General features: G+C 69.1%; 116 protein-coding genes, 4 tRNA genes, 2 pseudogenes and 1 riboswitch (2 of these 123 only partly in view). Of the genes and pseudogenes, 64 read left to right on the forward strand and 58 right to left on the reverse strand.

Going from position 1 to position 111,403, the window contains the following annotated elements:
* Window positions 1–568, forward strand: the 3' portion of a protein-coding gene (locus BLW81_RS11065; RefSeq protein ID WP_083407208.1) for an aminodeoxychorismate lyase. It extends 308 nt beyond the left edge of the window; only the last 568 of its 876 coding nucleotides appear in the window; its start codon lies off the left edge, out of view; the stop codon is at window positions 566–568.
* 320 nt (window positions 569–888) lie between these two features.
* Window positions 889–1,746, forward strand: coding sequence for an ABC transporter substrate-binding protein (locus BLW81_RS11070; protein WP_235632236.1), 858 nt, complete (start codon window positions 889–891; stop codon window positions 1,744–1,746).
* Here the strand turns inward: BLW81_RS11070 and BLW81_RS11075 are convergent.
* The 8 genes from BLW81_RS11075 to lmeA all read right to left on the reverse strand — a co-directional run bounded on the left by BLW81_RS11075 (window position 1,743) and on the right by lmeA (window position 5,900).
* Window positions 1,743–2,015: a hypothetical protein gene (locus BLW81_RS11075; protein ID WP_083407209.1), complete on the reverse strand. Its 273-nt coding sequence runs from the start codon at window positions 2,013–2,015 to the stop codon at window positions 1,743–1,745. The genes BLW81_RS11070 and BLW81_RS11075 overlap by 4 nt on opposite strands.
* Complete coding sequence (locus BLW81_RS11080; RefSeq protein ID WP_083407210.1) at window positions 2,015–2,644, reverse strand: heme-binding beta-barrel domain-containing protein; 630 nt, start codon at window positions 2,642–2,644, stop codon at window positions 2,015–2,017. Before BLW81_RS11080 ends, BLW81_RS11075 begins: the two co-directional genes overlap by 1 nt.
* A gap of 158 nt (window positions 2,645–2,802) precedes the next feature.
* Window positions 2,803–3,105 (reverse strand): DUF1416 domain-containing protein, encoded by a 303-nt coding sequence (locus tag BLW81_RS11085; protein WP_083407211.1) that lies wholly within the window; start codon window positions 3,103–3,105, stop codon window positions 2,803–2,805.
* A gap of 1 nt (window position 3,106) precedes the next feature.
* Window positions 3,107–3,940, reverse strand: coding sequence for a sulfurtransferase (locus tag BLW81_RS11090; protein ID WP_083407212.1), 834 nt, complete (start codon window positions 3,938–3,940; stop codon window positions 3,107–3,109).
* A 36-nt stretch (window positions 3,941–3,976) separates the two neighbouring features.
* On the reverse strand, window positions 3,977–4,450 hold the full coding sequence (locus tag BLW81_RS11095; protein WP_157897657.1) for a DUF4395 domain-containing protein: 474 nt from the start codon (window positions 4,448–4,450) through the stop codon (window positions 3,977–3,979).
* A gap of 93 nt (window positions 4,451–4,543) precedes the next feature.
* Window positions 4,544–4,636 carry an Ms5788A family Cys-rich leader peptide gene (locus BLW81_RS30265; protein WP_353612291.1) on the reverse strand — a complete coding sequence of 31 codons (93 nt, stop codon included), beginning with the start codon at window positions 4,634–4,636 and terminating at the stop codon, window positions 4,544–4,546.
* 29 nt (window positions 4,637–4,665) lie between these two features.
* Window positions 4,666–5,088, reverse strand: a complete 423-nt coding sequence (locus BLW81_RS11100) for a thioredoxin family protein (RefSeq protein WP_083407214.1) — start codon at window positions 5,086–5,088, stop codon at window positions 4,666–4,668.
* Window positions 5,085–5,900 carry a mannan chain length control protein LmeA gene (gene lmeA, locus BLW81_RS11105; RefSeq protein WP_173839605.1) on the reverse strand — a complete coding sequence of 272 codons (816 nt, stop codon included), beginning with the start codon at window positions 5,898–5,900 and terminating at the stop codon, window positions 5,085–5,087. The genes BLW81_RS11100 and lmeA overlap by 4 nt, the downstream gene beginning before the upstream one ends.
* Before the next feature lie 160 nt (window positions 5,901–6,060).
* Here lmeA and BLW81_RS11110 point away from each other — a divergent pair, with 160 nt between their 5' ends.
* The 6 genes from BLW81_RS11110 (at window position 6,061) to pstB (ending at window position 11,764) form a co-directional block, all read left to right on the forward strand.
* Complete coding sequence (locus BLW81_RS11110; protein ID WP_083410466.1) at window positions 6,061–6,858, forward strand: winged helix-turn-helix transcriptional regulator; 798 nt, start codon at window positions 6,061–6,063, stop codon at window positions 6,856–6,858.
* A complete protein-coding gene (gene mshD / locus BLW81_RS11115) occupies window positions 6,855–7,739 on the forward strand; it encodes a mycothiol synthase (protein ID WP_083407215.1) in 885 nt (294 codons plus the stop codon). Before BLW81_RS11110 ends, mshD begins: the two co-directional genes overlap by 4 nt.
* A gap of 123 nt (window positions 7,740–7,862) precedes the next feature.
* Window positions 7,863–8,975 carry a phosphate ABC transporter substrate-binding protein PstS gene (gene pstS, locus BLW81_RS11120; RefSeq protein ID WP_083410467.1) on the forward strand — a complete coding sequence of 371 codons (1,113 nt, stop codon included), beginning with the start codon at window positions 7,863–7,865 and terminating at the stop codon, window positions 8,973–8,975.
* Window positions 8,976–9,023: 48 nt separating this feature from the next.
* Window positions 9,024–10,067 carry a phosphate ABC transporter permease subunit PstC gene (gene pstC, locus BLW81_RS11125; RefSeq protein WP_083407216.1) on the forward strand — a complete coding sequence of 348 codons (1,044 nt, stop codon included), beginning with the start codon at window positions 9,024–9,026 and terminating at the stop codon, window positions 10,065–10,067.
* A complete protein-coding gene (gene pstA, locus BLW81_RS11130; RefSeq protein ID WP_083407217.1) occupies window positions 10,064–10,978 on the forward strand; it encodes a phosphate ABC transporter permease PstA in 915 nt (304 codons plus the stop codon). The genes pstC and pstA overlap by 4 nt, the downstream gene beginning before the upstream one ends.
* A 9-nt stretch (window positions 10,979–10,987) precedes the next feature.
* Window positions 10,988–11,764: a phosphate ABC transporter ATP-binding protein PstB gene (pstB, locus tag BLW81_RS11135; RefSeq protein WP_083407218.1), complete on the forward strand. Its 777-nt coding sequence runs from the start codon at window positions 10,988–10,990 to the stop codon at window positions 11,762–11,764.
* 104 nt (window positions 11,765–11,868) lie between these two features.
* Here pstB and phoU read toward each other — a convergent pair whose 3' ends face one another.
* The 4 genes from phoU to BLW81_RS11155 form a co-directional block, all read right to left on the reverse strand.
* Window positions 11,869–12,537 (reverse strand): phosphate signaling complex protein PhoU, encoded by a 669-nt coding sequence (gene phoU / locus BLW81_RS11140; protein ID WP_083407219.1) that lies wholly within the window; start codon window positions 12,535–12,537, stop codon window positions 11,869–11,871.
* Between the two features lie 98 nt (window positions 12,538–12,635).
* Window positions 12,636–14,705: an LCP family protein gene (locus BLW81_RS11145; protein WP_083407220.1), complete on the reverse strand. Its 2,070-nt coding sequence runs from the start codon at window positions 14,703–14,705 to the stop codon at window positions 12,636–12,638.
* Between the two features lie 196 nt (window positions 14,706–14,901).
* Window positions 14,902–16,035, reverse strand: coding sequence for a tRNA dihydrouridine synthase DusB (dusB, locus tag BLW81_RS11150; protein ID WP_083410468.1), 1,134 nt, complete (start codon window positions 16,033–16,035; stop codon window positions 14,902–14,904).
* A 38-nt stretch (window positions 16,036–16,073) separates the two neighbouring features.
* Entirely contained in the window at window positions 16,074–17,069 is a 996-nt protein-coding gene (locus BLW81_RS11155; RefSeq protein WP_083407221.1) for an acyl-ACP desaturase, read from the reverse strand.
* Between the two features lie 324 nt (window positions 17,070–17,393).
* On the opposite strand from BLW81_RS11155, the gene BLW81_RS11160 reads away from it, so the two are divergent.
* The 3 genes from BLW81_RS11160 to BLW81_RS11170 all read left to right on the forward strand — a co-directional run bounded on the left by BLW81_RS11160 (window position 17,394) and on the right by BLW81_RS11170 (window position 18,852).
* Window positions 17,394–17,741 carry a hypothetical protein gene (locus tag BLW81_RS11160; RefSeq protein WP_235632237.1) on the forward strand — a complete coding sequence of 116 codons (348 nt, stop codon included), beginning with the start codon at window positions 17,394–17,396 and terminating at the stop codon, window positions 17,739–17,741.
* 95 nt (window positions 17,742–17,836) lie between these two features.
* Complete coding sequence (locus BLW81_RS11165) at window positions 17,837–18,298, forward strand: PASTA domain-containing protein (protein ID WP_083407223.1); 462 nt, start codon at window positions 17,837–17,839, stop codon at window positions 18,296–18,298.
* 137 nt (window positions 18,299–18,435) lie between these two features.
* Entirely contained in the window at window positions 18,436–18,852 is a 417-nt protein-coding gene (locus tag BLW81_RS11170) for a hypothetical protein (RefSeq protein WP_083407224.1), read from the forward strand.
* A gap of 18 nt (window positions 18,853–18,870) precedes the next feature.
* Here BLW81_RS11170 and BLW81_RS11175 read toward each other — a convergent pair whose 3' ends face one another.
* The gene (locus BLW81_RS11175; protein WP_083407225.1) at window positions 18,871–19,455 is read right to left on the reverse strand and encodes a TetR/AcrR family transcriptional regulator; all 585 of its coding nucleotides are present in this window, start codon (window positions 19,453–19,455) and stop codon (window positions 18,871–18,873) included.
* Between the two features lie 71 nt (window positions 19,456–19,526).
* Between BLW81_RS11175 and BLW81_RS11180 the strand changes: the two genes are divergently transcribed.
* On the forward strand, window positions 19,527–20,531 hold the full coding sequence (locus BLW81_RS11180; protein ID WP_083407226.1) for an oxygenase MpaB family protein: 1,005 nt from the start codon (window positions 19,527–19,529) through the stop codon (window positions 20,529–20,531).
* A gap of 1 nt (window position 20,532) precedes the next feature.
* Here the strand turns inward: BLW81_RS11180 and BLW81_RS11185 are convergent, their stop codons facing one another.
* Window positions 20,533–20,883 carry a DUF2510 domain-containing protein gene (locus BLW81_RS11185; protein ID WP_083407227.1) on the reverse strand — a complete coding sequence of 117 codons (351 nt, stop codon included), beginning with the start codon at window positions 20,881–20,883 and terminating at the stop codon, window positions 20,533–20,535.
* A gap of 187 nt (window positions 20,884–21,070) precedes the next feature.
* Here BLW81_RS11185 and BLW81_RS11190 point away from each other — a divergent pair, with 187 nt between their 5' ends.
* Window positions 21,071–21,232, forward strand: a complete 162-nt coding sequence (locus BLW81_RS11190; protein WP_157897659.1) for a hypothetical protein — start codon at window positions 21,071–21,073, stop codon at window positions 21,230–21,232.
* Between the two features lie 94 nt (window positions 21,233–21,326).
* Here the strand turns inward: BLW81_RS11190 and BLW81_RS11195 are convergent.
* Window positions 21,327–21,402: transfer RNA gene (locus tag BLW81_RS11195), tRNA-Lys, on the reverse strand.
* Window positions 21,403–21,508: 106 nt separating this feature from the next.
* Window positions 21,509–22,923, reverse strand: a pseudogene (locus tag BLW81_RS11205) (RNA-guided endonuclease InsQ/TnpB family protein); the annotation flags it as partial.
* A gap of 143 nt (window positions 22,924–23,066) precedes the next feature.
* On the opposite strand from BLW81_RS11205, the gene BLW81_RS11210 reads away from it, so the two are divergent.
* From BLW81_RS11210 to BLW81_RS11235, 6 genes are all read left to right on the forward strand, one after another.
* A tRNA-Glu gene (locus BLW81_RS11210) sits at window positions 23,067–23,139 on the forward strand.
* 34 nt (window positions 23,140–23,173) lie between these two features.
* Window positions 23,174–23,250, forward strand: a tRNA-Asp gene (locus BLW81_RS11215).
* 42 nt (window positions 23,251–23,292) lie between these two features.
* A tRNA-Phe gene (locus BLW81_RS11220) sits at window positions 23,293–23,369 on the forward strand.
* A gap of 142 nt (window positions 23,370–23,511) precedes the next feature.
* A complete protein-coding gene (locus tag BLW81_RS11225; RefSeq protein ID WP_083407231.1) occupies window positions 23,512–24,870 on the forward strand; it encodes a cytochrome P450 in 1,359 nt (452 codons plus the stop codon).
* A complete protein-coding gene (locus BLW81_RS11230) occupies window positions 24,867–25,751 on the forward strand; it encodes an alpha/beta fold hydrolase (RefSeq protein WP_235632238.1) in 885 nt (294 codons plus the stop codon). The genes BLW81_RS11225 and BLW81_RS11230 overlap by 4 nt, the downstream gene beginning before the upstream one ends.
* On the forward strand, window positions 25,748–26,587 hold the full coding sequence (locus BLW81_RS11235; protein ID WP_083407232.1) for an SDR family NAD(P)-dependent oxidoreductase: 840 nt from the start codon (window positions 25,748–25,750) through the stop codon (window positions 26,585–26,587). Before BLW81_RS11230 ends, BLW81_RS11235 begins: the two co-directional genes overlap by 4 nt.
* Here BLW81_RS11235 and BLW81_RS11240 read toward each other — a convergent pair.
* Genes BLW81_RS11240 through BLW81_RS11250 form a run of 3 tightly spaced genes read right to left on the reverse strand, consistent with a single transcriptional unit; the run spans window position 26,584 to window position 28,349 of the window.
* Window positions 26,584–27,372: an MBL fold metallo-hydrolase gene (locus BLW81_RS11240; protein ID WP_083407233.1), complete on the reverse strand. Its 789-nt coding sequence runs from the start codon at window positions 27,370–27,372 to the stop codon at window positions 26,584–26,586. The two genes, BLW81_RS11235 and BLW81_RS11240, sit on opposite strands and share 4 nt — an antisense overlap.
* Complete coding sequence (locus BLW81_RS11245) at window positions 27,369–27,827, reverse strand: ester cyclase (RefSeq protein ID WP_083407234.1); 459 nt, start codon at window positions 27,825–27,827, stop codon at window positions 27,369–27,371. Before BLW81_RS11245 ends, BLW81_RS11240 begins: the two co-directional genes overlap by 4 nt.
* A 27-nt stretch (window positions 27,828–27,854) precedes the next feature.
* On the reverse strand, window positions 27,855–28,349 hold the full coding sequence (locus BLW81_RS11250) for a DUF2834 domain-containing protein (RefSeq protein WP_083407235.1): 495 nt from the start codon (window positions 28,347–28,349) through the stop codon (window positions 27,855–27,857).
* An 84-nt stretch (window positions 28,350–28,433) separates the two neighbouring features.
* On the opposite strand from BLW81_RS11250, the gene BLW81_RS11255 reads away from it, so the two are divergent.
* From BLW81_RS11255 to BLW81_RS11265, 3 genes are read left to right on the forward strand one after another with little or no spacing between them, the layout of a single operon-like run.
* Window positions 28,434–29,030 carry a TetR/AcrR family transcriptional regulator gene (locus BLW81_RS11255; protein ID WP_083407236.1) on the forward strand — a complete coding sequence of 199 codons (597 nt, stop codon included), beginning with the start codon at window positions 28,434–28,436 and terminating at the stop codon, window positions 29,028–29,030.
* 48 nt (window positions 29,031–29,078) lie between these two features.
* Window positions 29,079–30,641, forward strand: coding sequence for a phytoene desaturase family protein (locus BLW81_RS11260; protein WP_083407237.1), 1,563 nt, complete (start codon window positions 29,079–29,081; stop codon window positions 30,639–30,641).
* Window positions 30,642–30,680: 39 nt separating this feature from the next.
* Window positions 30,681–31,661 (forward strand): NAD-dependent epimerase/dehydratase family protein, encoded by a 981-nt coding sequence (locus BLW81_RS11265; protein WP_083407238.1) that lies wholly within the window; start codon window positions 30,681–30,683, stop codon window positions 31,659–31,661.
* Window position 31,662: 1 nt separating this feature from the next.
* On the opposite strand, the gene BLW81_RS11270 is transcribed toward BLW81_RS11265, so the two are convergent.
* The 3 genes from BLW81_RS11270 to BLW81_RS11280 are packed head-to-tail and all read right to left on the reverse strand — an operon-like array spanning window position 31,663 to window position 32,711.
* The gene (locus BLW81_RS11270) at window positions 31,663–31,842 is read right to left on the reverse strand and encodes a hypothetical protein (RefSeq protein ID WP_083407239.1); all 180 of its coding nucleotides are present in this window, start codon (window positions 31,840–31,842) and stop codon (window positions 31,663–31,665) included.
* Between the two features lie 29 nt (window positions 31,843–31,871).
* Complete coding sequence (locus tag BLW81_RS11275; protein ID WP_083407240.1) at window positions 31,872–32,219, reverse strand: UBP-type zinc finger domain-containing protein; 348 nt, start codon at window positions 32,217–32,219, stop codon at window positions 31,872–31,874.
* Between the two features lie 48 nt (window positions 32,220–32,267).
* Complete coding sequence (locus BLW81_RS11280; RefSeq protein WP_083407241.1) at window positions 32,268–32,711, reverse strand: nuclear transport factor 2 family protein; 444 nt, start codon at window positions 32,709–32,711, stop codon at window positions 32,268–32,270.
* Between the two features lie 32 nt (window positions 32,712–32,743).
* Here BLW81_RS11280 and BLW81_RS11285 point away from each other — a divergent pair, with 32 nt between their 5' ends.
* The 4 genes from BLW81_RS11285 to BLW81_RS11300 all read left to right on the forward strand — a co-directional run bounded on the left by BLW81_RS11285 (window position 32,744) and on the right by BLW81_RS11300 (window position 37,352).
* The gene (locus BLW81_RS11285; protein WP_083407242.1) at window positions 32,744–33,184 is read left to right on the forward strand and encodes an SRPBCC family protein; all 441 of its coding nucleotides are present in this window, start codon (window positions 32,744–32,746) and stop codon (window positions 33,182–33,184) included.
* 37 nt (window positions 33,185–33,221) lie between these two features.
* Window positions 33,222–33,662 (forward strand): SRPBCC family protein, encoded by a 441-nt coding sequence (locus BLW81_RS11290; protein WP_083407243.1) that lies wholly within the window; start codon window positions 33,222–33,224, stop codon window positions 33,660–33,662.
* A gap of 44 nt (window positions 33,663–33,706) precedes the next feature.
* Complete coding sequence (locus BLW81_RS11295; RefSeq protein WP_083407244.1) at window positions 33,707–36,316, forward strand: LuxR C-terminal-related transcriptional regulator; 2,610 nt, start codon at window positions 33,707–33,709, stop codon at window positions 36,314–36,316.
* A gap of 94 nt (window positions 36,317–36,410) precedes the next feature.
* A complete protein-coding gene (locus BLW81_RS11300; protein WP_083407245.1) occupies window positions 36,411–37,352 on the forward strand; it encodes a hypothetical protein in 942 nt (313 codons plus the stop codon).
* An 8-nt stretch (window positions 37,353–37,360) separates the two neighbouring features.
* Here the strand turns inward: BLW81_RS11300 and BLW81_RS11305 are convergent, their stop codons facing one another.
* Window positions 37,361–40,594, reverse strand: a complete 3,234-nt coding sequence (locus BLW81_RS11305) for an AAA family ATPase (RefSeq protein ID WP_083407246.1) — start codon at window positions 40,592–40,594, stop codon at window positions 37,361–37,363.
* A gap of 135 nt (window positions 40,595–40,729) precedes the next feature.
* Here BLW81_RS11305 and BLW81_RS11310 point away from each other — a divergent pair, with 135 nt between their 5' ends.
* From BLW81_RS11310 to BLW81_RS11335, 6 genes are read left to right on the forward strand one after another with little or no spacing between them, the layout of a single operon-like run.
* Entirely contained in the window at window positions 40,730–41,815 is a 1,086-nt protein-coding gene (locus BLW81_RS11310; RefSeq protein ID WP_157897661.1) for a CaiB/BaiF CoA transferase family protein, read from the forward strand.
* Between the two features lie 52 nt (window positions 41,816–41,867).
* On the forward strand, window positions 41,868–42,326 hold the full coding sequence (locus tag BLW81_RS11315; RefSeq protein ID WP_083407248.1) for an SRPBCC family protein: 459 nt from the start codon (window positions 41,868–41,870) through the stop codon (window positions 42,324–42,326).
* Window positions 42,327–42,365: 39 nt separating this feature from the next.
* On the forward strand, window positions 42,366–43,289 hold the full coding sequence (locus BLW81_RS11320; RefSeq protein ID WP_083407249.1) for a TIGR03564 family F420-dependent LLM class oxidoreductase: 924 nt from the start codon (window positions 42,366–42,368) through the stop codon (window positions 43,287–43,289).
* An 18-nt stretch (window positions 43,290–43,307) separates the two neighbouring features.
* Entirely contained in the window at window positions 43,308–44,033 is a 726-nt protein-coding gene (locus BLW81_RS11325) for a GntR family transcriptional regulator (RefSeq protein ID WP_083407250.1), read from the forward strand.
* 54 nt (window positions 44,034–44,087) lie between these two features.
* The gene (locus BLW81_RS11330; protein ID WP_083407251.1) at window positions 44,088–45,638 is read left to right on the forward strand and encodes an NCS1 family nucleobase:cation symporter-1; all 1,551 of its coding nucleotides are present in this window, start codon (window positions 44,088–44,090) and stop codon (window positions 45,636–45,638) included.
* Complete coding sequence (locus BLW81_RS11335; RefSeq protein WP_083407252.1) at window positions 45,635–46,351, forward strand: aspartate/glutamate racemase family protein; 717 nt, start codon at window positions 45,635–45,637, stop codon at window positions 46,349–46,351. Before BLW81_RS11330 ends, BLW81_RS11335 begins: the two co-directional genes overlap by 4 nt.
* Here the strand turns inward: BLW81_RS11335 and puuE are convergent.
* From puuE to urtA, 10 genes are read right to left on the reverse strand one after another with little or no spacing between them, the layout of a single operon-like run.
* Window positions 46,333–47,241: an allantoinase PuuE gene (puuE, locus tag BLW81_RS11340; RefSeq protein ID WP_083407253.1), complete on the reverse strand. Its 909-nt coding sequence runs from the start codon at window positions 47,239–47,241 to the stop codon at window positions 46,333–46,335. The genes BLW81_RS11335 and puuE overlap by 19 nt on opposite strands.
* Window positions 47,238–48,200 carry an allantoicase gene (alc, locus tag BLW81_RS11345; protein ID WP_083410470.1) on the reverse strand — a complete coding sequence of 321 codons (963 nt, stop codon included), beginning with the start codon at window positions 48,198–48,200 and terminating at the stop codon, window positions 47,238–47,240. Before alc ends, puuE begins: the two co-directional genes overlap by 4 nt.
* 23 nt (window positions 48,201–48,223) lie before the next feature.
* The gene (locus BLW81_RS11350; RefSeq protein WP_083407254.1) at window positions 48,224–49,402 is read right to left on the reverse strand and encodes a pyridoxal phosphate-dependent aminotransferase; all 1,179 of its coding nucleotides are present in this window, start codon (window positions 49,400–49,402) and stop codon (window positions 48,224–48,226) included.
* A gap of 27 nt (window positions 49,403–49,429) precedes the next feature.
* On the reverse strand, window positions 49,430–50,128 hold the full coding sequence (locus BLW81_RS11355) for an urease accessory protein UreF (RefSeq protein ID WP_083407255.1): 699 nt from the start codon (window positions 50,126–50,128) through the stop codon (window positions 49,430–49,432).
* Window positions 50,109–50,600 carry an urease accessory protein UreE gene (locus tag BLW81_RS11360; protein WP_083407256.1) on the reverse strand — a complete coding sequence of 164 codons (492 nt, stop codon included), beginning with the start codon at window positions 50,598–50,600 and terminating at the stop codon, window positions 50,109–50,111. Before BLW81_RS11360 ends, BLW81_RS11355 begins: the two co-directional genes overlap by 20 nt.
* Complete coding sequence (locus tag BLW81_RS11365) at window positions 50,600–51,442, reverse strand: urease accessory protein UreD (RefSeq protein ID WP_083407257.1); 843 nt, start codon at window positions 51,440–51,442, stop codon at window positions 50,600–50,602. Before BLW81_RS11365 ends, BLW81_RS11360 begins: the two co-directional genes overlap by 1 nt.
* Window positions 51,439–52,059 carry an urease accessory protein UreG gene (ureG, locus tag BLW81_RS11370; RefSeq protein ID WP_083407258.1) on the reverse strand — a complete coding sequence of 207 codons (621 nt, stop codon included), beginning with the start codon at window positions 52,057–52,059 and terminating at the stop codon, window positions 51,439–51,441. The genes BLW81_RS11365 and ureG overlap by 4 nt, the downstream gene beginning before the upstream one ends.
* A 13-nt stretch (window positions 52,060–52,072) precedes the next feature.
* Window positions 52,073–53,788, reverse strand: coding sequence for an urease subunit alpha (ureC, locus tag BLW81_RS11375; protein ID WP_083407259.1), 1,716 nt, complete (start codon window positions 53,786–53,788; stop codon window positions 52,073–52,075).
* Complete coding sequence (locus BLW81_RS11380; protein WP_083407260.1) at window positions 53,788–54,495, reverse strand: urease subunit beta; 708 nt, start codon at window positions 54,493–54,495, stop codon at window positions 53,788–53,790. Before BLW81_RS11380 ends, ureC begins: the two co-directional genes overlap by 1 nt.
* A gap of 4 nt (window positions 54,496–54,499) precedes the next feature.
* Entirely contained in the window at window positions 54,500–55,732 is a 1,233-nt protein-coding gene (gene urtA / locus BLW81_RS11385) for an urea ABC transporter substrate-binding protein (protein WP_157897662.1), read from the reverse strand.
* 246 nt (window positions 55,733–55,978) lie between these two features.
* Here urtA and BLW81_RS11390 point away from each other — a divergent pair, with 246 nt between their 5' ends.
* The 4 genes from BLW81_RS11390 to BLW81_RS11405 all read left to right on the forward strand — a co-directional run bounded on the left by BLW81_RS11390 (window position 55,979) and on the right by BLW81_RS11405 (window position 61,627).
* Window positions 55,979–56,995 carry a helix-turn-helix transcriptional regulator gene (locus BLW81_RS11390; RefSeq protein ID WP_083407262.1) on the forward strand — a complete coding sequence of 339 codons (1,017 nt, stop codon included), beginning with the start codon at window positions 55,979–55,981 and terminating at the stop codon, window positions 56,993–56,995.
* Window positions 56,996–57,035: 40 nt separating this feature from the next.
* On the forward strand, window positions 57,036–58,145 hold the full coding sequence (locus BLW81_RS11395) for an oxidoreductase (protein WP_083407263.1): 1,110 nt from the start codon (window positions 57,036–57,038) through the stop codon (window positions 58,143–58,145).
* 103 nt (window positions 58,146–58,248) lie between these two features.
* A complete protein-coding gene (locus tag BLW81_RS11400) occupies window positions 58,249–59,460 on the forward strand; it encodes an acetyl-CoA C-acetyltransferase (RefSeq protein WP_083407264.1) in 1,212 nt (403 codons plus the stop codon).
* Between the two features lie 19 nt (window positions 59,461–59,479).
* Window positions 59,480–61,627, forward strand: a complete 2,148-nt coding sequence (locus BLW81_RS11405; RefSeq protein ID WP_083407265.1) for a 3-hydroxyacyl-CoA dehydrogenase NAD-binding domain-containing protein — start codon at window positions 59,480–59,482, stop codon at window positions 61,625–61,627.
* A gap of 67 nt (window positions 61,628–61,694) precedes the next feature.
* On the opposite strand, the gene BLW81_RS11410 is transcribed toward BLW81_RS11405, so the two are convergent.
* The gene (locus BLW81_RS11410; protein ID WP_083407266.1) at window positions 61,695–62,879 is read right to left on the reverse strand and encodes an FAD-dependent monooxygenase; all 1,185 of its coding nucleotides are present in this window, start codon (window positions 62,877–62,879) and stop codon (window positions 61,695–61,697) included.
* Between the two features lie 75 nt (window positions 62,880–62,954).
* Between BLW81_RS11410 and BLW81_RS11415 the strand changes: the two genes are divergently transcribed.
* Together BLW81_RS11415 and BLW81_RS11420 are read left to right on the forward strand one after the other, a co-directional pair.
* The gene (locus BLW81_RS11415) at window positions 62,955–63,500 is read left to right on the forward strand and encodes a TetR/AcrR family transcriptional regulator (RefSeq protein ID WP_083407267.1); all 546 of its coding nucleotides are present in this window, start codon (window positions 62,955–62,957) and stop codon (window positions 63,498–63,500) included.
* A gap of 27 nt (window positions 63,501–63,527) precedes the next feature.
* On the forward strand, window positions 63,528–65,009 hold the full coding sequence (locus BLW81_RS11420) for a class I adenylate-forming enzyme family protein (protein WP_083407268.1): 1,482 nt from the start codon (window positions 63,528–63,530) through the stop codon (window positions 65,007–65,009).
* A gap of 1 nt (window position 65,010) precedes the next feature.
* Here BLW81_RS11420 and BLW81_RS11425 read toward each other — a convergent pair whose 3' ends face one another.
* The 4 genes from BLW81_RS11425 to BLW81_RS11440 form a co-directional block, all read right to left on the reverse strand.
* Window positions 65,011–65,436: a pyridoxamine 5'-phosphate oxidase family protein gene (locus tag BLW81_RS11425; protein WP_083407269.1), complete on the reverse strand. Its 426-nt coding sequence runs from the start codon at window positions 65,434–65,436 to the stop codon at window positions 65,011–65,013.
* Between the two features lie 42 nt (window positions 65,437–65,478).
* Complete coding sequence (locus BLW81_RS11430; protein ID WP_157897663.1) at window positions 65,479–65,688, reverse strand: hypothetical protein; 210 nt, start codon at window positions 65,686–65,688, stop codon at window positions 65,479–65,481.
* Between the two features lie 92 nt (window positions 65,689–65,780).
* A complete protein-coding gene (biuH, locus tag BLW81_RS11435) occupies window positions 65,781–66,503 on the reverse strand; it encodes a biuret amidohydrolase (RefSeq protein ID WP_083407271.1) in 723 nt (240 codons plus the stop codon).
* On the reverse strand, window positions 66,500–67,795 hold the full coding sequence (locus BLW81_RS11440) for a cytosine permease (RefSeq protein ID WP_083407272.1): 1,296 nt from the start codon (window positions 67,793–67,795) through the stop codon (window positions 66,500–66,502). Before BLW81_RS11440 ends, biuH begins: the two co-directional genes overlap by 4 nt.
* Window positions 67,796–67,960: 165 nt before the next feature.
* Here BLW81_RS11440 and BLW81_RS11445 point away from each other — a divergent pair, with 165 nt between their 5' ends.
* Window positions 67,961–68,950 carry an LLM class F420-dependent oxidoreductase gene (locus BLW81_RS11445; RefSeq protein WP_083407273.1) on the forward strand — a complete coding sequence of 330 codons (990 nt, stop codon included), beginning with the start codon at window positions 67,961–67,963 and terminating at the stop codon, window positions 68,948–68,950.
* On the opposite strand, the gene BLW81_RS11450 is transcribed toward BLW81_RS11445, so the two are convergent.
* Window positions 68,943–69,827, reverse strand: coding sequence for an SDR family oxidoreductase (locus tag BLW81_RS11450; protein WP_083407274.1), 885 nt, complete (start codon window positions 69,825–69,827; stop codon window positions 68,943–68,945). The two genes, BLW81_RS11445 and BLW81_RS11450, sit on opposite strands and share 8 nt — an antisense overlap.
* A gap of 75 nt (window positions 69,828–69,902) precedes the next feature.
* On the opposite strand from BLW81_RS11450, the gene BLW81_RS11455 reads away from it, so the two are divergent.
* The 3 genes from BLW81_RS11455 (at window position 69,903) to BLW81_RS11465 (ending at window position 71,949) form a co-directional block, all read left to right on the forward strand.
* Window positions 69,903–70,466, forward strand: a complete 564-nt coding sequence (locus BLW81_RS11455; protein WP_083407275.1) for a TetR family transcriptional regulator — start codon at window positions 69,903–69,905, stop codon at window positions 70,464–70,466.
* A 72-nt stretch (window positions 70,467–70,538) separates the two neighbouring features.
* On the forward strand, window positions 70,539–70,883 hold the full coding sequence (locus tag BLW81_RS11460; protein WP_083407276.1) for a cupin domain-containing protein: 345 nt from the start codon (window positions 70,539–70,541) through the stop codon (window positions 70,881–70,883).
* 106 nt (window positions 70,884–70,989) lie between these two features.
* Window positions 70,990–71,949, forward strand: a complete 960-nt coding sequence (locus BLW81_RS11465; RefSeq protein ID WP_157897664.1) for an IS481 family transposase — start codon at window positions 70,990–70,992, stop codon at window positions 71,947–71,949.
* 19 nt (window positions 71,950–71,968) lie between these two features.
* Here the strand turns inward: BLW81_RS11465 and BLW81_RS11470 are convergent, their stop codons facing one another.
* Complete coding sequence (locus tag BLW81_RS11470) at window positions 71,969–72,532, reverse strand: hypothetical protein (protein WP_083407278.1); 564 nt, start codon at window positions 72,530–72,532, stop codon at window positions 71,969–71,971.
* A 102-nt stretch (window positions 72,533–72,634) separates the two neighbouring features.
* On the opposite strand from BLW81_RS11470, the gene BLW81_RS29940 reads away from it, so the two are divergent.
* Window positions 72,635–73,576: a LysR family transcriptional regulator gene (locus BLW81_RS29940; RefSeq protein ID WP_083407279.1), complete on the forward strand. Its 942-nt coding sequence runs from the start codon at window positions 72,635–72,637 to the stop codon at window positions 73,574–73,576.
* A gap of 33 nt (window positions 73,577–73,609) precedes the next feature.
* On the opposite strand, the pseudogene BLW81_RS11480 reads toward BLW81_RS29940, so the two are convergent.
* A pseudogene (locus tag BLW81_RS11480) lies at window positions 73,610–74,632 on the reverse strand (YbfB/YjiJ family MFS transporter); the annotation flags it as partial.
* A gap of 143 nt (window positions 74,633–74,775) precedes the next feature.
* Here BLW81_RS11480 and BLW81_RS11485 point away from each other — a divergent pair.
* Window positions 74,776–75,468, forward strand: coding sequence for an SDR family oxidoreductase (locus BLW81_RS11485; RefSeq protein WP_083407280.1), 693 nt, complete (start codon window positions 74,776–74,778; stop codon window positions 75,466–75,468).
* On the opposite strand, the gene BLW81_RS11490 is transcribed toward BLW81_RS11485, so the two are convergent.
* Window positions 75,465–77,114, reverse strand: a complete 1,650-nt coding sequence (locus BLW81_RS11490; RefSeq protein ID WP_083407281.1) for a DNA repair helicase XPB — start codon at window positions 77,112–77,114, stop codon at window positions 75,465–75,467. The genes BLW81_RS11485 and BLW81_RS11490 overlap by 4 nt on opposite strands.
* A gap of 71 nt (window positions 77,115–77,185) precedes the next feature.
* On the reverse strand, window positions 77,186–77,458 hold the full coding sequence (locus tag BLW81_RS11495) for a DUF4242 domain-containing protein (protein ID WP_083407282.1): 273 nt from the start codon (window positions 77,456–77,458) through the stop codon (window positions 77,186–77,188).
* 153 nt (window positions 77,459–77,611) lie between these two features.
* Between BLW81_RS11495 and BLW81_RS11500 the strand changes: the two genes are divergently transcribed.
* On the forward strand, window positions 77,612–80,200 hold the full coding sequence (locus tag BLW81_RS11500; RefSeq protein WP_083410471.1) for an ATP-binding protein: 2,589 nt from the start codon (window positions 77,612–77,614) through the stop codon (window positions 80,198–80,200).
* Window position 80,201: 1 nt separating this feature from the next.
* Here the strand turns inward: BLW81_RS11500 and BLW81_RS11505 are convergent, their stop codons facing one another.
* Window positions 80,202–82,484 carry a helicase-associated domain-containing protein gene (locus BLW81_RS11505; RefSeq protein ID WP_083407283.1) on the reverse strand — a complete coding sequence of 761 codons (2,283 nt, stop codon included), beginning with the start codon at window positions 82,482–82,484 and terminating at the stop codon, window positions 80,202–80,204.
* 59 nt (window positions 82,485–82,543) lie between these two features.
* On the opposite strand from BLW81_RS11505, the gene BLW81_RS11510 reads away from it, so the two are divergent.
* From BLW81_RS11510 to BLW81_RS11525, 4 genes are read left to right on the forward strand one after another with little or no spacing between them, the layout of a single operon-like run.
* Entirely contained in the window at window positions 82,544–82,738 is a 195-nt protein-coding gene (locus BLW81_RS11510) for a hypothetical protein (protein ID WP_157897925.1), read from the forward strand.
* A gap of 2 nt (window positions 82,739–82,740) precedes the next feature.
* Window positions 82,741–83,220 (forward strand): cyclic pyranopterin monophosphate synthase MoaC, encoded by a 480-nt coding sequence (moaC, locus tag BLW81_RS11515; RefSeq protein WP_083407285.1) that lies wholly within the window; start codon window positions 82,741–82,743, stop codon window positions 83,218–83,220.
* Window positions 83,217–83,693, forward strand: a complete 477-nt coding sequence (locus BLW81_RS11520) for a MogA/MoaB family molybdenum cofactor biosynthesis protein (protein ID WP_083407286.1) — start codon at window positions 83,217–83,219, stop codon at window positions 83,691–83,693. The genes moaC and BLW81_RS11520 overlap by 4 nt, the downstream gene beginning before the upstream one ends.
* Window positions 83,690–84,118 carry a molybdenum cofactor biosynthesis protein MoaE gene (locus BLW81_RS11525; protein ID WP_083407287.1) on the forward strand — a complete coding sequence of 143 codons (429 nt, stop codon included), beginning with the start codon at window positions 83,690–83,692 and terminating at the stop codon, window positions 84,116–84,118. Before BLW81_RS11520 ends, BLW81_RS11525 begins: the two co-directional genes overlap by 4 nt.
* Window positions 84,119–84,139: 21 nt before the next feature.
* Here BLW81_RS11525 and BLW81_RS11530 read toward each other — a convergent pair whose 3' ends face one another.
* The 4 genes from BLW81_RS11530 to BLW81_RS11545 all read right to left on the reverse strand — a co-directional run bounded on the left by BLW81_RS11530 (window position 84,140) and on the right by BLW81_RS11545 (window position 87,553).
* Window positions 84,140–85,378 carry a transglycosylase family protein gene (locus tag BLW81_RS11530; protein ID WP_083407288.1) on the reverse strand — a complete coding sequence of 413 codons (1,239 nt, stop codon included), beginning with the start codon at window positions 85,376–85,378 and terminating at the stop codon, window positions 84,140–84,142.
* Window positions 85,379–85,388: 10 nt separating this feature from the next.
* Window positions 85,389–85,565, reverse strand: a riboswitch (cyclic di-AMP (ydaO/yuaA leader).
* A 247-nt stretch (window positions 85,566–85,812) separates the two neighbouring features.
* Window positions 85,813–86,097 carry a MoaD/ThiS family protein gene (locus BLW81_RS11535; RefSeq protein ID WP_322788824.1) on the reverse strand — a complete coding sequence of 95 codons (285 nt, stop codon included), beginning with the start codon at window positions 86,095–86,097 and terminating at the stop codon, window positions 85,813–85,815.
* On the reverse strand, window positions 86,094–87,152 hold the full coding sequence (gene moaA / locus BLW81_RS11540; protein WP_083407289.1) for a GTP 3',8-cyclase MoaA: 1,059 nt from the start codon (window positions 87,150–87,152) through the stop codon (window positions 86,094–86,096). Before moaA ends, BLW81_RS11535 begins: the two co-directional genes overlap by 4 nt.
* Window positions 87,149–87,553, reverse strand: coding sequence for a YccF domain-containing protein (locus BLW81_RS11545; protein ID WP_083407290.1), 405 nt, complete (start codon window positions 87,551–87,553; stop codon window positions 87,149–87,151). Before BLW81_RS11545 ends, moaA begins: the two co-directional genes overlap by 4 nt.
* Window positions 87,554–87,704: 151 nt before the next feature.
* On the opposite strand from BLW81_RS11545, the gene BLW81_RS11550 reads away from it, so the two are divergent.
* Window positions 87,705–88,115, forward strand: coding sequence for a cold-shock protein (locus BLW81_RS11550; RefSeq protein ID WP_083407291.1), 411 nt, complete (start codon window positions 87,705–87,707; stop codon window positions 88,113–88,115).
* A 76-nt stretch (window positions 88,116–88,191) separates the two neighbouring features.
* On the opposite strand, the gene BLW81_RS11555 is transcribed toward BLW81_RS11550, so the two are convergent.
* Window positions 88,192–89,046 carry an endonuclease domain-containing protein gene (locus BLW81_RS11555; RefSeq protein ID WP_083407292.1) on the reverse strand — a complete coding sequence of 285 codons (855 nt, stop codon included), beginning with the start codon at window positions 89,044–89,046 and terminating at the stop codon, window positions 88,192–88,194.
* A gap of 114 nt (window positions 89,047–89,160) precedes the next feature.
* Between BLW81_RS11555 and BLW81_RS11560 the strand changes: the two genes are divergently transcribed.
* Complete coding sequence (locus BLW81_RS11560) at window positions 89,161–90,174, forward strand: glutathione S-transferase family protein (RefSeq protein ID WP_083407293.1); 1,014 nt, start codon at window positions 89,161–89,163, stop codon at window positions 90,172–90,174.
* A 6-nt stretch (window positions 90,175–90,180) separates the two neighbouring features.
* Here BLW81_RS11560 and BLW81_RS11565 read toward each other — a convergent pair whose 3' ends face one another.
* Window positions 90,181–90,660 carry a DUF2771 domain-containing protein gene (locus tag BLW81_RS11565; RefSeq protein WP_083407294.1) on the reverse strand — a complete coding sequence of 160 codons (480 nt, stop codon included), beginning with the start codon at window positions 90,658–90,660 and terminating at the stop codon, window positions 90,181–90,183.
* Complete coding sequence (locus BLW81_RS11570; RefSeq protein ID WP_083410473.1) at window positions 90,657–92,243, reverse strand: MFS transporter; 1,587 nt, start codon at window positions 92,241–92,243, stop codon at window positions 90,657–90,659. Before BLW81_RS11570 ends, BLW81_RS11565 begins: the two co-directional genes overlap by 4 nt.
* Window positions 92,244–92,403: 160 nt before the next feature.
* Here BLW81_RS11570 and BLW81_RS11575 point away from each other — a divergent pair, with 160 nt between their 5' ends.
* Window positions 92,404–93,165: a DUF3027 domain-containing protein gene (locus tag BLW81_RS11575; RefSeq protein WP_083407295.1), complete on the forward strand. Its 762-nt coding sequence runs from the start codon at window positions 92,404–92,406 to the stop codon at window positions 93,163–93,165.
* On the opposite strand, the gene BLW81_RS11580 is transcribed toward BLW81_RS11575, so the two are convergent.
* Together BLW81_RS11580 and BLW81_RS11585 are read right to left on the reverse strand one after the other, a co-directional pair.
* Window positions 93,162–93,614 carry an SRPBCC family protein gene (locus BLW81_RS11580; RefSeq protein ID WP_083407296.1) on the reverse strand — a complete coding sequence of 151 codons (453 nt, stop codon included), beginning with the start codon at window positions 93,612–93,614 and terminating at the stop codon, window positions 93,162–93,164. The two genes, BLW81_RS11575 and BLW81_RS11580, sit on opposite strands and share 4 nt — an antisense overlap.
* Before the next feature lie 15 nt (window positions 93,615–93,629).
* Window positions 93,630–93,872 carry a DUF2530 domain-containing protein gene (locus tag BLW81_RS11585; RefSeq protein WP_083407297.1) on the reverse strand — a complete coding sequence of 81 codons (243 nt, stop codon included), beginning with the start codon at window positions 93,870–93,872 and terminating at the stop codon, window positions 93,630–93,632.
* A 61-nt stretch (window positions 93,873–93,933) separates the two neighbouring features.
* Here BLW81_RS11585 and BLW81_RS11590 point away from each other — a divergent pair, with 61 nt between their 5' ends.
* The 3 genes from BLW81_RS11590 to BLW81_RS11600 are packed head-to-tail and all read left to right on the forward strand — an operon-like array spanning window position 93,934 to window position 95,475.
* A complete protein-coding gene (locus BLW81_RS11590; protein WP_083407298.1) occupies window positions 93,934–94,365 on the forward strand; it encodes an Rv0880 family HTH-type transcriptional regulator in 432 nt (143 codons plus the stop codon).
* 25 nt (window positions 94,366–94,390) lie between these two features.
* Window positions 94,391–95,206 carry a TrmH family RNA methyltransferase gene (locus tag BLW81_RS11595; protein ID WP_083407299.1) on the forward strand — a complete coding sequence of 272 codons (816 nt, stop codon included), beginning with the start codon at window positions 94,391–94,393 and terminating at the stop codon, window positions 95,204–95,206.
* A complete protein-coding gene (locus tag BLW81_RS11600; RefSeq protein ID WP_083407300.1) occupies window positions 95,203–95,475 on the forward strand; it encodes a DUF2537 domain-containing protein in 273 nt (90 codons plus the stop codon). The genes BLW81_RS11595 and BLW81_RS11600 overlap by 4 nt, the downstream gene beginning before the upstream one ends.
* Here BLW81_RS11600 and sepH read toward each other — a convergent pair.
* Together sepH and serC are read right to left on the reverse strand one after the other, a co-directional pair.
* Entirely contained in the window at window positions 95,472–96,302 is an 831-nt protein-coding gene (gene sepH / locus BLW81_RS11605) for a septation protein SepH (protein WP_083407301.1), read from the reverse strand. The two genes, BLW81_RS11600 and sepH, sit on opposite strands and share 4 nt — an antisense overlap.
* 86 nt (window positions 96,303–96,388) lie before the next feature.
* Window positions 96,389–97,501, reverse strand: coding sequence for a phosphoserine transaminase (gene serC, locus BLW81_RS11610; RefSeq protein ID WP_083407302.1), 1,113 nt, complete (start codon window positions 97,499–97,501; stop codon window positions 96,389–96,391).
* Window positions 97,502–97,677: 176 nt separating this feature from the next.
* Between serC and BLW81_RS11615 the strand changes: the two genes are divergently transcribed.
* The 4 genes from BLW81_RS11615 to BLW81_RS11630 all read left to right on the forward strand — a co-directional run bounded on the left by BLW81_RS11615 (window position 97,678) and on the right by BLW81_RS11630 (window position 103,617).
* Window positions 97,678–98,136 (forward strand): CAP domain-containing protein, encoded by a 459-nt coding sequence (locus tag BLW81_RS11615; RefSeq protein WP_083407303.1) that lies wholly within the window; start codon window positions 97,678–97,680, stop codon window positions 98,134–98,136.
* A gap of 147 nt (window positions 98,137–98,283) precedes the next feature.
* Window positions 98,284–99,297 carry an AurF N-oxygenase family protein gene (locus tag BLW81_RS11620; RefSeq protein WP_083407304.1) on the forward strand — a complete coding sequence of 338 codons (1,014 nt, stop codon included), beginning with the start codon at window positions 98,284–98,286 and terminating at the stop codon, window positions 99,295–99,297.
* Window positions 99,298–99,306: 9 nt separating this feature from the next.
* Complete coding sequence (locus tag BLW81_RS11625) at window positions 99,307–100,977, forward strand: FAD-dependent oxidoreductase (protein WP_083407305.1); 1,671 nt, start codon at window positions 99,307–99,309, stop codon at window positions 100,975–100,977.
* A 63-nt stretch (window positions 100,978–101,040) separates the two neighbouring features.
* Window positions 101,041–103,617 carry a family 1 glycosylhydrolase gene (locus BLW81_RS11630; RefSeq protein WP_173839606.1) on the forward strand — a complete coding sequence of 859 codons (2,577 nt, stop codon included), beginning with the start codon at window positions 101,041–101,043 and terminating at the stop codon, window positions 103,615–103,617.
* Between the two features lie 5 nt (window positions 103,618–103,622).
* On the opposite strand, the gene BLW81_RS11635 is transcribed toward BLW81_RS11630, so the two are convergent.
* From BLW81_RS11635 to BLW81_RS11645, 3 genes are all read right to left on the reverse strand, one after another.
* Window positions 103,623–104,078, reverse strand: coding sequence for a VOC family protein (locus BLW81_RS11635; RefSeq protein WP_083407307.1), 456 nt, complete (start codon window positions 104,076–104,078; stop codon window positions 103,623–103,625).
* A 109-nt stretch (window positions 104,079–104,187) separates the two neighbouring features.
* On the reverse strand, window positions 104,188–104,793 hold the full coding sequence (locus BLW81_RS11640; protein WP_083407308.1) for a maleylpyruvate isomerase family mycothiol-dependent enzyme: 606 nt from the start codon (window positions 104,791–104,793) through the stop codon (window positions 104,188–104,190).
* On the reverse strand, window positions 104,790–105,908 hold the full coding sequence (locus tag BLW81_RS11645; RefSeq protein ID WP_083407309.1) for a citrate synthase 2: 1,119 nt from the start codon (window positions 105,906–105,908) through the stop codon (window positions 104,790–104,792). Before BLW81_RS11645 ends, BLW81_RS11640 begins: the two co-directional genes overlap by 4 nt.
* Window positions 105,909–105,964: 56 nt before the next feature.
* Between BLW81_RS11645 and pdxH the strand changes: the two genes are divergently transcribed.
* From pdxH to BLW81_RS11670, 5 genes are all read left to right on the forward strand, one after another.
* The gene (gene pdxH, locus BLW81_RS11650) at window positions 105,965–106,648 is read left to right on the forward strand and encodes a pyridoxamine 5'-phosphate oxidase (protein ID WP_407662326.1); all 684 of its coding nucleotides are present in this window, start codon (window positions 105,965–105,967) and stop codon (window positions 106,646–106,648) included.
* Between the two features lie 3 nt (window positions 106,649–106,651).
* Window positions 106,652–107,920, forward strand: a complete 1,269-nt coding sequence (locus BLW81_RS11655) for an MFS transporter (protein ID WP_083407311.1) — start codon at window positions 106,652–106,654, stop codon at window positions 107,918–107,920.
* Between the two features lie 69 nt (window positions 107,921–107,989).
* Complete coding sequence (locus BLW81_RS11660; RefSeq protein WP_083407312.1) at window positions 107,990–108,640, forward strand: TetR/AcrR family transcriptional regulator; 651 nt, start codon at window positions 107,990–107,992, stop codon at window positions 108,638–108,640.
* A 93-nt stretch (window positions 108,641–108,733) separates the two neighbouring features.
* Window positions 108,734–110,041 carry a citrate synthase gene (locus BLW81_RS11665; RefSeq protein WP_083407313.1) on the forward strand — a complete coding sequence of 436 codons (1,308 nt, stop codon included), beginning with the start codon at window positions 108,734–108,736 and terminating at the stop codon, window positions 110,039–110,041.
* Between the two features lie 134 nt (window positions 110,042–110,175).
* Window positions 110,176–111,403: the 5' portion of an MFS transporter gene (locus BLW81_RS11670; RefSeq protein WP_083407314.1), read on the forward strand. It continues 206 nt past the right edge of the window; the window shows 1,228 of its 1,434 coding nt (coding positions 1–1,228); it begins with the start codon at window positions 110,176–110,178; its stop codon lies off the right edge, out of view.

Raw genomic sequence — 111,403 nt, forward strand, 5'->3', positions numbered from 1 at the left:
CTCCGCGGCGACGGCGTACGCGACGATCGGGCCGCTGCCCGCCCGGGTCGCCGACGTGCGGCAGCACGGGCTGGCCGCGATGACGCTCGCGCGTGGGCTGCCCGCCGAGGGCACCACCGAGATGCCGTGGCTGCTGGCCGGCGCCAAGACGCTGTCCTACGCCGTCAACATGGCCGCGCTGCGGCACGCCGAACGCCACGGCGCCGGCGACGTCATCTTCGTCGGCTCGGACGGACTGATCCTCGAAGGGCCGCGCTCGACCGTCGTGATCGCCGCCGAGACCGAGCCCGGCGGCCGGCTCGGCTTCTTCACCCCGCCGCCGTGGTTCCCCATCCTGCGGGGCACCACCCAGCAGGCGTTCTTCGAGGTGGCCCGCAACAAGGGCTACGACTGCGACTACCGGTCACTGCGACCCGCGGATATGCGCACCGCACAAGGGGTTTGGCTGGTGTCGAGCATCACGCTGGCGGCGCGGGTGCACACCCTCGACGGCACCGCTCTGGAGCCGAGTCCACTGGCGGCGGAATTCGCCGAACTCGTCGACGCCGCGATCCTGCGCGATCGCTGAGCGCTAAACCGGTTGTCGCCTCATGCGTGCGCGGGTAGCGTCGCTCGTACACAGGAGAGGAGGTGGTCCGAGATTTTGAGTGACTTATGGACTTGTGAGGTGGCTGCGAGCTAGCAGCGCCAGGGGAATGAGCTGAGGCTCTTCGCGCCTGCGCGCGCTGGCGAATTCCCCGCAGTCACCCGGCCCCCGAGCCCCTCGGTTTTGTCCGCCAGGAACACACGGCTCGGGGGCCGCCCCATATCTTCTGCCGAACGACCGGAAGCCGAATCGGTAGCAAACCGTTGCGTTCCATCTCTCGCGTCGCCGCGCGGTGCTGGGCCATGATGCGGCCCATGCACATCGCCAGGACGGTCGGCATGGTGCTGACCGCCCTGTTGGCCCTCAGCGCTTGCGCCCCGACCGCTGCGCCGTACACCGCGCCGCGGCCGCAGGATTGCCACAAGAACGGGTTGGCCACCCTCTACGACGGCGTCTTCACGTTCGGCACCGACCAGCCCGTCTACCCGCCGTGGTTCATCGGCGACAACCCGGCCAACGGCGAAGGTTTCGAGGCGGCGGTGGCGTATGCGATCGCCGGCCGGCTCGGCTATGCGCCGGAGGACGTTCGGTGGGTCCGGGTGCCGTTCAGCGAAGCGATCGTCGCGGGCCCGAAGATGTTCGACGCCAACCTGTCTCAGGTGTCGATCACCGATCAGCGTCGCGCGGCTGTCGACTTCTCCGCGCCCTACTTCGACGTCAGCCAGGCCGTGGTGACCGTCAAATCCTCACCCGCCGCGCGGGTACGCAGCCTCGCCGACCTCAAGGCGCTCCGGCTCGGCGCGCAGGTCGGCACCACCAGCCAGACCGCGGCGAGGGCGGTCGACGGGGATCGGCCGGTCGAGGTCTACAACACCAACGGCGATGCGAAGCTGGCGCTCAACAACGGCGAGATCGACGCGCTGGTGGCCGACCTGCCGACGGCGTTCACCGTCGCGGGGGAACTGCGCGACGGTGTGATGGTGGGCCAGCTGCCGACGGATTCGGACACTGCCGAACAGTTCGGGCTCGTGCTCGACAAGGGCAGCTCGCTGACACCGTGCGTGTCGGCGATCGTCGGTGCGCTGCGCGCCGACGGCACGCTCGAGCGGCTGCAGACGACGTGGCTGGCCGACGCGGGCCGCGCGCCGGTGCTGACTTAGCCGGCGGGGCCGGGAGCGTACGAAGCACAGGCCTCCATCGCCGCGTGCCAGGTGTCGGGATCGACGCCGGGCGGAGGTCCGGCCGGCCCCGGCGCGGCGGGCACACCGTGCTCGCTGAGGCACTGCGCCAGCGAGCCGTGCCCGGCGGGCGCCTCCTGCGTCGTGGTGGTCTGTTCCGGCGACGGCGCATCGGAGGCCGGCGGCTCGGACGAACACCCGGCGACGATCGCGGCCGCGGCGACGCCCGCGGCGAACCACAGCGCCCGCATCAGCCGACGAACCTCGACAGCCGCGCGGACAGGTGCGGGACCAGCCCGCCGTCGGCGTCGACGCGTTCCTCGACGTAGGCCAGGTCACCGCCCTCGACAATCCCGTACAGCCGCTTGGCGCCGCCGACCAGCACGCCGGACTTGCTGCGTGCCAGGGCGTCGGTGACCAACTCCCACGACGACTGGGTGAGCGGGCGCCCGTAGAACAACTCGATGTAACCGGCGGAGTGGGCAAGCAGCAGTTCGATGGCCTGCGACTCGGTGGGATCGGCCGGATCGTTGATGAACCGCCAGAAGCCGGACTCCCGCAGCGCGGGCTGGTCGTATTCGCCGGACTCGGTCAGCCGCCACGAGCGTGCTTCCCAGATCAGGTAGTCACCGCCGTCGTGGGACACCACGATCTGCTGACCGAACCGGTAATCGCCGTCGGTGCCGCGACCCTCGCCCTCGCCGCGCCATACACCGACCAGCGGCAGCAGCGCCAGCAGCGCGTCGTTGAGGTTCGCGCCCTCGCGGAGGTTCGCCGTGTCAGACGGTGCCGGCAGATCGCCGAACACCGGAATGTTGCGGGCGGCCGTCGTTTTCGCGCGCTCGGCCGCAGCCGCGACTGCTTCGTCGCCGGATGTCACGACTCGTCGGTGATCAGCCGGTACAGCGCGTAGAGCGCGAACCAGGTAATCACCACTACGGCCGCCACCAGAAGGAGTTCGTAGAACAGGACCACGACGCCGAGTCTAGTCGGCGGCGAACGTGAGGCTGTGACAGCCTCACGTTCGCCTCGTTGGCGTCACGCGACCTTGACGTCGACCTCGTGGATGCCCGCACCCGACGGCGCGACGACCGCGTCGCCGTTGCCGTACTTCGACAGCGCGCGCAGCGTCCAGGTGCCCGGCGCGGCGAAGAACCGGAAGTCACCGGTGGCCGACGCGACGACCTCGGCGGTGAACTCGTCGGAGCTGTCCAGCAGCCGCACGAACGCGCCACCGACGGCCTGACCGGACCCGTCGACGACGCGACCGGTGATCACCGTCTCCTTCTCGAGGTCGACGCTGGCGGGCAACGTCAGTCCTTGCTTAGGTGCAGAGCACATATCAACTTCCCAACTCGATCGGGGCCCCCACCAGGGAGCCGTATTCCGTCCAACTGCCGTCGTAGTTCTTGACGTTCTTGTGTCCCAACAGTTCCTGCAGCACGAACCAGGTGTGCGACGAACGCTCACCGATGCGGCAGTAGGCGATCGTCTCCTTCTCGCCGTCCAGGCCGGCCTCCGCGTACAGCTTCGCCAGGTCCTCGTCGGACTTGAAGGTGCCGTCGTCGTTGGCCGCCTTGCTCCACGGAACGTTGATGGCGCCGGGGATATGCCCGGGCCGCTGGCTCTGCTCCTGCGGCAGATGCGCGGGCGCGAGGATCTTGCCGGAGAACTCGTCGGGGGAGCGCACGTCGACGAGGTTCTTGGTGTTGATCGCGGCGATCACCTCGTCGCGGAACGCGCGGATGCTGTTGTCGGGCGCCTTGGCGGTGTAGCTGGTCGCCGGGCGCTTCACGACGTCGGTCGACAGCGGGCGGCCGTCGAGTTCCCACTTCTTGCGGCCACCGTCGAGCAGCTTGACGTTCTCGTGGCCGTACAGCTTGAAGTACCAGTAGGCGTAGGCGGCGAACCAGTTGTTGTTTCCGCCGTACAGGATCACGGTGTCGTCGTTGGCAATACCCTTGTCCGACAACAGCTTCGAGAACTGCTGCTGGTCGACGAAGTCGCGCTTGACCTGATCCTGCAGCTCGGTCTTCCAGTCGATGCGGACGGCGCCGGCGATGTGGCCGCCCTCGTAGGCGCTGGTGTCCTCGTCGACCTCGACGAAGACGGTGTTCGGCGCGTCGAGATTGCTCTCGGCCCAGTCGACTGTGACCAGGACATCGGAGCGTGCCATGTAGGAGATCCTTTCGGTTGCTTCGAGTTCGAAGTTCTATACGGGTGAAGGGGTGGTGATGGTTCGCCGGAAACGCGCGACGAGGGGGTAGATCTGACAGCCCAGGCAGATGCCGAAGGCCGCGTTGAGGAAGGCCGCCACCAACGCGAGGCCCGCGGCGATCAGGCCGAGCGTCGGGACGCCGAGCGCGAAACCGGCCATGCCGACCGTCGCGAAGCCGAATCCGACGAGCTGGGCGAACTTCAGCGGCGGCGTGGGCTCTTTGTCGGTGACGGGGCCCAGTCGCGGCGCGACGAGTTTGGCGAAGATCAGTCCGTAGGGGTGCTGCCGCGGACCGCGCCACGCGCCGAGGGCGAACACCACAGCCTGGGCGGCGAGCAGCGTGGCGGATACGACGGGGCTGAGCGGCCACACCAGCAGCGTCGCGACGATCACCGCGGTGGTGACCCACGCGGCGAACCGGGGTCCGCGAACGTCCACCTGGTCAGGTGTCTGGGTCTTGCTCGACATGGGCGTGCTCCTGTTGCGTCTCATGGTTGGGGCTGAAAGGGAGCCGGACCGATCGATCCGCTTCCCGAGCGCGGCGCGAAGAAGCGCGGCTACTCAGCAGCTACAACAACAACAGCAACAACCCGCAACGCGGCACAGATCGACTGCGCGGCGCTTGGTGAGCATCGGCTCGAGGCGGGCGGACACGCGGCACAGCTTACCAATCGACAGGGTGATCAAGCCAACAGCGGTTCCAGCGCCGACCGCAGGTCAGCGGCCTTCGGCACGCCGTGGGTGCGGTAGCGCGGTCGGCCGTCCCGGTCGAAGACGATCGTGGTGGGCAGCGACAGGACCGAAAGCCGCCGGGCCGCCTCCGGATTGGCGTCCATGTCGATCTCGACATGCGCCGTCCCCGGCAGCTCTTCGCACACCTGGTCCACCACCCGGCGGACCGCCGCGCACGGCCCACACCACTCCGCGGTGAAGTGCAGCACCGTCGGCCCGGTCGCCGACAGGCCCAGATCGCTGGTGTCGACGTTCGCGGCGTCCTCGCTGGCCTTGAGCAAACCCGCCCGCAGCGTGATCAGCCGTCCGATCACGTACGCGACCCCCAGCGCGGCGACGAGCACCGTGATCACCAACACCCACGAGGCAGTCATGCCTGATTGAACTCACCGAGCGACGCGGTTACTCCCTCGGCGATGCCCTCGATGATGATGTCGGACCCGCGCGCGCCCTGCGCCGTCGGCCGTAGGTTGAACGGCAGCTTCTGGCCCGGGATGGTCCCAGAGAACGCGGCCAGCACCGCGTCCAGCTTGTCCTCGGGCACGTCCTCGTCGGCGGTGCCCGGCCCGGTCAGCACCTCGGTGGCCGTCATCACCAGCGTCGTCTGGTCGGACCCGGCCACCTCGAGGTCGACGCCGATGCTGACCCGCTCGTCGAAGCCCGCCTTGCGCGGCGTGCCGGTGAACACCACGCCCCGGTTGCTCGAGATCCCCGACTCCGTGGTGCCGCCGGTGGCGTCGTTGCTCTCCCGCGTCGGCGCCTCGACCAGCAGGTCCGGAATGTCGATGAACCGGCCCAGGTGGGTCGAGTCGATGATGATGCGGCTCTCGGCCTTGCCGACCGGCAACTTCGCGTCCGGTCCGATCAGCCACGAGGCGTCGGTGAGGTCGATGTCGTGCAGCGTCGCCTCCAATGACACCTTGCCGACGACGGGGTGATCGACGCCATTGGCCCGGATCTCGATCTCGTCGTAACGGCGGTCCGCGGCCTGCGTGCTGAACGGGAACCCGAGGATCGCCACCGACGGGTCATGCTGCAGGTCGGCGGCCGTGCGCACGCTCCTGGCCAGCCGATATTCGGCGTAGATCGCCCCGCCGAAGTCGGCGCCGACCGCCCCGAGGACCACGATGGCGGCGACCGCCACAGCACCGATCAGCAGCTTGCGCACCCGCACATTCTTGCCCACCGCGAGGCGATCGATCGGTTCGGCTCAGCTAATCAGCAGGTGGCGCGCTATCGTTAGTGAACTGTCGGCCGAGTAACGGCCGTATGTCGAGCAGGAATCTGGGAAGTCACCGACCGACACCGTTGTCCAGGCGAGGTCCCTATGGCTGTTGGAGGGCCAGTTGGATCTATTGCTACTGACCGTCGACCCCCAACCCGAGTCTGTGCTGCCGTCGCTGTCGCTGCTCGCCCACACCGTGCGGACTGCGCCCACCGAGGTGTCCTCGCTGTTGGAGGCCGGTAGCGCCGACGTCGCCATCGTCGACGCACGTACTGATCTGGCCGCCGCCCGCGGGTTGTGCCGGCTGCTGGGCACCACCGGGACCTCGGTGCCGGTGGTCGCGGTCGTCAACGAGGGCGGCCTGGTCGCCGTGAACGTGGAGTGGGGCCTCGACGAGATCCTGCTGCCGAGCACCGGCCCCGCCGAGATCGACGCCCGCCTGCGGTTGCTCGTCGGCCGTCGCGGCGGCGTGGCCAACCAGGAGAACGTCGGCAAGATCAGCCTCGGCGAGCTGGTGATCGACGAAGGCACGTACACCGCGCGGCTGCGCGGGCGCCCGCTGGATCTGACCTACAAGGAGTTCGAGCTGCTCAAGTACCTCGCGCAGCACGCGGGACGGGTGTTCACCCGCGCCCAGCTGCTGCAGGAGGTGTGGGGTTACGACTTCTTCGGCGGCACCCGCACCGTGGACGTGCACGTGCGACGGCTGCGCGCCAAGCTCGGCCCGGAGTACGAGTCGCTGATCGGCACTGTGCGCAACGTCGGATACAAGGCCGTCCGCCCGGCGCGCGGTCGCCCGCCCGCGCCCGGCACCGACATCGCCGAGGACCTCGACCCCGACGTCGGCGACATGGGTGCTGAGTTCGACGCCCCCGACGCTGTGCCGGAGACCCTCGGCGACCCGCTGCGCAGTCCGTGACGGAACTGCGCTGGCGCACGGGGCTGTCCGCTGACGAGCAGGCCCGCATCCGCGACATGATCGACGCGGCGACGGCCGCCGACGGTGTCGCCCCCCTCGGCGAGCAGGTGCTGCGCGAACTGCCGCACGACCGCACCCGCCACCTCACCGCAGTCGATGACGAGATCGTCGGCTACCTCAACCTCACGCCCGATCCGCCGATGGCCGAACTGGTCGTGCATCCGCGGGCCCGCAGACGCGGCGTCGGCGCGGCGCTCGCCCGCGCGGGCCTGGCCGAGGGCGGTCCCGACACCCGGATCTGGGCGCACGGCAACCTCGAACCCGCCCGAGCGACCGCGGCGGCGCTCGACCTGGCCGTCGTCCGTGAACTGCTGCAGATGCGCCGTCCGCTGACCGGGTTGCCGCCGGTACAGATGCCCGACGGTATCCGGATCCGGACCTACGCCGGCCCGACCGACGACGCCGCGCTGCTGCGCGTGAACAACGCCGCGTTCGCCTGGCATCCCGAGCAGGGCGGGTGGACCGACGCGGAACTCGCCGAGCGCCGCGCCGAGCCGTGGTTCGACCCCGAGGGCCTGTTCCTCGGCGTCGACGAGGACACCGGTGAGGTGCTTGGCTTCCACTGGACTAAACAGCACGACGACGACCTCGGCGAGGTCTACGTCGTCGGCGTCGACCCGGGCGCCCAGGGCCGCGGGCTCGGCGCGGTGCTGACGCTCACCGGCCTACACCACCTGGCCGACCGACTGTCGGCAAGCTCACACCCGACGGTGTTGCTGTACGTCGAGGCGGACAACACCGCGGCCGTGAAGACCTACCGAAACCTGGGCTTCGAGGTCTACTCCGTCGACGCCGCATACGCCGCCGCATCCGCGCACTAGCTGGGGAACCCCGCACAAGCGGCTGAACGTGTTCACCGGGCGTTCACTTCGCGTCCGAGAACCGTCCACCACGGCCGCATACGTTGCCGGAGAGTTCAAAGCCGTCAATGGAAAGTGGGATTCGTGAAGCTCAACTTCGGCAAGACGCTCGGCATCTCGGTGACCGCGGTCGCGGCACTGACCCTGTCGGCGTGCGGCAGCGACAACAACGCCGGTGCCCCCGCGACGAGTGGCACCGGATCGGCATCCGCGGCCGAGTGTGGCGGAAAGAACTCCGTCACCGCCGAGGGTTCGACCGCGCAGCAGAACGCGATCGCCGAGTTCAACAAGGTGTGGTCCCAGCTGTGCTCGGGCAAGAACCTGTCGTACAACCCCACCGGCTCGGGCGCGGGCCGCGAGCAGTTCATCGCCAAGCAGGTCGACTTCGCCGGATCCGACTCCGCGCTCAAGGGTGATCAGCTGCAGCAGGCCGCCGAGCGTTGCGGCGGCAACCCCGCGTGGAACCTGCCGCTGGTGTTCGGCCCGGTGGCGCTGGCCTACAACATCGACGGCGTCGACAAGCTGGTCGTGAACGCCGACGTGCTCGCCAAGATCTTCTCCGGCCAGATCACGAAGTGGAACGACCCGGCGCTCGCGGCGCTCAACGCCGGCACCAACCTGCCCGATGCCGACATCACGCCGATCTACCGTTCGGATTCCTCGGGCACCACCGACAACTTCCAGAAGTACCTCGCCGCGGCGGCTCCGCAGAGCTGGACCAAGGGCGACGGCAGCGAGTTCCAGGGCGGTGCCGGTGAGGGCGCCCAGAAGTCGGCAGGCGTCGTGCAGGCCGTGCAGGCCACCGCCGGTTCGATCGGATACGTCGAGAAGGGCTTCGCCGAGCAGGCCGGCATCCCGTTCGCCCAAATCGACAGTGGCGCAGGCGCAGTCGAGCTGACCGACGACTCGGCCAAGAAGGCGATCGACGCCGCGCAGTTCGCGGCCGAGGGCAACGACCTCACCCTCGACCTGAACTCGCTGTACGCCACCAAGGAGCCCGGCGCCTACCCGCTGGTGCTCGCCACCTACGAGATCGTGTGCTCGAAGGGCTACGACCCCGACACCGCCGCGGCGGTCAAGTCGTTCCTGACGGTGGCCGCCAACGAGGGCCAGCAGAACCTGTCGCCCGCGGGTTACGTGCCGCTGCCGGACCGGTTCAAGGAACGGCTGCTCACCTCCGTCGAAGCGATCGCCTAGTTTCGTGGCGCACCGGCGGGGATACGGTGAGGATGGGTGCTGGGACCGATGACCGATAGGCTTCACGTGACAATCCCTAATCCGGCCGACGCGGGATCCGGTGAAGCGCTTGCTTCACCTTTCCCGGAGCCGACGCCGATCTCCACCGACCCGTCGAGGAACGCCACAGAGCGCCCCGGCGACCGGATCTTCCGCGGACTGGCCCAGGGTTCGGGCATCTTCGTCGTCGCGTTGATCGTGGCGATCGGGGCGTTCCTGTTGTGGCGGGCCATCCCCGCACTGGCGCGCAACGAGGAGAACTTCTTCCTCTACGGCGGCAACTGGGTCACCACCGACACGTCGGCGATGCACTTCGGCATCTTCGACCTGTTGCAGGTGACGGTGTTCGTGTCGGTGTTCGCGCTCGTCCTCGCCATGCCGGTGGCGTTGGGCATCGCGATCTTTCTGACGCAGTACGCACCGCGCCGGGTCGCCGGTCCGCTGGCGTACATGGTGGACCTGCTGGCGGCCGTGCCGTCGATCATCTACGGCGTGTGGGGCCTGTATGTGCTGGCTCCGGTGCTCAAACCGGTTGCGTTGTGGCTGAACCAGAACCTGGGCTGGCTATTCCTGTTCGAGACCGGCACCGCCTCGGTGGCCGGCGGCGGCACCATCTTCACCGCGGGCATCGTGCTGGCGGTGATGATCCTGCCGATCATCACCGCGGTCACCCGCGAGGTGTTCGTGCAGACGCCGCGCGGCCAGGTGGAGGCGGCGCTGGCGCTGGGTGCGACCCGCTGGGAGGTGGTGCGCACCACCGTGTTGCCGTTCGGCATGTCGGGTTACATCAGCGGCGCGATGCTCGGCCTCGGCCGCGCGCTCGGTGAGACGATCGCGCTGCTGATCATCCTGCGCGGCACCCAGCAGGCGTTCGGGTGGTCGCTGTTCGACGGCGGCTACACCTTTGCGAGCCTGATCGCCGCCACCGCAAGCGAATTCAACGATCAGTTCAAGGCGGGCGCGTACATCGCTGCGGGTCTGGTGCTGTTCATCCTGACGTTCGTGGTGAACTCGCTGGCGCGTGCGGCGGTCGCCGGGAAGAGTGCGAAATGACGTCGACGCTGGACCGTCCGGTCAAGGCCACCACCTTCCAGGGCGTGAGCCTGCGGCGCAAGGTCACCAACAACGTCGCCACGGTGCTGGTCACGCTGTCGGTGCTCATCGCGCTGATCCCGCTGCTGTGGGTGCTGTATTCGGTGATCGCCAAGGGCTTCTCGGCGTTGACGTCGCCGGTGTGGTTCACCAATTCGCAGGCGGGGATGACGGCCTTCGCGGCCGGCGGCGGGGTGTACCACGCGATCATCGGCACGCTGCTGCAAGGCCTGGTGTGCGCGATCATCTCGATTCCCATCGGCGTGTTCGTCGGTATCTATCTCGTGGAGTACGGCGGCGGCACGCGACTGGGCAAGCTGACCACCTTCATGGTCGACATCCTCACCGGTGTGCCCTCGATCGTGGCCGCGCTGTTCATCTATGCGCTGTGGGTGGCGACGTTCGGTTTCCCGCGGTCGGGTTTCGCGGTGTCCCTGTCGCTGGTGCTGCTGATGATCCCGGTGATCGTCCGTGCCACCGAGGAGATGCTGCGCATCGTCCCGATGGATCTGCGCGAAGCCAGTTATGCACTCGGCGTGCCGAAGTGGAAGACGATCGCGCGCATCGTGATTCCGACCGCGCTGTCGGGCATCGTCACCGGGATCATGCTGGCGCTGGCCCGCGTGATGGGTGAGACCGCGCCGCTGCTGATCCTCGTCGGCTACTCGCAGGCGATGAACTTCGACATGTTCGACGGCTTCATGGGATCGCTGCCCGGCATGATGTACGACCAGACGTCCGCCGGCGCGGGCGCCAATCCTGTTCCCACGGACCGGCTCTGGGGCGCCGCCCTCACCCTGATCCTGTTGATCGCCCTGCTGAACATCGGCGCGCGGCTACTCGCCAAGATCTTCGCGCCCAGAAAGGTTTAGGAGCCTGCCATGGCCAAACGGCTGGACCTCAAAGACGTCAACATCTACTACGGCTCGTTCCACGCGGTCGCCGACGTGTCCGTCGCCGTGCCGCCGCGCATGGTGACGGCCTTCATCGGGCCGTCCGGCTGCGGGAAGTCGACGGTGTTGCGCACCCTCAACCGCATGCACGAGGTGATCCCCGGCGCCCGCGTCGAAGGCTCGGTGTTGCTCGACGGTGAGGACATCTACGCGGCCGGGGTGGACCCGGTCGCGGTGCGCAAGACTATCGGCATGGTGTTCCAGCGCCCGAACCCCTTCCCCACCATGTCCATTCGTGACAATGTCGTCGCCGGACTGAAGTTGCAGGGCGTGCGCAACAAGAAGACCCTCGACGAGGTCGCCGAGCGGTCCCTGCGCGGTGCGAACCTGTGGAACGAGGTCAAGGACCGGCTCGACAAGCCCGGCGGCGGGCTCTCCGGCGGTCAGCAGCAGCGGTTGTGCATCGCCCGCGCGATCGCCGTGCAACCCGACGTGCTGCTGATGGACGAGCCGTGTTCGGCGCTCGACCCCATTTCGACGCTGGCCATCGAGGACCTGATCTCCGAGCTCAAACAGGAGTTCACGATCGTCATCGTCACTCACAACATGCAGCAGGCCGCGCGGGTCAGCGACCAGACCGCGTTCTTCAACCTGGAGGCCACCGGCAAACCGGGCCGGCTCATCGAGATCGACGACACCGAGAAGATCTTCTCCAACCCCAGCCAGAAGGCGACCGAGGACTACATCTCCGGCCGCTTCGGCTGAGCAGTTATCCGGCGACCAGACGCAAAGTGCCCCGATTTCGCCGGAAATCGGGGCACTTTGCGTCTGCTCGCGCGTGGGTCAGCGCGCGTCTGCTCGCGCGTGGGTCAGCGTGCGGCGGGGATGTCGTCCTCGTCGGGGTGCTTGCCGGTGACCTGGAAGATCACCCGGCGGGCCACCTCGACCGCGTGGTCGGCGAATCGCTCGTAGAACCGGCCGAGCAGGGTCACATCGACCGCGGCGGCCACGCCGTGCTTCCATTCGCGGTCCATCAGCACCGTGAACAGGTGCCGGTGCAGGTCGTCCATCGCATCGTCCTCTTCACCGATGCGGGCGGCCTTCTCTGGGTCGCGGGTGACCAGCACCTCCTGGGCGCTGTTGCCGAGTTCGACTGCGAGACGGCCCATTTCGGCGAAGTATCCGTTCACCTCTTCGGGCAGCGCGTGCTGCGGGTGCCGGCGCCGGGCGATCTTGGCGACGTGCAGGGCCAGCGCGCCCATCCGGTCGACGTCGGCGACGATCTGGATCGAGCTCACGATCGCGCGCAGATCCCCAGCGACCGGTGCCTGCAGCGCCAGCAGCACGAACGCGGCCTCCTCGGCGCGGGCGCTCATCCCGGCGATCTGCTCATGGTCGGTGATGACCTGCTCGGCCAGCACGAGGTCCGCCTGCAGCAGGGCCTGGGTGGCACGCTCCATCGCCGCACCCGCCAAGCCGCACATCTCGCCCAGCCGGCTGGTCAGGTCCTCCAACTGCTCGTGGTACGCGGAACGCATGCCCTCAAGCCTACGGACATTCCTGTTGAAATGGCATGAGCGCGCCGGTGAACGAAAGGTGAATGCCACCTGGCCATACGCAGGTGAAACGCCTCAGATCACTCGCAGGTGGCGTCGGCGGCGTTGGTGACGGTGAGATCCTCGGGCAGCTGGGTCGGGGTGCTACGGGTGCCGCGCACCACGTGCACCTGCACCGGCGAACCGCTCGGCGACGGCGGGTTCACCGAGTAGAAGTCGCTGCCCAGCACGACCTGCACCACGTCGCCCTTGCCGGACACCCGCTCGATGGTCGGGTTGGCGAACGCCGAGGCGACGGTGGCGGCGGCCTGCTCGTTGCCCGGTGAGAAGAACACGGTCGTCGAGTCGAGCGGTCCGGGGTAGTCATCGGGCGTCGTGACGTTGAAGCCGTGGTTCTCCAGCTCGGTCGCGGCGGTCGCGGCGAGGCCGTTCTCGCCGGTGGAGTTCGACACCTGCACGGTGACGTCGCCGGGGTTGGTGGTGACGGCGTCGACGAGTTCGCTCGACGGCGCAGAGTCGTGCGTCGGCGCCGCCGTCGAGGACTCCACCGACTCCGGGGTGCCGGGCACCGGGGTGTTGTCGGCGTTCTTCTCCTCGGGCAGCGGGTCGTCGTTGATGATCGCGTCGAAGATCGCGCGGGTGTCGTCCTCGCGCAGATGCTCGTTACCCCACTCGTCCATGTAACCCGTTGTGGGAACGGTCAAGAACGTGATCCGGCCGGCCGCGATGCCCTGGATCGACTGGCCGAGCGTGACGAGGTCCTTGGTGTCCATGTTGTCGACGTAGCTGTCGTTGATGAACATGTTGACCACGTTGTTGAGCTTGGACAGCGAGAAGAACACTTCCTTGGAGATCATCGAGCGCATCAGCGACGACAGGAACAGCTGCTGGCGTTTGATGCGGCCGTAGTCGCCGTTGGTCTCCGTGGTGACCTGCCGCGCGCGCACGTACTGTAGCGCAGTGTGGCCGTCGACCATCTGCCGGCCCGCGGTGGGCAGCACCGTGCCCAGTTCGTAGTCCTCGAGCGGGGTGGTGCTGCACACCTCGACGCCGCCGAGCGCGTCGACCATCTTGGAGAAGCCCGCGAAATCGACTGCCATGAAACGGTTTATCGACAGGCCCGACATCTTCTGGATGACCTTCACCAGGCACTTCGGGCCGCCGACGGCGTAGGCGGAGTTGAGCTTGTACTCGGTGTAGACCTCCTCCTCGCCGTACATCGGCGACTCGGGGTCGGTGATCGGCCCGTACTGCCCGGTCTGCGGGTCCCACGGCTCGCACTTCATCGGCTCGATCGCGAGGTCGCGCGGGAACGACACCGCCACCACGCGCTCCCGGTTCGCCGGGATGTTGACCAGCATCACGGTGTCCGAGCGGGCGCCGGCGGCGTCCTCGGTGGTGCCCGCGCCCACCTCGCTGTTCGCGCCGATGCGGCTGTCGACGCCGACGATCAGGAAATTCTCGTCACCGAACTGGGCGTTGGGGTCGAGGATGTCGCGGGAATCCGGGTCCAGCGCCGAGATCCGGTTGAGCATGTTGTTCTTCGCCGACTGCCACTGCCACGCGCCGCCGGTCATCACCAGCGCCAGCACCGCGAGCACGGCGGCCGCCGACCGGCCGGCGGCGATGGTCCGGCGCCGGGCGCGACGCGAGCGGGCGGGCGCAGCGGCGCGGCCCGTCGCAGCGTGTGCGGCCGGCACGCGGGCGGGCCTGCGCACCAGCGCGAGGTCGGGCAGCTCGGACTCGACGGGTAGGGCCGGGATGATCTCGGTGTCGGGGGCGTCGTCGTCGAGGTCTGCGTCCTCGTACTCGAGTACCGGCTCCTCGGGCTCTGCGTCGGGCACCGCCGCGATGATCTCGGTCGGCGGGGCCGGTGGATCGGGCGGTTCGGGTTCACGCTGGCGACGGCGGCGCAGCGACGGGTTCGGGGTGTCGCCGGAGAGTTTGGCGATCAGGTCGGCGACGGTGACACCGGCAGTGTGGTTACCGCTGGGCTCGTCGTCCTCGGCGTCGACGTCGGGGACCGAGGCGCTGCTGCGCTCCCACGGCGCGGCGCCTGGCGACGGCCGCTGACTTCGGGTAAGCCATTGGTTGTCGCCACCGCCGGAAGCGTCGGCAGGGCCAGGAGTGGCGCGATCGCCGTCACTCATGTTCCTACCGGCCTCCAAGTCGTACTGCGTGCAGCACACGGGTGTACGCGGCGCTCCGCGCCATTGCGATAGCACCTGGATGGCTCCGCTGACGGAACCGCATTACGAACGAGACTCATATCGTACTTAGACATCCTGAGAGATGTGATGTCAGAGTCGTCTCAGGACGGAGACGACTGGGCGACGGCCGGATCCGCTAACCCCCGGAATGCATGACTTCGGCACCCGCGGGCACCGTGCAGTCGTCCGGGTCGGCCAGCCAGTTCTCCGGCAGCGAGACCGCAGCCGGCGAGCCCTGACGGCCGCGCGGCCCGGTGGCGGCGTCGGGAAACGGCACCTCCGGATCCAGCTGATCAACGAGTGTTTCGAGTTCGGCCAGCGTCTTGACCAGGGCCAATGACCGGCGCAGCTCGGCGCCGGCCGGAAATCCGTGCAGATACCAGGCCACATGCTTGCGGATGTCCCGCATGCCCTTGTCCTCGCCGAAGTGGTCGGCGAGCAGGCGCCCGTGCCGCACGATGATCGACGCGACCTCGCCCAGGGTCGGCGGCGTCGGGGCCGGCGCTCCGGTGAACGCGGCCGACAACTCGGCGAACAACCAGGGCCGACCCAGGCAGCCGCGCCCGATCACGACGCCGTCGCACCCGGTGGCCGACATCATCGCCAGCGCGTCGGCGGCCTCGAAGATGTCGCCGTTGCCCAGCACCGGGATGCCGGTGACGTGCGCTTTGAGCGCGGCGATCTGCTCCCAGTCGGCCGTGCCGGAGTACCGCTGGGCGGCCGTGCGGGCGTGCAGGGCGACCGCGGCAGCTCCCTCCTCGGCGGCGATGCGCCCGGCGTCGAGATGCGTGCGGTGCTCGTCGTCGATGCCGATGCGAAACTTCACCGTCACCGGGATGTCGGTGCCTTCGGTCGCGCGCACCGCGGCCGCGACGATCTGACCGAACAGCCGCCGCTTGTAGGGCAGCGCCGCGCCGCCGCCGCGCTTGGTCACCTTGGGCACCGGACAACCGAAATTCATGTCAATGTGGTCGGCCAGGCCCTCGTCGACGATCATCTTGGCCGCCGCGTAGGTGTTGTGCGGATCGACCGAATACAGCTGCAGCGACCGCGGACTCTCATCGGGCGAGAACGTGACCATGTGCATGGTCGCCGGGTGGCGTTCGACCAGTGCGCGAGCCGTCACCATCTCGCAGACGTACAGTCCGCTGACCGTGCCGGCGCGCGCCAGTTCGAGTTCACGGCACAGGGTGCGGAACGCGACGTTGGTCACGCCGGCCATCGGTGCCAGCACCACCGGGCTGGGCAGCCGGATCGGGCCGATCGCCAGTTCGTGCCTGCCGGCCAGAACCGTCGTCATCGCCCCTGTCATGGTGCGGAGGCCAAAACCTTCTTCGCCGAGAGCTTTTCGGCCTTACGGGCCTCACGCTCGAGCCTGCGCTGCTTGGACTCCTCGAACTTCTGCGAGGCCTCCTCGAGTTCTTCGACGAGCTTGCCGAGGTCGTCGCGCATCCGCGCGGCCTCGCCGGTGAAGTCCTCGCGCTCGAAGATGCGCCACTTCTTGAGCACCGGCATCACGACGTCGTCGAGGTGGATCCGCGGGTCGTAGACGCCGCCGACGGCGATGATGACCGCCTTGCGGCGGAACTCGGGAACCGTGTAGCCGGGCATCTTGAAGTTGCGCAGCACGCGGTGCAGGGAGTGCATCGCCTGGTCGGGGGCGATGTCGAAGCCGGCCTCGGAGACGTCGCGGTAGAAGATCATGTGCAGGTTCTCGTCTGCCGAGACCCGGGCGAGCAGCTGGTCGGCGATGGTCTCGTTGCACGCCTTACCGGTGTTGCGGTGCGAGACGCGGGTGGCGAGCTCCTGGAACGTCACGTAGATGACCGAGTCGAACAGGCTCTCGGCGAACAGGTCGCCCTGCTGGTTCTGGCCGGGGGAGAAGCCGCGGGTGACCTGCTCGACGCGCAGCTGCTCGAGCTGCACGGGGTCCACGGCGCGGGTGACGACGAGGTAGTCGCGCAGCGCGATGCCGTGCCGGTTCTCCTCGGCCGTCCACCGGTTCACCCACTGGCCCCAGGCGCCGTCCATGCCGAAGTTCATCGCGATCTCGCGGTGGTACGACGGCAGGTTGTCCTCGGTCAGCAGGTTCTGGATCATCGCCACCTGGGCGACCTCGGAGAGCTGCGCCTGCTCGGGGTCCCAGTCCTGGCCGCCGAGGGCGTAGTAGTTCTTGCCGTCCGACCACGGGATGTAGTCGTGCGGGTTCCAGTCCTTGCGCATCGACAGGTGCCGGTTGAGGTTCTTCTCAACGACGGGCTCGAGCTCGTGCAGCAGGTGCAGGTCGGTCAAGTTCTCGTGCATTGGTCCTTTGTCCTCCTCGACGTGCGGGAGCCCTAGTTCTGTACCGGCCCAGTTATCTGTACCTGTTGGTTGCACTCAGAGTATCTGTGTACCCCGGTGACATCAAGTTCCGTGAGCAAGTGTCACATCCGCAACACAGGACTCAGTCCGGCAGGTAGAGTTCCCGGCGGGCAAAGCCTTTACGCCCGCACCAGGTATCGAAAAGCCGGTACTACAGGACTCGGAGGACAAGCGTTGAAGAAAGCGCGCAAACTATTGACCGGCGTTATTGTCGCCGCCGCAACGGCGAGCGGCGCACTCCTTGGTGCGGGGGAAGCGGTCGCAGTGCCTGATGTGGTGGATCGTCCCTACAAGGACGCCAAGCGGATGATCGAGCGCTCGGGCGGCAGGGCCGTGGTGGCCACGCGGGTCGGTACCGGCGCGGAGGAAGCCCTCTGCCTGGTGACCAACGCCTGGGATGCGGCGGTCCGGCGGCCGAACTCGCGGAGTCGCTTGGTCGAGAACCGCGAGGTCATGGTGGCCCTGAACTGCAACGGCGTGCTGGCCGCACCGGGTTCGGCCGGTAACTCCGCGATGAGCCCGGCCGGCCGTCAGGCCAAGGCCGAGGCCCAGGAGAAGGCACGTAAGGCCGAGGAGCGACGACTCGCCCAGGTCTCCACGCCGAACACCTGACCTTCGCGCGCAGATCTACGTCGCCCAGCAGTGGCGGCGCGCACGTTGACGCAATAAACTTCCGCCAGAATTTACTTGGCGGTTATCGCCCTGACATGGAGGTCGGCGTCATCGTGAAAAAGGTCATGTTCGTCGGGCTCGCGACCGCTGCGGCGGCATCGGCTGCACTCTTCGGGGCGGGTACGGCCGCCGCGGCACCGGACGTCGTCGGGATGAAGTACTCCGACGCCCTGCAGGAGATCAAGGACAGCGGCGGGCGCGCTGTGGTCGCCGCGCGTGTCGGCGACAAGCTCGACCAGGGCGACTGCATCGTCACCAATGTCTGGAACTCGTCGTTCCTGCGCATCGACGAGCAGGACAACAACGAGATGTCGGTCGCGCTGAACTGCGCGGGTGAGTACGCCACCGCGACCACTCCGGGCGCCTCGGTCGCCAACCCGCTGGGCCGGGCGGCCAAGGCGGAGGACGAGGAAGCCGCCGCGCGCAAGCGGGCTCAGCAGCAGGCCGCGCAGGCCGAGGAGGAGGCCCTGGCCGAGGTCTCCACCCCCGACCAGTGACGGGTAACGCAGCCTTCATATAGCCGCAACGGTTTTCACGCCCAGTCAATCTGGGCGCATCTTGGTGTTTACACATCTCCGTGACAGTTGCGTGGAATCCACGCCCGTTTTTACGACAGTCACGGAAGCGAGCAGTCATGCGATTGCAGATGTTGGGAATCGGAGCGGTCGCGGCCGCGGCATCCGCCATGGTGCTGTTCGGGTCGGCCACCGCGGCCGCCGCGCCGGACGTCGTGGGCCAGCCCTACTCCGACGCCGTCGATGCCATCGAGCAGGGCGGCGGCACGGCTGTCGTCGCCGCCCGGGTGGGCGACAAGCTCGATCAGGGTGACTGCGTGGTCGTCAACGCGTGGGATTCGTCGTTCCTGCGCATCTCCGAATCGCGCAGCCAGGTCAGCCTGGCATTGAACTGCGCCGGCGAGTACGCCACGGCCACCAACCCGGGAGCCTCGGTCGCCAGCCCGCTCGGGCGCGAGGCGAAGTCGAAGGCCGAGGAGGAAGCGGCCGAAGAGGAGCAGCAGGCGCTCGAAGAGGTTTCGACGCCCGACGAGTAGGGCCCTGACGAGTAGGGCTCAGTGGCTGGTGACCCGGCCGAGCAGCATCTCCACGCAGTAGTCGATGAACTGCTCGCGGGTCGCGGTCAGCGTGCCGTTGAGGTACGCGGTGAACAGTGCCGTGAGCGCGCCGATCAGACCGGTGGCGACCATGGCAGCCCGCGCGGGGTCGGTGATCCTGGTGAGTTTGTGTTGCAGTAGGTCGATGAAGCTGGGCATCCAATCGGCGCCTGAGCGGGTGAGTACCGGTTCGCGGGCCGGCGCCAGCAGCAGCACCCGGCCGCGGGTCGGGTCGTCGACCATCAGCGCGACGAACCGCTCGACGGCGTCGCGCGGCGTCTCGGCCGTCATCAGCGCCGACATCGCCCGCGTGCACACGTCGTCGTAGACCGCGCGCACGAATTCGTCACGGTCGCTGAAGCTTTCGTAGAAGTAGCGCTCGGTGAGGCCGGCCACCCGGCAGGCCGCTCGCACGGTGAGGGAGGGGCCGTCGGCGCTGCCGAGCAGCCCGACGCCCGCCGCGATGAGTTCGTCGCGGCGCAGCATCTGGCGGTCCTGCAGCGGCACGCCGGACCACCGGCCCCGTCGTTGACCCGAAGGCACGTCCCTCCTAAGCTCGCGGATGACAACGCCTGTAGTCAGAGTACCGATCCAGGCCGGACGAAAGTAGGTCAGTGACTCAAGATACGTCTGCGACGTGCCCGGTGTCCGAAGAGTCCCCCGTTGCTGCCGGGTGCCCGGTGACCTCCGGCGGCTACGACGCGCCGCCGGCGCCGCTGGGTCCCGACTCGCTGACGTGGAAGTACTTCGGCCAGTGGACCGGCCTGCTGCAAGGACCGTGGGCAGGGTCGATGCAGAACATGCATCCACAGTTGGGCGCGGCGGTGCAGGAGCACTCGATCTTCTTCCTGGAGCGGATACCGCGGCTGCTGCGGTCGATCTACCCGATTGGCGGCGTGGTGTTCGACAGCGACCGTGCGCCCACGACTGGCGCGGAGGTGCGTGATTACCACATCGGGATCAAGGGCGTCGATGAGCAAGGTCGCCGTTACAGCGCGCTGAACCCCGACGTCTTCTACTGGGCGCACGCGACATTTTTCAAGTCCACGCTGCTGGCCGCCGAGAAGTTCGGTGGCGGATTGACCGAGGCCGACAAGCGGCAGCTGTTCGACGAGCACATCACCTGGTACCGCATGTACGGGATGAGCATGCGGCCGGTGCCCAAGACGTGGGAGGAGTTCCAGGAGTACTGGGACCACATGTGCACCAACGTCCTGGAAAACAACTGGGCCGCGCGTGAGGTGATGGACCTGTCCACGATGCCCAAGCATCCGTCGCTGGCGTGGCTGCCGAACTGGATGTGGAAGCTCAACCTCAAGCTCATGCAACCGGCCGCGGAGTTCATGACCGTCGCCCTGTATGACCCGCCGGTGCGAGAGCTGATGGGCTACACGTGGTCTCCGCGAAAGGAATGGCTGCACCAGCGGTTCTGCGACGTGGTGACTTTTGTGACCAAGGTGCTGCCCGATCGCTGGTTGTGGCACCCCCGCAAGCGTTCGGCGATGGACCGCGCGTTCGGCAGGCTGCCCGCGGACTCGCCGCTCGTCGAGACGCCGGCACGAAACCTGCCGCCGCAGGAGTACCGCGGCCAGCCGCAGTTCTACTGCCCGAACGTCTGATTCAGCGCGTGTGGTGCGTCCACATCGCGCCGTCGAAATAGCGTAGCCCGCAACGGTTCTGGGGGTCGGGAAACCAGCCCGGCTGTAGCGGCGGGTAGCGGCCGAACACGCCTCGGGGGTCGCCGGCCAGGTTCAGCCGATGCTCGTACTCGGCACGCGCGCGCAGTCCCGCGTCGCGGATCGCGAGTTCGCGTCGGCGGCGGGCGACGACGACCGTGAGCGTCACGATGGCCGCGACGGTGACGGCGGTGTACCACCCGTTCACAAGCCACCACGTCGCCGCCAGGGCGACGGCGCCCGTCACAGCGGGATGGCGCCGCCAAAAGGCGGGACGAGTTTGCTGGTAGAGCATCGCCCTTGATCATACGATTCTGCGGACCTTCCACAGAAAGTTGATTCTCAGGAAGTTTCCAGCGAACTTTCTGCCGCGTTGATCAAGATTTTGTTAGCTTGTCGACACAAGGGGAGTGCATCGGCGGGGCGATGGGGTTGGCGTAGTTCGTGACTGTCTCGCCGGTGCGTGGATCAGCGGGGGGACTGTGGCTCTCGAAGCCGAGGAATGCCTGTTCTGCTTGGCCGAGCAGTCGAAGCGGCCCGCGGAGCGGACGTTTCAGATCCCGGGCCGGCAAGCCGGTCCGGTGCCGGTGTGTCTCGAGCACTTCGATCAGCTCAGCGCCTGGTCGGCCAGCGCGTCGGACTGAGCAACGCGATGGACGCCGCAAATGGCGCCGAGCGCACGCTTGTGTACGCATCGCCCGAGATGATGGGTGAACAACCGAACGCTGGAAAGGTTTGTGGTGCCCCCGCGGAGTTTCGATCTCCGTACCCGCGGATTAAAAGTCCGCTGCTCTTCCGAGTGAGCTACGGGGGCGCAGCCACTCTATCGGAGGGGCCAGCTGGCCTACCAACTGAGCTATGCAGCATGCCCGACAGCTTCTTCAAGCCGCGGACACCGCCCTTCTCGGGCGTCCGCAAGTTCACGTCGTGGCGGCGCGAACTCCGGTTCCCGCTTCTACCGGCTCGGCGCCGACGACACAGCGAGTGTGTCGTTCGGCGACGAACTGTCCACGGGCATTGGTGACCCGGCCGCCCGCTCGGCGGTCCGGGGACGATTCGGGAACTACGTGGCTTTCGGCCCAGCGCGCCAGGTTGACCGCAGCGTTGTGGTCACGATCGGCGAAGTATCCGCACTCGCACGTGAACACACGGTCGACGAGTCGGAGGTTTCGCCTGACGGCTCCGCACGCTGCGCACATCTTGCTCGACGGAAACCAGCGATCGGCGAACACCACCTCTCCGCCGCGCCAGGTCTGCTTGTAGACCACGATGCGGGCAAACTCCGACCACCCCACATCCGATATGGCTTGCGCGAGCCGGTGATTGGAAAGCATCCCGATCACATTGAGATCTTCGAAGACGAGCCGGTCGTGGGTCTTGACCAGGCGTTGCACACCTGGTGCAGGAAGTGCTTTCGGACATTGGCGACGTGCGCATGATGACGACGAAGTTTGGTGCCGGCTCGTTTGCGTCGGTGAGACCCTTTCTGCGCGCGGGACAAGTTCCTGGACAGGCGTCGCTGACGCGTGAGTGCGCTGCGTAAAGGGCGTGGCGGTGCATCGACGTGCACAATTTTGGTGCCGTCGGCCGTTGCGGCTACCGCGAACGCGATCAACCCGCGGTCCACGCCGACCCAACCGGCGGCATCGTCACCTCCGCGCGGCGAGTGGCGTTGACTGGGATGCAGGTCGGCGGCTTCGACGTTCAACGACACCCACCACCGGCCGCCGCGGTGGCTGACGGTCGCGAACAGGATCCTGGCCCGGCCCGTCGCGATCATCCGTCGCAGTCGTCGCGTGTCGTCGCGCACGGCGATCGCTCCGACCCGAGGCAGCGTGACGGAACGGGGCCGGCCGTCAGCGCCGACGCGGATCGCCGGGCGGCGTCCCTCTCGGCTGCTGTTCCGCATGCGAAAAGAGGGCACCGTACCGGCCTTCTTCTTGAATCGAGGCGGGCCCGCACGACGCCCGTTACGGCTGGACGAACGATCCGCCCACGACCTGAGGGCACGCGAGCAATCGACCGCGGCCTCTTCGAATACCTGCTGGCAAACGTCATCGCGCCATGCAAGGCCGGCTGAAACCATTTCCGTCGTTCCGTCCGGGCCTACCGCCCACACGCGACCCGCGGACTCGGACTTCTTCCAACGGTTGAAGGCGTTGATCAGATCGTATTTGCTCCATGGCACCGCCGCCCCGGCGTCGGGCCGGCGCGCGTGCATTGCCGACCGAACCATTCGCAGGCATTGGTTGTAGGCGAACCGGGCCGCCCCGGCGTGCCGCGCTAGCGTCTCCCGCTGCTCGGCCGTCGGATCCAGGCGAAACCTGAATGTGGTGTGGCGAGTCATCCTGCGGCGAGCTTCCCACTGCCCTCCGACAACCCGATGACCATCCCGTTTGAGGATTCGGGTGCCGGTACCCTAAGCTACTGAGGCTCCCAACGTGATCGCGTTGCGAGTACCCCGGAGAGATTCGGCTGGCCCCCTTCGTCTAGCGGCCTAGGACGCCGCCCTTTCAAGGCGGTAGCGCGGGTTCGAATCCCGTAGGGGGTACACGTGACGTCCCGCACGATGGGTCGCACAGCAAGGCCCTGTGGCGCAGTTGGTTAGCGCGCCGCCCTGTCACGGCGGAGGTCGCGGGTTCGAGTCCCGTCAGGGTCGCCATTGCGGCGAGGCAACTGGATTGGTGAAGGACCAGTGCCTTCCGGCCAGGTAGCTCAGTTGGTACGAGCGTCCGCCTGAAAAGCGGAAGGTCGCCGGTTCGATCCCGGCCCTGGCCACCATATCGATCAGCGCGCCGCCGTCCGCGGAAGCGCAAACAATACTCCGACGCCAGCCTTCGATCCATGCTTGTCTTCGCCGGGTACCACGGCGTACCGTACAGCGGTACACCGGTGTACCACGGCGCCGGCAGGAAGGTGGCTCATGGCCGAAGCGACGACCGACCCGGTGCGCCTGCCGCCCGGACCCCGGCTGCCGAAGCTCGTCGTGGGCGTCGGCTTCCTGGCCGCCCGACATCAGGCACTGGCCGCGATCGGCCGCCGATACGGCAGCGCTTTCACCGTCGAACTCCCGATCTTCGGCAACGCGCTGGTGATCAGCGACCGCGCGCTCATCAAGGACCTCTTCACCACCAACAGCGATCTGGTGGCCCGCGCCTCGAATCTCGGCCAGGTGCTCGGCCCGGGATCGACCTTCAGCCTCGACGGCACCGAACACCGCGAACGGCGCAAGCTGCTGGTGCCGCCCTTCCACGGCAAGCGCATGGCCGGTTACGAGTCGATCGTCGAAGAAGAAGTGCTGCGCGAATGCGCCACCTGGCCCGAGGGTGAGGAGTTCGAGACGCTCGCGCCGATGATGCGCATCACGCTCAACGCGATTCTGCGCACCGTGTTCGGCGCCCGCGGCGAAACGCTCGACGAACTACGCGAACTGCTTCCGCCGATGGTGCCGCTGGCCTCCCGGATGGCCGTGCTGCCCAAGGCGCTGCGCCGCGATCTCGGGCCGTGGAGCCCGTGGGGCCGGGTCCAGCGCGCCCGCCGGCGCTACGACGCGATCATCGCCACGCTGATCGCCGAAGCCCGAGCCGACCCGGCGTTCGAGGACCGCACCGACATCCTCGCGTTGCTGCTGCAGGCCCGCTACGAGGACGGCTCACCGATCTCCGATGGCCATGTCGCCGACGAACTGCTCACGCTGTTGGCCGCCGGCCACGAGACCACCGCGACGACGCTGGCGTGGGCGATGGAACGGCTGCGACGGCATCCGCGGCTGCTGGCTCGGCTGACCGCCGAGATCGACGCGGGCGGTACTGAACTGACCCAGGCCACCGTCTGGGAGGTGCAACGCACCCGGCCGGTCATCGAGGCGACGATCCGGGTCACCCGCGAGCGGCTGCGCCTCGGCGAGTGGGTGGTACCCGCGGGCCACACCGTCATTGCCAGCATCGGGATGTCCCACGAATCCGGGCAGAATTTCACCGACCCGGAGACGTTCAACCCCGACCGGTTCCGCGGGGCCAACCCCGACACCCACACCTGGATTCCGTACGGCGGCGGGATCCGCCGGTGCATCGGCGCGGCGTTCGCGAACATGGAGATGCTGGTGACACTACGAACCTTGTTGCGCGAGTTCGAGATCGGGACGACGTACGCTCCCGGCGAGCGCCGCCACTCCCGCGGCGTCGCCACCGCACCCCAGCGCGGCGGCCGCGTCGTGGTGTACCGGCGAACGGCCGCCGTCCGGGCCGAATCCGGCCGCGACGCCGAGCAGGTGTCGGCGTGATCGGCGAGGAGACGACCATAGCGGTCGGACGCGGAATCGAACTGTGCTTCCAGCAGATCGGCGATCCGGCCGACCCGCCGCTGTTCCTGATCGCCGGGCTGGGACAGCAGCTGCACTCGTGGCCCGACGAGTTCGTCACCACGCTCGCCGGCCGCGGATTCTCGGTCACGAGATTCGACAACCGCGACGCCGGCCGCTCCACCCACATCGCGCAGCGACCGCCCAACCCGGTGGCGATGTTCCGCGGCCGCAACGCTTATCACCTCGGCGACATGGCGCGTGACACCGTCGGGCTGATGGACGCGCTCGATGTGGCCGACGCGCATCTCGTCGGCATCTCGATGGGCGGGATGATCGCCCAGACCGTCGCCGCGCACTACCCGGGCCGCGTCCGCACGCTGACGTCGATCATGTCGACCACCGGCGCGCCCCGGCTCGGCCGGCCCGCCCTCTCGACGTGGCGACGGATGCTGACCGCGCGTCCGCCCCGTACCCGGGCCGAGGCGATGGACCGCGCGGCCGCCATGTTTCGCCACATCGGTTCGCACGGTTTCCCGTTCGACGAGCGGACGGTGCGCGAAGCGGCGGGGATCGCCTGGGACCGCGACTGTTCCAACGGCGGGATCGTGCGCCAGTTGGCGGGAATCTTCGCCTCCGGCGACCGCAGCGCCGAACTCGCCCACATCGACGTGCCGACGCTGGTGATCCACGGTGACCGCGACCGCATGGTGCACCCCACCGGCGGCGCCGCGACCGCGCGGGCCATCCCCGGCGCGCGCCTGCACACCATCACCGGCCTCGGCCACGACCTGCCGGTCGGCGCGTGGGAGCGCGTCATCGACCTCGTCACCGACCACGCCACCAGTAAGGAGCGAGTATGAGCAAGCAACGCAGGACGATCAGCGGCCGCACCGCGGTCATCACCGGCGCCGCGTCAGGCATCGGACGGGCGCTGGCGCAACGGCTTTCGTCCTACAGCTGCCCGGTCGCGATCGTCGACGTCGACGAGCAGGGCCTCAAGGAGACCGAGGCGTCGCTGCGCGGTCCGTCACTGGTCAAGGTGCTCGACGTCAGCGACGCCGACGCGCAGCACGCGTTCGCCGGCGAGGTTCGCGAATGGGCGCCGAAACCGATCGGCGCGGTCTTCAACAACGCCGGCGTGGCGCTCGGCTCTACCGTGCTCGACGCGGTCGTCGAGGACGACAACTGGTTGTGGAACATCAACTTCCACGGCGTGGTCAACGGCACCAGAGCGTTCCTGCCGATCCTCGTCGAACAGGATGAAGGCGTCATCGTCAACACCTCGAGCGTGTTCGGCCTCGTCGGCATGCCGGGTCAAAGTGCCTACTGCTCAGCAAAATTCGCGGTCCGCGGATTCACCGACTCGCTGCGGCAAGAGCTGCGCGGGACCGGCGTCTCGGCGGTCAACGTGCATCCCGGCGGCATCAACACCAACATCGTGCGCAACGGCCGGTTCCGCGAGGAGCCCGGCGGCCCGACCAAGGAGCAGGTCGTCAAGGAGTTCGCCGCGATGACGCGGACGCAGCCGGACAAGGCCGCCGCGATCATCCACCGCGGTGTCGAGGCGGGCAAGGCCAGAATTCTCGTGGGCCCGGACGCCTACCTGTTCGACGCGCTCGCCCGCGTCGCGCCGACCCGATACTTCGACGTGCTCGAGCGGCTGGAGTCGTCGTTGCGTAAGCGCGCCAACCGCTAAGCGAGCGCCCGCGCCTGCTCGAGCAGGCCGGGGTCGTGCGCACACAAGAGGAACAGATCGGGCTCCCCGCGGCGGTACAGCTCGGTCAGCCGGGCATGGTTCTCGGTCACCCGATTGCGGTCGAAGGCAGCGACCTTCTCGAAAGCGCCGAGCGCCCAGGGGATCCGCCCCGCACCGCCGATGGTGCTCGGATGATAGAACGCGTCCCCGCAGTGCAGCAGCCATCGATGGCCGGCGTCGACGGCGACGCAGGCGTGCCCACGGGTGTGCCCCGGCAGCGACACCAGCACGATGCCCGGCGAGATCTCGGTCAGTTCCTTGGCCGCGGCGAAGCCGCGCCATGGCTCGCCAGCGGGTTCGTGCTCGACGATCTTGGGCCCGTGCGCCCACTGCGCGCGCCGGAACCGGAACTTCTCGGCGCGGGTCGGTGAGCGCATCGCGCCCAGGACTTCGGCTCCGGTGCAATGAACTTCGGCATCCGGGAAGTCGGACAGCCCACCGATGTGGTCCATGTCGAAGTGGGTGAGGACGATGTGGCGGACGTCCTCGCGATGAAAACCCAGCCGTTCGATCTGCTGCAGGGCCGTCTCGTCGCGGCCGAAGAGGGGCCGAAAGAAGTACCGTGTCGGGCCGATCCGCTTGCCGGGGTCGTCACAGTCACCGGACCCGTAGCCGGTGTCGACCAGGACCAGTCCGTTGTCGGTCTCGACCAGCAGCACATGGCTCACCAATTGCCCCGCACCCCATGGGTGCATCGAGCCGCAGTTGAGGTGATGAACCTTCACGACGCACCCCCGGTCAACAGTTCGGTGCGCCCGATCTGAGCCACCAGGCTGGCCGAGTCGAAGTAGATACGTTCATTGACGATGCGGTCGTCGTCGAAGAAGAACACTGCCGCGACCGGCACGCGAAACGCCTTCCCGGTCGGCGGAAGGCCGTAGAACTCACCGAGATTGGTTCCCAGCAGGTCGAATTCGACGATCACCGAGTCGTCGGCGACGTGGTAGCGGACGTTGTCGTGGCGCTGGTCCGGAAACGCGGTGCGGGTGGTGCGGTAGTAGTCCATCACCTCGGCGTCGCCGTCGAATACCTGGCCGGTGGCCATGATCTCGTAGTGCGGACGTCCCTCCGTGCCGCTCTTGAATGTCGCGAGTGTGGCGTCGAAATCCTTGGTGACTTCGGTGTCCATGTGCTCGCGGATCACTTCGAGCCGGCGTTGCCGCAAAGCGTCAGTGCCCATCACCGCACTGTACGACCGCGGCGCGGATCAGGCAGCCGATCCGGCCGTCACCGCCTGCTGCTGATGACGGTGCTGGCGTTCGATCGTCGCCAGATAAAACGCCCACGCGAACGCCGAACTGGCGAACAGGACGAACCCCAGATACAGCCACGCGTGCTTGATCCCCCGCCTGCTGCCGTCGACGAGCAGCCACGCCGGGAACAGCAGCAGGGTCATGATCGTGTAGTCCTGGCTGGCCGACGCGGCCGCGGGATTGTCGTAGCCGAGCGCGATGAACTCCGCCCAGCTGCCCGGCCCCCAGATGAAATTGTGCAGTCCGCCGGGCGGCGCGTACTCGGCGACGAACTGGTTGTTGAAGTAGTAGCCGAGAACCACAGAGAGCACGCCGGCGACGTAGTAGAAGAGCTCGAGCCTGCCGACCCGGGGGCCCGAGGAGTAGCGCGCGAAGACCGCCGGATTCGCCTTGACGATGACTGCCAGCGTGGCGAACCCGAGAACCAGGTGAACGATTAGGGAGACCATGATCGGAGTGTCTCACCGACTGCCCGTGGTTTCGTCAAATTTGACATAACTTGCCAGCCGCGCCGCTCGGGTACGTTCATCCTCATGCCACGACCTGCCCAGACGGCGCGCAGCGAACGCACCCGCGAGGCGCTGCGCCAGGCCGCGGTGGTGCGGTTCCTCGCGCAGGGAGTCGAGGACACCTCTGCCGAGCAGATCGCCGCCGACGCCGGCGTCTCGCTGCGCACCTTCTACCGGCACTTCGCGTCCAAGGATGATCTGCTGTTCACCGATTACGCCGGGCTGCAATGGTTCCGCGCTGCGCTGGCCGAACACGGCCGCGATGAACCTGTCATCGAGGCGGTACACGCGGCGATCATGGCCCGCCCGTACGACGACTGGGCCGTCGCGCAGACCGCCGTGCTGCGCGCGCAGGAACTCGAACCCGGCCGGGTCGCGCGGCACATCCGCCAGGTGGAGGGCGACTTCGCCGAGGCGATCGAGGAGCATCTCACCCGCGACGACGCCCCGGATCCGGGCACCGACGCGCGCATGCGCATCACCGTCACCGCGCGGTGCATCGCGGCCGCGGTCTTCGGTGCGATGGAGGTGTGGATGCTCAGCGAGGACCGCTCGCTGCCCGAGTTGTCCCGGCTGACCCGCGAGGCGCTGGAGACGCTCGCGCGGGGCATCGCGAACTAAAGTTTTGTCAATATTGACAAAACTTTGGTGCCGTGTCAGCCTCAGCCGATGACGGACTTCGACGCGATAGTCATCGGCGCCGGGCACAACGGGTTGACCTCGGCGGCGCTTCTGCAGAAGGCAGGGCTACGCACGCTCTGCCTGGACACCAAGCTCTACGCCGGTGGGATGGCCTCGACCGTCGAACTGTTCGACGGGTTCCAGTTCGAGATCGCCGGCTCGGTGCAGATCCCGACCTCCGCGGTGGTCAGCCGCGAACTCGGCCTGGACGCGCTGCCCACCGTCGACCTCGACGTCATGTCGGTGTCCCTGCGCGGGGTGGGCGATGAACCGCTGGTCTACTACACCGACCCGATGAAGCTGCTCACCCACATCAACGAGGTGCACGGCGCCGAGGCCGTCAACGGCATGGCGGGTTTGATGGCGTGGTGCCAGGCGCCGACCAGGGCGCTCGGCCGGTTCGACGCCGGCCAGCCGCCGAAATCGCTCGACGAGATGTATGCCTGCGCCACCAACGAATTCGAGCGCTCCACGATCACCGACCTGCTGTTCGGCTCGGTCACCGACGTGCTCGACCGGTATCTGCCGGACAAGGACAAGAACGGCGCCCTGCGCGGGATGCTCGCGCTGCTGGCGTGCAACACCACCTACCGCGGGCCGGCCACGCCGGGCACCGCCGCCGCGCTGGCGTACGGCTTCGCCGTTCCTGATGAGAACGCGCTGCTGGTCAAGAAACTGCGCGGCGGCATCGGTGCGCTCACCAAGCACCTGTGCGACGTGTTCACCTCCGCCGGCGGTGAATTACGCCTGCGCGCCAAGGTCGTCGAGGTCACCGCCGCCGACGGCCGAGTCACCGGGGTGCGCCTCGACGACGGCGCGACGGTGACCGCCCCGGTCGTCGTCTCCGGCATCGCCCCCGACCTGACCGTCAACGGCCTGCTCGATGCCGCGGCGGTGCCCGCGGACGTGCGTGACCGGTTCGCCCGGGTCGACCACCGCGGCAGCTACCTGCAGATGCACTTCGCGCTCGACGGCATCCCCGAGTTCGCGGCGCCCTACGAACTGCTCAACGACCCCGCGATGCAGTCCAACATCGGAATCTTCAGCACGCCCGAGGAACTCCAGCAGCAGTGGGAGGACTGCAGGCGCGGGATCGTCCCGGCGGACCCGGCAATCGCGCTGCAGATCCCCTCGGTCAACGACCCGGGCCTGGCGCCCCCGGGCAAGCATGCCGCATCGGCGTTTTCGCTGTGGTTCCCCATTGAGGAAAGCAGCGCGTCCTACGGCGAGATGAAGGTCGAGATGGGCAGGCGGGTGATCGAGAAGATCACCCGGTTGGCCCCGAACTTCGAGAGCCTCATCCTGCGGCACACCACGTTCACCCCCAAGCACATGGGCACCATGTTCGGTGCGCCCGGCGGTGACTACTGCCACGGGCTGATCCACCCCGACCAGATCGGTCCCAACCGACCGGGGCCGAAAGGCTATGTCGACCAACCCATTCCGCTCGACGGGCTCTACCTCGGCAGCGCGGGGTGTCACGGTGGGCCGGGCATCACGTTCGTGCCGGGATACAACGCCGCCAAACAGGCGCTCGCCGACATGGCCTGATCGGTTTCCCGACCCCGCCCGCCGGGAATAGCGTCAGGCATGGGAATCACGGTGGCCGTGACCGGGCCGACCGGTGAGATCGGCATGTCGGCGGTGGCGGCGCTCGAGGCGCTCGCCGACGTCGACGAGATCGTCGGCATGGCGCGCCGACCGTTCGATCCGAGCGAGCACGGCTGGTCGAAAACCACGTACCAACAGGGCGACATCCTCGACCGCGACGCGGTCGACGCCCTCGTCGCCCGCGCCGACGTCGTGGTGCACCTCGCGTTCATCATCATGGGGTCGCGCGAGGAGAGCGCGCGGATCAACCTGCAGGGCACCCGCAACGTGTTCGAGGCGACGGTCGCCGCCGCCCGCCCGCAGCGCCTCGTCTACACCTCGTCGGTGGCCGCCTACGGCTACCACTCCGACAACCCGGTGCCCATCACCGAGGACGTGCCGCCGCGCGGATCGCCCGAGCACTACTACTCCGAGCAGAAGGCCGCCTGCGAGGCGGCGCTCACCGAGATCACCGACGGCACAACGCTTCAGGTGTACGTGCTGCGGCCGTGCATCGTCGCCGGCCCGAAGGCGCCCGCACTCGCCGATGTGATGCCGTGGAACCAGTTGCCGGGGCCGGTCAAGCGCATCACGCAGACGCTGCCGCTCCTCAAACCGCCGTTCCCGGACCCGGGCACGCCCCTGCAGTTGGTGCATCACGACGACGTGGCAGCGGCGATCGCACTGGCGGCGACGACGTCGGGCCCGCCCGGGGCGTACAACATCGCCGGCGACGGCGTGGTCTCGATGTCGGATGTGGCCCGGGAACTGGGTGCCCGACCGGTGCCGGTGCCGCGGGCCGCCGCGTCGGTCGCGTCGGGCGTCGTGGCGCGGCTGCCGTTCGTGCCGTCGATACTCGAGTGGCTGCACGTCGGCCGCACCTCGGTGGTGATGGACACGACGAAGGCCCGGACCCAGCTGGGCTGGCAGCCGAACTACTCTGCGGCCGAGACGTTGTCGGCGCTGGCCGCCTCGGTCTGAGTTACTGCGTGTGGTCGCCGGTGTCGGCGGGCCCGGCGGGTGTCGCACCGCCCTCATCGGACCAGTCCACACCCTCTTCGGTTCCGTCGGTGCCGCGCGCCGGATCGCTCTGCACGTCGTCGTCGGCCGCGGCGGGACCCGCGTCGGTGTCGGTGGTGTCGGGCTTCTTCTCGTCGCTCACCGGCTTGGACTACCCGAAGCGCCCCGGTTCTAGTCGCCGCGGCTGCGCAACTGCGTCATCCAGTCCTTGGGCACCCGCCCGCGCGGGCCGGGGACGGTCTCGTCGGGCGGACGGGACTCCGGGGCCGCGAGCTCCGGGCCGTCGTAGTACTCGTTGGTCGCGAAGTTCCAGAACCAGTCCTCGCCCGGCTCGAACGACCGGATGATCGGATGGCCGGTCTCGCGCCAGTGCGCCGACGCGTGCCGGGCCAGCGAGTCGTCGCAACACCCGATGTGTCCACACGCCGCGCAGCGGCGCAGGTGCACCCACCAGCCGCCGTGGGTGTCGCATTCGACGCAGCCGGTGCCGCTCGGCGGGATCGTGGGATCGACGTCCATGCCCGAGAAGCTAACCGATCGCGGGGGATTGCGCCCCTGGGATGAGTCTCAGCGGGCCATCGTCGAGTTCGGCGCGCTCCAGTCCGTCGACACGAACCGGTGCTTGATCAGCCAATCGTCCCCGACAGGGACGAGCAGGTCGCGGTAGCGGCCGTAATGGTCCAGGCCGATCTCGGTGTAGACGGTGAAGTAGCACGCGACCCGCGCCTGCTGCGGCGTCACCTCGGTGAAGCGGATGTTGGTCACGTTGTGGCGGACGATGCGCCTGACGTTCGACGCCGACGCGGCAGCGGCCGGTCCCGAGACCGCGCCACCGAGGAACTCGACGATCGCATCGCGTCCGCGCGCCGGCGTGGTGCCCCGCACCTCGAGTTCGCCGTCCTCGCAGAACGTGGCGGCGAGTTCGTCGAGCCGCAGCGCGTCGCCGGACCAGTTGTACTGGGCGAGCGTGTCCCTGACACGTCCGCGGGCGCAAAGCTCCCAAAGCTCCATGCGGTCAACCGTAACGGCGATAGTGTCGAAAAATGGCTACCAGCGATTCCCGTGAGGTCGTGATCGAGGCGAGCCCGGCGGAGATTCTCGACGTCATCGCCGACGTCGAGTCCGCTCCGGAATGGTCGTCGCAGCACCAGGGCGCTGAGGTCCTCGAGCGCGACGCCGACGGCCGGCCGGGCAAGGTCCGCCTGAAACTCAAGACCATGGGCATCTCCGACGAGCAGGTGGTGCAGTACTCATGGACCGACAGCAGCGCGAGTTGGACGCTGCTGGAGTCCAGCCAGCTCAAGACGCAGAGTGCGTCGTACACGCTCACCCCGGACGGGGAGAAGACCAAGGTGCGGTTCGAGATCACCGTCGACCCGGCCGTGCCGATTCCGGGGTTCGTGCTCAAGCGCGCGATGAAGGGCGGCCTCGAGGCCGCGACCGATGGGCTGCGCAAACAGGTGCTCAAGGTCAAGAAGCGCTGACGGTTTCGCGCCGTGCGGTCGTGGCAATCAATTCCGCATGGCTGTCACCGAATCCCGCGAGGTCGTCATCGAGGCGGCACCCGATGAGATCCTGTCCGTCCTCTACGACCTCGAGTCGCTGACCGAGTGGTCGTCGGCGCATCAGGAGATCGAGATTCTCGAGCGAGACGACCAGGGCCGCCCGACGAAATCCCGCCAGGTGGTCAAGATCGTCGGAGTCACCGACGAACAGGTACTCGACTACACCGTCTACGACGACGGGGTGGGCTGGACCCTCGTCAAGGCCAACCAGCAGCGCGCACAGCAGGGCCGCTACACCCTGACCCCCGAGGACGGCGGGACGCGGGTTCATTTCGAGCTGACGGTCGAACCCCTGGTGCCGCTGCCCGGCTTCCTGATCAAGCGGGGAGCCAAGGGCCTGATGGAAACCGCGACCGACGGCCTGCGCAAGCGGGTGCTCGCCGTGCGGAAGGGTTGACGGTTTCGCTGCGCCGCACCGCGCGCAGCTCCTAGTCTCGACACGTGCGCTTGTCGTGGCCGTTAATAGGCCGCACGCAGCAGATACACGCGATCGAGGCGGCGATCACGGCGTCGGCGCCCGGCATCCTCATCTGCGGGGCCCAAGGCGTCGGCAAGAGCCGCATCGCCCGGGAGGCGCTGTCATGGGCCGCCGCGCGCGGGTGCACCACGCGGTGGACCGCCGGTACGACATCCGCCAGGAACATCCCGTTGGGTGCCTTCACCTCGTGGGCGCCGACGGGCGTCTCCGACACCCTCACGCTGCTGCGCGGCGTGATCGACTCGCTGGCGCCCGCCGACTCGCCGGCGCAGGTGGTGCTGTCTGTCGACGACGCCCACCTGCTCGACGAGCTGTCGGCGTTCGTCGTCCATCAGATCGCGGCCCGCGCGGCGGCAACGGTGATCCTTACCATCCGCGACGGCGAACCGGTTCCCGCCGCCGTCGAGGACATCTGGGCCAGGACACACTTCGAACGGCTCGACCTCGCACCGCTCGACGCCGACGACACCACGCGGCTGCTGTCGGAAGCGCTCGACGGCCCAGTGGATCCCACTGCTGCGCAACGACTCTGGGACGTGACGGGTGGAAACGGGCTGTACCTGACGAACATCGTCGAGCAGGAAGTCGCCGACGGGCGGCTCACCCGCCAGGACCGGTGCTGGCGCTGGACCGGGGAACTCGTGGTGCCGCCCGGGCTGGTCGGGCTCGTCGAATCCCGTATCGGCGCCCTGTCACCGTCGGTCGGTGAGATCATCGACGCGCTCGCCGTCGGCGAACCGCTGGAACTGGGCGTGCTGCAACGCATCGGTGAGCGCGACGCGATCGAGGAAGCCGAGACCCGCGGCCTGATCACCCTCGAACCGGCCGGGGCCGGGATCGAGGTCCGGTTGGCGCATCCGCTCTACGGCGAAGTCCGCCGCCGCAGCGCACCGCGCAGCCGGCTGCGGCGGCTGCGCGGAGCCATCGCCACCGAACTCGCCGCGACCGGCGCGTCCGACGACATCCGGATCGTCGTACGAAGGGCGGCGCTGAGCGTGGAGTCGGACCTCGAACCGGATGCCGCCCTGCTCGTCCGCGCGGCGTACGGCGCGGTCTGGCTCGGCGAGATGACCCTGGCGGACCGACTCGCCGACGCCGCGGTGCGTGCCGACGCCGGACCCGAGCCGCAGTTCATCCGCGCGCACGCGCTGTCCTGGTCGGGCCGGGGCGCCGAGGCCGAAGCGGTCTTCGCGGCCATCGACACCGACGCACTGTCTGACGACGAACGCGGCAGGTTCGCGTTTCTGCGGTCGAGCAACGCGCTGTGGGCGCTCGGCGACCCCGCGCGGGCCCGGTCGCTGATCGACGAGGCGTCCGGAATTGCGACGGAGACCGCCCGCACGTATGTCACCGCCTTCATGACCGTCTTCTGGTTCGCGATGGACGAATCCGCGGCCGCGGTGCGGGCGGCGAAAGCTCTGACGCTGCACGATATTCCGGTGGTCGGCGCGGAGATCGCCTGGGTGCTCGCGCAGATCTCGGCGGATGCCGGTCGCACCGGTGACGCCGTCGCTGACGCGGCGGCGGGCCACGCCGTCGCGGCCCGCGCGCTCGACGCGCCGCAGATGCGCTTCAACATCGCCGACGCGGAAGTCAGCGCCCTGCTGCTGGCCGGCCAGATTGCCGATGCACTCGGCGTTGCCGCCGAAACGCACCGTCAGAGCCGCGATCTGCCCGGGACCGCCCAACTGCTGGGCGACGCGGTGGCCGGCCGCGCCGCCCTCGGCGCCGGTGACCTGCCCACCGCGTGCCTGCTGCTCGAGCACGCGGCCGACGGCTTGTCCGCGTCTCATCCCGACGGCTGGGGGTACCGCTACCGGATCCCGCATGCCACGGTGCTCGCGATGCGCGGACGGTCCGAGGAGGCGGCCGCCGCGCTCGACGCGTTGTCGCTGGTGCGGCGCCGGTTCCGCATGCTCGACCACGAAAACAGCCTGGCGCGGGCGTGGTTGGCCGCAAGCCAAGGAGCGATCAGCGAGGCGATCACCATTGCGCGTGGCGCAGGCGAACGGGCCTGCGCCAAGGGACAATTCGCTGCTGAGGTGCTCTGCTTGCAGACCGCCACGCAGTTCGGCGATCGCACCACTGCGCCGCGCCTGCACCAACTGACCGGGATCACCGAAGGGCCTCGCGCGGGGGTCGCCGCCCGGTTCGCCCGCGCGCTCGCTGACGGCGACGCCGCCGAGTTGAGCGCCGCGTCAGCCGATTTCGAGGCGATCGGCGACCTGATCGCCGCCCTCGACGCCGCCGGCCACGCCGCGCTGGCCTACCGACGGCTGGAGTTGCGGGGGTCGGCGCTCAGCAGTGCGGCGCGCGCGGCCGCGTTGGCCGAGCGATGCGGGGCGGTCACCCCGGCCCTGCGGCAGGCCGGCGAGCCGTTGCCGCTGACCGAGCGCGAAGCCGAGATCGTGATGCTGATCGGTGAAGGGCTGTCCAATCGTGAGGTCGCCGACCGGCTGACGCTTTCCGTCCGCACCGTCGAGAGCCACATCTACCGGGCGATGGCCAAGACAGGGACCAGCGGTCGCGACGAGCTGGCCGCCCTGCTGGCCCCACCCGCGCGGACTCAGTAACTGTCACCTTTGTCTGCCGAAGTGCAGTGGTGGACTACTGCATCCACCGCCCCTTTCGAGAGTGACCCTTGAGCGGTTACAGGAAGGGGTGCACATGTCCAGAACGAGAAGCGTCGTCGCGACGCTCGGCGCCGGCGTACTCGTGCTCGCACTGGTGGTCGCGCCTCCGGAACTCACGGCCGAACGGGCGGCCCCTCGCGCGGTGCAGCCGACGGCGATGACGTTCTCACCGACGGCGGTGATTGCGGCGTTGCAGCGGTTCGTCGACGCCGACCCGCGCGCAGTCGCGGCTCGGGCAGCGGGTGTGCCGACGCAGAACCAGCCCGGTACCGGCCCGGTGCAGCGCCTCGACGCCGCGCCTTCCGCGGCGGCAGCCGCGCTCGCACTGCCCACACCGGGCAACGTGATCGGCACCTTGCTCGGACCACTGCTGCGCAATCCGTTCATCGCGCCGATCCTCGGGCCGATCATCTTGTTCGGACCGATCATCGCGCTTGTCGTCCTGGCGTGCCCGCCGTGCGCGATCGTCAACTTCATCGGTGGCATCATCCGGAGTTTTCTCATCGAACTCGCCCCGGTGGGAGTCGCCGCTGCGGCGGCGGTCACGGCGGATCTGCCGGTCGAGGAGGAGCCAACGGTCGCTCTGCCCGATGAAACCGTGCCGGATACCTCGGGTCCACCGGTGGGCGTATCGAACGAAATACACAGTCGGACAGAACGGTTCGAGACTTTCCAGCAGGCAGGCCCTGACCTCCCCGAGGCCATCGAGGGCAAGTCGGCGGGCGTGACCGTCGCCGACGCAACCGAGGACGACTTGCCCGTCGAGGAGGACTTGCCCGTGGAGGAGGACGCGCTCGAAGACGTCGACGATCCGACGACGACGCAGACCGGCGAGGAAGAAGTGACCGGTGACAACGGCGGGTTGGCCACAGAGTCCGTGGACGACGCCGACGATGCTGATGACGATCACAGCCCCGCAGGCCCGACCGACACCGCCGGTGACGAATCACCCGGCAACGACGCGCCTTCCGAGTGAGACGACGGTCAGCGCCGGCCTGCAGAGGGGACGGGCCGGCGCTCGATCGTGCCGCTGCCTTCGGTGTCGGCGAGCATCGCGGCGGCCCATCGGAGGTGGCCCTCGTAGCCGAAACGCTCTGCCGTCCTGCGGTACCCACAAGCCAGTTCGCGATAGGTCGCCCGATCGCCCTGCGCCCGAGCCAACAGCGCCCGTGACCTCAGCAGCCAGACGTCACGGATCGCCAGCCCGTCGAGAACCGGTACGGCTGCGAGCCGCTCCAGCGCGACCTCCGCCTCGCACACGTCACCGTCACCGCCGCGGTCCAGGAGGGTCTCCACCAGAACGGCCGTCGCCGGGATGCCCCACGACAACAGCTGGCCCTCGCACACCAGTTGGTCGAGGGCAGCACGGATCTGCACGATCGCCTGATCGCGATCGCCGTGCCGAGCCTGCTCCCGTGCCAGATACACGTTGACCAGCCGCAGCTCGCTCAGGTTGTGGCTCTCATGTTCGAGGACGTCACGAACTTCGGTCAACAACCTGAGTCCGCGGTCGCGCTCCGCTTCTGAATCCCGATGTGCCAGGGCCAGTCCCAAGATCACGCGGTCGAAGGCCACCGCCATGTCGTCACCGGATCGCTCGGCGATGCGCAGGGCATCCTCGATCTCGCGCACCGCTCGATCGTGGGCCGCCAGGACACCGAGAGGTATGCCGGGGAAGTACACGTAGGCCACCACGGTGGCGTAGGAGAACGACCCGGTCTCGCGGGCCATCGCCAGGCCCCGGCGCAGGTCGTCGGACCATCCGGGACGGCCCAGGCAATACCGCGCGAAACCGCGGGTCGTGTAGGCGACCGCGAGCGGCGACCCGAAAAGGAGGTCGCCTGCAGACGGGTCACCGTCGGCCGAGTCGATGGCCCGCTGCGACCACTGCAGCACGTCGCGCCACTCGCCGCCGTGCCCCTTCGGATAGATGAGCGGGAACGACAGCCCCACCGTCAACGTCGGGTCGCGGAGCGAGTCGATCAGGCCCCAGGCTTCGGATGCCAACCGCGATGCGTCGCGGATCCGGCCCTGAAACGCTCGATCTATCGCCAGCCCCGCCATCCCGATCGCCAGCGACGCCGTGTCCCCGGCGGCGGCGCACAGGTCGCGCAACTCGTCGATGTGCTCGTCGGCCACGTTCGCGTGCAGGCGCCAGGCGATGCCGCACAACATGGTGCGGGGGGCGATCTGCATCGCCCGCCGGTTCGGCTCGTCGGCCGGCAGGGCGTCCGCGATCACCCGCGCGCGTTCCCAGCTCTGCCGCGCCGAGGTGATGTCGCGGTCCGTCGCCCACGCCGCGGCACGCATGTGCCACCGGTATGCCGCGGGCAGGTCGTAAGCCGCCTCGAGGTGTTCTGCGATCAAGGCGGCGTTGTCGTCGGCCGACGCCGGGAAGCGTTCCTCGATGGCCACCGCGACGCGCCGATGCAGAGCGGCGCGATCGGTTCTGAGCTGTGACTCGTAGGCCACCGCGCGGATCAGCGGATGACGGAAGGTGTACTCAGCGCCGCGCGGACACCGCACTCGGTCGATGAGCTCCGCAGCCAGCAGTTCGTCGACCACCGCATCGGGCTGCAGTGCGGCGAGCAGATCCGCCCCGAACCTGGCGCCGAGAATCGAAGCCGCACTCAATGTCCTGCGGGAAGATGCACTCAACCGGTCGATGCGCGCCTTGATCGCGGCCTGCACCGTGGCCGGCACACAGACGTCGGCAACGTCGACCTCGCAGACGTATTCGCCGTGCGCGCCCTGCAGCACACCGCGCTGCACCATCTCGCGCACCATCTCCTCGGCGAAGAACGGGTTCCCCGAGGCGCGTTCGGTGATGACCGTCGCCAGCCGCGCCGCCGACGGGTCACCCCCCACCAACTCGCCGAGCAACATGGCGGTCTCCGAATCATGCAGCGGCGCAAGCGCAATGGCATGCGCGCCCGGCACCCGGGAGAGGGCGCCGACGTATTCAGGACGAAACGTGATCAACACCAGCTGTGGCGTCTGCGGGACCACGGTGAGGAAATCGCCGAGCAGTGACTCGCTGGCCGGATCGATCCAGTGCGCGTCCTCGACGATGAACAGCGCCGGTTCTTTACGTGACAACGAGGCAGTGTTGATCAGCGCGGTGAGCCGTCGGCGGCGCGCGTCGGGATCGATCTGCGGCGACGACAGATCGGGGTCGGCGATACCCAGCAGGTCGTCGAGCAGCAGCAGGTCCAGCGGGTCGGACTCCGGATACTGCTCACGGATGCGGGCGCGGGCCGCCTGGCCGTCGAGGTCAACCACTCCGGCGCCCGCCCGCAGTAATCGGGTCACCGCGTGGAACGGGACGTCCTGGGCGTGCGACTCGCAGAACGTCCAGTGCACCTCGATGCCACGGGCGCTGGCCAGCGCGGCGGCCTCGCGGGCCACCCGGCTCTTGCCGACACCCGCGGATCCGGACAGGCTCACGACGCCGCCGCGACCGCGGATGGTGCCGCCGATGAGACCGTCAAGAGTGGCCATCTCCCCGCGCCGCCCGACCAGGCTGGCTTCGACGCGATCGGTCATGACATCACGGCCGTGGACCGAGCGCAGTCGCTGCGCACGCACGGGGAGATCGGACCCCTTGACGCGGACGAATTCCGGATCGGTGAGCGACGCGAGGTGAGCGACGAGTCGCGCGGTCGTCTCCGAGAGCAGCACGCCTCCCGGAGGCGCCGCCGACTCGATTCGCTTCGCGAATCCGACCGTTTCGCCGGTCGCGACATAGCCGAGCGACCCCGACCCGATGTCTCCGGCGATCACCCGCCCGGAGTTCACGCCCACCCGCACGAGCAGGTCGACGCCGTCGCGGTCCTTGACGGCGGCGGCCAGTCGCTTGGCCTCGCGCTGGATCTCCAGCGCGCTCAGGCAAGCGCGAAAAGCGTGGTCCTCCAACGCGATCGGGGCACCGAACAGCGCCATCACACCGTCGCCGTTGTACTCGACGGTGCCGCCGTAGCGGCGCGCCGCCTGTGCGGACCGCTCGACCAGTTCGGTCATGATCTCGCGCAGGCGCTCGCCGTCAACCGCGGCCGCGAGGTCCATCGAGCGCACCACGTCGGCGAACAGCACCGTCACCTGTTTGTACTCCGGGAGGCCACACGGGGCCGCGGCTCGCGCACCGCACTCGTCGCAGAACTTGGCGCCGTGCCGCAGACCCGTGCCGCACGACCTGCACACCGCTGCCGTCGACGTCACTGTTTTACCGCCGATCCGGACGGCACCCACGTGCCTCCGATGCGCCCAGGGTAGGACCAGCCACCGGCGGGCACGGACCGAAACGCCAATATTGACGAGCTCGACGAAACGCGCCTCCGAGTAACGTGACCGCCCGTGACGCACAGCGGACCTCTTGCGGGCGTGAAAGTCATCGAACTCGGCGGCATCGGTCCGGGACCGCACGCCGCGATGGTGCTGGCCGATCTCGGCGCCGACGTGGTGCGCGTGCGCAGGCCCGGCGGGTTGCAGATCCCGGCCGAGAACGTCGACCTGCTGCACCGCGGCAAACGCGTCGTCGACCTCGACGTCAAGCAGGACCCGGGCGCGCTGCTGAACCTGGCCGCCAAGGCCGACGTGTTGATCGACGCGTTCCGGCCGGGCACCTGCGAACGCCTCGGCATCGGGCCCGACGAATGCGCGGCGGTCAATCCGCGGCTCATCTACGCGCGGATCACCGGCTGGGGTCAGCACGGCCCGCTGGCGCAGACCGCCGGCCACGACATCAACTACCTCTCCCAGACCGGCGCGCTGTCGGCGATCGGATACCGCGACCGGCCGCCGGTCGCGCCGCTGAACCTGGTCGCCGACTTCGGCGGCGGGTCGATGTTCGTGCTGCTCGGCATCGTGTCCGCACTGTACGAACGCGAGCGCTCCGGGCTGGGGCAGGTGATCGACGCGGCGATGGTCGACGGTGTCTCGGTGCTGGCGCAGATGGCGTGGACGATGAAGGCGACCGGCACGCTGAGCGACGAACGCGAGTCGTTCATGCTCGACGGCGGCGCACCGTTCTACCGCACTTACGAAACCGCCGACGGCAGGTACATGGCCGTCGGCGCGATCGAGCCGCAGTTCTACGCGCAACTGCTCGACGGCCTCGGACTCGATCCGGCCGAACTGCCGCATCAACTCGACAAGGCGGCGTACCCGCAGATGCACGCCGTGTTCGCCGAGCGGTTCGCAAGCAAAACCCGCGACGAGTGGTCCGCGATCTTCGCGGGCACCGACGCGTGTGTCACCCCGGTGCTGACGTGGAGCGAGGCGGCGCACAACGACCACCTGCGCGCACGGTCGACGCTGGTGCAGGCCGACGGCGCCGATCAGGCCGCGCCGGCGCCGCGGTTCTCGCGCACACCGGCCGGCCCGGTCGGCTCGCCGCCGCAGCACACCACGCCGATCGCCGATATTGACTGGGACCAATAATTAGCTGGAAAGGCCTATACATCAGGCTGGCGACTTGGCTAGGATTTGCCGCATGGCGGTTCAGGCATCGCGGGAAGTGGTTTTCGAGGCGCCCAAAGACGTCATTCTCGACGCGCTCGCCGACATCGACGCGGTCCCGACGTGGTCGCCCGTGCACAAGTCCGCCGAGGTGCTCGACCGCCATCCCGACGGCCGGCCCCACCACGTCAAGGCGACGTTCAAGATCATGGGCGTCACCGACAAGGAAGTCCTCGAGTACCACTGGGGCGACGACTGGGTGGTGTGGGACGCCAAGGCGACGCTGCAGCAGCGCGGCCAGCACGGCGAGTACAACCTGACCGCCATCGGCGAGGACCGCACCCGGGTGCGGTTCGACATCGTGATCGACCTGGCCGCCCCGATCCCCGAATTCCTGCTGCGCCGGGCGAAGAGGATGGTGCTCGACGTGGCGACCGAGAACCTGCGTCGACGGGTGATGACCGACGACCAGTCTTCCGCTCAGCCCGATTAGCGCGGAATAGGATCCGCTCGCGCTCCGGTTGCACGCTGCATGCCGACCGGAGTTTTTCTCTTCCCCAGCCCGAACGCCACCAACGTCGTCGACGACGTCATCGACAAGGCGCGCGCCGCCTATGACGTTGGCGTGCGCCAGATCTGGCTGGCCCAGCAGCTGGCGCAGGACGCGATCGGTCTCGCCGGGCACATCGGAGCCGCCGTCCCCGGCCTCGGCGTCGGCACGTCGGTGGTGCCGATCAACCCCCGCCACCCGTTGCTCATCGCGTCGCAGGCGCAGACCGCGCAGGCCGCCGCACACGGCAACTTCAGCCTCGGGCTCGGACTCGGCGCGCACGCGGTGGAAACCGAGGCGTTCGGTCAGGCGTGGCCGAACACCGTCCAACGCCTCAGGGAGCATCTGACCGTGCTGCGGTCGATCCTCGACGACGGGGCCGTCGACTTCCACGGCGAGGAGGTCAGCGCGGTCTCGATCTGGCCGGTGACCGTCGCCGGCGGTACCCCGATACCGGTGTACGTCGCCGCGATGGGGCCCAAGGCGCTGCAGGTCACCGGTGAACTCGCTGACGGCACAATGCCTTACCTCGCCGGACCGCGCACCCTCAAGGAGTTCATCGTGCCGACGATCACGGCTGCCGCCGAGCAGGCCGGCCGTCCTGCGCCGCGCATCATCGCCGCCGCACCCGCCCTCGTGCTGGACGACGTCGACGCCGCCCGTGCGGTGTCAGACCAGAAGCTGGCGTTCTACGAGACGATCCCGTCGTACCGAAAGGTGCTCGCGCGCGAGGGCGTACAGTCGGCCACCGAACTCGCGGCGATCGGCTCGACCGAGGCGGTGGTGGAGCGGATGCGCGATTATCTCGACGCCGGGGCCACCGATGTGGTGCTCAATCCGCTGCGCACCGAACCCGGTGACCTCGAGGCGCTTTGGGAGGTCGCGCGCAACATCGACGCAACATGAGGTGCCTACCGTAGCGGGATGCCGTCGCGACGCCGTTCGCCGCTGTTGGCGCGTTTGGTGGTCGAGGCGCCCGGCCGCCCGCAGCAGGCCATCCTCGACGAGCTGAGGCGGGTGCTGCTCGACGGCGCCGTCTTGCCCGGCACCCCGATCCCGCTGGCCGAGGTGGCCGACCTGTTCGGGGTCAGCCAGATCCCGGTGCGCGAAGCGCTCAAGACGCTGATCGGGGAAGGGCTGGTGACCCACCGCAGCAATTTCGGCTACACCGTCGCGCAGTTGACGCCGCTGGAGCTGCGCGAGATGTACATCGTGCGCGAGACCCTGGAGTCGGCCGCGCTGGCCGCGGCGGTCGCCAACGCGACCGACGGGGACCGGGCCGCGATCGTCGCCGCCAACGAGGCCCTGCAGCACGCGATCCGCGAGGACGACCCCAGCGCCTATCACCGCCAGAGCCGCGGCTTCCACCTCGCCCTGACGCGGCCCTCACGGATGCACCGGCTGCTGCACATGCTCGAATCCGCTTGGAACGTCACCGAACCCGTGCAATCGATGGTGCACGTGTCAGGCGACGACCGGGCGGCGTTGCACGCCGACCACTGCGAAATGGTCGGGGTGTTCCTCGCCGGCGACGTCGAGGGCCTGCTGACCGCGGCGGAGGCGCACGCGCAGCGGCTCAATTCGGTCATCTCAACCCTGCCCACCGACACCGGTCTGTTGATGCCGACGGATATATCTTCTGCGCAATAGCCGGGTAGTTCACCGGAAATAGCGACGCAACACAGCGCGGTTAGCGTCCGCGCCATGACCAACCTCGAAACCGCAGGCAGGACTGACCTCCCGCCCGGCACCATCATCGCTGCCGGCGACATCGTCGAAGCCGCCGGCCATCCCATCGGCAGCGGCGTCATCAAACCCGGATACGACCTCCGCCTCACCAACGAGGACCTGGCCCCGCTGCGAAAGCAGACCTGGTCGTCGTACAACATCTTCGCGTTCTGGATGTCCGACGTGCACAGCGTCGGCGGGTACGTCACCGCCGGCAGCCTGTTCGCGCTCGGCCTGGCCAGTTGGCAGGTGCTCGTCGCCCTGCTGATCGGCATCATCATCGTCAACGTGTTCTGCAATCTGGTGGCCAAACCCAGCCAGGCCACCGGCGTGCCCTACCCGGTGATCTGCCGCAGCGTGTTCGGCGTGCTCGGAGCGAACATCCCGGCCATCATCCGCGGCCTGATCGCGGTGGCGTGGTACGGCATCCAGACCTACCTGGCCTCGGCGGCGCTGGACGTGGTGCTGCTCAAGCTGTTCCCGGGGCTCATGCCCTACGCGGAGGTGGAGCAGTACGGCTTCGCCGGGCTGTCGCTGCTCGGCTGGGGCAGCTTCATCCTGCTGTGGATCCTGCAGGCCTGCGTGTTCTGGCGCGGCATGGAGTCCATCCGCAAGTTCATCGACTTCTGCGGACCCGCGGTCTACGTCGTGATGTTCCTGCTGTGCGGATACCTGATCTATCAGGCCGGCTGGGGCGCAATCGATCTCAACCTCGGCGACGTCACCTACACCGGCCTGTCGTCGATCCCGGTGATGCTCGGCGCGATCGCGCTGGTGGTCTCGTACTTCTCCGGGCCGATGCTCAACTTCGGCGACTTCTCCCGCTACGGCAAGTCGTTCGCGGCCGTCAAGCGCGGGAACTTCCTCGGTCTTCCGGTCAACTTCCTGCTGTTCTCCATCCTGGTCGTGGTGACGGCGTCGCTGACGGTGCCGGTGTTCGGCGAGCTGCTCACCGACCCGGTCGAAACCGTGGCGCGCATCGACTCGACGTTCGCGATCGTACTGGGCGCGTTGACGTTCACCATCGCGACCATCGGCATCAACATCGTCGCGAACTTCATCTCGCCGGCGTTCGACTTCTCCAACGTCAGCCCGCAGCGCATCAGCTGGCGTGCCGGCGGCATGATCGCGGCCGTCGGGTCGGTGCTGATCACGCCGTGGAACCTGTACAACAACCCGGAGGTCATCCACTACACGCTGGAGACCCTCGGCGCGTTCATCGGCCCGCTGTTCGGTGTGCTGATCGCCCACTACTACCTGGTGCACAAGCAGAAGGTGGTCGTCGACGACATGTTCACCCTCGATGAGGACGGAACCTACTGGTACACCAAGGGTTACAACCCGGCTGCGGTCATCGCGACCGTGATCGGCGCCGTGGTGGCGGTGGTCCCGGTGCTGCTGGGCGGTTCGGTGGTCGGCATGCACACCGCCGCGCAGTACAGCTGGTTTATCGGGTGCGGGCTCGGGTTCGCCGCGTACTGGGCGATGGCCACCCGCGGCCGCTTCGCGGTGCCTGCCCTGCCGTGACGCGGATCTGGGTCATCAACCCGAACACCACCGAGGCGATGACGGCCGCGATCGAGCGCTCCGCTCGGGCCGTCGTCGCCCCGGGCACGGTGGTCACCGGCGTCACCTCCGAGATCGGGCCCGCTTCGATCGAGAGCCATTACGACGAGGCGCTTTCGGTGCCCGGTGTGCTGCGCGCGATCGAGCGTGGTGAACGCGAGGGGGTGGACGGCTATGTCATCGCGTGCTTCGGTGACCCGGGTCTGGACGCCGCACGCGAGGCGGCGGCCGGCCCGGTGATCGGCATCGCCGAGGCCGCGATGCACACCGCGAGCCACCTCGGGCGCGGGTTCAGCGTCGTCACCACGTTGGCGCGGACCATCGGGCGCGCCGAGGACCTCGCCAACCACTATGGGATGCAGCGGTTCTGCCGCGGGGTCCACGCCTGCGACATCCCGGTGCTCGACCTGGACACCGACCCAGACGCGCGCAAGATCGTCACCGAGGCGTGCCGGGAGGCCGTCGAGTCCGACGGTTCCGACGTGGTGGTCCTCGGGTGCGCGGGAATGGCGTCGATGTGCGCGCCGATATCGGCCGAACTGGGTGTGCCGGTCGTCGACGGCGTCACCGCGGCGACGCTCACGGTGCGGTCGCTGGTCGCGATGGGATTAGGCACCTCCAAGCGCGGCGAGTTCGCCGCGCCGCTGCCGAAGGACTACCTGACCGGCGGGTGATGCGTGCGCCAGTGCTCGGCGATCTCGATGCGCTGCGCGAGCCACACCCCGTCGTGGGACAGCACGTGGTCGCAGAACCGTTCGAGCGCCGCGCTGCGCGCCGGGCGGCCCGCCAGCCGGCAGTGCAGGCCGATCGACAGCATCTTCGGGTTGCCTTCTCGCCCTTCGCGGTACAGCACGTCGAAGGCGTCGCGCAGGTGGGCGAAGAACTCCTCGCCGGTGGCGAACCCCGCGGCCGAGGCGAACCGCATGTCGTTGGTGTCCAGCGTGTAGGGCACGACCAGGTGGTCGGTGTCGTGCACGCGCACCCAGTACGGCAGGTCGTCGGCGTAGGAGTCCGCGTCGTAGACGAATCCGCCTTGCTCGACGACGAGTTCGCGGGTGTTGGGTGAGTCACGGCCGGTGTACCAGCCGCGCGGTGCGGCGCCGGTCAACTCGGTCAGGATGCGCACCGCCTCGGCCATGTGGCCGCGTTCGGTGTCACGGTCGATGGACTGGTAGGACTTCCACCGCAGTCCGTGACAGGCGATCTCGTGGCCGAGTTCGGCGAACGCCGCGACGGCTTCCGGGTTGCGTTGCATCGCCCTGGCCACAGCGAAGATCGTCAGCGGGATGCCGCGTCGCTCGAAGATCCGAAGCAGCCGCCACAGGCCGGCCCGCGAACCATATTCGTAGAGCGACTCCATGCTCATGTGGCGGTCGGGAAACGCCTCGGCGAGGGTGATCTCCGACAGGAACGTCTCCGAGGCCGGGTCGCCGTCGAGCACCGAATTCTCGGCGCCCTCTTCGTAATTGAGCACGAACTGCACCGCGATCACCGACCCGCCCGGCCACTTCGGGTCCGGCGGGGTGCGGCCGTAGCCCACCATGTCGCGCGGGTATGAGGTCACGCCAGCTCGCCGAAGAGCCGCAGCCGCGCGAGGCCGCCGTCGGGAAAGATGTCGAGCCGCACGCGGTCGATGACATCGGTTGCGCCCAGCGGGAACCGGTGCCGGGTGTCAGGCAGCAGGTCGGTGCGCGGCAGCAGCGGCACGTGGGTCCCGTCGGCGCGCATCCCGGTCAGCGAGGCCGCACCGGGGCTGTTACCGATGAAGTACGAGGTGTCGATCTCGGCCATCCGGATCCGGCCGGGACCCGCGAGCCGCAGGAGTACCCAGTCGTTGCCGTCGTCACGGCGCCGCGCGGTCTCCCAGCCGTCGCCCATCACCTGCGCCAGGCCGGGGAAGATGATGTTCTGCGGTGAGCTGTAGAACCGGTTCGAACAGTCCAGCACCAGGCCGCCGTTCTCGAGCGCGGCCAGGTCGACTGGGCCGAAACCCAGCTGGCGCCGGTCGGGCATGCCCTCGCCGTGCACCCGCAGCCGGGCCACCCCGCCGTCGGGGTACATGGTCAACCGCACATGGGTCCAACGGGTTTCGGAATGCACCTCGAACGGGTTGCGGGTGTCGCCGTATACCTTCGCGCGTTCGACGATTGTCTGCCAACCGGGGTCGGCGGCGATCTGCTCCGCGGGCGGATATCCGTCGACCGCGATGGCCTCGACCGACACCTCCGGCGGGAAGTTGCCCTTGAACCACGCGGTGTCGACCACCACGCCGCGGATCAGCCCGGGCACCCCCAACCGCACCACCGCCTGATCGTGTCCGGGTTCGCGGCGGCGGCGGGTCTCCCAGCCGTCGTAGACCTGGCCCTTGTGTCCGAACGTGGCGGCCCGGTACCCGGCCGGTCCCGGGTTGATCAGGTTCTCCTTCTCGGCGAACGTCTCGTCGTTGGCCCAGATCACCGCGCCGCCCAGCGAGCGCAGCGCGAGGTCGGGCAGCCACGTGAAATCCGGTTCGGGGTCCGACACTCGACCATCGTCACAGATCGCGCTCACCGGCGCAGCGCGGCCAATCGCCGGATCGCCTCGTCGAGCGTCTCGTTGCGCTTGCAGAACGCGAAGCGCACCAAGTGGTTCCACATGTCGGCGTGCTCGGCGCCCGGATCGCAGAACGCCGACATCGGGATCGCGGCCACGCCGGCCGTGTGCGGGAGGTCCGCGCAGAACGCCGCGCTGTCGTCGAAACCGAGCGGCCGCGGATCGGCACACAGGAAGTAGGTGCCGAAACTGTCGTGCACCTCGAACCCGAGCTCGGTCAGCGCAGCGCCGAGCCGGTCCCGCTTGGCCTGCAGCGAGTCGCGCAGCCCGGCCACCCAGGCGTCCTCGGTGTTGAGCGCGTGCGCCACCGCGGGCTGGAACGGCGCCCCGCCGACATAGGACATGTACTGCTTGGCCGCCCGCACACCGGCGATCAGATCCGCTGTGCCGCAGGCCCACCCGATCTTCCAGCCGGTCACATTGAACGTCTTGGCGGCGCCGGAGATGGTGACCGTGCGGTCGCGCATGCCGGGATAGCCGACCAGCGGCAGGTGCCCCCCGCCGGGGAAGTCCGAGTACACCAGGTGCTCGTAGACCTCGTCGGTGATGACCAGCAGGTCGGCCTCGACGGCGAGTTCGGCCACCGCGCGCAGTTCGGCGTCGGTGGCGACCATGCCGGTCGGGTTGTGCGGCGAATTGAGGATCAGCGCCCTGGTCTCCGGTGTGACCGCGGCGCGCAGCGCGTCCACGTCGATGCGGAAGCCGCCGCCGTCGGGCATCAGCGGCACCGACCGGCGCCGGCAGCCCGCCATCGCGATGACGGGGGCGTAGGTGTCGAACGCGGGATCGATCAGCAGCACCTCGGAGCCGGGCTCGACCAGACCGATCACCGCGGCCGCGATCGCCTCGGACGCGCCGACGGTCACCAGCACCTCGGTCTCGGGGTCGTATACCGTGCCGTAGTGCCGCAGGCGCTGGGCGGCGATCGCCTCGCGCAGCGGTGCGATGCCGGGGCCGGGCGGGTACTGGTTGACGCCGTCGGCGATCGCCTCCTCGGCGATCTTGAGCATCTGCGGCGGCCCGTCCTCGTCGGGGAACCCCTGGCCGAGGTTGACGGCGCCGACACGGGCGGCCAGCGCCGACATCTGCGCGAAGATGTTGATCGCGTACGGCTGCAACCGTCGAACCGTCACCCGGTCGAGCCTAGTAGTGGCGCCAAGTCAGGTGGTGAACAGGCGGGCGGTGCGGGTCTCGTGCCGCATGCCGCTGATCTCGAGCGCAGGTGCGGTGCTGTGGAGGTCGTCGATGCCGCGCCCCCAGACCTGGTCGGCCAACGCGGCGATGTCGGCCGCCGCGCCGACCTGCACGCGCTGGCTGTGCAGGGGGCCGAGGCGGCCGAGGCGCACGGCGACGCTGAGCAGCGACGCCATCATCGAGCGCAGCGACCCGAGCACGGCGGTGCGCAGCGCCACCCCGATGACCGCCTGCAGCGCGCCGTCCACGACGGCGCAGTGGCCCGGCGTCGCACCGTCGAGCACCGCGTCGAGGAAGGCCAGCCCCGGCGCCAGCCCGCTGTGCCGCGCGGCCGACGCCAGCTGCCTGCCGGAGGACTCCGAGGCGATGCGGGCGTTGTCGAACAGCTTGTAGGACGCGGTCAGCTCGTCGAGGGTGCACAGCACCTCCGGTGACGGCGCGGCGCGCCACGCCGCCGCGGTGATCGTGGCGTCCAGCGGGGCGTAGGAGTGGGCCAGGTACTCGGTCACCGCGGCCGCGATCTGCGCGGGCCCGGCCTCGGGACGTTCGGACAGCCACTCCTCGAAGCCGTGGCTGTGCACCATCCGTCCGGCCGGAAAGGCGCTGTCGTGCAACTGCATCCACAGCGCGAGCGCGACCGCCGGGTCAGTGGTGGTGGCCGGCATGGGCGTCTGCTGAGGTGCGGGTCCAGCCGTCGGCGGCCATCGAGACGGGCGCGACGTCGCCGTGGATGTGGAGGTCGGCCATCATCGACCTGGCAGCCTCGGCGCTGGTGAACAGCGGCGCCGCGAGCGCGTCCTCGCCGACGTCGATCGGCGCGTGCTGGTTTCCCAGCAGGTAGCCGAGCAACAGCATCCGGCGCGCACCGGCGGGACCGCTGTTGTCGTCGAACCGGACCGAGATCGCCGGCTCCTGCGGTCGCCGCACCACCACCACCTGCTCACCGTCGTCGGCCAGCACCGCGCCGTGTCGCAGAAAGGTGCCGCGCGGCAACATGATCCGCACCTCGATCCCCGTGTCGGCCGTGACCAGCTGCCGGTGTTTGGCGGCGTCGCCCCAGCCGATGTCGACGTGGTGGCGTCGCCGGCCGGCGAACCGGTTCTCGTCGATGTCACCGAGCACGAAACAGGCCAACATCACGCACTGACCTCCGAATCACCGTGGGACGCCGGCACCAGGACGGACCGCGCGAACTCGAACAGGGCGTGGCGGGTCCGGTGCAGCTCCGGTGCGGTCTGCGCCGTCAGCCGGATGAACACACCCGCCTCGGCGGGCAGTCGGCCCGCGCCGCCGCGACAGCCCTCGGCGGTGTCGAGCACCGAGCGCAGACCGTCGAGCAGCAGCTCTGTGTCAGAGCCCGGGGCCACCGCGACAAAGGTGCCCAGATAGTCACCGTCCAGAAGGCAGCCGCCGCCGGTCGCGGCGCCGGGCCGGACGACCTGGCGGTCGCGGGCCACCACGCGGCCGTCGACCCGCACCGTGAACGCGCTGTCGTAGCAGCAGTAGGTGAAGCGCTCGCCGTGCGCGATGCGGCCCGCGGCGACAGCCTCCCAACCGAGATAGACGCCGCCGCACGCGAGGTCGATGTCGACTCGCTGGCGGTAGGTCGAACCCGCGTGCGGGATCACCGTCTGCGGGTTGTACTCCAGCACCGCCCCCGCGGCGACGCTGAACTCGGCGCGATGCCGGGCCCCCGGGCCGTCGCCGGCGAACACCTGCGTGGCGGCCTGGGTGGTGAGGTGCAGATGGCTGCCCGGTCCGCACCGTACCGCGGTGTGCAGATCGTCGTCGGAAAACGCGCCGCCGCTCGGGCTCTGCACGCACAGCGTCGCCGCGCCGGGATGATCGGTTGCCGAGCGCAGCGGCACGGTCACGCGCTGCGGATAGCGTTGGCGCAGTGACGTTGTCCGGGTGCGGCCCGTCGCGTCGGCGACGACGTCGACGGCGAGCTCGCCCGGCCGGATGGTCGGTGCGGTCACTGCGGGCTCGGGGTCAGCATCGCGGCGTCGACGAGTTGCCGTGTCAGTTCGTCCAATCCCTGCCCGGACCTCAGATCGGTGAACACCGTCGGCTTCACCGGCCGCGCGGCCGCACAGTCGCGGCGCATCATCTCGAGGTCGGCGCCGACCAACGGCGCGAGGTCGATCTTGTTGACCACCAGCAGATCCGCCTGCAGCAGCCCGATGCCGTTCTTGCGCGGTATGTCGTCGCCGGCGGCGGTGTCGATGACGAACACCCAGTAGTCGACCAGATCCGAGGTGAAAGTGGCCGCGAGGTTGTCGCCACCGGACTCGATCAGGATCACCTGTAGGTCCGGGAACCGGCGGCAAAGACGTGCGACGGCAGCCAGATTCGCCGACGGGTCCTCCCGGATCGCGGTGTGTGGGCAGGCGCCGGTCTCCACGGCAAGTACCCGGTCCGGATCGATGACACCACTGCGCCGCACGCGTTGGGCGTCCTCGTCGGTCACCAGGTCGTTGGTGATCACGGCGACGCTGAACCCGAGCCGGTGCAGCTGCGGGACCAGGTTCTCGACCAACCGCGTCTTGCCCGACCCCACAGGACCGCCGATGCCGATGCGCACTACTTCAGTCATGCTGTCCGCCTCGCTATTTGAGTGTGTACCGACGACCCAGCGGCACCCGGGTCATCGGTGTGCTCACACACGGCTGCCCGTCGACGGTCACCCGGTAGGTGTCCGGTTCGATGGTGATGTCCGGCAGGTAGTCGTTGTGCAGCAGGTCCGCCTTCGTCAGCGACCGCGCGCCGCGACAGCCGACCAGGCGGGTCTGCAGACCGAGCCGGTCACCCAGGCCGGCGTCGACAGCCCCGGCCGCCACGAAGTTCACCGACACGTCGGCCGGGGCGCGCCCGTACGCCGCCCACTGCGGGCGGTAGCGCAGCGGTTCACACGTCATCAGCGACGCGTTCGCCTCACCCATCACCGACCACGCCGGGAATCCGCCCTTGAACACCACTTCCGGCCGGATGCCGAAGAACTTCGGCTCCCACAGCACGATGTCGGCCAGCTTGCCGGGCTCCAGCGAGCCGACCTCGTGGTCGATGCCGAACAGCCGCGCCGGGTTGACCGTGAGCTTCGCGATGTAGCGCAGGATGCGCGCGTTGTCGGCGCCGGTGCCCTCGTCGGCGGGCAGCGCACCGCGAGTCGCCCGCATGTGGGACGCCAGTTGCCATGTGCGCGCGATGGTTTCCCCGATCCGGCCCATGCCCTGGGAGTCCGAGCCCATCGCCGAGATCGCGCCCAGGTCGTGCAGCACATCCTCGGCGGCGATGGTCTCACGCCGGATCCGCGACTCGGCGAACGCGACGTCCTCGGGGATGCGCGGGTTGAGGTGGTGGCACACCATCACCATGTCGAGGTGTTCGTCGAAGGTGTTGAGCGTGTACGGGTTCGTCGGGTTGGTGGACGACGGCAGGCAGTACGGTTCGCCCACCACCCGCATGATGTCGGGTGCGTGGCCGCCGCCGGCGCCCTCGGCGTGATACGTGTGGATCGCCCGCCCGCCGATGGCGGCCATGGTGTCCTCGAAGAAGCCGGACTCGTTGAGGGTGTCGGTGTGGATCTGCACCTGCAGGTCGAGTTCGTCACCGGCGTCGAGCGAGGCCCGGATCGCGGCCGGGGTGGCGCCCCAGTCCTCGTGGATCTTGAAGCCGATGGCCCCCGCCAGTCCCTGCTCGATCAGCGGTGCGGTGCTCGAGGCGCTGCCGTTGGCGATGAACCCGAAGTTCATCGGGAACGCCTCGGCGGCGCGCAGCATCCGCGCCAGATTGTTCGGGCCCGACGAGGTGATGCCCACGGTGACCGGGCCCAGCCCGCCGCCGATCATCGTGGTGACCCCGCTGGAGATCGCCTCCTCGACCAGTCCGGCACTGTCGAAGTGCACGTGCACGTCGATGGCGCCCGCGGTGGCGATCATGCCCTCCCCGGATCGGATGTCGGTGCCCGCGCCGATCACCATGCCGGGGTCGACGCCGTCCATGGTGCGCGGGTTGCCCGACTTGCCGATGCCCGCGATGCGCCCGTCGCGAATGCCGATGTCGGCCTTGCGGATACCGAGCACCGCGTCGACGATCAGCGCGTTGGTGATGACGAAGTCCAGTGCGCCGTCGCCGTTGGTGACGTCGCCGTGCACGGCCATCCCCTCACGCATGGTCTTGCCGCCGCCGAACACCGACTCGTCGCCGTAGACGGTCGCGTCGTGTTCGACTTTGGCCAGCAGTTCGGTGTCGGCCAGCCGGACCCGGTCACCGGTGGTCGGGCCGTACAGCTCGGCGTAGTGCCGTCGAGAGATGCGGTGTGCCATCAGACACCCCGCCCGGAGTCGAGGAAGCCCGACGCGTGCATGCGCTCCATCAGTGCATCGGTCGCGGCGCCGGCCGTCGCGCCGTTGGTGACGTCGTTCTGGCCGACCACGATCTGCTCACCGCCATAGCGCGTCAATGAGACCTCCTGTGCCTCACCGGGTTCGAACCGCACCGCGGTGCCGGACGGGATGTCCAGCCGCATCCCGAAGCAGGCGGCCCGGTCGAACCGCAACGCCCGGTTGACCTCGAAGAAGTGGAAGTGCGAACCCACCTGGATCGGGCGGTCACCGGTGTTGTCGACGGTGACGGTCACGGTCGGGCGTCCGGCGTTGAGTTCGAGGTCGCCGTCGCAGGGCCGGATCTCGCCGGGGACGACGGCGGGTTCGGCGGTCGTCCCGCTGCCCGGGCCGATGGCGTCGTGCACCGTGACCAGCTTCTGCCCGTCCTCGAAGAACGCCTCGACCTGCACCGAACCGAGCAGGGTGGCCACCCCGGGCAGGACGTCGTCGTCGGTCAGCACGGTGGCGCCGTGCGCGGCGGCGTCGGCGACCGTCGCGCCCGCGCGGGCGGCCTCGGCCACCTCGTCGGCGATCAGGGCGCGGGCTTCCGCGTAGGTCAGCGCCAGGCCCGCCGAGCGGCGCTTGCGCGCCAACTCGGCGGCCAGGAACAGCAGCAGTCGGTCCTCGTCTTTGGGAGTCAGGTGCATGACGTCAGCCCGTGATCCCCGCCGCCCACGGGTAGCTGCGCAGGTACGGATCCGGCTCGATCGGCTGCGGGGACGCCCACACCTGGTAGATCAGCCCGTCGGGACCCACCCGGCCGATCCGCGCCGTCTTGGTGACGTGGTGATTCTCGCCGTCGATCGTGACCTTGCCCTCGGGCGCGTCGACTCTGACGCCGCCCGCGACCTTTTGGATGTCCGGCACGCCGAACGAATTCGCCTTCTCCACACTGGCTTTCCACAACAGCACGGCCGCGTATGCCGACTCCATCGGATCCGATGTCACCCGCTCGGCGCCGAACCGCGCCTTGAAGTCGGCGACGAACTTCGTGTTCGCGGGGGAGTCCAGGGTCTGGTAGTAGTTCCACGACGACAGTTGCCCGGTCAGGGTGGCGGCGCCGATGCTGCGGACCTCCTCCTCACCGACACACATCGACATCACCGGCATCTGTTCGGGCGTCAGGCCGGAGTTCTTGTACTCGCGGAAGAACGCGACCAGCGAGTCACCCACCACCACGTTGAACACCGCGTCGGCGCCCGCGCTGCGGATCTTGTTGACGATCGTCGAGAAGTCGGTGCTGCCCAGCGGGGTGTAGTCCTCGCCTTTGATCTCGATGCCGTTGGCCTGTGCGTACGCCTTGACGATCGCGTTGGAGGTGCGCGGGAACACGTAATCGCTGCCGACCAGGTAGAGCGATGTGACGCCCTGCTCCTTGAGGTAGTCCAAGGCCGGGATGATCTGCTGGTTAGTGGTGGCGCCGGTGTAGAAGATGTTGGGCGAGTCCTCGAGACCCTCGTACTGCTGGCCGTAGTAGAGCAGGGCGTTGGCGTCCTCGAACACCGGCAGCATCGCCTTGCGGCTCGCCGACGTGTATCCACCGAAAACAACCGCGACACAATCGGATTGGACCAGCTTCTGCGCCTTCTCAGCGAACACCGTCGGCTCCGATGCGCCGTCCTCGCCGACCAGGGTGAGCTGTTTGCCGAGCACCCCGCCCGCGGCGTTGACCTGTTCGACCGCCAGCACGATCGCGTCCCGGATCACCGATTCGCTGACCGCCAGGCCGCCGGACAGGGAGTTGATCGCCCCGACCTTGACCGTGTCGCCGGAGGTGTCGGCGCAGCCTTGCTGGCCGCTCGCCGACTCGGTGTCGCCGGCCCTGCTGCCGCAGCCTGCGGTGAGAAGTGTGATCGCCAGTAGCGCAGCCGTGGCTGCCGTCATCCTGCCGCGGGGGAACCTCAGAGACCCAAACATGGTGCTGTGCCTTTGCCGTCGTGCTTCGTGTCGGGCACCACGCTGTGCCGCCGCTTCGGTGCCGTCAGCGTAGGAAGCGCCCGCCGAGACCCGCCATAGGAGGAATCTCCTATTTGCCGGTGCTGTTAGCACGGCCGCCTCGGCGGCGAAACATGTTGGAAACGTGGGCTGCTGATGATGGCCCGACAGATATCCAGATTCGGGGAATCGGAGATGACAGGCACATACTCGCAGGTGCTCGGAAGTACCGCCAGCATCGAGACTCGCGCACACGAGATGCTCGACGTGCTGGCCGGCCGTGCGCCGTCGTCGGCGTCGGCGATCTGCCTGTGGGATCCCATCGCGCGCCGCCACGTCACCGTCGCCAATCATGGCTACCCGGAACCCGTGATGACGCACCTCAACACCTGGTTCATCAGCCACGACCCGTTGTTCGACTCGATGCGTCGGCGTGATTCGGGTGCGTTGCGGTGGCGGGACTTCCCCGACTACCGCAGCACCTACTCGGTGACCGGCGTGTTCACCCCCGCCGGATTCGACGAAGGCCTCTCGGCGCGACTGGTCACCGCCGACGGCACCTACGCGGGCACCATCCACGTCAACTGCGACGACCCGCGGTACCCCACCGACGACGACGTCGTCGAGATCAACGCACTGCGCCGTCAGATGGCCGAACAACTCGACTTCTGCCTGCGGCCGCGGATGGTCGCCGAACTGCTGGCACCCGGCGCCCAGGCGTGGGCGGTCGACGACGCGGGCAGCGCCCACCTGCTGCGGTTGGGCGACGAGTTCGACGCGGCGCTCGAGGAGACACTGATCGCCGAGATCGCGCGCGCTGTACACGGATTGGGCGCGCACCTGCGGCCGGAGGCGACGCGCTGGCACGACGGCTCGTCCTGGCTGTACGTCCGGCACATCTCGACGCCGGCGCGGTATCGGGGCGACAGCCTCAACGGCCTCATGCTGGTGCGCAGGGCCGAACTGCCGTGCGGGATCACCGCACGCGAACTCGATGTGCTGACGCTGGCCGCCTACGGCTTGACCAACAATCAGATCGCGGCACGACTGTTCATCAGCGCCCGCACCGCCGGCCACCACGTCGAGAACGCCGCCGTGAAACTCGGCGCCACCAACCGGGCGTCCTGTGTGTCGTCGGCGATGTCGTGGGGCCTGGTGTCGGGCCGCGTGCTGGCCGACCCGAACGTCGCCGAGACGCGCCGGCCGGCCTGACGGCGGGAATGAACCGCGCCGCCGCGGCGCTGACTGCGGCGTGGCTTTCCGATTCGATCTCGACGCGTCATTGCTCAAGCCGGTGCAGGTGGGTGACACCCTCGCCGCCAACCGCATCTTCATGGCGCCGCTGACCCGCTCACGCGCCCAGCGCGACGCGACACCGTCGGAGCTGGCCGCGCGCTACTACGCGCAGCGGGCGGCGGCCGGGATCATCGTCTCCGAGGCGACCGCGGTCTCGGCCGACGCCAACGGCGCCTACCTGAACACCCCCGGCATCTACACCGACCGCCACCAGGACGCGTGGCGCGCCGTCGCCGACGCGGTGCACGCCGCGCGCGGCCGGATGTTCCTGCAGCTGTGGCATGTCGGGCGGATGGGCCACCCGGACATCAGCGGGCGGGTGCCCGTCGCACCCTCGGCCGTCGCCGCGGATCTCGCCGCTCGCACCCCCGAGGGCCCGAAGCCGCTGCCGGTGCCGCGGGCGCTGCGCACGCCCGAGATCGCGACCATCGTCGACGACTTCCGACGCGCCGCCCGGCGGGCGATCGACGCGGGCATGGACGGTGTCGAGATCCACTCGGCCAACGGCTACCTGCTGCACCAGTTCCTGTCCGATGTGGCGAACCGGCGCACCGACCACTACGGCGGCTCGGCGGCCAACCGCGCCCGGCTGACCGCCGAGGTCGTCGAGGCGGTCGTCGACGAGGTCGGCGGCGGCCGCGTCGGCCTGCGGATCTCACCCGGAAACACCGCAGGCGGCATGTCGGAGATCGACGAGGTCGGCGCGTACGAGGCGCTGCTGAACCGGATCGCGCCGCTGGGCATCGCCTATCTGCACCTGTCGATCGCCCCGACCGATCCGACGTTCGGGGTCATCCGCGCGCTGTGGCCGGACACGCTGGTGCTCAACGCGCTCGGTGTCGCCGAAACGGACTTCTGCGCGCTGGAGAGCTTCGCCGAGTGGGGCGCGGTCAGCGCGGTGGCCGTCGGGCGCGCGTTCCTGGCCAACCCCGACCTCATCGACCGGCTGATCCTGGGCGCCGACCTCAACGAGCCCGACCCCGCGACGTTCTACGCCTCGGGGCCCGCCGGTTACGTCGACTATCCGACGCTGGCGGACATCCCTTCGCGAGCAGTCGCGAACTGACTGCCCAACCAACGGGTTGGGGGAGGCTGCTAGGCTGCGGGCAGAGGACGACCGTCCATGCGGACAGGTCTCCCGTAACCCCACCTGAACAGGAAAAATCTTCATGTCCGAAGAAGCCTTCATCTACGAGGCCATTCGCACGCCTCGCGGTAAGAACAAGAACGGCGCCCTCAACGAGGTCAAGCCGGTCAACCTGGTCGTCGGCCTGATCGAAGAGATTCGCAGCCGCTACCCCGACCTGGACGAGACGCTGATCAGCGACGTCATCCTCGGCTGCGTGTCACCCGTCGGCGACCAGGGCGGCGACATCGCCCGCACCGCGGCGCTGGTGGCCAAGCTGCCCGAGACCACCGGCGGCTTCCAGCTCAACCGGTTCTGCGCATCCGGCCTCGAGGCCGTCAACACCGCGGCGCAGAAGGTCCGCTCCGGCTGGGACGACCTGGTGCTCGCCGGCGGCGTCGAGTCGATGAGCCGCGTGCCGATGGGATCGGACGGCGGCGCATGGGCCAGCGACCCCGAGACCAACTACCGCATCGGCTTCGTCCCGCAGGGCATCGGTGCCGACCTGATCGCGACCATCGAGGGCTTTGACCGCGACGACGTCGACCGCTACGCGCTGCGCAGCCAGGAGAAGGCGGCCGCGGCGTGGTCGGGCGGCTACTTCGCCAAGTCGGTCGTGCCCGTGAAGGACCAGAACGGTCTGGTCATCCTGGACCACGACGAGCACATGCGCCCCGACACCACGCTCGAAGGCCTGGGCAAGCTGAAGACCGCGTTCGACGGCATCGGCGCGATGGGTGGCTTCGACGATGTGGCGCTGCAGAAGTACCACTACGTCGAGAAGATCAACCACGTCCACACCGGCGGCAACAGTTCGGGCATCGTCGACGGCGCCGCGCTGGTGCTGGTCGGGTCCGAGAAGGCCGGCACCTCGCAGGGGCTGACCCCGCGGGCGCGCATCGTCGCGACCGCCACCTCCGGTGCCGACCCGGTCATCATGCTGACCGGCCCGACGCCTGCGACCAAGAAGGTGCTCGACCGCGCCGGCCTGACGGTCGACGACATCGACCTGTTCGAGCTGAACGAGGCGTTCGCGTCGGTGGTGCTGAAGTTCCAGAAGGACCTGAACATTCCCGACGAGAAGCTCAACGTCAACGGTGGCGCCATCGCGATGGGTCACCCGCTGGGCGCCACCGGCGCCATGATCACCGGAACCATGGTCGACGAGCTCGAGCGTCGGGGCGCGCGGCGTGCGCTGATCACGCTGTGCATCGGCGGCGGCATGGGCGTGGCCACCATCATCGAGCGCGTTTAGAGGAAAAGGTCATCGACAAATGAGCACCGAGAACACCATTCAGTGGGACAAGGATGCCGACGGCATCGTCACCCTGACGCTGGACGACCCGACCGGTTCGGCCAACGTGATGAACGAGCACTACAAGGAATCCATGCACAACGCGGTGGAACGCCTTGTCGCCGAGAAGGATTCGATCACCGGCGTCGTGATCACCAGCGCGAAGAAGACCTTCTTCGCCGGCGGTGACCTCAAGGGCATGATGACCGTCGGCCCCGACAACGCCGCCGAGGCGTTCGAAGAGGTCGAGGGCATCAAGGCCGACCTGCGCAAGCTCGAGACGCTGGGCAAGCCGGTGGTGGCCGCCATCAACGGCGCCGCGCTCGGCGGCGGCCTGGAGATCGCGTTGGCGTGTCACCACCGCATCGCCGCCGACGTCAAGGGCAGCGTCATCGGCCTGCCCGAGGTCACGCTGGGCCTGCTGCCCGGTGGCGGCGGCGTCACCCGCACGGTGCGCATGTTCGGCATCCAGAAGGCGTTCATGGAGGTCCTCTCGCAGGGCACCCGCTTCAAGCCGGCCAAGGCCAAGGACACCGGATTGGTCGACGAACTCGTCGGCAGCATCGAGGAATTGGTGCCCGCCGCCAAGGCATGGATCAAGGCCAACCCCGACTCGCACACCCAGCCTTGGGATGCCAAGGGCTACAAGATGCCCGGCGGCACCCCGACCAGCCCTGGCTTGGCGAGCATCCTGCCGTCGTTCCCGGCGCTGCTGAAGAAGCAGCTCAAGGGTGCGCCGATGCCGGCGCCGCGTGCGATCCTCGACGCGGCCGTCGAGGGTGCGCAGGTCGACTTCGACACCGCCAGCCGCATCGAGAGCCGCTACTTCACGTCTCTGGTCACCGGCCAGACGGCCAAGAACATGATCCAGGCGTTCTTCTTGGACCTGCAGGCCATCAACGGCGGCGCCAGCCGGCCCGACGGCATCGAGCCGGTGAAGATCAACAAGATCGGCGTGCTGGGCGCGGGCATGATGGGCGCCGGCATCGCGTACGTGTCGGCCAAGGCCGGCTTCGATGTGGTGCTCAAGGACGTGTCGCTCGAGGCCGCGCAGAAGGGCAAGGGCTACTCGGAGAAGCTCGAGGCCAAGGCGCTCGAGCGGGGGCGCACCACCGAGGAGAAGTCCAAGGCGCTGCTCGATCGCATCACGCCGACCGGTGACCCGCAGGACCTCGCGGGCGTGGACTTCGTCATCGAGGCGGTGTTCGAGGACCAGGACCTCAAGCACAAGGTCTTCCAGGAGATCGAAGACATCGTCGAGCCGAACGCGCTGCTGGGCTCCAACACCTCCACGCTGCCGATCACCGGTCTGGCGACCGGCGTGAAGCGCCAGGAGGACTTCATCGGGATCCACTTCTTCAGCCCCGTCGACAAGATGCCGCTGGTGGAGATCATCAAGGGCGAGAAGACCTCTGACGAGGCGCTGGCCCGGGTGTTCGACTACACGCTGGCGATCGGTAAGACCCCGATCGTGGTGAACGACAGCCGCGGCTTCTTCACCAGCCGCGTGATCGGCACCTTCGTCAACGAGGCGCTCGCGATGCTCGGCGAGGGTGTGGAACCGGCGTCGATCGAGGCGGCGGGCGCGCAGGCCGGTTACCCGGCGGCGCCGCTGCAGCTGTCCGACGAGCTCAACCTCGAGCTCATGCACAAGATCGCCGTCGCCACCCGCAAGGGTGTCGAGTCGACGGGCGGCACCTACGAGCCGCACCCGGCCGAGGCGGTCGTCGAGAAGATGATCGAGATCGGCCGCCCGTCGCGGCTCAAGGGCGCCGGCTTCTACGAGTACGCCGACGGCAAGCGGGTCGGGCTGTGGCCGGGCCTGCGGGAGACCTTCAACTCGGGCAGCGCGCAGATTCCGTTGCAGGACATGATCGATCGGATGCTGTTCGCCGAGGCGCTCGAGACGCAGAAGTGCCTCGACGAAGGCGTGCTCACCTCGACCGCCGACGCGAACATCGGCTCGATCATGGGCATCGGCTTCCCGCCGTACACCGGTGGCTCGGCGCAGTTCATCGTCGGCTACCAGGGCGAGCTGGGTGTGGGCAAGGAGGCGTTCGTCGCGCGGGCCAAGCAGTTGGCCGAGCGCTACGGCGACCGCTTCAACCCGCCGGCGTCGCTGACGTAATTCTTCGGGCCGAGCGCTCACTGTTGTACGTTCCCGCGGCCGTACAACGGTGAGCGCTCGCCGTGTTTTACGGCAGCGGCATCGTCTCGTAGAGCCTGATGCCCCGTCGGTTGAGCCGCGCCACGGACTGCGTCACGCGCTTCGGGAGGATCGAGATCAGCCGGGCCAGTCCGACGAAAGCGGCGATACCCCAGTTGTTTCCGGGCACGATCGTGCGAGCGTTGGTGCATGCCAGTGATCGGCTGCTGATCACCGACGGCATCATGAAACGTTCGTAGGCGGCGAACGCTCTGGTGTGGTCGCCGTCGGCGCGCGCCAGTTCGGTCGCCAGGACGTACGCGCCGTACACCGCCAGGCTGGTGCTGCCGCCGACGGCAGGACCCGGGCAGTAGCCGGCGTCGCCGACGAGCGTCACCCGCCCCCGCGACCACGTCGCCATCTCCAACTGCGTGATGGCATCGAAGTAGAACGCCTGCGTGGTGTGGACCTCCTGCAACCAGCGGTCCACTTCGGCGGACATCCCGCCCAGCGCATCGAGGAGTTGTGCCTGCTGCCGCGCGGTGTCGCGGTGGTCGAAGTCCAGCGGCTGCCGCGGCCGGAACAGGAACACCGCCCGCGCGTCGTCGAGATGGTCGGCGGTGTAGAGCAGCGCGACGCGGTGGGATTCGAAGTAGGCGGTCATCTCGCCGTCGCGGGCCAGCGACCGTGGCACCGACACCACCGACAGATAGCCGCCGAGGAATCGCTGGGGGACGTCCTCGCCGAACACGATCCGGCGGACCCCCGAGTGCAGACCGTCGGCGCCGACCACCACGTCGAACCGGTCGGCCTGCTGGCGGGCGAACGTCACGGAGCCGTCGTCGCCGATGGCCGTGAGCTGGTCTCCGAACCGGTAGTCGACGTCGTCTTTGGTTGCGTCGTAATAAATTTCGCTGAGGTCGTCGCGCATGATCTCGACGTGCCGGTCGGAGATGGTGCTCAGCAGCTTGAGGTTGTCGATGTGCGCCGGGCGCGCAGCCCACGGCCGGTGCGCGTTGAGCACCGCGGTCCCGGTGGCGTAGCGCTCGATCGTGGTCAGCAGTCCCATGCGTTCGGAGATCTCCATCGCGGGACGGAACAGGTCGATCGCGTGGCCGCCGGTCTTGCGCAGGGTGGGCGCGCGCTCCACCACTGTGACGTCGAATCCGTACTCGGTCAGCCAGTAGGCCAGCACCGGTCCGGCGATGCTGGCTCCCGAGATCAGAACGCGCATGTCGTCCTCCCTTACTTAACGGTCGGTAAGTATGGCGGGCAGCTTACCAACCGATAAGTAAGCTAGGGTGGCTACGTGACGCGGGCACCGTCGGAGACTCGGCAGCGGATCCAGCACGCCGCGCGCGAACTGTTCACCGAACGAGGCGTGCAGCGCACCAGCCTGCAGGACATCGCGAGCCGGCTGGGCATCACCAAGCCGGCGCTCTACTACCACTTCGACTCCCGCGAAGAGCTGATCCGCAGCATCCTGCAGCCGTTGATCGACGACGGCGAGGCCTTCGTGACCGCCCACGAGAAGCGCCGCGGCCCCAAGCGCGCCTCACCGCGGGAACTGCTCGAGGGCTTTTTCGACTACCACTACAAGCACCGCGCCGACCTGGTGCTGGTGGTGTCCGAACTGACCGCGCTCAGCGAGCTCGGCCTCGTCGACCGGATGTTGGCGTGGCGGGAACGGCTGACCCGGCTGCTGTTCGGCGCCAGGCCCACACTCGAGCAGTCCACCCGCGCGATCATCGCGCTCGGCGGTCTGCAGGACTGCTGTCTGCAGTTCCCCGACGCCGACCGCGACCAGCTGCGGCGTGCCACCGTCGACGGCGCGATGGCCGCGTTGGGGTTGTGACGCCGCCGTCTTCGCTACATTGACGCGGTGGCCGAAAGCTTTACCGAAACATTCGCGGCGGGACTGGCCGGTTACGGCTCGAACCCCTGCATCGAATTCGACCGCCGGTGGTACAGCGGCGACGAGATAGCCGCCTACGGCACCGCGATCGCCGACGCCCTGCGGGCCGCCGGTGTCGACGACGACGCGCCCGTCGGGCTGGTGGTCCGCAACCGGCTGCCGCACGCCGCCGCGATCATCGGCTTTCTCGCCGCCGGACGCACGGTGTCGATGATCTACTCGTTCCAGTCGCCGGAGGCCATCGCCCGCGACATCGAGACGCTGCGGCTGTCGGCCGTCGTCGCCGACGCCGAGGACTGGTCCCCGCCCGTCGTCGACGCCGCCGCGCGCACGGGCAGCGCGGGCCTGGCGATCTCGTTGCAGCCGCCGATCGTCGCCCCCGTGCCGGGCCTGGCGCACCGCGACGCCGCCCAGACGCACGCGGCGGCCGAACCCGGTGTGGCGCTACAGATCCTGACCAGCGGCACCACCGGCCCGCCGAAGCGACAGTCGATCAAGACGCCCGTGCTGCAGCGCACCGTCTTCAGCGTCACCAGCGGTGAGGCTGCCCCCGCCGACGCCCCGCCCGAACTGGCGTACTGGCAGTTCGGCGGTATCGGTGTGTGCCAGCTGATCGCCGGCATCTACAACGGCCGCCGCGTCGCGATGCTGGAGCGGTTCAGCGTGGACGACTACGTCGACATGATCCGGCGCCACCGCATCAAGCGCTCGGGAGTGCAACCCGCGGTCATCCGGATGCTGCTCGACGCCGACGTCGCCAAGGAGGACCTCGCGTCGCTCGACTTCCTGATCAGCGCCTCGGGCCCGTTGGACCCCGAGACCCACGACGAGTTCGAGTCCAAGTACGGCATCCCGATCGTGTTGGCCTACGGCGCAACGGAATTCGCCGGTTCGCTGTGCGCGTGGACCCCGGATCTGCAGCGTGAGTTCGGCACGGCCAAACGGCACAGCGTCGGCCGCGCCCTGCCCGACGTCGAGCTGCGCATCGTCGACCCCGACACCGGTACACAGCTCGCGGCCGGCGCGCAGGGCCTGCTCGAGGCGAAGGTCGCGCCCATCGGACCGGACTGGATCCGCACCACCGACATCGCGTCCATCGACACCGACGGCTTCGTCACGCTGCACGGCAGGGCCGACGGTGCGATCAACCGCGGCGGTTTCAAGATCATGCCGGAAACGGTTCGGCGCGTGCTGATCTCGCATCCGGCGGTGCGCGACGCCTGTGTCGTCGGGGTGCCCGACGCCCGGCTGGGTCAAGTGCCGTTCGCGGCCATCGAGGTGTCGGCGGGCGTACCGGCACCCAGCGCCGACGAGCTCGCCGATCTGGTCCGCCGGTCGCTGCCGGTGTACAACGTGCCCGTGGCGTTCACCGTCGTCGAGGAACTGCCGCGCAACCCGGCGCTGAAGGTGAGCCTGCCCGCGGTGGCGGCGCTCTACGACGCCGGCTGACTCAGAAGCCGCCGAGGTCGGCCGAGAGCCAGTGCTCGGGCCGCATGAAGATCACCACGCTCGGGCCGTGCTCGCGGCGCGCCATCTCCAAGTAGCCGTCGACCTTGTCAGGCGGCAGATAGCGTTTGGTCACCTCGACGAGACGGTCGTCGGTGGCCGGTTCGATCCGGCTCACCGGGCCGTCGACCGCCACGTAGCGCACCGTCGGTTCGAGTCGTTGGACCATCAGCGTGAACTCACCTTGCGACTCGATGAGTCGGTGTTTGCGTGAGCCGTCGCCGGTGAGCACCCAGGGTTCGGCGCCGGGGCTGTACTGGTACCAGACGGGCACGGTCAGCGGACCGCGCTTGTCACCGGCGCTGACCGAGAGCGCGGCGGTGTGGGGTTCGGCGAGAAATTGTTCGCGTTCGTCCTTGGACAGGGCCATGGCGTCAGGCTAGCGCCGGGCGCCGACACCGAGAACGAAACGTCAGCAGGCGATCCGGGAGAAGAACGCGAGCGAGACGATTCCGATGGCGATGGCAACCGGGGTCTGGCCCATCGCCGCGGTGCTCACCACGCCGACGATGGCCGCGATCGCGATCACCGTGAGCAGCAGGACGTAAAACCAGCGAACGCCGATGGCGCCGCCCGGACGGACCGGATGGTTCTCCATTCCCGTTAGCGGATCACGGGCCACGGCAGCCTCCTCGTTGTGGCTCAGGTCACACACACGCTCATCGTGTGAGCCACACCATACAACAGAAGCCGCCGGTCAGCGAAGTGTATCGGTCAGTACACGCCGGATCCGGCGCTTATTGACGCCTCCGACGCGGACAGCGCGGCCAGGAAAGCGGCGCTGTCGGCATGCGCCCCGAAGACTCCGCCCTGCATGGTGATCATGTTGAGCGCAGCTAAGTGATTTGCGTGGTCGGTGGCGCCCGTGCAGTCGGACAGCACCAGGCATTCGTAGCCGCGGTCGTTGGCCTCCCGCAACGTGGTGTGCACGCAGACGTCGGTGGTGATGCCGGTGAAGACGAGATGGGTGATGCCGTTCGTCCGCAGGATCAGGGCGAGATCGGTCGCGTAGAAGCTGCCCTTGCCGGGCTTGTCGATGATCGGCTCCCCGGGGAGCGGCGCCATCTCATCGACGATCTCCCACCCCGGTTCACCGCGGGTGAGGATGCGCCCGCACGGCCCGGGGGAGCCGATCTCGGCGCCGATCTGCGCCGAGCGCCACCGCTTGTTCGGCGGCAGATCCGACAGATCCGGTCGGTGGCCTTCGCGGGTGTGGATGACGAACAGGCCGGTATCGCGCGCGGCGTGCAGGACCCGCTGCGCAGGTCCGAGCGGCGTGCGGGTCAGCGACAGGTCATAGCCCATGGTGTCGACGTAGCCGCCCTCGCCGCAGAAGTCGACCTGCCAGTCGATGTTGATCAGCGCGGTCGCGGCCAGGGGAATTTCGCCGTCGTAGGGCCAGCGGTAGGGGACTGCGTCGACGGTGACGGGGCTCATGCGCGTTTCCCGCTCAGCGCGGTGAACGCCAACCCGCCGATGACCATCGCCACCACGGCGTCGGACAGCTCGGGTGCCCAGAAGTGCGTGGCCAGCGCCGCCGTCGCCCCGATGGCCCACGCCGCGAACGGCTTCCAGTACATGCCGGCACCCGCAGGGGCACGACGGGCGGCGAAGACGAGCTGGTCGAGGATGAGGATCACGCCGATCGGCGGGACCAGCACCCCGAGAATGTTGAGCCAGGTCGCGAAGTACGACCAGATTCCGGCGACGGCGGCGGCGGTACCGATGACGCCGAGCACGATCGTCAACTGCCGCATCGTCTTTCCGGTGATGTTGCCGAAGCCGACAGCGCCGTTGTACAGGCAGTGGGCGCAGACGCTGCCGAGGTTGACGAACACGAACAGGATGCCGAGCGGAACCAGGATGCCGCCGCTGCCCACCAGCACATGCAGGAAATCCCCACCCGTCGTCGACGCGGCCGCCGACGCACCCAGCGCCACCACCAGCGCGCCGACCAGCTGGGCGATGAAGTACGCGACCGGGAACGCCGAGAATGCCGCCAGCGCAGCCTCTCTGCCGTTCTTCGCCCACCGGGTGAAATCCGCCGTCATCGTGCCCGAGTCGGCGAAGCAGGCGATCACCATCGTCACCGCGACGCCGAAGCTGAACGCCTCCACACCCGCACCGCCCGAGTAGGACAACGCCGACCCCAGACCGGTCCCGCTGCCGGCGGCGATCACGACGGCCACCGCGCCGAGCACCAGGAACATCACCGACGCGACCACACCGATCCACGAGATCGCCCGGATGCCGACGAACGTCAGCGCCACGAACAGCACGCCGGCCGCCAGCGTGACCCATGGCGCGCTCCACCCCATCGACACGTTCAGCGTCGACCCGACCATGCCGGTCTGGAACGCGAACCAGCCGATCACCAGCGCCGACAGGAATGCCGACACGATGCGGAAACCCTTGGCCCCGAACGTGTCCGCGGCCGTCAGCGCGAAGTTCTTGCCGGACCTGCCCGCGAGGTAGCTCAGCGTGCCGACGTAGCCCATCAGCACCAGGTTGCCGACGAGGATCGCGGCGAGCCCGGTCAGGAAGCCGAGGTGGTAGACCACGATGCCGGAGAACACCGCCGACGTCATGATCATCGGGAACCCCACCCACACCGCCGAGACGGAGAACAGCGACCGGCGGGCGGCGGGCGGGACGGGGACGTGCTCGTACTCTTCGCCGAGACCCGCTTCGAGGGACGCCGGGCGAGTGGCGGTGCTGAACTGGGTCACTGCGCAGTCTTTCGTCGGAGGAAGCCGGACACACGGCCGTGTATCCCTGGCTGTATACACTCGGGTATACGGATTACCGGCCTGTTTATCGGCGTGAAGATCAGGTAAACCGACGCGTGCGCCGCTCCCCTCGCGGACGGCCCCGGTGGCCTAGAGTCGGGAGCCATGCGCTTCGGACTGTTCATCCCGCAGGGTTGGCGACTCGACCTGGTGGACATCCCCACCGAAGAACACTGGCCGGTCATGCGCGACCTCGCCGCCTACGCCGACGGCGGCGCCTGGGATTCGCTGTGGGTGTACGACCACTTCCACACCGTGCCGGTGCCGACCGCGGAGGCGACGCACGAAGCGTGGTCGCTGATGGCGGCGTACGCCGCGACGACGTCGCGCATCAAGCTCGGCCAGATGTGCACCGCGATGAGCTATCGCAATCCGGTCTACCTGGCCAAGGTCGCCGCGACCACGGACGTCATCTCCGGCGGCCGGGTCCAGATGGGCATCGGCGGCGGCTGGTACGAACACGAATGGCGCGCCTACGGTTACGGCTTCCCGTCAGCCGGCGTCCGGCTGGCCCGCCTCGACGAGGGCGTGCAGATCATGCGTGACGCCTGGCGGGACGGCACGGTCAGCTTCGACGGCAAGCACTATCAGGTCGACGGCGCGATCGTGCAACCAAAACCGCTGCAGGACGGCGGAATTCCGATGTGGATCGCCGGCGGCGGGGAGAAGGTGACGCTGCGCATCGCGGCCAAGTACGCGCAGTACACCAACTTCACCTCCGAGCCGGGCGGTTTCGCGCACAAGTCGCAGGTGCTCGCCGAGCACTGCCGCACCGTCGGCACCGACTTCGAGGCGATCGTGCGCTCGGCGAACTTCAACGCGGTGATCGGTGAATCGGAAGCCGATGTACGGGACCGGGTGTCCCGGTTGCGCGCCCGCCAGGCCGCCAAGGCCGACGAGCGCGCCGTCGACGCCATGCTGAGCACGGTGTCCGCGCCCGAATCCGCCAGCGGCACCCCCGAGCAGGTGGTCGAAAAGCTCGAGAAGATGCGGCAACTCGGGTGTGAGTACGCGATCCTCTACTTCCCCGAGGCCGCCTACGACCGCTCCGGCATCGAGATGTTCGAACAGCAGGTCATCCCGGCGCTCAGCTGAAGTAGTGCCCTTTCTCGAGGTCCTCGATCAGCCCGGGGTGGCTGGGCTGCCAGCCGAACCGCTCGCGGGTCAGCGCGCTCGACGCCGGGGCGTCCATGGAGAACATCGGTGCCAGCCAACCGAAATGGTCGAACACCTCGGCCTGGCCCACCGAGACGACCGGCAGCTCGAGATGCCGGCCGATGATCGCCGCGATGTCGCGGACCTCGATGCCCTCGTCGTCGATCGCGTGCACCATCGCACCGGCGGGTGCGGCCTCCAGCGCTGACCGGAACAACCGCGCGGCGTCGAAGCGATGCACCGCACACCACCGGTTGGTTCCTTCGCCCGGGTAACCGGAAACGCCCGTGGCGCGGGCGATCCCGATCAGCCTCGCGACGAAACCCCGGTCGCCTTCGCCGTGCACGGTCGGTGGCAGCCGGACCGCGCTGGCCCGCACTCCTCGTGCGGCCGCGGACAGCGCCGCCCCTTCGGACAGGCGCGGGGAGTGCTCCGGGGCGCGGTCGTTCTCGGTGATCACGCCGCCGGCCCCGGTCAGGCCGAGCATGCCGGAGGCGACCACCAACGGCTTGTCCGATCCGGCCAGCGCGTCGCCCAGCGTGGCGATCGCGCTGCGGTCCATCTCCGCGGCCTTCGAGTACTCGCTGAAGTCGTGGTGGTAGGCCAGATGGATGACGCCGTCGGCGGCCTCGGCGGCAACGCGCAGACTCTCCGGATCGGCGAGGTCGCCGCGATGGACCTGTGCTCCGGCCGCCGCGACCGCCTGCGCGGCGCCGTCCGAGCGGGCCAGGCCGACGACCTGGTGACCGGCGGCGATGAGTTCGGCGGTGACGGCCGAGCCGATGAAGCCGGATGCGCCGGTGACGAAAACCTGCATGGAAACCTCCTGATGTCAGTTGCTGTCATCAGAGTAACGTCGATGACAGTGACTGTCATCCCTTAAACTCGCGGTGTGGTCCGGTGGCAGCCCAACGCGCGCGGCCGTCTCGAGGAGGCGGCGCTGGAGCTGTACGCCGAGAACGGGTTCGACCGGACCACGGTGGCCGAGATCGCCGAACGCGCCGGGCTGACCGAACGCACGTTTTTCCGGCACTTCGCCGACAAGCGCGAGGTGCTGTTCTCCGGCCAGGACGCGCTGGTGGACATCCTGTCCAAAACCGTTGTGGAAGCGCCTGATTCGCTCTCGCCGCTCGCCGCTGTGGGTGCCGGCCTGATCGCCGTCGGCGCGCAGTTCGACGACCGGCACGAACTGGCCCGCCGCCGTCAGCAGATCATCGATGCGACGCCCGCCCTGCAGGAACGCGAGCTGTCCAAGCTGGCCGCGCTCGCCGACGCGCTGGCCGCCGCGCTGCGCGCTCGCGGTGTGCCCGACACCGCCGCCCGACTGGGCGCGGAGTCCGGGGTCTCGGTGTTCAAGGTGGCCTTCGAGCAGTGGCTGCCCGACGACGGGGCAGACCTGGTCAAGATCATCGAGACGGTGCTCGCCGACCTGAGGGCCGTCGCGGGCGGCGGCTGACGCCCGGGTCACTAGGATTGGCGTGCAGCCACACCTCGGATCGAACAGCCCTCGAGTGAGAGAAGCCGGCGAATGAACAAGACCTCGTTGACCGCCCTGGCGCGCGAACACCTCGAGACCGCCCGTGCGGCCAGCAGCGGACGCAGCGCGCAGACCGTCTACGGCGGCCACGAGCACTCGCTGCGTCAGACGTTGATCGCGCTGACCGCGGGTTCCGCGCTCGACGACCACGAGACGAACGGCGAGGCCACCCTGCAGGTGCTGCAGGGCAGGGTCCGGGTCACCCAGGACACCACCAACTGGGAGGGGTCGGCGGGCGACCACATCGTCGTGCCGAAAGCCCGGCACGGCCTGCAGGCGCTGGAGGACTCCGCGGTGCTGCTGACGGTGTCCAATCCCGTCGGCCCGCACGTCTAGATGTACCCGGTCATGAGGTTGGTAGCGGGCGTGTTGGCTTGATGTGAGGAGAACCTCCGGGTGAGGTGTGGCTTGTCGAAGGCCCATCACCAACCCGGAGGTTCTCGTGTCCCACCGTAATGCCCGCACGACCTTGCACGGTCGACAGCTGATTGTGCAGCGCTATGAGCAAGGGTGGAAGCAGGCCCATATCGCCGCGGCGATGGGTATCTCCCGCAAATGTGTGCATACCTGGATTAGCCGCTATGCCGCTGAAGGTGAGGCCGGACTGTGCGACCGGTCCTCACGACCGCACCACAGCCCGACGCGGACGTCGGCCCGGGTGGAGCGTCAAGTGGTCGCCGCGCGTCGCCGGCATCGTCGGGGCCAGGACTGGCTGGGTCCCGAGCTCGGTATCCCCGCACGCACCGTCGGCCGGATTCTTCGCCGTCGCGGGGTGCCCTACCTGCGTGACTGTGACCCGATGACCGGCGTGGTGATCAAAGCGTCCAAGGCAACCGCTGTGCGCTACGAGCGAGACCGTCCTGGCGAACTGGTCCACGTCGACGTCAAAAAACTCGGCCGCATCCCTGACGGGGGCGGATGGCGCGCTCACGGCCGCAGTGAAGAAGTCCGCGGGCGCGGCATCGGATATGACTACGTGCACTCCATGGTCGATGACCACAGCCGGCTGGCGTACTCCGAGATCCATGCCGACGAGAAAGGATCGACGTGTGCCGGGTTCATCGCGCGCGCGGCGAAGTACTTTCAATCGCTGGGCATTTCGCGTATCGAACGAGTCATCACCGATAACCATCTGAGCTACCGGCGCTCAGCACAGGTGGCCGCCGTCATCGACCAACTACAGGCCAAGCACCTATTCATCAAGCCGCACTGCCCATGGCAGAACGGCAAGGTGGAACGCTATAACCGCACACTGCAAAGCGAATGGTCCTATCGCCAGGTGTTCGACTCCAACGCAGAACGCGCTCAGGCCCTTGCACCGTGGGTCGATTTCTACAACACTCAACGCCGCCACAGCGCACTCGAGGGCCTACCACCCATCAGCCGACTGCGACCAACCTGATGGCTGAGTACGTCTAGAGCTAGGGCAGCCGCGGCGGGATCGGGCCCTCGGGCGGGATCGGCTGCGGGCCGACGGGCGCCGGCGGTCCGTCGAAGTATCCGGGCGGCGGCGGGCCGTTCAGCGGGTAGTACCCCGGCGGCAACGGCGGGCCACCGCCCTCGGTGCCGGGCGCGGCGGCCGGCGTCGACGACTCGGGCGCCGTGATCGAGGTATAGCCGGGCGGCAGGGGAGGCGGCGGACCGGCGCCCGGTGGCGGCGGAGCGATGCCGGGCTGTTCACCGGGCATGCCGAACGGGTTCTGCGCCTGATGCCAGGCGTCCCGCAAGAAGCCGAGCGGACCGTTGCCGCTGCCGTACACCGGGTTCTGGATTTGCGGGACCTGCGGCGGGCCCGCGGGCGGCGGCGCCGGCGGGGCGGCCGGGACGTCCTCGACGATCATGACGGGCTGACCCGGCGGCAGCGGTTCCCCGGGCGGGGGCGGCGGAACCGCGGGCTGGGCGCCGGCCGGCGCTGACAGCGCCAGCGCGCCGAGGCCGAGAGCGGCGGTGATGAGAGCAGCGGATGTCCGCTGTCGTCCGGTCATGGGTGTCGAGGCTAGCGTGTCCGGGCGTTCCCCGCGCCGGCACGCGGGAACTGCCGGCGGCGATGCCGTGTGGCCGTCGCCTCGGCTCATTACGCTTCAGCCGTGGAACTGCGGCAGCTCCGGTACTTCGTGGCCGTCGCCGAGGAGCTGAACTTCGGCAGGGCCGCCGAACGGCTGCGCATCGCCGGGCCGTCGTTGTCGCAGCAGATCAAGGCGCTCGAGCGCGACCTCAAGGTCAGCCTGTTCGACCGCGACCGCCGCTCCGTGGCGCTGACGGCCGCCGGTGCCGCGTTGCTGCCCGACGCCCGCGCGCTGATCGCGGCCGCCGACGAACTGCGCAGGCGGGCGGTCAATCTGTCGTCGTCGGAACCGGTGCGCATTGGATATGTGAACTGGTGTCCGGTGGACTGGGCCGACCGCGCGGCCGGGGTGGCCGAGGTGCGTGTCGACACGTGGGTGATGCCGTCGCACGCCCAGGCCGCCCGCGTCGCCGACGGCAACCTCGACCTCGCGATCTGCTGGGTGCAGGCCGCGGACCTCGACGCGATGTCGCTGCAGGCCCGGCTGATCGGAGCCGACCGGTTGTACGCGCTGCAGGCCGGGACCGACGGTAGCCCGGTCGATGCCGCCGACACCGCGGTCCTGGTCGACGCCGACGCCGCGAGCTGGTCGTCGTGGAACCGCTATGCCGAGCAGTACGCGGCGGCCACCGGCGCGCGCGTGCTGCGCACCGACGACGGCGGCGTCACCGGCTCGACCTTCTTCGAACACGTCCGACGGCTCGGCCGGCCGGTGCTCAACAACCCGAAGGGCCAGGACGTGCCCGTCCCGCGGGGGCTGACGCGGCGTCCGGTGATCAACCCGTCACCGGTGTGGACCTGGTCGCTGGTGTGGCGGCGCGACGACGACCGGCCCGCAGTGCGTGCCGTCGTCGACCGATTCACCTCGGACGTGGGCGATCTCGGGATCGCCGACGAGTCCGTGTGGCTGCCGGCCGACGATCCGCATCAGCGCCGCGACGAGCGCCGCGGCCAGCACCACTGACGCGCCGACGACGAGCGCGAGCCGGTACCCGTCGTGCAGTGTCGGCGCGACCACCGTCGGACCCAGCATCTGGCCCACCGAGTAGCCGGCGGTCAGCAACGCGACCGCGCGTGGATAGCGCAACATCCGCCCGGCCGCCAGCGCCAGCGTGCTCACCCCGATGAACGTGCCGCCGAACAGCACCGCGCCCACCAGCGCGGCGGTCACATCGCCGACCACGGCCGCCACGGCGATGCCCGCCGCCTGGGCGAGAAGTGCGAACGTCAGCAGCGCGGGATGCGACCAGCGTCCGCTCAATGCAGCCCACAGCGCCGCCGACGGCACGGTCGCCAAACCCACGACGAGCCAGGTCCCGCCGCCGAGCCACTGCGGTGCGTCCTGCGGGACGGCCGCGACCAGAAACGTGCCCGCGATGATGTAGCCCACCCCCTCCAGGGTGTAGCTGCTCATCAACAACGAGAACCGGCCGTGCGCGGGCCGCGCCGGCATTCGGTCCGTCGGTGACGGCGCCTGCGGTTCGGCGGCCCGCAGCGACCACGCCGCCGCGGTGAGCACCGCGGCCGTCGCGGCCGCCGCCCACCATGCCACCCGCCAGTCCGAGGTGCTCAACACCAACACCGCCGACAGTGCGATGCCGGCGCCCACCCCGCCGAAACCCCACCCGGCGAGATGAGAGGGGTGGCCGCGAAGATGCTCGAGCATGAGGTTGACCGCGATGACGAACACCAGCGCGCTGCCGAACCCGCCCAGACCGCGGAGCGCAACCCAGCCGGAAACGTTGTGCACCAACGGCATTGCCGCCAGGCTGACTATCAGCAGGAGTAGCGATGCCCGGCAGGCCGCGGTGGAGCGGGCCAGCCGCGGCCAGCCGGCGCCGGCCAGCGCGCCCGCGAGGTACCCGGCGTAGTTCGCGGTCGCGAGGCTGGCGGCGCCGTGCGCGCTGACCCCGGCGTGCGCCGTCATCAGCGGCAGGATCGGGGTGTAGACGAACCGTCCGATCCCCATCGCCGCGGCCAGCGCGGCGGCGGTGCGGGCGACATGTCGATGAGCGTGCATCGGACCATCGTGCGGTCGGTCCTGCGGAGCCGGCCACGACCGGATTGCTCACAGCTGAGAGGAAATCGGTCCCAGCGCCGCGAATCGAAATGGTCGGCCCGCGGCGTTGTGCCCGGCAGCAACAACCACCGAAGGAGTTTCCGATGACGAACAACATCACGGCTCTGGTCACCGGCGCCAACCGCGGTCTGGGGCGTCGGCTGGCCGCCGAACTCGTCGCACGCGGTGCCAAGGTCTACGCCGCGGCCAGGCGGCCCGAGACCATCGACCTTCCCGGCGTGGTGCCGATCCAACTCGACATCACCGATCCCGAGTCGGTGCGCCGCGCGGCCGAGATCGCGGGCGATGTCACGGTGCTGGTGAACAACGCAGGCATCTCGACGCGGGCCAACCTGCTGACCGGCCCGATCGAGGACATCCGCGCGGAGATGGACACGCACTACTTCGGCACGCTGGCCGTGACCCGCGCATTCGTCCCGGTGATCGAGCGCAACGGCGGCGGCGCGATCCTCAACGTGCTGTCGGTGCTGTCGTGGGCGCACCCGCCGACCTCGGGGGCGTACGCGGCGGCCAAGGCGGCCTCGTGGGCGATGACGGACGCGTTGCGCACCGAGCTGGCCCCGCGCGGCATCCACGTCGCCGCGCTGCACGTCGGCTACATGGACACCGACATGGTCAGCTACATCCCCGCCGACCAGAAGTCCGATCCGGCGGCGGTGGCCGAACAGGCGATCAGCGGTCTGCTCGCCGGTGACGCGGAGATCCTCGCCGACGACCTGTCCCGGCGGGTCAAGGCGCAGCTGTCGACCGCCAACAAGGCGGCGACGACGGCCTAGATCGCGGGACCGAGCAGGTCGTCGGCGTCCTGGATGACGTAGCCGTAGCCCTGCTCGGCCAGGAAACGCTGGCGGTGCGCGGCGTACTCGGCGTCGAGGCTGTCGCGCGAGACCACCGAGTAGAACACCGCCCCGCCGCCGTCGGCCTTGGGGCGCAGCAGCCGGCCCAGCCGCTGCGCCTCCTCCTGCCGCGACCCGAACGTTCCTGAAACCTGAACGGCCACACTGGCTTCCGGGAGGTCGATGGAGAAGTTCGCGACCTTCGACACCACCAGCGTCGAGATCTCGCCGCGGCGGAACTGGTCGAACAGCATCTCCCGTTCCGCGGTCTTCGTCGAACCCTGGATGATCGGGGCGTCGAGCTCGGTGCCCAGCTCCTCGAGTTGGTCGAGATACGCCCCGATGACCAACGTCTGTTCACCCTTGTGCTTGTCCAGGATCGACTTCACCACCGCGATCTTGGTGTGCGCCGTCGAGCACAGCTTGTAGCGCTCCTCGGGCTCGGCGGTGGCGTAGAGCATCCGCTCGTTGTCGGTCATCGTCACGCGCACCTCGATGCACTCCGCCGGTGCGATCCAGCCCTGCGCCTCGATGTCCTTCCACGGCGCGTCGTAGCGCTTGGGCCCGATCAGGCTGAACACGTCGCCCTCGCGGCCGTCCTCGCGGATCAGCGTGGCGGTCAGCCCGAGCCGGCGGCGCGACTGCAGGTCGGCCGTCATCCGGAACACCGGTGCGGGCAGCAGGTGAACCTCGTCGTAGATGATCAGGCCCCAGTCGCGGCTGTCGAACAGCTCCAGATGCCGGTACTCGCCCTTGGTGCGCCGGGTGATCACCTGGTAGGTCGCGATGGTGACCGGGCGGATCTCCTTGCGCTCGCCGGAGTACTCGCCGATCTCGTTCTCGGTCAACGACGTTCGGGCGATCAGCTCGCGCTTCCACTGCCGGCCGGCGACGGTGTTGGTGACCAGGATCAGCGTCGTCGCGGACGCCTTGGCCATCGCGGCCGCGCCGACGAGCGTCTTGCCCGCACCGCACGGCAGCACGACGACACCGGAACCGCCCGCCCAGAACGACTCGGTGGCCATCTCCTGGTAGTCGCGCAGATGCCAGCCGTCCTGGCGCAGGTCGATCGGATGGGCCTCGCCGTCGACATAGCCGGCCAGGTCCTCGGCGGGCCAGCCGATCTTGAGCAGCATCTGCTTGACCCGGCCACGTTCGCTGTTGTGCACGATGACGGTGTCGTCGTCGATGCGGGCGCCGAGCATCGGGGCGATCTTCTTGTTGCGCAGCACCTCCTCGAGCACCGCCCGGTCCAGGCTCACCAGGGTCAGCCCGTGCGCCGGATGCTTCACCAGCTGCAGCCGCCCGTACCGGGCCATCGTGTCGACGATGTCGACGAGCAGCGGCTGGGGCACCGCGTAGCGGGAGAACGACACCAGCGCGTCGACGACCTGTTCGGCGTCGTGCCCCGCCGCGCGGGCGTTCCACAACGCCAGCGGCGTGATGCGGTAGGTGTGCACGTGTTCGGGTGCGCGCTCGAGCTCGGCGAACGGGGCGATCGCCGCGCGGGCCGCACCCGCCTGCTCGTGATCGACTTCGAGCAGCACCGTTTTGTCGGACTGCACAATCAAGGGGCCGTCAGTCATTCTGTCCATTATCCCGAAGCCGACGACACCCCCGCCCGCGAGCGCGTGCGGGGGGCCGTCTGGGGGACGCGTCAGCCGGCGCTGTGCGGACCGAATTCGGCGCTGACCTGGCAGACGCTGTCGGCTGGAAACCCGCCGCGGCGCGCGTGCTCGTAGATGGTCTCGGCGTCCTCGGCCTCGTGCACGCAGTACACCTTGTCGCCGGTGACGTAACTGGTCACCCAGGTGTAGTCGACGCCGAGCGAGGCCGCCGCGGTGTTGGAGGTGCGGGCGATCTCGGCCAACTGCTGTTCGGTCAGCTCGCCGGCGCCCGGGATCTCGCGTTCGATGATGAACCGTTTCATGGTGCTCTCCTGTGTGGGGTTGATCGGACCCCGTCACAGTCGCGCGTCGCGGCCGCCGACACATCGGTGGTGGTTCCCTATTTTCGGTCCCCGGCGGTAAAGCCGAACGACATTTGCACTGCTCAGGCAGTGTGCGCCGGATACCATCCGGACGTGAGGCTGGTGGAGCGCGACCGACAGTTCGCGACCCTCACTGCGTGCGCCGACGCCGCGTTGGCCGGAGCCGGGCAGCTGGTCGTCGTCTCCGGGGAGTCCGGCGCGGGCAAGACGGCGTTCATCGAACACTTCGTCGCACACCGGGCCGACGACGCGCGGGTCTTGGCGGCGTCGTGCGACCCGCTGGCCACGCCGCGCCCGCTGGGGCCGGTTCACGACATCGCGGGCGTGCTCGGGGCGCCCGCCCGGGCGGCGCTCACCGACGCCGAGCACGCCTACGACATCTTCGAAGCGGTGCTCACCGACCTGGGCGAGGTGCCCACCATCGTCGTCATCGACGACCTGCACTGGGCCGACCAGGGCACCATCGACCTGCTGCGGTTCGCCCTGCGGCGGATCCACCGCAGGCCGCTGCTGTTGGTGGGGGCCGCCCGCGACGAGGAGGTCGGCCTCGGGCATCCGCTGCGCGCTCTGTTGGCCGACATCGCCCGTGCCGGCAACGCGCAGCTGCTCGCGCTGCCCGCGCTGACCGAGGACGGGGTGCGTGAGCTGGCCGCCGACCGCCCGGTGGACCCCGCGCGACTGCACCGCACCACCGGCGGCAACGCGTTCTTCGTCACCGAGATGCTCGACCACACGGCCGGTGAGCTGCCCGTCACGGTCCGCGACGCCGTGCTCGGCCGCACCGTCGGTCTGCAGGAATCCGACTGGGACGTGCTGAACCTGCTGAGCTGCTCGCCGGAGGCGATCCCCGACCACCTGCTGCCCGCGCTCGGCGTGACGATGCCTCCGCTGCGGCGGCTCCGGGACGCACACCTGATCCGGCGCACGGCGCGCGGCGTGGCGTTTCGGCACGACCTGTGCAGGCTAGCCGTCGCCAGCGTGTTACCGCCGGGCGCCGAACCGCAGCTGCATTCGCGCATGCTGACCGCATACGAGCAGACCGGCGGCGCCGACCCGGCGGTCATGACCCACCATGCGATCGGCGCCGGGGACCGGGTGCGGATCCGCGCCGCCGCAACGGCGGCTGGTTCGGCGTCGTCGCGGTCGGGTGCGCACCGCCAGGCCGCCGAGTTCTACCGGATCGCAATGGAATACGGCGGCGAGCTGCCCGCCGAGGCGGAGGCCGAACTGCTCGAGCTGCTGGCCGCGGAGTACTACCTCACCGATCAGCTCGACGGCGCGATCGAGGCGTGCGGGCGTGCGCTGCGCGTGCGCAGGGCCGCCGGTGCGACGGCCGAACTCAGCGCCGACCATCACGCTCTCGCGGTCTACGACTGGTACAACGCCGACCGTCGTGGCGCCGACGAACACGCGGCGCGCGCGGTCACGGTGCTCGACGACGCCGCTGCCGCGCGGAGCCCGTCGGCGCAGATCTCGCTCGGGCACGGCTTCGCGATGCAGGCCTATCTCGCGATGCAGTCGACCGACCTACGGCACGCCGGTGCGCTGCTCGCGCACGCCAGGGAGATCGCGGACGCGACGCGCGACCCGGCATTGTCGGTGCGGGTCGAGATCATCGAGGGCATCTGCTCGGTGATCGCCGGCGAGGCCACCGGACGCGACACGGTGTTGGCGATCATGCGTTCGGCGCCACGGCATCTCGACGAGATCTACTCCAGCGGCTACACCAACCTGACCTACCTCGATGTCGAACAGCGCCGGCTCGCCGATGCCGCCGAACTGCTGAGCGTCTCGCTGCCGATGACGTGGGAGCGGGACCTTCCGATCTGCCGGGTCTGGCAACTCGGCGCCAGGGGGCGGCTGAGCCTGCTCAGCGGCGACTGGGACGACGCGCTCGTCGATGCCGCGGCGGTACTCGACGCGCCGACCGCACCGCTCGCCCGCACCTGGCCCCACCTGATAGCGGGACTGATCGCGTTGCGGCGCACCGGTGACGACGACCAACAGCTGGACGCGGCGTGGGCGTTGGCACGCCGCTTCGGCGAGCCGGTGCGGGTGCTGCCTGCCGCATCGGCGCTGATCGAACGGGCCTGGCTCACCGGCACACCCGTCGGCGATGTGGCCGACTACCGGCGCATGCTCGAAGAGACGCACCGGCCGGGGCTCGAGTGGGCGCGCGGCGAGTTGGCGGTCTGGCTGATGCGGATCGACCCGACCGTCGCCGCGGACGGCGTCGCCGCGCCCTACCGGTGCTATCTCGACGGCGACACCGCAAGGGCGGCAGAGGAATTCGAGAAGCTCGGCTCACTGTACGAGGCCGCCCTGGCGTGGACGGAGTCAGGTGTGGAGGAACAGGCCCGCCGGGGCCTGGACATGCTCGACCGAATGGGCGCCACCGCCGTCGCGGACAAGGTCCGCCGGGATCTGCGCGCGAACGGGATGAAGGGGGTGCCGTCGCGCCGCCGCCTCAGCACTCTGCACAATCCCGCGGGTCTGACCCGGCGGCAGGTCGAGGTGCTCTCACGCATGGGCGATGGGTTGACGAACACGGAACTGGCTGCGCAGCTGTATCTTTCGGCCAAGACCGTCGACCACCACGTGTCGGCGATCCTGGCGAAGCTCGGCGTCGCCAACCGGCGTGACGCGGTCCGGCGGGGCCGTGAGCTCGGCCTCATCAGCTGACTCAGGCCGGTTCGTCGGCCTCGACCACCGAGGTGATCCGGTGGATCGCGAAGTCCCGGACCCGACCGGAGGCGGGGTCGTAGGCGGTCAATTGCCCGCCGCGCACGTTGATCGGTGCGACGACCCGCTGGGTGGCGACTCCGGCCGGGTCGACGTAGCCGATCACGACCGAGGTCTGCATGTGCGCGGCCTCCTGCAGTTGGGTGATCGCCGCGGCGGGGTCCAGGCGCACGCCGCCGGCGGGTGCGGCAGCGACCTTGCGGAGCACCGCGACGATCGCACTCAGCGTCTGCGGGGTCGGCGTGGGCATCGGGCGGTAGACCCGGCGCCGACCCGACGGGGCGGGCACCCGGGCGCCGCGGGCCCGGATGTCGACGATGGCGCCGGTCGAGTCCTCGGCGGCCGGAGCGAGGCCGGCCTGCCGCAGCGCCGCCAGCACCTCGTTGATCGGCGCCTGCGACACCGCGACCGTCGGCGCGAGCAGCCGCATCTCCAGCGGCTCCACCGCGGGTGCGGCCACCGCCTGGGCCAGCAGCGCGGGGTCTTCGCACCGCACGAAGGACGCCGCCATCCCGACCCGCAGCTGTCCGTGCCGGCGTGCGACGTCGTCGATCAGATACGTCAATCCTTGCGGCACAGGCGTTTTCGAGTGACGTTCGAAGAAGGCGTGCAGCTCGCCTGCGGTTCTGCCGGTGTCGAGCGCCCGCCGGATGGAGGCCTCGCTGATGCGGTACACCATCGCGGCGCCCGCCGACTCGACCGTGGCCACCGACGCCAGCTGTTCGGCGAGGTCGCGGTGCAGCGGGCCGGGCACGACGACGGTCAGGTCGGCCTGCAGCAGGAAGTGGTCGATGGGTGCGGGGAGCACCTTGTCCATCGCCTTGACGACGGCCTCGGCGGCGTCGCCGCTCAGCAGCGCGCGCGCCGGGCCGGCGACTGCACCGCGGCCGACCAACCCCATCGTGTGGGCCTCGGCCAACAGGTCGCCGATCGGTCCCGGCTGCAGCCGCGCGCCCCAGCGCGGTCGATGCCAGATCAACGCGCGCGACGCCGACGTCGCGTCCACTCCTGCCCCCGGCGGCAGATCGGCGAGCAATCCCAGCAGCAGCCGCCGATCCAGCGGCGCCGCGGTGGAGAACAACGAATCCGACAGCGCCGCATACGGTTTCCCGTCGATGCCGCGGGTGCCGATCAGGCTGGGCCTGCCGTGCAGGTCCAGCCACGCGGTGGCCAGCAGATGCCACTTGGTCGCGGTCGACGATTCGATGAACCGGTCGGCGGACACTGTGGGGGCCCAGAACGGTCCGTCGCCGGTGTCGGGTTCGGGTTCGGGCATGCCCGCCGAGATGAGCCCGGCGGCGACGGTCACCTCGAGGAGTAACCCGAGCCGCGGCTCGTCGATGCCGGTCAGCTTGGTCAGCCGTTTCATGTCGCGCACGCCGAGGCCGCCGCTGCGCAACTCGGGAACCGGTGTCGCAGAGAGTGTTTCGATGACCACCTCGACCTCGCGCAGCAAGTCGAGTGCGGCGCCGGCGGCCACCGCGTCGGCGTCGGCTGCCGTCGTCGTGGTCACCACCGGGTCGGGCCGGGTGAGCTCAACCGGACCGGGCAGCTCGCCGCGCAACACCTGGCCGACCAGCCGCGGCAGGATCACCGTGTCGGCGTCGACCTGACGCAGCAGCCCGGCGGCGAGCAGCCGCGGCACGGGCCGCTCCGGCGGGGTGCCGGGCGCGGCGTCGCGGGTCCGTCCGACCGGCGAGCCCTCCAGCAGCTTGCGCAGCAGCTCGGACTGCGCCTCGTCGAGCGCGCCGACCCGGTCGGCGATGTCCTGCGCGGTCGCGCCGGTGTCCTCGACCGTGGCCTGGCCCGGGTACCAGGGCAGCCCCGCCGAGGCCTCGGCGGCCACGCGCACCGTCGCCTCACCCCACACCAGCGCGCGGTCGCGCAGCGCGTCGACGGCGGCGGCGATCGCGGTCTCCGGCGCGCGCTCACCGATCAGTTCGACCAACTTGGTGAGCGGCACCGCCGTGGCGTCGGCATGCAACACCAGCAGCCCGTCGAGCACCGCCAGATGAAGGAAGTCGAGGTCATCGGTGGCGGCCTTGACCGACTGGCGGGCCTGCGCGCGGGCCGCGAGCGCGGCGATCGTCCCCGGCGGAGGCTGTGTCAGGTCGGGTCGCAGTTCCAGCAGCCGGACGAGCCGCTCGTCGGGCAGCTCGGCCAGCCAAGCACCCAACGGGACGCTCGGTGCTGCGCTCCTGCCCTTCGGAGCTTTCTCGGTCATTGCTGACCAGCGTAAAGGAGGACGTCGGTGTCGCCACCGGCCGAGGCATTTGCCACAATGTGGGCGTGGCAGACAACAAAGGGAAGAACCGTTATGTGGACCCGGGCTGGCCGGCGGTCGATGGTGACGACCATGCCGTCAGCGAACTGGCCACCGACCGCACCGGCGCGCTGTCGCCATTCGGTGAGTTGACGTTCCCGTTGCCCTCAGATGACCTGCCGTATGTGCACCCGGTGACGGTCGTCAACCGGTAACGGTGTCCGAGCCGGCTCGCCTCTCACACCTCGACGAGTCCGGGGCGGCGCACATGGTCGACGTGACCGCCAAGGACGTCACCAAGCGCACCGCCGTCGCCGCGGGCACCCTGCGCACCACCGCCGACGTCGTCGCGATGATCGCCGCCGGCGGGCTGCCCAAGGGCGACGCGCTGGCCACCGCAAGAATCGCCGGGATCCTGGCGGCCAAGCGCACCAGCGACCTCATCCCGCTGTGCCATCAACTAGCGCTGACCGGTGTCGACGTCGACTTCGACATCGGCGAGACCGCCGTCGCCATCACCGCCACCGTGCGCAGCACCGACCGCACCGGCGTCGAGATGGAGGCACTGACCGCGGTGAGCGTGGCCGCGCTGACGCTCTACGACATGATCAAGGCCGTCGACCCGGCCGCCGGCATCGACGACATCCGGGTACTGCGCAAGGAGGGCGGCAAGACCGGCGCCTGGACGCGGCCATGAGCACGGCCCGCGTCGTCATCGCCTCCACCCGCGCGGCCGCCGGTGTCTACGAGGACCGCACCGGGCCCGTCATCGTCGACTGGCTCACCGCCCGCGGCATCCCTTCGCCCGCCCCGGTCGTGGTGCCCGACGGCACTGCGGTCGCCGACGCGATCTCCGCTGCGGTCGCCGACGGCGTCGACGTGGTGATCACTTCCGGCGGCACCGGGATCTCCCCGACTGACCGGACCGCGGAGGCCACCGCGGCGCTCGTCGACTATCAGATCCCCGGGCTGGCCGACGCCATCCGGCGCGCGGGCGAGGACAAGGTGCCGACGTCGGTGCTGTCGCGCGGCGTGTGCGGCGTCAAGGACGGCACGCTGATCGTGAACCTGCCCGGCTCACCCGGCGGCGTCAAGGACGGTCTGGGTGTGCTCGACGGCGTGCTCGAGCACGCGCTCGACCAACTCCGCGGAAAGGACCACCGGCGATGAGCGCCCGGGTGCTGCGCGCCGACCTGTCCGAGCATCGGATCGACGCCGGTGAGCACGAGGCGCTGGTGGCCGACGCCGGTGCCGGTGCCGTCGTGAGCTTCGCCGGCGTCGTGCGCAACCACGACGGCGGCCGCGACGTCACCCGGCTGGAGTACTCGGCGCACCCCACCGCCCCGCAGACGCTCGCGGAGGTCGTGGCCGAGGTGGCCGCGGAGGCAACCGGTGTGCGCGCGATCGCGGTCAGTCACCGCGTCGGCGCATTGGAGATCGGCGATGCCGCGTTGGTCGCAGCGGTCGCCGCGGATCATCGGGCGGCAGCCTTCCAGACGTGCGCACACCTGGTGGACGTCGTCAAGGAACGACTCCCGGTGTGGAAGCACCAGTTCTTCGCCGACGGCTCCGACGAATGGGTCAACTCCGCGTGAGGTCGGCCTAGCGGCCGACGATCACGCCGGCGGCAGGATCGGAGCCGGTGCCGGGGCGGCCGGATCCACCGGCAGGTTCGGCGCGGCACCGCCCGGGGCGTCCGGCGTGGTGAGCGGACGCTGGGTCAGCGCGAGCAGTGCGTCCTTGCCGGTGATCTCCTGCGTCTGGATCGCGTGCCAGATCTCCTTGAGGTAGGAGACGTTCGGGCTGTCCGTGGCGACCTGCGCACGGTCGACCGTCGTCCCCGGCGGGAGGTTCTGCGGGCTCACCAGATGCGGGACCTCCGGTGCGGCCGGCGCGACGAGCGGGTCGACCGGCGCCGGAGCCGGGGGAGCCGGCTGCAGCGGCGCATCGGCGGCGGTCAGCGACCACAGCTGCGGCTGCTCACCGGGAGCCGGGGCGTCGGGGGCGACGTCCCAATTGGCGACGGCCTGCGCCTCGATCGGCGGAGCGAGCGGATCGGTCACCGGCGGAGGCGGCGGCACGGGCGCGGCCAGCGCGTCGAACGGCGCGGGTTCGGGCGCGGGCGGCGGTGCCGGAGCGGGCAGCGGCGCGGGGGCGGCCTGCGCGTCGACGGGTGCCGGCGGCGGCGGGGCCGGCACAGGCGGGGGCGGCGGCACAGGAGCGGCCAGCGCCTCGACGGGTGCGGGCGGCAGCGGGGCCGGGGCCGGCGCAGGCGGGGGTGGCGGCACGGGCGCGGCCAGCGCGTCGGCGGGTGCCGGAGGCGGCGGCGGTGCGAACGGATCGACCGGCGGCGGGGGCGGCGGGGCCGGTGCGGCCAGCGCATCGAACGGCGGAGGCGGCGGCGGCGGAGCAAACGGGTCGAGCGGCGGCGGGGGAGGCGGCAGCAGGTTGTTCACCGCGTCGATGGCGTCGTCGACGACATTGCGCGGCGTGGCGCCCGACAGGCCCCGGCCGCACGTCGGCCAGGCGCCCTTGCCCTGGCTGGCGAGCACGCGTTCGGCGACGGCGATCTGCTCTTCCTTGGTGGCCAGGTGCGCGGCGGGGGCGTACTCACCGCCGCCGTGGCCGGACCAGGTGCTCGGGGCGAACTGCAGGCCGCCCTGATAACCGTTGCCGGTGTTGATGGCCCAGTTGCCGCCGGATTCGCAACTGGCGACCTGATCCCATTCCCCGTCGGTCGCGGCGTTGGCATGCCCCGCCAGGGCGAGGCTGCCGGTTCCCAGAACCGCGCCTGTGAAGGCGACTTTCGCGACGTTTACGGCTGATGCAGTGGGCTTGCGGTGCCGTCCACTCATAAGCGAGCCAATATCCTCTCGTCGGCGCCTGCGAGGTCAGCTGTCGGGTTCGGGCTGGAGAGGTTGCCCGGCCGCGTCGCGAACGACGTCGGCTTCACCCCAAGGAGCCGCTGGCTCCTGGTCCGTCGACACGGTGGACCGGTTGGGTCCCCCGCCTCCATCCTTTGGTGTTCGTCGGTTCCGTGGTCCAGCGGATGGAGCTCGGCGCTGCTGGGCACGGGCGGCCAGTCGATTTGGGGCGACCGGCCTGGGACAGAACCGTATCGGCTCGCGCAGGGTGCGTCATCTTTGGCGAATAACGGCGTTTCCTGTCGCGGCAAATATTAAAGGGGCTCTAAATCGCCAGGATTTTTCGGCGTTTACGCAGGACCAACGGGCGCTCAACCGCGCCGTAGCCAGGCTGTGACCATTCCGTTATGTGACCGAAATCACCGTTATCCGCCCGCGAACGGGGGAAGAACATCGACCGTCTGGTTGTCACCCAGCCGGGTCGCGTCGTCGCGCGCGGCGACGCCGTCGATCAGAAACGAGCAGCGTTTCAGCACTTTTGCGAGATTCTCGTCGCGGTCGGAGAGCTCGGCGGCGAGGTCGGCGAGCGTCGTGTCCGGCCGAAGCCGAATCGTCTCCTCTTCGTTACCCGCGGCGGCGCGTGCGGCGGCGAAATAGCGAACGGTCACCTCGAGAGTGCGGGTGGTCGTCATCGTCGTGTCCTCACTCATCCGCCGATGGCGCTCATCGGCCGGTCGGGCTGGACGAAGCCGGGGTCGTTGATGCCGTGTCCGGCGGCCTTGGCCCACATCGCGGTGCGCCAGGCCGCCTCGACAGCGGCGTCGTCCGCGCCGGAACGCATGAGTAGCCGCAGGTCGGTCTCCTGGCGGGCGAACAGACAGTTGCGGACCTGGCCGTCGGCGGTCAGCCGGGTGCGGTCGCAGGCGGAGCAGAAGGCGTGCGAGACCGACGCGATGATCCCGACCGTGCCCGGGGTGGCCCCGCCGACGCGCCACAACTCGGCGGGCGCCGAACCGCGCGGTGCGGTGTCGGGGCTGAGCTCGAAGTGCTGCTGCAGCGTCTCGAGGATCTCGTCGGCGCCGATGGCCCGTCCGCGTTGCCACTCGCGGCCGGCGTCCAGCGGCATCTGCTCGATGATGCGCAGCTGGTATCCGTGTTCGAGGCAGAACCGCAGCAGCGCGACGGCATCGTCGAGCCCGGTCACCGGGTCGAGGACCGCGTTGACCTTGACGGGGTCCAGGCCCGCCGCTTTGGCCGCCGCGAGCCCGGCCAGCACATCGGGGAGGCGGTCGCGGCGGGTGATCGCGGCGAACCGCGCCGGGTCGACGGTGTCGAGGGAGACGTTGATGCGCTTGAGCCCGGCCTGCCTGAGCGCGTCGGCGCGCCGCGCGAGCCCGATGCCGTTGGTGGTCAGCGTGATCTCGGGCTGCGGGCGCAGCGACGCGGTCGCGGCGATGACGTCCTCGAGGTGCTTGGCCACCAGGGGCTCGCCGCCGGTGAACCGGACGCTGGTGATGCCCAGCCGCTCGACCGCGATGCGCAGCAGGCGGGTCAGCTCCTCGGGGCGCAGCAGCCGGTCGGACTCCAGCCAGTCCAGCCCTTCGGCGGGCATGCAGTAGGTGCAGCGCAGATTGCACCGATCGGTCAGCGAGACCCGCAGATCGGTCGCGACCCGGCCGAACGTGTCGATCAGCGGCCCGTCGGTGGGAGCCGACGTGGCGGGCGCCGAGGCGATGGCGGGCAGGCCGAGGCCGACGACGGTCATGCGAACGCCCGTTCCGGGTTGGCCACCGAGTCGACCGGCACGATGTCCTTGCCCAGCGGCATCAGCGACACGGGGATCAGCTTGAGGTTGGCAAGCGCGAGGGGGATGCCGATGATCGTGATCGCCATGGCGACCGCGGTGATGATGTGGCCGATCGCCAGCCAGATGCCGAACAGGATGATCCAGATGACGTTGCCGATCAGGGCGCCGGGGCGGGGGCCGGGCTTGTCGACGACCGTGCGGCCGAACGGCCACAGCGCGAACACCGCGATCCGCAGCGCGGCGAAGCCGAACGGGATCGTGATGATCAGGACGAAACAGATCAGCGCCGCGAGCAGGTAACCCAGCGCCAGCCACAGGCCGCCGAAGATCAACCAGATGACGTTCAACAGCAGTCGCATGTGGGCGTTCTTCTCCTCCGGCAGTGGTCCCAGCCTACCGATACTGGGGTGCTGGCGAGGTCGAGGTCAGAGTAGGATCGGACACCACGCGTCCCGGCGCATACGGGGCGCTTTCCTTATGTAAGTAGTAGACGACAAGCGGGTGAGTTCAGTGCCGACCGGCCGGGTTAAGTGGTACGACGCCGAAAAGGGCTTCGGTTTTCTGTCGCAGGAAGACGGCGAGGACGTCTACGTCCGGTCGTCGGCGCTGCCCACCGGTGTCGAGACCCTCAAGGCCGGCCAGCGCGTCGAGTTCGGGGTGGCCGCCGGCCGCCGCGGCCCGCAGGCGCTCAGCCTGAAGGTCCTCGAGCCGCCGCCGAGCCTGTCCCGGACCCGTCGCGAGGCCGCCGCCGCGACACACAAGCACAGCCCCGACGAGCTGCACGGAATGATCGAGGACATGATCGTGCTGCTCGAGAGCGCTGTGCAGCCCGAACTGCGCAAGGGCCGCTACCCCGACCGCAAGGTCGCCCGCCGGGTGTCGGAAGTGGTGCGCGCGGTCGGCCGCGAACTCGAGTCGTAGGTCCTGGGCTGGGCTCGAAACTGAGTTTGTGCGCGAAGTTTCGCCGGTTCTTGAGACGTAACCTCAGTCTCGGCGCTCAGACGATCGCGCCCGCTTGACGCAGCGCGGCCCTGACCCGCTCGACGATCGTGTGCGGCCGGTAGCGCAGGATTTCCGCGCTCACCCGAATGATGCGCCAGCTGAGCGCCTCGAGCCTGGCCTGCCGATCGATGTCGGCCGCCCGGGTCGCGGGATCAGACCAGTGCTGCTCGCCGTCGTACTCGACGCCGACGTTCCACTCCGGCCATCCCATGTCGATACGCGCGACGTGACCCAGTCGGTCGTAGACGTTGATCTGGGTGTGCGACGGTCGGAGACCGGCGTCGGTCAGTACCAGCCGCGTCCTCGTCTCCTGGGGAGACTCCGCGCCGGCATCGGCAAGCTTGATGACTTCACGTAACTGCTCCAGTCCCCGCGCGCCGCGGTGACACTCGATCAGTGCCGCGACGGCTGAGAGTTTCAGCGGCGTCACCTGCAGCAGCGCGTCGACGCGGATGACGGCCAGCGTCCGGCCCGCGCGGCGGCCGAGGTCGAACGCCGTCCTGGTCGGGGTGGTGACGGGCAGCCCGCGCACGACGGTTACTTCCTCCGGCGTGAGAGTGTCGTTGCGCAGCACGATCCCAGACGTCTTGTGCTGGCTGCGCTGGTTGAGTTCGGCGGGTAGTCGCGCGTCGATCCACTTGGCGCCGTGCATCGCGGCGGCCGAGACACCGACGATCGTCGCCCGGCGGTGCGACCACAACCAGGCGGCGTGGGCCTTCTGCACTGGGGTCAGTGATTGCCCCGATGGGACGTAGACGTTGCGGTACACCGCGTCGTAGCGGGTGGCCAACTGGTAGCGGTTCAGCAGTCCCGCCGCCAGCGCCTCGCTACCCAGGAATGGCCACTCCACGTCAGTAGGACGGCACCCAGCGCCCGCCGGTTCCCTCGGCGAAACTGAGCTTGTGGATGAGGTTTCGCCGCCTGAACGCGCATAAGTTCAGTTTCGGCGGGGAAGAATCGCCTCATGGCATATGTGGCCGACAAGTCCGAGTCCGGCGGCGAGTTCAACCGCGACACCAAATACATCGGCACCCGCATCACCGCCGACGGGCGTGACGGCTATCCGGTCGAACCGGGCCGCTACCGCCTCGTCGTCGCGCGGGCCTGCCCGTGGGCCAACCGCGCGATCATCGTGCGACGGCTGCTCGGCCTCGAGGACGCGTTGTCGATCGGGTTCTGCGGGCCCACCCACGACGAGGACAGCTGGACGTTCGACCTCGATCCCGGCGGCGTCGATCCGGTGCTCGGCATCCCGCGACTCAAAGACGCCTACCTGAAACGGTTTCCGGACTACGCCAAGGGCATCACGGTGCCCGCGGTCGTCGACGTACCCAGCGGGCAGGTCGTCACCAACGACTTCCCGCAGATCACGCTCGACTTCTCCACCGAGTGGACGCAGTATCACCGCGACGGCGCCCCGCAGCTGTACCCGGAGGACAAGCGCGATGAGATCGACGAGGTCGCCCAACGCATCTACACCGAGGTGAACAACGGTGTGTACCGCTGCGGGTTCGCCGGTTCGCAGGACGCCTACCAGAAGTCCTATGACCGGTTGTTCGCCGCGCTGGACTGGCTCTCGGAGCGCCTCGAGCGGCAGCGTTTCCTGGTGGGCGACACGATCACCGAGGCCGACGTGCGGCTGTTCACCACGCTGGCGCGCTTCGATCCGGTGTACCACGGGCACTTCAAGTGCAACCGCGCGAAGCTCTCGGAGATGCCGGTGCTGTGGGCGTACGCACGCGACCTGTTCCAGACGCCGGGGTTCGGCGACACCATCGACTTCGTGCAGATCAAGCAGCACTACTACATCGTGCACACGGACATCAACCCGACGCAGGTCGTGCCGAAGGGGCCGGACCTGTCCAACTGGCTGACACCGCACGGACGAGAAGCGTTGGGCGGCAAGCCGTTCGGCGACGGAACCCCGCCGGGGCCGGTCCGCGAGGGCGAGCAGGTCCCTGCCGAGCACTCCGCGTAGACCGGATCAGGACCACACCGTGCGCACCGACCACTCGGCGTGCGGGGCGGGTACCTCCTCGCCGTCGACGCGGATCAGCGTCGGCAGCATCACCGTCAGCCCGGTCAGCTTGCCGCGCCGCGCGTCGACCGTCGGGATCGTGACCGCCAACCGCGTGCCGGGGCGGAACTCCTCGACGACGTCGTCGTCCTCGTACTGGCGCAACAACACCCACGGTGCCTTGCCGATCGCCGGCGGCACGGACAACTGCACCGCCCCGCGTTCGGTGACCGGCAGTTCGCCCTGATCGGCGAACATCTCGCAGTCGGTGGGGTCGAACACCTGGCAGTACCGGTACGGCCCGACCCGGACCGCTTGACCATGCGAAAAGGCGCTTATCTCAGGGTATTTCGCCGGCGGTTCGGCGCTGAGCCGCCACAGCAGCAGGCCGGTGCCGATCGACGCCAGCAGCACGACGGCCGCGAGCGCGGCGAGTCCACGCTTCACTCCCGGCCCACCGCCGCCGCGTCGGCCCGCACGCCCTCCCGCTCGGCGAACACCGGTCGATTGCCGCCGAAGCCGGGAATCAGCGACCCGCCGCGATAGCTCACGACCGTCTGCGCCAACCCGAGGATCAGCACCGAGGTGATGGCCGTGAACCCGATCCACAGTTCGGTGTAGACGAGCACGCCGACGGCACCGCCCGCGACCCAGGCCAACTGCAGCACCGACTCCGAACGGCCGAAGGCCGACGCTCGCGACGCCTCCGGCAGGTCGTCCTGCAGCGACGCGTCCAGCGACGCCTTGCCGATCGCGCTGGCCCCCGACGTCAGCAGCGTGGCCACGGCGGCCACCAACAGGTTGCCGGTCAGCGCGGCCGCCAACCCCGCAGCGGCCACCAGCGTCGTGCACCGCACCACCATTTGCGCGGGTCTGCCGAGCTTGAGTCGGGCGGCGGTGAAGTTGCCCACGAAGTTGCCGATCGCGGCGGCGGCGCCGATCAGCCCGAGGATCCGCAACTGCTCCCAGCCGCTCGCATCGTGCGACTTGGCGACGAACGCGGGATACAGGAACAGGAACCCGACCATCACCCTGATCGTGCAGACGCCCCACAGCGCGGTGATCACGTTGCGGCCCAACGGCTGCCGCGCCGATTCCGGTGACGGCTGCTGCTCGGGCCTGCGGCGCAGTTCGCCGGTGCGGCCGTGATAACTCAGCGTCGCGGGCACCTCGCCCTCGGTGACCTCCACCCACTTGGGGATCCGCATCGACAACGCCGCACCCGCCACCGACACCGCCACGATCACGTACAGCGCGCCGGGGGCGTCGAACAGTTTGAACAGATACTCCGCGCCCGCGGCGATCCCGCCGGCCACCATGGTCCCGCCGAGCAGGCCGAACATCGTCAACCGCGAGTTCACCCGCACCAGATCGATTGTGGGCGGCAGCACCCGTGGGGTGACGGCGCTGCGCAGCACGCTGAACGACTTGCTCAACACCATCATGCCCAGCGCGCACGGGTAGAGCACCCACGACGGGAAGCTGCCGGTGGCGCCGTCATAGTTGGCGATCAGCACCAACGCCAGCACCGTGCGCAACGCGAACGACGTGGCCAGCGCGACGCGGCGGCCGTGCTGCAGCCGATCGAGCGCCGGACCGATCAGCGGGGCGATCACCGCGAACGGCGCGATCGTGATCAGCAGGTACAGCGCGACCTTGCTCTTGCTCTCGCCGGACGCGGCCGCGAAGAACAGGGTGTTGGCCAGCGCGACGGCCATCGCGGCGTCGACGGCGAAGTTCGCGACCACGGGCCACGTCAGCGCCGTGAGCCCGGACTTGTCCGCGCCGTCGGCGGTGGCCGCGCGGTGCACCAGGCCGTACATCTTCGAGCCCATCTCGCGGCTGCGCTGCGCGGCCGCCCGGGTGACGGTCACCTTCTCGCCGGCCCGCTCGCCCACACCGCGGGGTGGGGGCGGGTTCTGGAATTCGCGGACCGGTTCGTCGAGCGGCGGCAACCACCGGTTGGCGCTCGGCGACGGTCCGCTGCGCCGCGGCCTGCGGTATGTGCCGTCGCTGGGATAGTTGGCCATCCCGGGGTGTTCCTGGTCGTCGGCGGGCGGGCGCGGCGGGTAATAGCGAGGGTCACGCCGCGGTCCGGTCACGCCTCCGATTCTCCACCATCGAAGCGGTGACGGGCGTGCAGGCAACCGGTGTGGCTACCGGTTCACCGGTCAGGCACTATTAGGGGCGATGGACAGCGTGACCGAATCCGCCGAGCGCCCGGACCTGGAGGCAGTGCTTCTGGGTGCCGTCGATGACGCGCGCGCGGCGATCGTCGAGTTCAGTGGTGAGGACACCGTCGGCGAATATCTGGGCGCCGGCTTCGACGACCCGACCGCGGCCACTCATCGGTTCCTCGCCGAGCTGCCCGGCTACCGCGGCTGGCAGTGGGCCGTCGTCGTCGCGGCCTGGCCGGGCGCGGACCACGCCACCATCAGCGAGGTCGTGCTGGTGCCCGGACCGACGGCGCTGCTGGCGCCGAAGTGGGTGCCGTGGGAGGAGCGGGTCCGCCCGGGCGACCTGAGCCCCGGCGACCTGCTGGCGCCGCCTGCCGAAGATCCCCGCCTGGTGCCCGGCCACGTCGCCTCGGGTGATCCCGAGGTCGACGACCTCGCGGCCGAGATCGGGCTGGGCCGCCGCCAGGTGCTGAGCCTGTGGGGCCGCACCGACGCCGCGCAGCGCTGGCACGACGGCGAGTTCGGACCCGGTTCGGCGATGGCGCGCTCGACGCGCCGCGTCTGCCGCGACTGCGGGTTCTACCTCCCGCTGTCCGGGTCGCTGGGCCGGATGTTCGGCGTCTGCGCCAACGAGTTCTCCGCCGACGGACACGTCGTCGACTCCGAATACGGTTGCGGCGCACACTCGGACACGCCGCAGCCGGCCGGTGGCGGCTCGCCGCTGTACGACCCGTACGACGACGGCGTGCTCGACCTGACCGAGCCCGCCGACTAGCGCTCCGCCGCCGCCTTGATGCGCGCGAGCGACTCGTTCATCCCCTCGAGCAGCTCACGCTCGAAGCTGGGCACACCACCCATCGCGGCGTTGACCAACATCGTGGACACCGGCTTGATGCCGTTCTCGGCGTGCCGGGTCTCCACCAGCCGGGTGCCGGTCTGCGTCGGCTCGAGTTCGTAGCTCCACACCGTGTTGTTCTCGTTGACCCGGAACGCCAGCTTCTGCTCCGGCACGAACTCGGTGATCTGGCTCGTGGTGGGCCAGAACAAGAACTTGCGACGGTTCAGGTTGATCGTGCGGGTGCCGGCACGCGGCGGCCCGAACGCCTTCATCAGCCGGCACTGCGGGCTCCACTGGGGCATGTTCTTCAGATCGGAGACCAGGCCCCACACCTTCGCCACCGGGGCGTTGATCTCGATTTCGGCCTGCAACAGCGGCGCTGCCATCGCTTCCTCCCGTCGTCAGGTCAAACCACTCTGGGCACCACGTGATCCGCGGCGCACGGCGCGACGTTGCCACATCACGATCGATGTGCCAAGCACGCCGACACCGAGCCCGGCCACCGTGTACGGCCGCCACTCGTGCCACTCGGCGACGGTGAATGCCAGGATCGCCGCGACGACCCAGCCCACCGTGATCACGACGATCACCGGCTCCGGCTTGAGCAGTTTCGGCGGCAGGGCCGGGGGTTGTGGCGCGCTCATTGCTATGAAAGGTAGTCCATTGTGCTGACGTACTGCTTCACCAGTCGATACCCTTTGCCATGTGAAGGATGGCGACTGTCGGCTTGCCAGCGACCTGTCGCTCGCGGTTATTCGACTCGCGCGTCAATTACGGTTCAGGCGACCGGATTCCCCGATTTCACTGTCGCAGCTGTCGGCGCTGACCACCTTGGCCAAGGAGGGCGCGATGACGCCCGGCGCGTTAGCTGTGCGGGAGCGGGTGCGGCCGCCGTCGATGACGCGGATCATCTCCTCGCTGACCGATCTCGGATTCGTCGTGCGCACCGCACATCCCGGCGACGGTCGGCAGGTGCTGGTGTCGGCGGCGCCGTCCGGTATCGACCTGATCGAGGACGAGCGGCGCGCCAGCCAGGAGTGGCTGAAGGCGCGGTTGGAGAGCCTCGACGACGAGGCGCGCAAGACGCTGATGGCCGCCACCGAGTTGCTCACCGCCATGGTCGACGAAACCGTCTGAGCCACAACGCGAATCGGGTCGGTCGGTGAGCGACGTCATCGATGTCGCCGATCCCGCCGACCCGCGGCTGGACGACTTCCGCGACCTCAACAGCATCGACCGCAGGCCGGACCTGCCGACCGGCAAGGGTCTGGTGATCGCCGAGGGCGTGCTGGTGGTGCAGCGGATGCTGGCCTCCCGGTTCGTCCCGCGCGCCATGATGGGCACCGACCGCCGACTGACCGAACTGCGGGACGACCTCTCGTCGGCCGCCGCGCCCTACTACCGCGTGACCGCCGACGTGATGGCCGAGGTGGTGGGGTTCCATCTCAACCGCGGTGTGCTGGCGGCGGCGTCGCGTCCGGGCGAGTTGACGGTGGCCGAGGTGATCGACAACGCGCGCACCGTCGCGGTGCTCGAAGGCGTCAACGACCACGAGAACCTCGGGTCGATCTTCCGCAACGCGGCCGGGCTCGGGGTGGACGCGGTGGTGTTCGGCACCGGGTGTGCCGACCCGCTGTACCGGCGCGCGGTGCGGGTGTCGATGGGCCATGCGCTGCTGGTGCCCTACGCGTGGGCGCAGTCCTGGCCCGCCGATCTGGATTTGTTGCGAGACAGAGGTTTTCGACTACTGGCGATGACCCCGGCGGCGACCTCCCGGACGCTGGCCGACGCGATGCACGACGTCGCCGACGACCCGGTGGCCTTCCTGGTCGGCGCCGAGGGCGCGGGGCTGACGGAGCGGACCATGCGGGCGGCCGACGTGCGGGTGCGGATCCCGATGTCGCGGGGCACCGACTCGCTCAACGTCGCGACCGCTGCGGCGCTGGCGTTCTATGAGCGGGTTAGATTCGTCGAATGACCGACGAGTCGACGCCGTGGGCGATGGGCCTGACGGTGGCCGCGTTCGTCGCGGCGATCATCGCGGCCGCGATCGTGGTGCTCAGCCTGGGCCTGATGCGGGTGCACGGGCTGCTGGCGGTCGGCCTCAACCTGATCGCGGTCGGCGGACTGGCCCCGACGGTATGGGGCTGGCGCGACCGGCCGGTGTGGCGGTGGTTCGTGCTGGGGTCGGGCGTCGGTGTGGCAGCCGCGTGGCTGGTGCTGCTGGCGGTCGCCCTCGGCGGCTAGCGCTGACCGCTGGAACGCACGCCCAGCAACACGTCCTCCCAGGCGGGCACGGCCGGCTTCGCCTTGCCCTTGCGGGCCCGCGGCTTGGCGACGACGGGTTCGGGTTCGGGCTCCGGCTCGGCGCGCTGCACCGGCGGATCGATCGGCAGCGTGGGCTCCTCGACCGTCTCCTCGACGACGTCCTCCGCAACGGGCTCGGGTGCCGGTTCGGGCAGCGCGGCCACCGGGCGCAGCGGTCGGGCGAAGTTCGGATCGATCAGCTCGTTCGCTGCGTCGTCGAACGCCGTCACCGTGCCGCCGTGCGATCCCGGCGTGTAGCGGAAGTGGGCCGCGAGGTCGGACCTGCCCGCCTTCCACGCCAGCTGCACGGTCCAGCGGCCGTCCTCGTTGCGCCACGCGTCCCAGGCGGTGTCGTCGGGGTCCAGGCCGCGGGCGACCATCGCCGTCGTCACCGTCTCCAGCAGCGTCAGCACCGAGGGTCCGTCGGGCAGCATCGGGTGCGCCGCGGTTGCCAGCTCGGCGGCCCGTGAGCGCTCGAGCAGCACCGGGTGGGCGAACCGCTCGACGCGCGCGACGTCGACCCCCGCCGCCTCGGCGATCTGCTCGACCGACGCTCCCGCGCGGATCCTGGCCTGAATTTCCCTCGGACGCAACACGTTCGGTACCTCGGCTTCACCTCGCGTCGACATCGAGCTCACCTTGTCGCCTCGGACGGCAGCCCGCAATCGTTCGTCGGACCGCAAGATGAACTTCTCGCCGGAGCCGTCGGCTTCGCAGATGATTCGTTTGCCGTCAACATCGAGTCCGACGACTCTGAGTTCTCGCATGCCGACCTCCTCCGGGCTAGCGCCAAGCCCGATCAATCGGACACTACTGCGTTATCCGCCTGTTACCTGGTACGACACGCTGTTGTTCAGAGCCGCTCGACGACAAAGTCGATGCACGCGGTCAGCGCGCTGACGTCGTCGGGGTCGACGGCCGGGAACATCCCGACGCGCAGCTGGTTGCGGCCGAGCTTGCGGTACGGCTCGGTGTCGACGATGCCGTTGCTGCGCAGGATCTTGGCGACGGCCGCAGCGTCGACGTCGTCGGAGAAGTCCACCGTGCCGACGACCTGCGAGCGCAGCGCCGGATCGGTGACGAACGGCGTCGCGAACTGCGCGCCCTCGGCCCAACCGTAGAGCCGCTGCGACGAGTCGCCGGTGCGCTTGACCGCCCAGTCCAGCCCGCCGTTGCCGAGCATCCAGTCCAGCTGCTCGGCGAACAGCAACAGCGTGCCGATCGCCGGGGTGTTGTAGGTCTGGTTCTTGACGCTGTTGTCGATCGCGATCGGCAACGACAGGAACTCCGGCACCCAGCGGCCACCGGCCGCGATGGCCTCCACCCGCGCGAGCGCCGCCGGCGACATCAGCGCCACCCACAGCCCGCCGTCGCTGGCGAAGTTCTTCTGCGGCGCGAAGTAGTAGACGTCGGATTCGCGGATGTCGACGGGCAGCCCGCCGGCCGCCGAGGTGGCGTCGATCGCGACCAGCGCGTCCCCGGATCCGTCTGGCCGCTGCACCGGTACCGCCACGCCGGTCGAGGTCTCGTTGTGCGCCCAGCCGATCAGGTCGACCGACGGGTCCGACTGCGGTGCGGGCGCGCTGCCGGGATCGGCCTTGATCACCACCGGGTCGCCGACGAACGGGTTCTTGGCCACCGCGGAGGCGAACTTGCTGCTGAACTCCCCGTAGGTCAGATGCAGCGAACGCTTGTCGATCAGCCCGAACGCGGCGGCGTCCCAGAACGCGGTGGTGCCGCCGTTACCGAGGATGACCTCGTAGTCGTCGGGCAGGCTGAACAGCTGGCGCAGCCCGTCGCGCACCCGCCCGACGAGGTTCTTCACCGGCGCCTGCCGGTGCGAGGTGCCGAACAGGTCGCTCGCCGCGGCGAGCCCGGCGAGCTGTTCGGGCCGGACCTTGGAGGGCCCGCAGCCGAAGCGGCCGTCGCGCGGTTTGAGGTCCTCGGGGATCGTCAGATCGGACATGCGGTCAACAGTAGTGAGCGCACGGTCCGGTTCGCCGCCGGGTTGTCGGCATAGATCTTCGGGCAAAGTGGGTAAACGGGCTGTATCGAGACGCCGCTGTGGCCATACTGTGATCTGTCGGGGCTGCAGTTCGAGCCCATTTGGGGGACCAAGTGAACAGTCGCAGAACACCTCTGATGCTGGTCGCTGCGTGTGCAGCGGCGACGACGGTATTCGCCCCGGCGCTCACCGCGCACGCTGACGGTGCCGACGACGGCGCCCTGCTGAACCAGATCAACGCCACTCGCGCGGCTAACGGGTGCGGCCCGGTCGCCGCGAACCCGCAGCTGACCGCCGCTGCCGCCCGCCAGGCCAACGACATGCTCGCCAACGGTGTGGTCAGCCACGTGGGCTCGGACGGTTCGTCGGTCGGCCAGCGGATCGTCGACGCCGGCTACACGAGCTACAGCGACTTCGGCGAGATCATCTTCTGGAGCACCGGTGTCGGTGCCGTCCCGGCCGCCGCCGTCAACTGGTGGATGAACAGTCCCGGCCACCGCGCCGTGATCGTCGACTGCTCGATGACCGAGGCCGGCGTCGCGGTCGTGCGCAACGGCGCCCGGGCCGCCGCGGTCGGCGAATTCGGCCGCCAGTAGCGCACCATCCGTTGTGATCCGAATCACAACGCCCGCTGAGCAGCCCCGTGCGCCACATCCGGGTAGACGCTATTCCCGGTATGCGATACCTGCGGTACCGTGTTGGACAACGCAGGCGGACTTGTAAACCTCGAAGGAGGGGTCGGAATGGCCCGGACTCGCATGGTCAGGCGTTGGCGCCGCAACATGGATGTCAGCGACGACGCCCAGTACACCCACACGCTCACCACGTTGTCCGAGGGGTCGGTGCGACGGAACTTCAATCCGTACACCGATATCGATTGGGACTCACCGGAGTTCGCGGTCATCGACGACGACGAGCGCTGGATCCTGCCGGGCACCGACCCGATCGGCCGCCATCCCTGGTATCAGGCACAGCCCCGGGAGCGGCAGATCCAGATCGGCATGTGGCGCCAGGCCAACGTCGCCAAGGTGGGCCTGCAGTTCGAGATCATCCTGATCCGCGGCCTGACCAACTACGCGTTCTGGGTGCCCAACGGCTCACCCGAGTACCGCTACTGCATGCACGAGTCGGTCGAAGAGTGCAACCACACGATGATGTTCCAGGAGATGGTCAACCGCATCGGCGCCGACGTCCCCGGCATGCCGCGGATGCTGCGGTGGCTCTCGCCGTTCATCCCGCTGGTGGCCGGGCCGCTGCCGATTCCGTTCTTCTTCGGCGTGCTGGCCGGCGAGGAGCCCATCGACCACACCCAGAAGATGGTGCTGCGCGAAGGCAAGGCGCTGCATCCGATCATGGAGCGGGTGATGGCGATCCACGTCGCCGAGGAGGCGCGGCACATCTCGTTCGCGCACGAATATCTGCGTAAGCGGTTGCCGCACCTGTCCCGCATGCAGCGGTTCTGGCTGTCCTGGAACGTGCCGATCATCATGCGCGTGCTGTGTCAGGCGATCATCGTGCCGCCCAAGTCGTTCTGGCGCGAGTTCGACATCCCGCGCTCGGTGAAGAAGGACCTGTTCTTCCGTGCGCCCGAGTCGCGACAGTTCCTGCGCGACATGTTCGGTGACGTCCGGATGCTGTGCCACGAGACCGGGTTGATGAACCCGTTCGCGCGGCTCGTCTGGCGGCTGTGCAAGATCGACGGCCGGCCCAGCCGCTACCGCAGCGAGCCGGCCCGCCAGCACGTGGTCGCCGCCTAGGAGGCGCCCGTGCCGCATGTGATCACCCAGTCGTGTTGCAGCGACGGGTCCTGTGTCTACGCCTGTCCGGTGAACTGCATCCACCCGACACCCGACGAGCCCGGCTTCGCGACGGCCGAGATGCTCTACATCGACCCGGCCGCGTGCGTGGACTGCGGCGCGTGCGTGTCGGCGTGCCCGGTCGGAGCGATCGCACACGACAGCAAGCTGTCGACCGAGCAGTTGCCGTTCGTCGCGCTGAACGCCGCGTTCTACCCCGAACCCGAGGGCAAGCTGCCGCCGACGTCGAAGCTGGCGCCGGTCATCGAGGCGCCGATGGTGCATCCGCGCCCGACCGGACCGCTGACCGTGGCGATCGTCGGGTCGGGCCCGGCGGCGATGTATGCCGCCGACGAACTGCTCACGCAGGAAGGCGTGCGCGTCAACGTCTTCGAGCAGCTGCCCACCCCCTACGGCCTGGTGCGCGCCGGCGTCGCGCCGGATCACCAGAGCACCAAACGGGTGACGACGCTGTTCGACAAGATCGCCGACCGCGCCGGTTTCCGGTTCTACCTCAACGTCGAGATCGGCGCGGACCTCACCCACGACGAGTTGCTCGAACACCACCACGCCGTGCTCTACGCCGTCGGCGCGCCCAACGACCGCCGCCTCGAGATCGACGGCATGGGCCTACCCGGCACCGGCACCGCGACCGAGTTCGTCGCCTGGTACAACGGCCACCCCGAATTCGCCTCGCTGCCAATCGATCTGAGCCACGAGCGGGTGGTGGTCGTCGGTAACGGCAACGTCGCACTCGACGTCGCGCGCATTCTGACCACCGACCCCGACGTGCTCGCCCGCACCGACATCGCCGACCATGCGCTGGCCGCACTGCGTGGCTCCAAGGTGACCGAGGTCGTCGTCGCCGCGCGACGCGGACCGGCCCAGTCGGCCTTCACGCTGCCCGAGCTCATCGGCCTGACGGCCACGACCGAGGTGGTGTTGTCGGCGGCCGACCACGACGCCGTGCTGCGCGACCTCGCGGTCGCCGGCGATCCGTTGACGCGCAACAAGTTGGAGATCCTCAGCAAGCTCGGCGACGCGTCCGCACCCGTCACGCGACCGCGGATCCGGCTCGCCTACGGGCTGACCCCGGCCCGGATACTCGGACAGTCGCGCGTCGAGGCAGTCGAGTTCGCCGCCGGCGACGACGTGCGCCGCGTCGACGCGGGAATGGTGCTGACGTCGATCGGCTACCGCGGGCGGGCCGTGCGCGGTCTTCCGTTCGACGAGTCCGCGGGCGTGGTGCCCAACGACGGCGGCCGGGTGATCGAGCCGGCCTCGGGGCGGCCGGTGCCCGGCAGCTACGTCGCCGGCTGGATCAAGCGCGGACCCACCGGTTTCATCGGGACGAACAAGTCGTGCGCCGCGCAGACGGTGCGCAACCTGGTCGACGACTACAACAGCGGTGTCCTGCGCGACCCGGTCCGGCCGTCGGCGCTGGACCGGCTGGTCCGCCGCAGGCAGCCCGACCTGGTGGACGCCGCCGGATGGAAGGCCATCGACGCCGCCGAGATCGCGCGCGGCGGAGACGGGCGGCCCCGCGCCAAGTTCACCGCCGTCACCGACATGCTCGCCGCGGCGGCAAACGCCCCCGCGCCGCCGATCGCGCGGCGGCTGCTGGCCGGGCTGCGGCGGTAACGCGAACGGGCGAAGTCGCGCAAACCGCTCCGGCACGCGGGGCAACCGTAGTAGACCAATGGCGTGAAGGCCGCTGCGTGTGTAGGTCGGGTGGGCAGGCTCGCCGTCGCTCTCGGAATCGGGGCCGCGGTGATCACCGGATACGGGTGCGGCCCGGCGTGGGCCGACACCCCGGACGGTGCGACGGGCGGGTCGTCGACCTCCGACACGTCGGACACCGACACTGACGCATCGGACACGCAGCCAAAGACCGAGCCCGAGCCGGACGAGCCCGAGCCCGACGAGCCCGAGGACGCCGAGCCCGAGCCCGAGGAGGAGGAGGAGGAGCCCGAACTCGAGGAGGAGCCCGAGCCCGAGCCCGCCGACCCCGTCGCCACCGGATCCGAACCCGACGCCCCACCCGCCGACGAACCGGTCGACGCCCCGCAGACCCGGATCGAGGCGACGCAACTGCGCGTGCAGGCGGACGACGACGACCCGCCACCGGTTGACATCCCCGAAGCCGATGTCCCTGTCGCGCAGGAACTCACGATGAGCACCGCGCAGACGGTCACGACGGTGATCGTTCCGCCGACGGTGCCGTCCCTGCGGCCGTGGCCGACGGCGTTCGATCCCGCGACCGCGGTCAACTACGTCGTCGACCTGGTGACCAGCGTCGTCAACGCGGTGCTGAGCCCGTTCGCCGCCGGCCTGCCGGCCCCGCCCAGCGGCCCACCCACACTGTGGACACTGCTGGCGTGGGTGCGTCGTGAGTTCTTCAACTCCTCGCCGACCATCGCCTACAACCCCGTCCTCAACAGCCAGGGCGTCGACGAGAACGGCGACGTCGTGATCACCGGCAGCATCGGCGCCGACGATGTCGACGGAGACCCGTTGACCTACACCGTGATCGGCAGGCCGCTCTACGGCGGCGTGGTCGAGGTCGCCGACGACGGCACGTTCACCTACCGGCCGATGAACGCGATGGCCGCGGTCGGCGGGTACGACGAATTCGTGGTCGTCGTCGACGACGAGGCCGCCGGATTCCACCTCAACGGTCCGCTCGGACTGCTGCAGTTCGTCCCGATCATCGGCAACCTGATCAACCCCGGTGGCGGTCACCGGGTCGCGCGCACCATCCGCGTCGACGTGACCGCCGTCGACGGCGTCGACCTGTCCTTTCCGGACGACTTCCATTGGGGTGTAGCGCATTCGGGCTTCCAGGCCGAGGGCGGTCCCGGCTCACCCGTCGACCCGAACTCCGACTGGTACAAGTGGGTGCACGATCCGCTCAACCAGCTGCTCGGGCTGACCAAAGGTGTCCCGGAGAACGGGCCCGGCGCCTACGTCCGCTACGCCGAGGACGCGGCGCTGGCCCGCGACGAGCTGAAGATGAACACGTTCCGGATCGGCATCGAATGGAGCCGCATCTTCTCGGAAAGCACTGCCGGAGTGGACATCTCCGACGAAGGTGGCACCATCAGCCTGGCCGACCTGCAGGCACTCGACGCGCTGGCCAACCAGGACGAGGTGCAGCACTACCGTGACGTGCTCACGGCGTTGCGCGCGCACGGCCTCGAACCGATGGTCACGGTCACCCACTTCACGCTGCCGGCCTGGATCCACGACCCGGGCTCGACGCGGCTGCTGGCCCAGTTCGGCCTGCCGGCACCCGCTGCCGGGTGGCTGTCACCCACCACCGCAACCGAATTCGAGAAGTACGCCGCCTACCTCGCGTGGAAGTACGGCGATGAGGTGGACAACTGGGCGACCCTCAACGAACCGGTCCCGCCGGTGCTGACGCAGTTCTTCGCGCTGCCCGGGCTGGTGCCGGCCTGGCCGCCGGGGCTGATCCGCCCCGACCTGGCGTCGACGTTCCTGGTCAACCAGGCCAAGGCGCACGTCGCCGCCTACGACGCGATCCACGCCTGGGACAGCACGGCCTTCGTCGGGTTCACCAACAACATGGTGCCTGCGCGGCCGGCGAATCCGGTGAATCCGCTCGACGCGCAGGCCGCCGACGCCTGGAACCAGATGTTCAACCGCTGGTTCCCCAATGCCGTCATCGACGGCTGGGTCGACGCCAACCTCGACGGCGTCAAGACCGCGGACGAGATCCACCCCGAGTTCGTCGACAAGGTCGACTTCATGGGCGTGCAGTACTACGGGTCGCAGCCGATGCAGGGCTTCGGCGTCGCACCCATCCCCGGGCTGCCGTTCCTGCGCGGGCTGCCGGTGCGCTGCCAGGCCAGCTCGCCGACGTGTAGCGACTTCAACCAACCGATCGATCCCGGCGGGTTCCGCGAGGTCCTCGAGGTCGCGGGGTCCTACGGGAAACCGTTGTGGGTCACCGAGAACGGCATCGCCGACGACGAGGACACCAAGCGGCCGTCCTACATCGCCAACCACATCGCCGTCGTGCAGGACCTGGTCGCCCACGGCGCCGACATCCGCGGCTACACCTACTGGTCGTTCGTCGACAACCTGGAGTGGTCCGAGGGCTACCACCTGCAGTTCGGGCTGTACGGCTCCGACCCGGCGACGCCCGAACTCGAGCGCACGCCGAAGCCGGCCAGCATCGACACCCTCAGTGCGATCGCAGGGTCGAACTCGTTGCCGCTGTGGGTGCTTGCGCAGTACGTCGCCGCGTCGAGCACCTGAGCCGGCTACTGGTGCTGCTTGACGGCCTGGTCGATCTCCTCCTGGCTGACCTCGCGGATCGGCTGCCCCATCGACCACAGATGGCCGAACGGGTCACGGAGCTCGCCGTAGCGGTCACCCCAGAACATGTCCTGCAGCGGCATGACGACCGTCGCGCCGGCGTCGACGGCCTTCTGGAACTTGGCGTCCACGTCGTCGACCGTGAGATGGATGGTGACCGGTGAGCCGCCCAGCGCCTCCGGCACGACCGATTTGCCGTCGTTCATCTCCGGGAAATCGTCGTTGAGCATCACCAGCGCGCCGTTCAACCGCAGCGCGGCGTGGAAGAGTTTCTTCCCGTCCGGCCCGGGCACGCGGCCGAGTTCCTCAGCGTCGAACGCCTTGACGTAGAAGTCGATGGCGGCAGCGCCGTCGCTGACCGTGAGCATGGGCGACACTGCCGGTTCGAACTCGATGGCCATTGCGAACTCCTCACATATCGGGTTGGGGGTCACGCGTACAGACCCGCGAAGCCGGCGGATCTCATCGCGCACCGCCATGCAACCACCACCCACCGACAGGCGGGCGCGTTCAGACGATCGAGAACGACGGCGGCAGCGGCTCGCGCCCGGTCAACGCCAGCAGCACCTCGGGGCCGCGCCCGTCGGCAGCGATGCGCGCCGCCAACACCAGCGCCTCCTCGGTCGCCGAGGTCGGCAGGTTGACCGAAATGTCCAGCGCGCGGCCGATATCCAGGCTGTGCACCACCAACTCGAACACCCGGGTGGGCAGATAGTTCGACAATCGGATGCCGAGCCCGCCGAGCACCTGGATCAGCGGATCTCCTGCGCCCTCCAGCCGGGCCAGCGCCTGCGCCGCCAGCGCGTCCACCGCGGCGGCCGGATGCGCACCGAGATCGCGACCGGCCTGCCTGCCGCGTTCGGCCACGTCCGCCGCGGCCATGCCCAGCGCGGTCGGGTTCACCCGCGCGTAGTACTCCTGCGGGCTGGTGACGTCCTCACGTTCGGCGGTGGTGTCCAGGTAGGTGATCACCGTCGTCAACGAGCGCGAGGTGTGCCCCACCAGGGCCCGCACGTCCCACTCGCCCAGCCCCGGTCGCTCCCACGCATCGGCGGGGATCCGGTGCACCAGCTCCGCGAAAGCACCTGCCGCGGCGGCGAACGTCGTCGGCGTCATGACCGGACGACTTGGTCCCATCCCTCGACCGACTCGGGACTGCGCGGGGCGGGCCCGACGTAGATCGCCGACGGCCGCACCAGCTTGCCGAGCCGTTTCTGCTCGAGGATGTGCGCGCACCAACCCGCCGTGCGCCCACAGGTGAACATCGCGGGCATCATCTTCGTCGGCACCTGCGCGAAGTCGAGGATTACGGCCGCCCAGAACTCGACGTTGGTCTCGATGGCCCGGTCAGGGCGCCGCTCGTGCAGTTCGGCGAGCGCGGCCTGTTCCAGCGCGGCGGCCACCTCGTAGCGCGGCGCCTGCAGGCGTTCGGCCGTCGCGCGCAGCACCCGGGCCCGTGGGTCCTCCGCGCGGTAGACGCGGTGCCCGAAGCCCATCAGCTTCTCCTTGCGGTCGAGGATGCCCTTGACCACCGCACGGGCGTCGCCGGTGTTCTCGGCTTCCTCGATCATCGGGATCACCCGCGCCGGCGCGCCGCCGTGCAGCGGACCGCTCATCGCGCCGATCGCTCCGGACAGCGCGGCCGCCACGTCGGCTCCGGTCGAGGCGATCACCCGCGCGGTGAACGTCGACGCGTTCATCCCGTGCTCGGCGGCGCTGACCCAGTAGGCGTCGATGGCCTCGATGTGCCGGGGGTCCGGGTCGCCCTGCCAGCGCGTCATGAATCGTTCGGTGACAGTGGCACATTCGTCGATGGTGCGCTGCGGGACGGCGGGCTGGTAGATCCCGCGGGCGGACTGCGCGACGTACGACAGCGCCATCACCGACGCCCGCGCCAACTGGTCGCGCGCCGTGCCGTCGTCGATGTCGAGCAGCGGCGGATACCCCCAGATCGGCGCCAGCATCGCCAGCCCCGCCTGCACGTCGACGCGGACGTCGCCGCTGTGGATCGGCAGCGGGAACGGTTCGGCGGGCGGCAGGCCGTTGCCGAATTTCCCGTCGACCAGCAGCGCCCACACGTCGCCGAACGTCACCCGCCGGCTGACCAGGTCCTCGATGTCGACGCCGCGGTACCGCAGCGCCCCGCCGTCCTTGTCGGGTTCGGCGATCTCGGAGGTGAAGGCCACCACGCCCTCGAGGCCGGGTACGAAGTCTTCGGGCACCGCACTCATGGCCAGATTCTCGCACCCCCCCGGCGCCTGCGGACCGTCGGGCGTAGCGTTGGCGCGTGGCGGCGGTAGGCGACGAGCACTTGGCGAGGATGCGCGTGGAATACGGTTCGGTGGAGAAGGACGGCAGCCCCGACCTGGACGCCGACTGGCTGGGGGCCGACCCGGCAACCGGCTGGGTTGAGTTGCTGCGCAAGTGGTTAGCAGACGCCGAGCGCGCCGGGGTCGCCGAACCCAACGCGATGGTGATCGGCACGGTCGACGCGCAGGGAAGGCCGGTCACCCGATCGGTGTTGTGCAAGAGCGTGGACGACACCGGCATCACCTTCTACACCAACTACGACTCCGCCAAGGGCGAGCAGCTGGCGGCGACGCCGTACGCGTCGGCCACGTTCCCCTGGTATCAGGTCGGCCGCCAGGTCCACGTCCGCGGCGCGGTGAGCAAGGTCTCGGCCGAGGAGACCGCCGAGTACTGGTCCAAGCGCCCACGCGGCTCGCAGCTGGGGGCGTGGGCGTCGCACCAGTCGGCGCCGATCGCGTCGCGCGCCGCGCTGCTCGGCCAGCTCGACGAGGTGACGCAGCGGTTCGCCGATCACGACGCCGTGCCGGTGCCGCCGAACTGGGGCGGCTACCACATCGCCGCCGAGGTCGTCGAATTCTGGCAGGGCCGAGAGAACCGGGTGCACAACAGGATTCGATTGACACTCGGTGAGCGGCCCAGCGTCGAGCGGCTCCAGCCGTAACGCGTGCGGAAGCTCTTCGCCGACACCACACCGCTGCAGACACCGGACTTCCGGCGGCTGTGGCTGGCCGGAATCGTCACGGTCATCGGCGCGAACCTGACGATCTTCGCGGTGCCCGTGCAGCTGTACGCGCTCACGCAGAGCTCCGCCTATGTCGGGCTCTCCGGCCTGTTCGCGCTGGTGCCGCTGGTGGTGTTCGGGCTGTGGGGCGGCGCCTGGGCCGACGCGATGGACCGCCGGGTGCTGCTGGTCATCACGTCGGTCGGACTGGCGCTGGCGTCGGTGCTGCTGTGGCTGCAGGCGGCGCTGGCGCTGAACAACGTGTGGGTGGTGCTGTGTCTGCTCGCGGTGCAGCAGGGTTTCTACGCGGTGAACTCGCCCACCCGCTCGGCGGCCATCCCGCGCATGCTGCCCGGCGAGCAGCTGCCCGCGGCCAACTCGCTGAACATGACGGTCATGCAGTTCGGCGCGATCGTCGGCCCGCTGCTGGCCGGCGTGATGCTGCGCTGGGTGGACCTGTCGACGCTGTACGCCATCGACGCGGTCACCTGCCTGGCGGCGATCTGGGCGACGGTCCGGCTCGCGCCGATGCGCAACGGGCAGGGTTCGGCGGGCTTCGGGTTCGGTGCCGTGCTCGACGGGTTCCGGTACCTGGCAGGCAATCAGGTCGTGCTGATGTCGTTCGTCGTCGACCTGATCGCGATGATCTTCGGGATGCCGCGGGCGCTGTTCCCGCAGATGGCGCACGAGTCGTTCGGCGGTCCGATCGAGGGCGGCACCACGATGGCGTTGCTGGCGGCGGCGATGTCGGTGGGTGCTGTGGCCGGCGGGGTGTTCTCCGGGTGGCTGCCGCGGATCAGGCGCCGGGGCCTGGCGGTGGTGGTCGCGATCGTGGTGTGGGGCGCGGCGATGATCGGCTTCGGTGTGGCCGGCGGGATGGCCGGTGGGCACGCGGGCGCGCTGCTGTGGATCGCGTTCGCGTTCCTGGCGATCGGCGGCGCCGCGGACATGGTCTCGGCGGCGTTCCGGTCGACGATCCTGCAGCAGGCCGCCTCCGACGAGGTGCGTGGCCGCCTGCAGGGCGTGTTCACCGTGGTCGTTGCCGGCGGCCCCCGCCTCGCCGACGCCGCGCACGGTGGGGCGGCGGCGATGGTCGGGACCACGGTGGCCGCGGCCGGTGGCGGCGCGCTGGTGGTGATCGTGGTCGTGTTGGCGGTGCTGGCCGCGCCCGCGTTCATTCGCTACCGGGTGGCCGAAGGCGACAAAGTCTGACGGTGGACAACTGTCGGGGCGCGACAGTTTCTAAGCTGTTTCTCAAGATTCGCGGATAGCATCCCCCTCGTGGTTGATGTACGGGGGGCGCCGAGTCTCGGTCTCCGCGAGCGCAAGAAGCAACGTACGCGGGCCACCCTGATCGACGCGGCCGTCGAGCTGTGCAACCGGCAGGGTTTCGACAACACCACCGTCGAGCAGATCGCCGCGATCGCCGACGTCTCGCCGCGCACCTTCAGCCGGTACTTCCCGACCAAGGAGTCCATCGCGCTGGCGCTGGTCGACGAGATCCTCGATCGTGCCGCCGCCGAACTGGTGCGTCAGCCAATCGAACTCAACGCCATCGAAGCCGTGGTCCGTTCGTTCCTGGCGATGGCCGAGACCGCCAAGCGCGCCCCGGCAGGTGAGCTCACCGCCGACCGGGTGCTGTGCATCGTCAAGATCCTGCTGTCGTCGCCGACGCTGCGGCAGGTCTCGGTGGAGTACCGCGCCGACGCCATCGACCGGGAGATGAGCCGACGCATGGGGGTGGGCCTCGACGACCGGCGGCTGCAACTGGCCTCCGCGATGTGGAGCGCGCTGATCATGACGTCGTTGAGCGACGCCGCCAGCGTCATCGACGACTGGTCGGCCGCCTCGATCGACGACTTCGCCGCCCGGCTGCAGATCACGTTCGCCGACTTCACCGCCCTGACAGCGGACCTGCGGCAGGTCGTGTGACCGACTGACCGCCCCCGGCGGGGCACGCTCGCCGGAATGGGACTACCTTCTGTAGTGCAATGTTCGACTCCCAGCAGCGACGAAGGGAACCTCGTGGCCGATAACGCGAAGAGTGGGGAAGGGCAAGCCACCCTCTCGTACCCCGGTGGCACGCTCGACCTGGACATCGTCTCCGCCTCTGAAGGCTCCGACAGCATCGCGCTGGGCTCGCTGCTTGCCAAGTCCGGCTACACGACCTACGACGAGGGCTTCGTCAACACCGCGTCGACGAAGAGCTCGATCACCTACATCGACGGCGACGCCGGCATCCTGCGCTACCGCGGCTACCCGATCGAGCAGCTCGCCGAGAAGTCGAACTTCATCGAGGTGAGCTACCTGCTCATCTACGGTGAGCTGCCCACCAAGGAGCAGCTGGAGAAGTTCACCACCCAGATCCAGCGGCACACGCTGCTGCACGAGGACCTCAAGCGGTTCTTCGACGGCTTCCCGCGCAACGCGCACCCGATGCCGGTGCTGTCCAGCGCGGTCAACGCGCTGTCGACCTACTACGAGGATTCGCTGGATCCGTTCGACGACAACCAGGTCGAGCTCTCGACGATCCGCCTGTTGGCCAAGCTGCCGACCATCGCGGCCTACGCCTACAAGAAGTCGGCGGGCCAGCCGTTCCTGTACCCGGACAACTCGCTGACCCTCGTCGAGAACTTCCTGCGGATGACGTTCGGTTTCCCGGCCGAGCCCTACGAGGTCGACCCCGAGATCGTCCGCGCCCTCGACATGCTGTTCATCCTGCACGCCGACCACGAGCAGAACTGCTCGACGTCGACGGTGCGGCTGGTCGGCTCGTCGCAGGCCAACCTGTTCACGTCGATCTCCGGTGGCATCAACGCGCTGTGGGGCCCGCTGCACGGCGGCGCCAACCAGGCGGTGCTCGAGATGCTGGAGAAGATCCGGCAGGCCGACTTCGATGTGCACGAGTTCATCAAGAAGGTCAAGAACCGCGAAGACGGCGTCAAGCTCATGGGCTTCGGGCACCGGGTCTACAAGAACTACGACCCGCGCGCCCGCATCGTCAAGGAGCAGGCCGACAAGATCCTCGGCAAGCTCGGCGGCGACGACGAGATGCTGGACATCGCACGCACCCTCGAGGAAGCCGCGCTGACCGACGACTTCTTCATCGAGCGCAAGCTCTACCCGAACGTCGACTTCTACACCGGCGTGATCTACCGCGCGATGGGCTTCCCGACGCGGATGTTCACCGTGCTGTTCGCGCTGGGCCGGCTGCCCGGCTGGATCGCGCACTGGCGTGAGATGCACGACGAGGGCGGCGGCAAGATCGGCCGCCCGCGGCAGGTGTACACCGGCTACACCGAGCGCGACTACGTCGACTCCGACAAGCGCTAGCTAGCTCCCTCTTGGCGCCGAACGTGGGTTACCCGCACGCGTTCGGCGCCCCCAGCGTGACATAAGCCCACAGTCGGCGGTTTCACAGCGACTTCGGCTTGCCTCGCCAACAGTTGTAGTTTCACAATTGTTGGGTGAACGAAACCGTCGTCCGGTCTTTGAGCGCTCGGCGCAAGGCCATCATCCTGGTGTCCTGCTGCCTGAGCCTGCTGATCGTGTCGATGGACGCGACGATCGTCAACGTCGCGATCCCGAACATCCGCGCCGACCTGCACGCCTCCGGGTCTCAGCTGCAGTGGGTCATCGACATCTACACGCTGGTGCTGGCGTCGCTGCTGATGCTGTCGGGCGCCGCCGGCGACCGGTTCGGCCGCCGCGGGACCTTCCAGCTCGGGTTGTCGGTGTTCGCGGTGGCGTCCCTGCTGTGCAGCCTCGCGCCGAACATCGAAACCCTGATCGCCGCGCGGTTCCTGCAGGCGATCGGCGGGTCGATGATGAACCCGGTCGCGATGTCGATCATCACCCAGGTGTTCACCGGCCGCGTCGAACGCGCGCGGGCGATCGGTGTGTGGGGCGGCGTCGTGGGCATCTCGATGGCCGCGGGGCCGATCGTGGGCGGGGCGTTGATCGAGGTGCTCGACTGGCGGGCGGTGTTCTGGATCAACCTGCCGATCTGCGTGCTGGCGATCGTGCTGACCGCGATCTTCGTCCCGGAGTCGAAGTCGGCCACGATGCGCAACCTCGACCCCGTCGGACAGGGCCTGGGCGTGGCGTTCCTGTTCGGGATCGTGTTCGTGCTCATCGAAGGCCCCGGCCTCGGCTGGACCGACGTCCGCGTCGTCGCGATCGCGGTCGCGGCGGTGCTCGCGTTCGCCGGGTTCCTGGCCTACGAGGCCCGGCACACCGACCCGTTCATCGACCTGAGGTTCTTCCGGAGCATTCCGTTCGCGTCGGCGACGATGATCGCGGTGTGCGCGTTCGCGTCGTGGGGCGCGTTCCTGTTCATGATGTCGCTGTACCTGCAGGACGAACGCGGCTTCTCCGCGATGCACACGGGCCTGATCTATCTGCCGATCGCGGTTGGCGCACTGATCTTTTCGCCGCTGTCGGGCCGGATGGTCGGCCGGTTCGGTGCGCGGCCGTCGCTGGTGGTCGCGGGGACGCTGATCACGGCGGCGACGGTGATGCTGGCGTCGCTGTCGGCGACGACGCCGGTGTGGCAACTGCTCGTGGTGTTCGCCGTCTTCGGTATCGGGTTCTCGATGGTCAACGCGCCGGTGACCAACGCCGCGGTCAGCGGAATGCCGACCGACCGCGCCGGCGCCGCATCGGCGATCGCCTCGACCAGTCGGCAGGTCGGCG

It is taken from the genome of Mycolicibacterium rutilum, assembly GCF_900108565.1.
GTDB classification, from domain to species: domain Bacteria; phylum Actinomycetota; class Actinomycetes; order Mycobacteriales; family Mycobacteriaceae; genus Mycobacterium; species Mycobacterium rutilum.

Excerpts from the sequence above, each read along its gene's own strand:
- BLW81_RS11280 (WP_083407241.1), bottom strand. The coding sequence starts at position 32,711 with ATGGAGCTTTGGGAGCTTTGCGCCCGCGGACGTGTCAGGGACACGCTC.
- BLW81_RS11095 (WP_157897657.1), bottom strand. The coding sequence starts at position 4,450 with ATGTCGAGCAAGACCCAGACACCTGACCAGGTGGACGTTCGCGGACCC.
- urtA (WP_157897662.1), bottom strand. The coding sequence starts at position 55,732 with ATGACGGCAGCCACGGCTGCGCTACTGGCGATCACACTTCTCACCGCA.
- BLW81_RS11460 (WP_083407276.1), top strand. The coding sequence starts at position 70,539 with ATGAACAAGACCTCGTTGACCGCCCTGGCGCGCGAACACCTCGAGACC.
- BLW81_RS11075 (WP_083407209.1), bottom strand. The coding sequence starts at position 2,015 with ATGCGGGCGCTGTGGTTCGCCGCGGGCGTCGCCGCGGCCGCGATCGTC.
- BLW81_RS11575 (WP_083407295.1), top strand. The coding sequence starts at position 92,404 with ATGGACAGCGTGACCGAATCCGCCGAGCGCCCGGACCTGGAGGCAGTG.
- BLW81_RS11545 (WP_083407290.1), bottom strand. The coding sequence starts at position 87,553 with ATGCGACTGCTGTTGAACGTCATCTGGTTGATCTTCGGCGGCCTGTGG.
- BLW81_RS11235 (WP_083407232.1), top strand. The coding sequence starts at position 25,748 with ATGAGCAAGCAACGCAGGACGATCAGCGGCCGCACCGCGGTCATCACC.
- BLW81_RS11265 (WP_083407238.1), top strand. The coding sequence starts at position 30,681 with ATGGGAATCACGGTGGCCGTGACCGGGCCGACCGGTGAGATCGGCATG.
- BLW81_RS11495 (WP_083407282.1), bottom strand. The coding sequence starts at position 77,458 with ATGAAACGGTTCATCATCGAACGCGAGATCCCGGGCGCCGGCGAGCTG.
- BLW81_RS11100 (WP_083407214.1), bottom strand. The coding sequence starts at position 5,088 with ATGACTGCCTCGTGGGTGTTGGTGATCACGGTGCTCGTCGCCGCGCTG.
- BLW81_RS11410 (WP_083407266.1), bottom strand. The coding sequence starts at position 62,879 with ATGCGCGTTCTGATCTCGGGAGCCAGCATCGCCGGACCGGTGCTGGCC.
- BLW81_RS11525 (WP_083407287.1), top strand. The coding sequence starts at position 83,690 with ATGAGCGCCCGGGTGCTGCGCGCCGACCTGTCCGAGCATCGGATCGAC.
- pstA (WP_083407217.1), top strand. The coding sequence starts at position 10,064 with ATGACGTCGACGCTGGACCGTCCGGTCAAGGCCACCACCTTCCAGGGC.
- phoU (WP_083407219.1), bottom strand. The coding sequence starts at position 12,537 with ATGCGTTCCGCGTACCACGAGCAGTTGGAGGACCTGACCAGCCGGCTG.
- BLW81_RS11250 (WP_083407235.1), bottom strand. The coding sequence starts at position 28,349 with ATGGTCTCCCTAATCGTTCACCTGGTTCTCGGGTTCGCCACGCTGGCA.
- ureC (WP_083407259.1), bottom strand. The coding sequence starts at position 53,788 with ATGGCACACCGCATCTCTCGACGGCACTACGCCGAGCTGTACGGCCCG.
- BLW81_RS11520 (WP_083407286.1), top strand. The coding sequence starts at position 83,217 with ATGAGCACGGCCCGCGTCGTCATCGCCTCCACCCGCGCGGCCGCCGGT.
- BLW81_RS11260 (WP_083407237.1), top strand. The coding sequence starts at position 29,079 with ATGACGGACTTCGACGCGATAGTCATCGGCGCCGGGCACAACGGGTTG.
- BLW81_RS11535 (WP_322788824.1), bottom strand. The coding sequence starts at position 86,097 with ATGAGTGAGGACACGACGATGACGACCACCCGCACTCTCGAGGTGACC.
- ureG (WP_083407258.1), bottom strand. The coding sequence starts at position 52,059 with ATGACTGAAGTAGTGCGCATCGGCATCGGCGGTCCTGTGGGGTCGGGC.
- BLW81_RS11085 (WP_083407211.1), bottom strand. The coding sequence starts at position 3,105 with ATGTGCTCTGCACCTAAGCAAGGACTGACGTTGCCCGCCAGCGTCGAC.
- BLW81_RS11325 (WP_083407250.1), top strand. The coding sequence starts at position 43,308 with ATGCCGTCGCGACGCCGTTCGCCGCTGTTGGCGCGTTTGGTGGTCGAG.
- BLW81_RS11320 (WP_083407249.1), top strand. The coding sequence starts at position 42,366 with ATGCCGACCGGAGTTTTTCTCTTCCCCAGCCCGAACGCCACCAACGTC.
- BLW81_RS11400 (WP_083407264.1), top strand. The coding sequence starts at position 58,249 with ATGTCCGAAGAAGCCTTCATCTACGAGGCCATTCGCACGCCTCGCGGT.
- pstC (WP_083407216.1), top strand. The coding sequence starts at position 9,024 with ATGACCGATAGGCTTCACGTGACAATCCCTAATCCGGCCGACGCGGGA.
- BLW81_RS11615 (WP_083407303.1), top strand. The coding sequence starts at position 97,678 with ATGCTGGTCGCTGCGTGTGCAGCGGCGACGACGGTATTCGCCCCGGCG.
- BLW81_RS11380 (WP_083407260.1), bottom strand. The coding sequence starts at position 54,495 with ATGCACCTGACTCCCAAAGACGAGGACCGACTGCTGCTGTTCCTGGCC.
- BLW81_RS11450 (WP_083407274.1), bottom strand. The coding sequence starts at position 69,827 with ATGCAGGTTTTCGTCACCGGCGCATCCGGCTTCATCGGCTCGGCCGTC.
- BLW81_RS11300 (WP_083407245.1), top strand. The coding sequence starts at position 36,411 with ATGTCCAGAACGAGAAGCGTCGTCGCGACGCTCGGCGCCGGCGTACTC.
- BLW81_RS11355 (WP_083407255.1), bottom strand. The coding sequence starts at position 50,128 with ATGCCGGCCACCACCACTGACCCGGCGGTCGCGCTCGCGCTGTGGATG.
- BLW81_RS11070 (WP_235632236.1), top strand. The coding sequence starts at position 889 with ATGATGCGGCCCATGCACATCGCCAGGACGGTCGGCATGGTGCTGACC.
- BLW81_RS11445 (WP_083407273.1), top strand. The coding sequence starts at position 67,961 with ATGCGCTTCGGACTGTTCATCCCGCAGGGTTGGCGACTCGACCTGGTG.
- BLW81_RS11485 (WP_083407280.1), top strand. The coding sequence starts at position 74,776 with ATGACGAACAACATCACGGCTCTGGTCACCGGCGCCAACCGCGGTCTG.
- BLW81_RS11315 (WP_083407248.1), top strand. The coding sequence starts at position 41,868 with ATGGCGGTTCAGGCATCGCGGGAAGTGGTTTTCGAGGCGCCCAAAGAC.
- BLW81_RS11580 (WP_083407296.1), bottom strand. The coding sequence starts at position 93,614 with ATGGCAGCGCCGCTGTTGCAGGCCGAAATCGAGATCAACGCCCCGGTG.
- BLW81_RS11185 (WP_083407227.1), bottom strand. The coding sequence starts at position 20,883 with ATGCTCTACCAGCAAACTCGTCCCGCCTTTTGGCGGCGCCATCCCGCT.
- BLW81_RS11470 (WP_083407278.1), bottom strand. The coding sequence starts at position 72,532 with ATGACCGGACGACAGCGGACATCCGCTGCTCTCATCACCGCCGCTCTC.
- BLW81_RS11255 (WP_083407236.1), top strand. The coding sequence starts at position 28,434 with ATGCCACGACCTGCCCAGACGGCGCGCAGCGAACGCACCCGCGAGGCG.
- BLW81_RS11560 (WP_083407293.1), top strand. The coding sequence starts at position 89,161 with ATGGCATATGTGGCCGACAAGTCCGAGTCCGGCGGCGAGTTCAACCGC.
- BLW81_RS11275 (WP_083407240.1), bottom strand. The coding sequence starts at position 32,219 with ATGGACGTCGATCCCACGATCCCGCCGAGCGGCACCGGCTGCGTCGAA.
- BLW81_RS11640 (WP_083407308.1), bottom strand. The coding sequence starts at position 104,793 with ATGACGCCGACGACGTTCGCCGCCGCGGCAGGTGCTTTCGCGGAGCTG.
- BLW81_RS11490 (WP_083407281.1), bottom strand. The coding sequence starts at position 77,114 with ATGACTGACGGCCCCTTGATTGTGCAGTCCGACAAAACGGTGCTGCTC.
- BLW81_RS11425 (WP_083407269.1), bottom strand. The coding sequence starts at position 65,436 with ATGGCCCTGTCCAAGGACGAACGCGAACAATTTCTCGCCGAACCCCAC.
- pstB (WP_083407218.1), top strand. The coding sequence starts at position 10,988 with ATGGCCAAACGGCTGGACCTCAAAGACGTCAACATCTACTACGGCTCG.
- BLW81_RS11285 (WP_083407242.1), top strand. The coding sequence starts at position 32,744 with ATGGCTACCAGCGATTCCCGTGAGGTCGTGATCGAGGCGAGCCCGGCG.
- BLW81_RS11170 (WP_083407224.1), top strand. The coding sequence starts at position 18,436 with ATGCGATTGCAGATGTTGGGAATCGGAGCGGTCGCGGCCGCGGCATCC.
- BLW81_RS11405 (WP_083407265.1), top strand. The coding sequence starts at position 59,480 with ATGAGCACCGAGAACACCATTCAGTGGGACAAGGATGCCGACGGCATC.
- BLW81_RS11225 (WP_083407231.1), top strand. The coding sequence starts at position 23,512 with ATGGCCGAAGCGACGACCGACCCGGTGCGCCTGCCGCCCGGACCCCGG.
- moaA (WP_083407289.1), bottom strand. The coding sequence starts at position 87,152 with ATGACCGTCGTCGGCCTCGGCCTGCCCGCCATCGCCTCGGCGCCCGCC.
- serC (WP_083407302.1), bottom strand. The coding sequence starts at position 97,501 with ATGTCCGATCTGACGATCCCCGAGGACCTCAAACCGCGCGACGGCCGC.
- BLW81_RS11330 (WP_083407251.1), top strand. The coding sequence starts at position 44,088 with ATGACCAACCTCGAAACCGCAGGCAGGACTGACCTCCCGCCCGGCACC.
- BLW81_RS11530 (WP_083407288.1), bottom strand. The coding sequence starts at position 85,378 with ATGAGTGGACGGCACCGCAAGCCCACTGCATCAGCCGTAAACGTCGCG.
- BLW81_RS11245 (WP_083407234.1), bottom strand. The coding sequence starts at position 27,827 with ATGGGCACTGACGCTTTGCGGCAACGCCGGCTCGAAGTGATCCGCGAG.
- BLW81_RS11645 (WP_083407309.1), bottom strand. The coding sequence starts at position 105,908 with ATGAGTGCGGTGCCCGAAGACTTCGTACCCGGCCTCGAGGGCGTGGTG.
- sepH (WP_083407301.1), bottom strand. The coding sequence starts at position 96,302 with ATGCGAGAACTCAGAGTCGTCGGACTCGATGTTGACGGCAAACGAATC.
- BLW81_RS11570 (WP_083410473.1), bottom strand. The coding sequence starts at position 92,243 with ATGGCCAACTATCCCAGCGACGGCACATACCGCAGGCCGCGGCGCAGC.
- BLW81_RS11505 (WP_083407283.1), bottom strand. The coding sequence starts at position 82,484 with ATGACCGAGAAAGCTCCGAAGGGCAGGAGCGCAGCACCGAGCGTCCCG.
- BLW81_RS11585 (WP_083407297.1), bottom strand. The coding sequence starts at position 93,872 with ATGAGCGCGCCACAACCCCCGGCCCTGCCGCCGAAACTGCTCAAGCCG.
- biuH (WP_083407271.1), bottom strand. The coding sequence starts at position 66,503 with ATGAGCCCCGTCACCGTCGACGCAGTCCCCTACCGCTGGCCCTACGAC.
- BLW81_RS11155 (WP_083407221.1), bottom strand. The coding sequence starts at position 17,069 with ATGCACGAGAACTTGACCGACCTGCACCTGCTGCACGAGCTCGAGCCC.
- BLW81_RS11600 (WP_083407300.1), top strand. The coding sequence starts at position 95,203 with ATGACCGACGAGTCGACGCCGTGGGCGATGGGCCTGACGGTGGCCGCG.
- BLW81_RS11360 (WP_083407256.1), bottom strand. The coding sequence starts at position 50,600 with ATGTTGGCCTGTTTCGTGCTCGGTGACATCGACGAGAACCGGTTCGCC.
- BLW81_RS11390 (WP_083407262.1), top strand. The coding sequence starts at position 55,979 with ATGACAGGCACATACTCGCAGGTGCTCGGAAGTACCGCCAGCATCGAG.
- BLW81_RS11145 (WP_083407220.1), bottom strand. The coding sequence starts at position 14,705 with ATGAGTGACGGCGATCGCGCCACTCCTGGCCCTGCCGACGCTTCCGGC.
- BLW81_RS11290 (WP_083407243.1), top strand. The coding sequence starts at position 33,222 with ATGGCTGTCACCGAATCCCGCGAGGTCGTCATCGAGGCGGCACCCGAT.
- BLW81_RS11620 (WP_083407304.1), top strand. The coding sequence starts at position 98,284 with ATGGCCCGGACTCGCATGGTCAGGCGTTGGCGCCGCAACATGGATGTC.
- BLW81_RS11635 (WP_083407307.1), bottom strand. The coding sequence starts at position 104,078 with ATGGCCATCGAGTTCGAACCGGCAGTGTCGCCCATGCTCACGGTCAGC.
- BLW81_RS11165 (WP_083407223.1), top strand. The coding sequence starts at position 17,837 with ATGGAGGTCGGCGTCATCGTGAAAAAGGTCATGTTCGTCGGGCTCGCG.
- BLW81_RS11090 (WP_083407212.1), bottom strand. The coding sequence starts at position 3,940 with ATGGCACGCTCCGATGTCCTGGTCACAGTCGACTGGGCCGAGAGCAAT.